We start from the raw sequence: 115,343 nt of genomic DNA on the forward strand, positions 1-115,343 counted from the left end.
TTCTTTTTGATCGGGAAGGCAACGGTGGAACACGAACCCAACAGCGATGAGAATGTAACCCTGAATTCGTTTGCAAAATTCACCAAAAACAAGGGCGACGGCATCATTTTGACTCAGAGTGAAGATCGAAGTACTTTTTTCAACACCCTGCAAAATATTTCGGCACTGGAGCTAAAACAGAATGTGGAATACAGCAAGCGTTTTTCAAGAGCTCAAACCCTGAGTTTGGAGGGTTCTATGGCATTTCAAAAAAGCACTCCGGAGAATACTTGGGAAACGGACCAAGTTTTTCTGCAAGATTTGATTCCTTTGGAAGAAGACGATTCCTATCAAGTTTTTCAGAAGAAAGAGACCCGGACCACATCCTTTGATTTAGTATTGAAGGATTATTGGGTGCTCAACAATTTCAACCACATCTATACCACCTTCGGCACCAATTTACGGTTCGATGATTTCACAAGTGGTGAAATACAACAACTCACCAATGGAAGTATCAATGATTTTTCAGAAAATGGCTTTGGAAACCATATTAATTATCGGTTCAATGACACATTTCTGGGGCTGGAATTTAAATTTTTGGCAGGTATTTTTACGGTGAAATCAGGACTGTTTTATCACAATTACAATTGGGACAATGAGCAAGAAGGACTTTCGGTAAACAATAGCACCCAAGTTCTGCTGCCGGCTTTTGATGCAGAGGCGGAGTTCAACAGCAGCGAAAAAATACGATTCGGCTACAGGCAGCGGAGGCAATTCCCGACCATTGACCAGTTGGGCACTAATTTTATGCTGAGATCCTTCAATTCGGTGGGGTTGGGGACGCCTGATTTGGAAAACGGAAGAAACCATTCCTATTCCCTGAGCTATTATAAGTTCAGTCTATTCCGAGGTTTGAATCTGAATGTTGGTTTGACCTATAATAAAAGAACACAAAGTGTAAAGAACACCACAGTATTGGACGGCATCAATCAATTTGTAACCTACACCCTGTTCAACCAGCCCGAAAACTCCTTAAACGCCAATTTCAGATTCGGGAAGCGAATCCACAAGGTCAAGCTCAGTTTGGAAAGCAGGGGAAGCTATAACGAATTTTTCCAATTGGTGAACAACAATGTGTCCAAAAACCTTTCCCGTTCCATTTCTGCCACAGGTAAGGTGGAGACCCTTTTCGATAAATGGCCCAATTTGGAGTTGGGTTACACGCACAACCCATCGGTTTATACCACACCCACTAATAAAAACACCTTTACCAATTCGAGCATCTTTGCAAATCTGGATTATGTGTTTTTCAATGATTTCCATTTGAAGGGTGATTATGAGCGAACGGAATACACTAATGAGGGACAAAACCTGACCAATGTTTTTGATGTAGCCAACGCATCGCTGTTTTATCAAAAGGAAGACAGTCCTTGGGGTTTCGAAGTCTCCGTTCAAAACCTTTTTGATGTGCGGTTCAAAAGGCAGAACTCGTTTTCTGATTTTTTGATCAGAGACCAATCCACGTCCATCATGCCAAGGATTGTGATGTTTAAGATTTCGTATAAGCTTTAAATCAATCCAACTTCTCCGTTAATTTCTCAAACACCTTTTTCGGGTTCTTGTTTTTATAAAGCACCTGGTACACCGCGTTTATGATCGGTGTTTTGGACTTTTTCTGTAGTTTGTCCATAAGGTCATGGGCGCTTTTGGTGGCATAATAGCCTTCGGCCACCATGTTCATTTCCATCATGGCACTTTTAACCGTGTAGCCCTTGCCGATCATATTCCCGAACATGCGGTTTCTGCTAAAAACGGAGTAGCCTGTTACCAATAGGTCGCCCAAATAGGCAGAAGCATTGATGTTGCGCTTCATTTTGTACACCTTGTCAATAAACCGTTTCATCTCCCGGATGGCATTGCTCATCAATACACTCTGGAAATTGTCCCCATATCCCAGACCATGGGCGATCCCAGCTGCAATGGCATAAATGTTCTTCAACATGGCAGCGTACTCGGTTCCAATAATATCATCGGAGATTTTAGTGCGGATATAATCACTTTTTAAGTGATTTGCCACCATTTTGGCCTTATCGGCATCCGCACAGGCAATGGTTAGGTAAGATAAGCGCTCCAGTGCCACTTCCTCAGCATGGCATGGGCCGGTGATCACACCTATATCCTCGAATGGGATATTGTATTTCTCATTAAAATGTTCCCCAACAATACGCCCACTTTCAGGAACAATGCCCTTAATGGCCGAGAAGATAATTTTTCCTGTCAAGGAACTCGTCAAACATTGCAACTCCCTTTCCAAAAAAGCCGACGGAATCACAAAAATGAGTACGTCCGAAGCATCGACCACTTTGTTTATATCGTGGCTCATGCGTAGTTGATCGGTGTCAAACTCCACCGAACTCAAATAATTGGGGTTATGACCTTCCTTTTCAATATGCCGGATAGCAGAATCGCTTCGCATATACCAGTTTACCTGATCCAAATTTTCGGTCAGCATTTTTACAATGGCTGTTCCCCAACTTCCACCTCCAAGTACGCCAAAGGTAAGCTTGTCTTTCATGTATCCTAATTATGGTGTAAATCTAAAAAATAAAATAGTGTGTCTGTTTTAGATTGATTATCAAATAGTTAATAAAAATGGCACAGTGATTGGTCTAGCTAAAGTGAACCTTAAAACCTCGATTATGAAAAATAAAAAACTACTCTTTGGAATTATACTCATAGGCCTATTGGCCGGTTCTTGTTATACCGAGGTTATTGTGGAAGACGATTTTATAGAAGAATCGCCCATTAATACCGCCTTGGTCTTGGAATCCTATGATCTATGGTATGTGGATATCAATGAAACTCGTGGCAATGGTGAAGTTCCCTTTTTGCAACGCGCCTTTACGATTTCTTTTGACAGGGGAACCGTTTATGCGAACAACAATCTTTCAGGTCTGGGAAAAACAGGTAATGGAAAAGGTATCGATGTAGGCTTGTATGCGACCCTTGCCGGTCAAGTGGAAATAAACCACGATGTGGATGGATTGTGGTTGCTGGATGTGTATGCGCTGGATAATAATACATTGGAAATATATGATTCAAGATCAGATACCTCCTATGTTTTGGAAGGTTATCAAAAAAGTCAGTTTGATTATGATATGGTCTTCTACGATAATATCCAATATGTATTGCAGGAGTATCAAGTTTGGGAGAAGACCTACACTAGTGAATTAGGCGCACTAAATGAGTTCGATAATGAAAACTACTTGCAATTTTTTTCAGATGATGGCGGGTATTTTAGATCCTCCGTAGATGCACAGGGAATTCCATTGACCAATATACAATGGGATTATCAGGGAGGTTACCAAGTGTTCGATGTTGCCAACGATGCCACTCTGAAAACTTTAACACTCGATTATGACTTCTTGGGCAATGATTATTTTGAGTTGTACGTTATCAATGATAACACTATAGAATTGTACCATGTATCCAGTGGAACCGTGTACGAGTTTACAGGTAGAGGATACATCCAATATTTAAAATCGAACGGCGGAACAGGTAAAAAACGTTCAAAGACCAACAATCCTGTAATGAATGTTTCCCGTCAACGAAATATGTAAGGAAGAACTTTATGGTTCGACTATACAAACAGTTTTTTTGGTTGGTTATTTAGTTAAGGATCGCCCCGAGCTTAATTGATCGGGGCGATTTTTTTATGGATAGGTTAAAGCGGATACGATACCGTTAACCATCGTTCACCAAAAGAGCTGTTTTATAGATCGCACTAACTGTTACATTATCAAATCCTTAAAAATTCCTGGGCAATTAGGGTCTTGCATTTAATAATGCTACTTTTGCCCGCTTCAAGAAATAAGCCATGAAAAAGTATCTTAATCTTTTTGACTTTTCCCAGAAAGTAAACTATCGCACAGAAATTTTATCGGGCTTAACCGTTGCACTTGCTTTGGTGCCCGAAGCCATTGCCTTTGCATTCATTGCCGGCCTTTCCCCTTTGACAGGTTTGTATGCTGCTTTTGTAATGGGATTGGTCACGTCTATCTTGGGCGGTAGACCAGGAATGATCTCTGGGGCGACCGGGGCCGTGGCCGTAGTAATTGTAACGTTGGCACAGCAATATGGAGTAGAATATGTATTCGCCACCGTAATCCTAGCAGGTATTTTGCAGCTGTTGGCCGGAGTGCTTCGATTGGGAAAATTGATGCGCTTGGTACCCCATCCGGTTATATTTGGTTTTGTAAACGGTTTGGCGGTCATTATTTTTATGTCGCAGATGAGCCAGTTCAAAACCGTGGATGGCGAGTGGTTGAGCGGAAGTACCTTGTACATTTTCTTGGGATTGGTGTTGCTTACTATGGTAGTTATTTGGGGACTGCCCAAACTAACCAAGGTAGTTCCGGCATCTTTAGCAGCCATTCTATTAGTCTTCGGGATTGTTTTTTTCTTGGGATTGGACACACGGACCATTGGAGATATAGCTTCCATTCAAGGAACATTTCCTCCATTTCATATTCCCGACCTTCCTTTTACTTGGGAAACCTTGCAGATCATATTCCCTTTTGCCGGAATTATGGCAGGTGTTGGTCTTATTGAAAGTTTGCTGACACTGAACATTGTGGATGAAATTACCGAAACACGTGGTCGGGGCAACAAGGAAGCCGTTGCCCAGGGAACGGCCAACATACTCTCTGGATTGTTTTCTGGAATGGGTGGCTGTGCCATGATCGGACAAAGTTTGATCAACACCTCCAACGGTGCACGTGCACGCCTTTCTGGTATTGTGGCCGCTTTAATGCTCTTGGTGTTTATAATGTTCGGTTCCAGCCTTATTGAAAAAGTTCCTATGGCCGCACTTACAGGACTTATGATCATGGTAGCCTTGGGAACCTTCGAATGGGCGAGCCTAAAAACCTTCCGTAGAATGCCAAAATCCGATGTGTTGGTGATGGTGTTGGTTACTTTGGTCACCGTATTTCTTCACAATTTGGCCTTGGCCGTATTGGTAGGTGTGATTATTTCCGCACTTGTATTTGCATGGGACAACGCAAAACGTATCCGCGCCAGAAAAAGCATTGATGACGAGGGTGTAAAACATTACGAGATCTATGGTCCTTTATTCTTTGGAAGCACCACATTATTTGCTGAAAAATTTGATGTTTTGAACGATCCGGAGGAAGTGGTCATCGACTTTGCGGAAAGTAGGTTAGTCGATATGTCCGCTATTGAAGCTGTGAACAAGATTACGGAACGCTATCGAAAAGTGGGCAAAAAAGTGCACCTGAAACACTTGAGCCGAGACTGTAGAAGATTATTGGCCAATGCCGACGATATTATCGAAGTGAACGTATTGGAAGACCCAACCTATAAAGTTGTGGTGGACTAAAGTATATACTTATTCCTTGGTTTTTCCCATGAACACATTCACATTTGGATTTTGTGGATTGCCGCTGGCACGTCGCATCAAAACAATTTGGCCAGTGTGGTGAATGCAATCCGAAATCATCCCGTTAATGATGTTCCAAATTGGAAATTCGAATTTATGTTCACCTTTTTTAAAGATCACTTTATAGTTTTCCATATCCTCCATGGTGGCATTTTTAACCTTACTGCTCGCAGATTGAAGGTTGCCCAAGGTCTTTTTTCTTAAATCCTCAAAAGAATATGGAGCCGGATTTATTGGTTTTTCATAGGGTTTTGCATCTGGTGCCAATAATATATTGTTGGACAATACATTAATATGTTCCATGGTTTCAAAAATGGACCGTCCCTTTTCTGATGGTCTGTAGGCAAGGTCATTCTCCGTCAATCCCTCGGTTGCCCAATAGAATCGATACCCCAAGCCATCTATTAACCTGGCCAATATATTTCCGGGCAAGTAGTTTTCTGGATATTTTGGGATTTCTCGGTAGGGTAGTTTCATTTTAAACTAATAATCTTCGAATTCATTAATTAAAATTGATAGATTTTTCCCTACTAATCAATTTTTTTAAAAACCAATAAATTTTCTTCCGAATCATTGGAGAGGTAGAGTCTGTTGTTTTCAATTTTGTAGTTGACACCGCTTTGCAATGCCGATAAAAATTCGGATTCCTTTTCCATATTCGGGCATGCCATTCGTGTAGAGGCGATTTGTGTAAAACGCAGCACATCTTTTTCATAAAATAAACTTCCGTTCATCCGGTTACATCCGGAGAATCCAGAAAATCGATTGTTATTGATGTTGACTTCCATATTGGGAACATCATTGCCATTAAAATCTTCTTTACTGACCGTGGTTCCTTGCATCTTTTCCAACACCCAAATATCGTGTATCCTGTAATCGGGAAGGTAATAACCGCAGCCTTCGTATACCTTGGTTTCGTCTCCGCCCGTATTCTTATAGGATACGGTAACGGTATATGGAAACACTTCGCCGGACATGGCATTGCTGCACTCCTTGTGCGCAATAATAACATCCAATAAGGTAGCTTCGGTTTGTATGCGGTACATGGCAATGTTGGAATCCTGTGCTTTTATGGGTTCCGTTGGAGGGGTCTGGATGGTGTCCTCCATGGTTTTGAGCTCAATTTTATTGTTGTATATTTTTAATCCCCAAAACGGTTCGGTACCTGTAGCCTTAAAATAACTACCATCCATATCGATGGCAATGGGTTCCATTTCTCGTTCTTTTTCTTCTTTTTGCATAGTGTCCTTTACAATTGCTTCTGGTGCTACGATGGTTTGGGAAGGTTCTTGTTTTTTCTTGTCCAAACAGCTAAAAAATAAGAAAGCGATACAACTAAGGGTTAAAATGTTTTTCATGGCGATATTTTTTTGAAACGCAACACGGGGTCTTGATCCACTAGTAAACTGAGTTTGCCGTTCTCCAAGGAGTATCCGTCTATTTTAGCCATCATTTCCAAAAATTGACGCTCACTTCCTCCACAGAACATCATGGTTGATGGGCCTGGTTCCCCAAAAGATATGTTATGCTCTTCCACTTTAAAAGGTGCCGAGTAGCCGTTACAGCTATCGGTGCCGGTAACCTTTCCAGATTCTTTATTAAAAGTGATCAGTGGTTTTTTATCGGGAAATAATCCTTCAAACGCAATTTTTGACTCCGAGATAAATTCGAGTTCCCAGGTTGTACCGTATAATCCTTCTTCGTTTGATTTTGTACCTATGCAGGATTCGGCCAAAAACACGGAAAGGAAAAGCAATATAGTGGTGGTTTTCATACTACGGCAGATTATTTTTCAGCCCTTTGGCTCCAAACCTCGTAAATGGGCTTTCCTTTGCTGCTGCTACCAGAATGATGCCAATCGCCATCCTTTACCTCATAGTTGAATTGTAAACTAGCTCCGACCCTAGAGTCGTCTCTGGAAAAGAAACCTATATTTTCGGTGTATTTGCCATCAATGGTGGTGTAGGTACCCCCTCCCGTTCCCATAAATTGTTTGGTTTCGGTATTGTATGCTATCCATTGAAAACGGGTGCCAGATAATATTTTCATGGTTTTGCGAGGTCCGGAGGTGTCCCGTTTCACAATTTCACCGTCCCGTTTTCTTCCAGAGATTAACCAGGCACCATTAAGATCGCCAGGCGAGCCATCATCAATTCGAGTCCAATTGGAATTGCCCAATTCAAGTGCCCCATTCCTTATTTTGAATGCTTCGATTTTGGATTCACCAATAACTTCGGGTGCATTGGAATCAAATTCGAACAAAAAAGTCAGTGAATCATCCGAAGTGCTATAACTACCGCCTTTGGTGCGTATAAATTTTCCGTTTTCTTTTTCAAAAATGGCTTCGGAAAAATGGTTTTCGGTTAAAATAAGTACGTGTTCAATTATACGGCCATCATCTGCGGAAACAGTTGTGGTCCAAGCCCCCTTTTGGTATTGGGCTTGTAGTATTGAAATCGCCATAAACGCCAGCAAATATGTGATAAACTTTCTCATAGGTTCGATTTTCTCCTAAAATATAAAAATGCTGTTGCTTAAACAATTAAACAACAGCATTTTAAATTTTTGATTAAGGCTGTTACAACGTTCTTAAATACTCGGCAATATCCCTTGCCTCGTCCTCGGTCAAATTTTGGTTCAACATAATCGCATTGTTGTACTCTTTCAGCAATGCTTTTGCAATAGGGTCTTCTTTTAACATTCCGTCAGGGTTCAAGATCATGTTCATTACCCATTCAGGACTTCTTCTGTCGTAAACCCCTTTAAGTGCAGGGCCTATCATACGTTTATCTACCATGTGACAGGCTACGCAAATGGCTTCAAATTTGGCCTTGCCCCGTGCAACCATCTCATTGTTGATATCATCTGGGAACTCCAGGTCGGTAATTGGCCCGACACCTTTGTTGTCCAAATCAACGGGCACTTCTTCTTTTTCCGTGGCTTTCTTTTCTTCGGTCTTGGTGCGGCTTACCTCAAAACCATCTTTTTTCTCTTCTTTTTTTCCTCCGCAGCTCGCTATCATGGCACCTAGTGCCAAGACCATAACAGTTTTTTTCATTCTGATTTTATTGAAGTTTGTTTGTGTAAATGTTGCCACTAAGATAGGCAATTAGGGAAGAAAAACTGGAGGGATTTTGTTTTGTGCATCACAAAATGACTTCACTAGCTTGTTTATAGGGATTCGAAAAACTCCAAAGCCCTTTTCTCGGTATAGGTTATGTTATTTTTGCCCCAAAACCCCACATGGCCACCATAGTTGGGCATCTCTAAATGTAGGTTCGGATTATTATCAGTTTCCAACACCGGATAACAATCGGGCCCTAGAAAGGAATCATTTTTGGCATTGATGATCAAACTGGGTACCTGTATGTTGGGTAAAAATTGAAGTGAACTACATTGCTCATAATAGTCCAAAGCATTTTTAAAATTATGTGCTTTGCTAGTATAAGCATCATCAAAATCCATTAAGGTTTTAATTTTTTTAATGTCGGCATTGCTAATTTTCTCTGGGAACATAGCTTGTTTCTGTCTCAATTTTTCCAATAGATTGCCTTTAAACCGGATAGCATACAGTATATTTTTTGTGCTGAGAAGTTGTTTACAAGAGTCGTACAAATTACAGGGCACGGAAACAGCAACGGCGCCCTTTAATTCGATTGGGATTTGATTTCCCTCTCCCAAATATTTGAGCAAAAGATTTCCGCCCAGACTGAAGCCTTTCAAAAAGATGCTCTTATAATCCCTTGTGCTCAGTATATGATCTAGAATGTCCATCAAATCTTCGGTGGCTCCCGAATGGTAAGATCTGTATTTTATGTTCGGTTCCCCGCTACAGCCCCTAAAGTTCACTGCACAGCAATCGTAACCATTTTGGTTAAGTATTTTGGCGCTTCCGGTAATATAGGGGCGTTGTGCATCTCCCTCCAAGCCGTGGAGGAGCACCACAAGTTTTTTTGATTTGGATTGCGCATAGCTCCAGTCAAGATCCAAAAAATCACCATCGGAAAGGGCAATCCGTTCCCTGTTTTGGACCACACCGTTCACCGATCGGATTATACCCGAATATATGGTGGAAAAGTGCCCGTTTCTGAACAAAATAGGAGGTGCATAATTGGAGTCTTGTTGGGGCATTGGTACAATTTACTCTTTTGGATAGGTTTTTAAAAGATTGGCCTGCTCTTCTACTGAGGTCTTAAATTCACTCTTAAGGTCGGTTACTAGTTGGGATACGGGCAACACATTGTTTACTGTGGTGACCCCTTGGCCGGCTGACCAGATGGTTTTCCAAGCCTTTGCTTCTGTATCCAACTCTTTGCCGAAATCTATTTTACGGTCTTTTTTTAAGTCTTCTTCGGAAATTCCGGCCGCACGGAGACTTTCTGCCAAAAAGTTAGCGGGCACACCCGAAATGGCGGCCGTATAGATAACATCGTCCGCACCAGCGTTCATGATCATTTTGCGGTATTCTTCCGTGGCCTTGCTTTCTTCGGTATTTATAAAACGGGTGCCCATGTAGGCAAGGTCTGCTCCCATCTGCAAAGCAGAGGCAACATCCCGTCCAGTGCTGATACACCCTGATAATAATATGGTTTTGGTATAGAATTTTTTGATTTCCGCTACTAAGCTCATTGGGTTTATGGTACCTCCATGCCCTCCTGCCCCGGCGGATACCAAAATAAGACCGTCCACGCCTGCCTCCGCAGCTTTTTCGGCATGGCGTTTCTTAATTATATCGTGGAACACCAATCCGCCATAACTATGGATGGCATCTACTACTTGGCTTACGGCACCTAAGGATGTAATTACGAGCGGGACTTTATGTTTTACGCATAGCTTTATGTCGGCTTCCAATCGTGGATTGGTTGGGTGCACAATTAAATTTACACCGAAAGGGGCAGCTTTTTTGCCGGTTTCCTCTTCAAATTGCTTTAATTCTGCTTTTATTTGGATGAGCCATTCTTCAAAACCCTGGCTGGTTCGCTGGTTGAGGGCCGGGAATGTGCCCACAATTCCATTTTTACAACATTCTACCACCAATTTTGGTCCCGAAATAAGGAACATGGGAGCGGCAACCACCGGAAGGGATAATTTTTTAATGAATTCAGCTTTTTCACTCATGGCTTCTGTGTTAAACTATGTTTAAAAATATGAACAATTCCTATTCTTTATAGGAATCAGTTATAAAACTATGGTATTTTTACAATTATTATGCATGCATAACAAAATAACCTGATATGTTTTTTAAAGAATTTGAAATTAGATGGAGCGATATTGACGCTAATCGACACTTGGCAAACTCCGCTTATATTAATTTTATGAGTCATACCCGAATGGCATATTTGGGTCTGCTGGGCTTTAACCAAAAGAGTATGGCCGTTCACAATATTGGCCCAGTAGTGTTTTATGAGCACATGTATTATTTTAAGGAAGCATTTGCAGGAAAGCCAGTTAAAGTATCGTTGGAGTTTGCCGGGATGAGCGAGGATGGAAAATTCTTTGAATTTAGGCACAACTTCTACGACCATAATGGGAAAAATTTTGCCCGTTGCGAAATGATGGGTGCATGGATCGATTTGAAAGAGCGTAAATTAGTCGGTCTGCCCGATGAATTTCTTCAAGCTTTCGAGGCCATGGAAAAAACGGACGATTTTAAAATCTTGACCAAAGAGGATACCCGCAAGCATGTTCAAGTTCCCACGGACATGGAGATGATTTAATAGGATACATCAATTTTTAGGATACCCGAACCAGCTCGGGGTATTGGTAATCAATTTCCCCGAGATGATTTCGTCCAACCAACGTTCGTACCAATCCAAAAAGGTAAGGTCCTCAGAAAATTTTGGCGGCGACAATTCTCCTCTGTCCAAGTTCACAACCCTGCCCTTATAGTTGCCGTTTAGCACCAGCGCATGTATAAAGGAGCAACCCTGTGAGCCAAGTGGTAATATGCCCCCGTATAATTGACCGTTCAATTCTTCAAAATCCGTATCGCTAATGTTGTCCTCGTACAATGGATCGGTCCATTCGTCCCATTGTTTTTGGGTTATGAACGGATGTAAAATACAATCCCTTTTTAGGTGTTTTTCAACATGGTTATAAATCAGGTCGTCCAAATGTTGCCCAAAAGGATAAATGCCAAAATATGGTCCGGCACCCGAATTTTGGTAAGAGGAACCCTCATTCCCAATGTGTAGCACAAAGTGTTTGTAGCATTCAGGCAGTTTTATCTGGAAATTGTGCTCGAACGCACTAATGTCTTGCCTATCTATCGGTGCATTAATTTGATATTTATGGCCTCCGGCTCCAAAAACCTTATATAGCTTATCTTTCTCCTTAGCACGAACGAGTTTGTTCTTGATTCGTTGAATTTGTGTAGAATGTGCTGGCATAGTGTTCCGTTTTACGGGAAAACTACATAATTCATTTATGGAATATAGCGCCAAATTGATGGATGGCACTTCTGTTTTGACGTAGGTGCCGTTTTGATCAATGTTATGAAGGTCTTTTAGGGTTTTTACTGGCCAAATACACACCCACTAACACAAAGGCCATGGCAATCAGTTTAACTACGGTAAGTTGATCTTTGCCCGAAAAAAGCGCAAAAATTATCCCGACCAAAGGTTGCATATATACAAAGGCGCCCACAGAGGAAGCTTTGAGCTGGGTAAGTGCAAATATATTGAAAAGATAGGTTAAAAATGTAGTGCCTATAACTACAAAAGCAATAGAACCGAAGGCCCAAGATGGTATAGAGGCCCATTCTATTTCCATGGCCTCTGGCAAGGTAATGGGCAGGTTTACAACAAAGGCAACAGTAAACAACCATTTGAGCATGGTAAATGGATGATACTTTTCTATCAAGGTTTTTACGACGACCAAATATGCGCCGTACGACGTTGCATTGATAATGAACAATATGTTGCCCAATGGAATATTTGGAGCATCTTGCCGTACTTCGGCGCCAAAAAGGATAAGGGCCACGGCTCCAACAAAGCCCAGAAAGATGCCAAGGCCCTTGTTCAAAGTGATTTTTTCCTTTAAAAAAAGTGCCGATATAACCACAACGATTATTGGGGATATGGTAACTAAAACCGCACTGTTAATGGGAGTGGAAAGCTGTAGTCCTTTAAAAAAAGTGAGCATGTTTACGGACATGCCCAGCAAAGCACATATAAATACACGTCCCCAATCTCTTTTTTCTATCTTTTCCTTCGGACCAAAAATGGATATAAGCCAAAAAAGTAAAGATGCCCCTCCCACCCTTAAAAAAATAAACCCAAAGGGTTTTACATGGACGGGCATTACACCCTTGGCTACGGTGTGGTTAATACCGTAAATAACCGTTGCTCCGATAGCAGCAAGTATGGCGAGGGTTCTTTTACTCATGGATGCAGGGCTTCTTTGGCGGCTTCTACCGTTTTTTTGGAGTTGCCGACAAAGATTTGATCTTCGACCACTACCACTGGCCTTTTTAAAAAAGTGTAGTGCTCCAAGATCAGGTCCTTGTAATCCGTTTCGGAAAGGTCTTTTTCGTGAAGCCCCCTTTGTCTAAACAACATTGCTCTTCTGCTGAACAAGGATTCGTAGCTTCCGCTCAAACTTGCTATGTGTTCCAATTGCTTGGAGGTAATCGATTCACTTTTAATTTCTTGAAGCTCCACGCCGTCCAATGGTTCCAATTCTTTTAGGATTCGCTTGCAGGTGGAACAACTGCCCAGATGGTATATTTTTTTCATGATTTACGTATTGGAGGAACAAAGGAAGTTAAAAATCAATCAAAATGCATGGGGAATAGATAATTTCAACACCTTTTGCGGGAGATGTTTAATTAATTATTGTAGTATGGCCCGGCTATTGGTGCGGTTTAAAATTTTAAGACTAGTTTTACAACAAATAGCCCAAAACCATGGACAAGATTTTTGATATTCTTTTAAAAAACAGAATTATTCTTCACACTTTTTTGCAAAACACACCAAAAGAGGACCTGTTCAAAATTCCTGAAGGATTTAACAATAATATTTGGTGGAACATTGCCCATGTTGTGGTAACCCCGCAATTATTGCTGTATAAATTGAGCGGTCTGGATTTTACCATTGAAGAGGAGTTGGTCAACAAATACAAGAAAGGAACTTTTCCAGAGGGAGAGCCTTCCGAAGCGGAAATGGAGAAGATCATGACCTATCTATTCAGTACCGTGGAACAAATCCAACAGGATTATGAACGAGGTACGTTCAAAAATTTCCAGGAGTACATGACTACGCCAAAGGTCGGCTTGAACAGTGTGGAGGATGCACTGCAATTTAATGTTTTCCACGAAGGGCTCCATTTAGGCTCCATTCTTGCCCTTAAAAGGGCTTTGGCGAGCAGTTGATTTTTCGCCCTCTTATGCTTTGGATTGTTTTTTAGTCGCCAGATTTTCATGGTTTTTCCACTGAATTGATTTGGAGGTAAACCTAAGTCCATGAAAATCAATTATATTTACCTGCCAGAATTTAAGAACCCAAATCTTAATCAAAATGAAGAACTACCATTTAGACTATGGGGTCCTGCTGGCACTCCTTTTGTTTTCTTTTCAACAAGTATTTTCGCAACGGGGAAACCTATCTTTGGGCTTGGTGCCAACGTATAAAACGGACGGCTACGGTATACAGCTCAACTCAAATTACTATCATAGCACCATGGATTTTATGCAAGTGTCTCTAGCGGCGACTTTTTCCAAAGAAAAACCAAATTCGGGGGTTGAGTTTCCATACGATGATTACTTGTTCGGTCTAGGATACTTTACCACTATTTTAAGTGCTCCCGACAAGGGGATTTTTTTCTATTTTGGAGGGGGCCCTTCAGCTGGCTACAAATATATTAACAAGGGCAATACAGAGTTTGCTTTTGACGCATTGGAGGCGGAAAGTAGTTTTATTTATGGGGGATATGCCTCTTTTGAAATGGATTTCTATATATCCGATGCCTTCTCCTTGATCATTCCCATTAACGGTTACTACCATTTTAATAGCTACCTGAATGATTCTACACTGTTATTGGGCGCTGGAATCAGGTACTATTTTAAATAGATGGGCTATTCTTTTACTTTTCGCTTTAAATACAGATTTATCTCGTTGTAAGGTAAGATCAGTTCGATTGGGCCGTCGGCATAGGAAGCTACTTCATATTGGTTGTAGATCAGTTTAAGCCCTTCTTTGGTGTACCCCAAATTGTTGGGCAGGTGGAAGGATTCTCCCTCGAACATAAAACCGGTTGAGTTGATATTGGAATCTTGGGGTATTTTTTCTTGGATTCGAAATTTGGTCTCGGCAAAATCCTCGAACCCGTCCAAATCTTCAAAAAGTTCCCAATTTTCCAGTTCCACACCTTTCTTTTTGTCAAAATTCAGGTACGATGTGGAAGCATAACCATGGGCTCCCCCGGTAAAGGAATATGAATTTAACATAAAAGTGATCACATTTTCATCCTCGTAAACCACAATGCCATCTATTTCGGCTTCCCACTGGACCTCGTCCGGAAATTTGGTCCTCAGTTCTTTATAGCTATCGGAAAAAGATTGTAGCGCCTTGCCCATTTCATCAATCGTATCATCTTCACTAAAGGACAAAATACTGATGACCTCTTCTTGTAACGATCTGTTTATGGCCTGCGAAACGGGCGAACTATCCAAAGCATTGGGAATATTGATGTCGATTTTAGGGCAACTTTCGCAATTTTCACTTTGTAAGTGTAGAGGTTCAAAAGTAAGTTTGCTCTCCGTTTGGCAACTTACCAATACAAAGAAGAATAAGAAAGCACCTAGCAGTTGTTTCATGATTTGAGGTTTTGGAGCATCAAAAATAATACTTCGGAAAGATAACGATACATTTGTAGGAAGATAGTTTGAGCATGAGCAAAAAAGAGTTAAAGTTTAACAGTAGGGCCATCCACGGTGGGCAAATACCGGAGAGGGGCTACGGTGCCGTAATGCCACCGATATATCAAACCTCCACGTATGCACAGTCTACCCCGGGCGAGCACAAGGGACATGAATATTCCCGAGTTTCGAATCCTACCCGGACAGCTTTGGAGAATGCGGTGGCCAGTTTGGAGAACGGTGGTTTTGGAATGGCTTTTGGAAGCGGTATGGCAGCAATCGATGCCGTAATGAAGCTTTTGGACCCGGGTGATGAGGTTATTTGTACCAATGATCTATATGGGGGGAGTTATCGGCTTTTTAAACAGGTCTATGCAAAGTATGGTATTAAGTTTTTGTTTTCTAGTATGTCGGATATGGGCGAACTGGAATCGCAAATAACACAAAACACCAAATTGGTCTGGTTGGAAACACCTACCAACCCTATGATGAATATTATCGATATTGCAGCAGTGGCCAAGGTCACCAAAAAACACCGTATTTTGTTGGGGGTGGACAATACATTCGCTACCCCATTTTTACAGCGACCCCTGGATCTTGGTGCGGATTTAGTAATGCATTCCGCTACCAAATATTTGGCAGGACATAGCGATGTAGTGGTCGGAGCTTTGGTGGTAAAGGACAAAAAATTGGCCGAACAACTTTACTTCATCCAAAAATCCAGTGGAGCCATCTGTGGGCCTATGGATAGTTTTTTAACCCTGCGCGGTATAAAAACCCTTCATGTAAGAATGCAGCGGCACTGCGAAAACGGAGAGGTGGTCGCCAACTTTTTGAACAACCATCCCAAGGTCGGAAAAGTGTATTGGCCCGGCTTTGAGACTCATCCGAACCATAAGATCGCCAAACAACAAATGGATGGCTATGGCGGAATGATCTCCTTTGTTCCCAAGGGCGGAAATTATGACGAGGCAATTAGAATCGTAGAAAAGCTGGAGATTTTTACACTTGCAGAATCGTTGGGGGGCGTAGAAAGTTTGGTGGGTCACCCAGCGAGTATGTCGCACGGTAGCGTTCCCAAAGTGGAGCGGGAAAAGAACGGGGTAGTGGACGCATTGATTCGGCTAAGTGTGGGCATAGAGGATGTAGATGATTTGATGGCAGACCTGGACCAGGCCCTAAATTAATTTTTTTGAAAAATTTATAATTATATTATAATCAGATTGTTGAAATAACATAATTTTGCCCTCAAAATCACAATTCAACAATAAAAGTGCTTTTCGCTAGCGGAGAGACATTTAATTTTAACCCATTTATGGAAAATAAAATAAAAGCATTTATGGATGAGGTAATCGCCAGGAATGGTCATGAGCCCGAATTCATACAAGCAGTGCAGGAAGTTGCAGAAACCGTAATTCCTTATATCGCCCAAAACGATATCTATCACGGAAAAAACATCTTATTGAGAATGGTAGAGCCGGAACGATTGATTTCGTTTCGTGTAGCTTGGATAGATGATAGTGGTGAAATCCATGTAAACCGTGGTTACCGGGTGCAAATGAACTCTGCGATCGGGCCGTACAAAGGAGGTTTACGTTTTCACCCGACCGTAAATGCAAGTGTTCTTAAATTTTTGGCCTTTGAGCAAGTGTTCAAAAATAGTTTGACCACTTTGCCCATGGGCGGAGGTAAAGGAGGTTCCGATTTTGATCCTAAAGGAAAATCGGATGACGAGATCATGCGTTTTTGCCATGCTTTTATGACTGAACTTTGTAGGCATATTGGGCCTAATACGGATATTCCTGCCGGAGATATTGGAGTAGGGGCTCGTGAGATCGGCTTCTTGTTCGGTATGTACAAAAAGATCCGTAACGAGTTTACGGGAGTGTTAACAGGTAAAGGTCTTTCTTGGGGAGGATCGTTGATCCGTCCGGAAGCAACCGGTTATGGTACGGTATACTTTGCGGATAGCATGTTAAAGACCCAAAATGAAACTTTTGAAGGGAAGAAAGTCGTGATTTCAGGATCGGGCAACGTGGCGCAATATGCAGCCGAAAAGGTGATGCACCTTGGAGGAACGGTTCTTACCCTTTCCGATTCAGGAGGCTACATTTACGACAAGGACGGTATTGACGAGGAAAAGTTGGCCTTTGTAATGGATTTAAAGAACAACAAGCGTGGTAGAATTTCCGAATATGTGGATAAATACCCTTCTGCCGAATATCACAAAGGAGAAACACCTTGGAAGGTAGCCTGTGATATTGCCCTGCCTTGTGCAACCCAGAACGAATTGGATGGTGATGATGCCAAAGCATTGATTAAAAATGGATGTATTGCCATTGCAGAGGGTGCAAATATGCCTTCCACCCCAGAAGCGATCCATGCATTCCACGAAGCAAAAATTCTATTTGCTCCAGGAAAAGCGTCCAATGCAGGAGGTGTTGCCACTTCCGGATTGGAAATGAGCCAAAACTCCTTGCGTATAAGCTGGACCAGGGAAGAAGTGGACAAACGATTAAAAGGAATTATGTCCGACATCCACGATGCTTGTGTGGAATACGGAAACGAAGATGGATATTGCAACTATGTTAAAGGGGCCAATATTGCCGGCTTTGTTAAGGTTGCAGATGCAATGTTGGCACAAGGGGTGATTTAAGGCGCCCAGCATCAACAGTAATTTTTGATTGGCAGTTACCGGAACTAGTGGTTACATTTACACCTCCGGTAACTGCTTTTTTATTGGCATATGCAAATTACGACCAGAGCCATTGTACTTTCTTCCCTTAAATACGGGGACACGAGCCTTATCGTTAAGGCCTTTACCCGATCCGATGGGGTAAAATCGTATTTGCTGAAAGGGGTTCTGACTTCCAAAAGGGCAAAAATCAAGCCCGCCTATTTTCTTCCATTAATGCAGTTGGAGGTTGTTGCCAATCACAAGAACAAAGGAAATTTGGAAAGTTTACGGGAGGTTAAGGTAGCTGTGCCTTATCAAACCATGCATACGAATATCGTTAAGAATAGTGTTGTGCTTTTTTTGGCGGAGATGTTGGGCAATAGCATTCAGGAACAAGAGCAGGATGAAAGTCTCTTCAATTATTTGGAATACGCTTTTCATTGGATGGATATGCATGCGTTATCACCTAATTTTCATATTATGTTCTTGCTCAATCTTACCAAATATTTGGGCTTTTACCCCGACACTTCCTACAATAATTTGCCGTTTTTTGATCTTTTGGAAGGTAGCTTCACTAAAACACCGTCGCTCAACCCTTTGATACAGAGCGAAAACCTGGATAATTTCAAGAAGTTTTTAGGCATGGATTTTGAGGCATTGTCCACAATACAACTAACTAAATCCAATCGACGAGAACTTTTAAAAACCGTTGTCCAATATTACAAATTGCATGTAGATGGATTTCGGGAGCCAAAGTCGCTCGCAGTACTTAATGCCGTATTTACGTAAAATGCAAAACCTAAAATCAACCTTAACCCTATTCCTTTCGTTTTTTGCGCTTATCACTTATGCCCAAGAGGTAACCGTTTTAGATGCCGATACTGGTGTGCCCATAGACAATATCGCCATATTTAACAAAGATCAATCCAAGAGCACTATAACCAATGTGAACGGAAAAAGTGACCTGGATGCTTTTGCCCGTAACGAAAAAATAACCTTTAAACATATTAGTTACGAGCCTTATACCACAACAAAGGCACAGATCTATCGTCGGGGCAATAGGGTGTACCTACACTTAAAAACAGAAGAATTGGAAGAAGTTGTTATGTCCGTGTCCAAATGGGAACAACAAAAAAAGCACATACCCCAGAAAATAGAAACTATTGATGCACGAAACATTGCTTTTGCCAATCCGCAGACCTCCGCCGATCTATTGCAGAACAGCGGTAAAGTATTTGTGCAAAAAAGCCAATTGGGAGGGGGTAGCCCAATGATCAGGGGTTTTGCGACCAACCGTATTTTATTGTCGGTAGACGGTGTACGTATGAACAACGCCATATTTCGAGGAGGAAACCTTCAAAATGTAATTTCCATAGACCCGTTCTCCATAAAAAAGACAGAGGTGACCTTTGGTCCTGGTTCCGTTATATATGGAAGCGATGCTATTGGCGGCGTAATGAACTTTTACACACAAAAACCACGTTTTTCCTTTGCGGACAGCTTGGTTTTTTCCGGTAAACTGGATTATCGATTTGCATCGGCAAATAATGAAAACACGGCGCATGTGGATATTAATATTGGAAAGCAAGATTGGGCATCCTATACCAGTTTTACCTTTAATCATTTTGATGATCTAAAGATGGGTGAACACGGCCCAGAATCCTATTTACGGAACAATTATGTGGTTCGTGAGAACGGAGAAGATGTATTAATTACCAACAATGATCCCAAAAAACAGGTAGGTTCCGGCTACGATCAGATCAACTTCCTTCAAAAATTTACTTACAGACCCAACAGTACTTGGAACTATGATCTGGGACTGTATTATTCGGAAACTTCCAATTTTCCCCGATATGATAGATTGATAAGACCTGGCCGTGATGGCACTGGGCTTCGTTCTGCGGAATGGTACTATGGTCCACAAAAATGGTTTATGGGAAATTTCCAAATAACCCAAAAAGGAAAAAATAAATTCTACGATGGAATAAAACTCACCACGGCCTATCAATTTTTTGAAGAAAGTAGGCACGACAGGGATTTTCAAGGTCTGGAACTCTATTCAACCGAAGAAAAGGTGGATGCAGTCTCAGTAAATTTAGATTTTGAAAACAAAAAAATAGGAGATCTTCACTTGTACTATGGGGCCGAATATGTTTTCAACAAAGTACATTCCAATGGCAGTATGCGTAATATTGAAACAGAGGCTACGGAAGAAACAGCATCCAGGTATCCCGATGGTTCAACTTGGCAGACCCTGGCTGGTTATGTAAACGGAGAGTACCAGCTAAAACCGAACTTTACTTTATTGTCCGGAGTGCGATATAGTCAGGTATGGGTAGATGCTTCTTTTAGCAACACCCACTATTCCTTTCCTTTTGATGAAGCCGATATTGTAACAGGGGCACTAACGGGAAGTTTGGGACTTAGTTGGTTTCCTAGGTCCGATTGGCAAGTAACTTTAAACGGGTCAACAGGATTTCGCGCGCCCAATATCGACGATATCGGGAAGATATTTGATTCTGAACCTGGTTCCGTAGTGGTTCCCAATCCAGATCTGGAACCGGAGTATGCCTATAATGGCGAATTGGGATTAAGGAAAAACTTCAACGACGTTCTAGTACTAAAAGGAGCAGCGTATTACACCTATCTGGTCGATGCATTGGTAAGAAGGAATTTTACGTTCAATGGCGAGACGGAAATAGAGTACAATGGTGAACCCAGCAATGTTCAGGCTATCCAGAATGCCGCTAAGGCCTATGTGTATGGATTTGAATTTGGTGTGGAAGCTTTTTTTAATGAAAACCTATCGTTGAATTCCAATTTAACATTGACCGAAGGAATCGAAGAAGATGACGATGGAACCGATAGTCCATCGCGACATGCCGCTCCAACTTTCGGGGATGTGCACTTAATATGGCAAAACCAAAAATTAAAAGCAGACATATTTCTAAACTATAATGGGGAGGTAAGTAATGATGATTTGGCATTGTCGGAACAAAGCAAAACGTATATGTATGCCAGCGACGCCAATGGCAATCCGTATTCCCCCTCTTGGTACACCTTGAACTTTAGGTCGCAATATCAAATCACCAATGCACTAAAGGCCACCATGAGTTTGGAAAACATGACCAATCAACGTTACCGAATGTATTCTTCGGGAATTGCTGCCCCTGGAACCAATTTGGTGTTGGGGATAGGGTATGTGTTTTAAAAAATAAGGCCCGGGAATTCCCGAGCCATACAGCTTTTTGTCTTTTATCCGCAACGTTGCTAAATGCTGTCTATCGCTTTTTTGGCGGCTTCTTTCATTTCATCACCGGCCTTTTTTGCGGCATCCATGGTTTCTTCACCTGCTTTTTTGAGACTGTCCATTGCTTTTTCGCCCATTTCTTTGGCTTCTTCTCCAGCATCTTTCATGGCGTCGGCTGCATCATCGGCGGCCTTTTTTAGGTCATCGCCTGCGTCTTCCAATGTTTCTGCAGCTTCTTCGGTCGCCTCTTTGGCTTTGTCCTTTGTTTCTCTGCACGATGTTAATGTTGTTAAGGATAAAGTCAACACCATCGCAGTCAATACTACTTTTTTCATAATTAAAATGGTTAAGTGTTAATTAAGGTTTTAAGATAGAAAATTTAATGGAAAAAGAAGCCTGTTGGCATATCATATTTAGGGTAAGGGGATTATGTGCATTCTAATATTAAATTGCAAGGCGTAATTCCATCTAAATTCATAATTTTGCAAACTTGAATTCTACTAGAAGAAGAAGTATATGAAGTTTGCGGAATATAAAGGGCTGGATTTACCCAAAGTATCTGAAGAAATTCTAAGCTTTTGGAAAGACCAACAGATTTTTGAAAAGAGCGTTTCCACCAGGGAAGGCAAGGAGAGCTATGTGTTTTTTGAAGGACCGCCCTCTGCAAACGGAATGCCGGGAATCCACCATGTAATGGCGCGTACCATCAAGGACATATTCCCAAGGTACAAGACCATGAAAGGTTTTCAGGTGAAAAGAAAGGCCGGATGGGATACCCATGGTCTGCCCGTGGAAATTGGTGTGGAAAAAGAACTGGGTATTACCAAAGAGGATATAGGGAAAAAAATATCGGTCGAGGAGTACAACGCAGCCTGTAAAAAAGCAGTGATGCGATACACGGATGTTTGGAACGAAATGACCGAAAAAGTGGGCTATTGGGTAGATATGGACGACCCGTACATAACCTACAAGCCCAAATACATGGAATCTGTTTGGTGGCTGCTTAAACAGATTTACGATAAAGGCCTTATTTATAAAGGCTATACCATACAACCCTATTCGCCAAAGGCGGGCACAGGTTTAAGTTCCCATGAGCTTAACCAGCCGGGAACCTATCAAGATGTGACCGATACCACGGTTACGGCCCAATTTAAAGCAAAACAAGATTCACTTCCCGCTTTTTTAAAAAAGGTCGAGGGAGACATCCACTTTTTGGCATGGACGACCACGCCTTGGACGCTCCCATCGAACACGGCTCTGACCGTAGGTCCAAAGATTGAGTATGCATTGGTTAAAACTTACAATCAATACACATTCGAGCCTATTAGTGTTGTGGTGGCCAAAAACCTGGTGGACTACAATTTTTCAGGAAAGTTTTTTAAAGTAGAAACCGAGGAGGAATTAAAATCTTTCGGCGAAGGAGACAAAAAGATTCCATTTTTGATAGGAGGATCATTTGTAGGTAAAGATTTGGTAGGCATACAGTACGAGCAATTAATCGATTATGTGCAGCCTTACCAAGATCCCGAGAATGCCTTCCGAGTAATTGCTGGTGATTTTGTAACCACCGAAGATGGTACCGGAATTGTACATACGGCGCCCACCTTTGGTGCGGACGATGCCCTAGTGGCCAAGCAAGCCACTCCGGAGGTGCCTCCCATGCTGGTTTTGGATGAGAATGATAACCCGGTGCCTTTGGTAGACCTACAGGGGAAGTTTAGACCCGAACTCAAAGAATTTGGCGGCAAATATGTAAAGAACGAATATTACGATGAGGGTGAAGCACCCGAAAAATCGGTCGATGTCGAGATTGCCATCAAACTTAAAATAGAGAACAAGGCATTTAAGGTCGAGAAATATGTACACAGTTACCCAAATTGTTGGCGAACGGACAAGCCTATCTTGTATTATCCATTAAACTCTTGGTTCATCAAAGTTACCGATGTAAAGGAACGTATGTTCGACCTGAACCAATCCATAAATTGGAAGCCAAAATCTACAGGAGAAGGCCGTTTTGGGAACTGGTTGGCCAATGCAAACGATTGGAACCTGTCCCGATCAAGGTATTGGGGAATACCTTTGCCTATTTGGCGTACCGAAGATGGTAAGGAAGAAATTATCATTGGTTCCGTGGAAGAGCTTAAATCGGAAATGGCCAAGGCTGTTGAAGCTGGAGTGATGGACAAAGACGTTTTCGAAGATTTTGTAGTAGGCGACATGACCGAGGAAAACTACGACAAGATCGATCTGCACAAAAACATTGTGGATGGTATCACTTTGGTATCACCATCTGGGCAACCCATGAAACGCGAATCGGATTTGATCGATGTTTGGTTCGATAGTGGATCCATGCCCTATGCGCAATGGCATTATCCTTTCGAAAACAAAGAACTAATAGATGATGGAGTTGCGTTTCCGGCCAACTTTATAGCCGAAGGTGTGGACCAAACGCGAGGATGGTTCTACACATTGCATGCCATTGCTACCATGGTTTTTGATAGTATAGCCTATAAAAATGTGGTTTCCAACGGACTTGTACTTGACAAGGAAGGTAAAAAAATGTCCAAAAGGTTGGGAAATGCCGTAGATCCGTTCGAGGTATTGCCAGAACACGGCCCAGATGCTACCCGCTGGTACATGATTTCCAATGCAAACCCTTGGGATAACCTAAAATTTGATATTGAAGGCGTAGTTGAGGTAAAACGAAAGTTCTTCGGAACACTCTACAACACCTATTCTTTTATGGCACTTTATGCCAATATAGACGAGTTTGATTATTCCGAGACCGATATTCCATTAACGGAAAGACCTGAAATCGACCAATGGATCTTATCTGAACTCCATACCTTGATCAAAAATGTGGACGAGGCTTACGAAGACTACGAAGCTACCCGTGCAGCTAGGATGATCTCGGATTATGTACAGGAAAATTTGAGTAACTGGTATGTGCGGTTGAGCAGGAGACGTTTCTGGAAAGGTGATTATCAAAAAGATAAGATTTCGGCCTATCAAACACTGTATACTTGTTTGTCCACCGTGGCTAAATTATCCGCACCGATTGCCCCGTTCTTTATGGATCAATTGTACCGGGATTTGGATGCCACCACGCAAAAAGAAGGTTTTGAAAGTGTGCATTTGGCGGATTTTCCGGTTTTTGATGCCAATATGGTAAACAAGGATTTGGAACGTAAAATGCAATTGGCACAGAAGATATCTTCTTTGGTGCTCTCAATCCGTCAAAAAGAAAAAATAAAAGTACGTCAGCCGCTTCAAAAAATAATGATACCGGTTTTGGATGATGAACAGCGAAGCGATATCGAAGCAGTCTCGAATTTGGTAAAATCCGAAGTAAATGTAAAGGAGATCGAAATGCTGGATGATGCCTCAGGGGTATTGGTAAAACAAATTAAGCCGAACTTTAAGGTGTTGGGTCCAAAATTCGGCAAGGACATGAAGGCCATTGCAGCAGAAGTATCAAAATTGGGTCAAGAGGATATTCAAAAATTTGAACGCGAAGGAGAAATATTGCTGCTATTGGAAAATAAAACCGTTAATTTACAGTTAACCGATGTAGAGATCAGTTCCCAAGATATCGAAGGTTGGTTGGTAGCCAGCTCAGGTCCTTTGACCGTAGCCCTGGATGTAACGATAGACGATACCTTAAGAAAAGAGGGCATTGCAAGGGAACTTGTTAACCGAATCCAGAACTTGCGCAAGGAGTCCGGATTCGAGGTAACCGATAAAATTGATATTAAAATATTGAAGGACGGCCTGGTGGAAAATGCAGTTTCCAGTAACGAAGAATACATCAAAACGGAAACCCTGACCGCCGAGCTCAACTTTGAAGAGAAACTTGAAGAAGGTGTAGCGATCACCTTTGATGAAGTGAACACAAAATTGTTTATTCAAAAACATTAAGAAAATGGCAGAAGATTCTAAAGTAAGATACTCCGACAAAGACCTTGAAGAATTCAGAACCTTGATCGAGGAAAAAATAGAAAAGGCCAAAAACCACTTGGAGCTGTTAAAAAGCTCTTACATGAACGATGGTAACAATGGCACGGACGATACCTCGCCAACGTTCAAGGCTTTCGAAGAAGGTTCGGAGACCATGAGCAAAGAGGCGAATACACAACTGGCCATACGTCAGGAAAAATTTATCCGCGACCTTAAAAACGCCTTACTTCGTATAGAGAACAAAACATACGGAATTTGCCGAGTTACCGGAAAGCTGATAAATAAAGAGCGATTAAAGCTTGTGCCCCATGCAACATTGAGTATTGAGGCGAAAAACATGCAAAAATAATTAAAACGCCTTAGGGCGTTTTTTCTTTATGAGGGCGTTGTTGTTTTTGTCGGTATTTTTTGCACTCGTGCACGTACATGGGCAAAAACTGGTTAGAAAAGCTTTTATTGGCCCTAGAACAGAAACCATCCAGATCGATTCGCGGTATTGTTATAGAATTGATCTGCAGACCACAACCTCCAACGAGGTAGAGGTCTCCGCCAGTATGGAGGGCGAATATGCCAAGGATTTATTGATCTCTATCAAAGAAAACGGAACCACGGTAATGATCGGTGCCGATTTTCAGCCACTTTTTGTAGATCCGAACGATAAGCTTAGTGCGCATAAAGTGGTTTCCATTGCTTTGCAAGTACGCGTGCCCGAGTATAAGAATGTTGCGGTTTATGGAACCAATACCAATGTGTATTCCAGCGGCAAATACGAAAACTTGGATATAACCTTGTCCGATGGCCGTTGTACGTTGCAGGATGTTTCGGAGTCCGTCACCGTAACTACACAAAAAGGCGATATATTGCTGGCAACACCAAAGGGCGAAATAGTTGCGGAGAGCACTTATGGGAAAGTAAATGGTGAGTCCATACCCTTTGGACATAATCTATTTGTTCTTAAGACCATAGAAGGGGACATCTTCCTTACAAAAACAAAATAATATCCATATTTTTGCAATCCTTTATTAAAAGTATGAGTTTAAAAAAGTCCCTTATCATCATTCTCTTGATTCTGCTCGTGGATCAAATAAGTAAAATCTTCATTAAAACAAGTTTTGTGCTTGGTGAATCACATGAGGTGTTCAGTTGGTTCAAAATTCTATTTATAGAAAATGAAGGAGCTGCATGGGGAACCAAATTGAGCGATCTTTTACCAATTTCGGAGCCTACCGGAAAATTGGTGTTGACCATTTTCAGGATTTTTGCGGTTTTAGGAATCGGATATTGGCTTTGGGACATAATTAAAAAACAATCGCCAAGAACATTGGTGTTGGCAGTTTCCTTGATTTTTGCCGGAGCTGTAGGTAATATAATAGACTCGGTTTTCTACGGGATAATATTTGATCACAGCAACGGGCAGGTGGCCACACTTTTTACAAATGAGCCCTACGGGAGCCTGTTTCATGGTAAAGTGGTGGATATGCTTTATTTTCCTTTAGTGGATACCACCTGGCCTAGTTGGGTTCCTTCTTGGGGAGGTCAACGTTTTCGTTTTTTTGAACCCGTTTTTAATATAGCGGATACTGCGATAAGTACAGGAGTAGGTATTTTAATAGTGTTCAACAAAAAAGCCTTTCCGAAAAACGATGAGGCCAACGAGGTAAAGGAAGATTTGGGCAATTAGAATTTGTAGATCTTTTCCGGGGTTACACAATAATCCAATTTCACATCATTCGTGTTGATATCCGAAATAGGCTCCGTTTCCGGTCCAAAAAAGGAAAGGCCAATTTTTACGGTTTCTTTTCTGCACTTGTTCAAAAAGCCATCGTAATATCCTTTGCCATACCCCACTCTGTTTCCTGTAGTGTCAAATGCCAATAAAGGAACAAACACCACATCAATTTTGTTTTCCGGAATCTCTATGCCATCAATTGGCTCTGGAACACCGTAAGGGCTTTTTTTGATCGTTATGCTATCTGTGAGCAGATAATTCTCCATGGAGTTTGGGCCTGCAACTTTGGGAACAACAATATTTTTGTCCTTGCCCTGTAGCAAGGTGATCAAGGGAAGAGTGTCCACTTCGACTTTATCCTCCATACTCAGAAAAGTATGGTAATAAAAAAAATCCCAAATCGGGATTTGTAGTAATTCGTTTGCTAAAATCAAACTAAAATCGGAGGCTTGTGCCGGGTATAATCCCATCCTCAGATTTTTATATTTTTTTCTTAGTTCACGTTTCAACATTTACTGTTGAAGATTAAGGGGTTATTTGGGGGTACTATAAAAAAATTACTCTCCCTTTGTTGCAACGGAGAAAAAGATTTTGAAGAACAGCATCAAAATCAAGTACATTCCCAAAACAATGATATAGTTTTCCATTGGATTGTTTTTATACCGTTAAATGTAAGTAAAACAATTGAAAAATATACCATGAACTGCACATTTTATCGGTGAAATACACAATATTTAGCAACTGTTTAACAAATTGGACTGGTTTGTTAACATGGAACTGGGGTTTTTCCATAGTTTATTTACGGAAAAACCCCAATCTATTGATCCTTAGCAAATTGTTACCAAATTTAATTCCGATTTAGATTTGTATCATTTGTGCATTGAGATACCTTAGGCGTCGATCCAAATAAGGAATTGATCAAGTTTAACAATAAACCCCATTTATAAAATATAACTTTGTTGTAAATCCTTTGAGGTCCATTTTTTAAGCTTTTATGTCCAGATCAGCATCATTAAAAGTACAGTTGAGTGCACTCCCTGACAATCACGGAGTGTATCAATTTTATGATACAGATGGTAAAATACTCTATGTGGGCAAGGCCAAGAACCTTAAGAAGAGGGTTTCTTCATATTTCAATAAAAAGCAGGAGTATGGAAAAACCAGGGTGCTTGTCAAGAAAATAGACTCCATAAAACATATTGTAGTCCCTACGGAGTCGGACGCACTTTTGTTGGAAAACAATTTGATCAAAAAATTAAGGCCCCGTTACAACGTGCTGCTCAAGGATGATAAATCCTACCCGTGGATCTGTATTAAGAACGAGCGTTTTCCCAGGGTTTTTTCTACAAGAAAGCTGATCAAGGACGGATCCGAATATTTTGGGCCTTACACCAGCATGAAAACAGTTAGGACGTTGTTGGATTTGGTAAAGGGCCTTTACCCTTTAAGGACATGTAATTATGACCTTTCCGAAGAAAAGATAAGATCCGGAAAATATAAGGTGTGCTTGGATTACCACTTGGGAAATTGCTTGGGACCTTGTGAAGGGCTGCAGAGCGAAAAAGAATACCTAAACCAGATCGAGGATATTAGGCAGATTATCAAAGGAAACCTAAAAAGCTCCATACAGACATTTCGGCAACAAATGACCGACTATGCCGAGCAAATGGAATTTGAAAAGGCACAACGGGTCAAAGATAAAATCGAAGTACTCGAGAATTATCAGGCAAAATCTACAGTGGTGAACCCGAAAATAAACAATGTAGATGTGTTCACCATTATTTCTGATGAGACCCATGGTTATGTCAATTTTTTGCAATTATCACATGGTGCCATAATCCGGTCCCATACCATGGAGATTAAAAAGAAACTGGAAGAATCTGATGAGGAGTTGTTGCAATTGGCCATTACCGAGATTCGACAACGGTTCAGTTCAAGATCAAAAGAAATTTACCTTCCATTTGCCGTTGCTGTTGATGATGATTTAAAGGTAACTCTGCCCAAATTAGGGGATAAGCGTAGGATATTGGATCTATCGGAACGGAACGCCCGTTTTTATCGACAGGATAAATTGAAACAAATTAAAATAACCGACCCAGATCGCCATACCAAACGGATCATGGCCCAAATGAAGACAGATCTTCGCCTATCGGAAGAACCTCGACATATTGAATGTTTTGACAATTCCAATATTCAAGGCAGTAACCCTGTGGCGGCATGTGTGGTTTTTAAAGATGGTAAGCCCTCTAAAAAAGATTATCGCCATTTTAACATAAAAACGGTAGAGGGCCCCGACGATTTTGCCAGTATGGAAGAGGTTGTCCATAGGAGATACAAACGATTGCTCAGCGAAGAAGAGCCCCTGCCACAGCTAATTGTGATAGATGGGGGGAAAGGGCAATTGTCCTCGGCATTAAAAAGTCTCGAAGTATTGGGCCTGAGAGGAAAAATTGCCATAGTGGGCATTGCAAAACGCTTGGAGGAAATCTATTTTCCGGACGACCCCGTCCCGCTCTATTTGGACAAAAGATCCGAATCCCTAAAAATTATTCAGCAGCTCAGGAACGAGGCACACCGTTTTGGTATTACCCACCATAGAAACAAAAGAAGCAAGGGTGCCATTAACTCCGAGTTGGTGAACATTGAAGGGATTGGGGAAAAAACAGCTCAACAATTATTAAAAAGCTTTAAATCGGTAAAACGCATCAAGGAAGCCTCGCTCGAAAATTTAACTGCTTCCGTGGGGGCATCAAAAGCAAAAAAAATCTATAAAACCTTTCATAAATAACCATGCATAAAAAAGGTCTCATCATTACAATAGTATTTGCCTTGGTCGGTTTATGTGCCATGGCCCAAAGCGCCAAGGACAATACACCGCCCAAGGTGGGGCTTGTGCTAAGTGGAGGTGGTGCAAAGGGTTTGGCACATATCGGTACACTAAAAGTTTTAGAAGAAGCGGGAGTACAAATAGATTATATCGGAGGAACAAGCATGGGCGCCATTGTTGGTGCACTATATGCCTCGGGCTATTCCGCACATCAACTGGACTCCATTTTTAAGAGTACCGATTTTACAGATCTTATACAGGACAATGTACCTCGTGGCGCCAAAACTTTTTACGAAAAAGAAGATTCGGAACGGTATGCGCTTTCGTTGCCATTTGAGAACTTTAAAGTATCGTTTCCACAGGCAATTTCGGGTGGACAGAACATCTACAATCTTCTGGTGCAGTTGCTTTTTCATGTCAAGGACGTACAAGACTTTGGAAAATTGCCCATCCCATTTTTGTGTGTGGCCACCAATGTGGAAACTGGAGAGGAGATTTTGCTGGACAAAGGGTATTTGCCCGAGGCCATTGTGGCCAGCGGAACGTTTCCTTCTTTGTTTGAGCCGGCCGAGATAGAGGGGCAAATTTTAATTGACGGAGGCGTGGTAAACAACTATCCTATTGATCATGTAAAAGCAATGGGGGCCGACATCATCATCGGAGTAGATGTTCAACACGACTTGGCCACGCGAGAATCACTTTCTTCCGCTACGGAAATTTTATTGCAGATCAACAATTATCGTACGGTAAACGACATGAAATCAAAATCCAAGAAAACCGACATTTATATTAGGCCCGATATAGATGAGTTTTCCGTAATCGATTTTGAAAGGGGCAGGGAGATCATTGACAATGGCGAAATATCGGCACGAGCCAAAATGGACCAGTTTGTGCAGATTGCAGAGGCCCAAAAAAGTGAACCCAAACCAAAAAAGAACATTAAGTTGATGGATAGCCTTACCATTAATAGAATGATCATAGAGGGGAACGATAGGTATACCCGTGGTTATATAAAAGGAAAACTAAGGTTCAACTTATCGGAAAAGATTGCTTTTGAAGATTTAAAGCAAGGGATAAACAATCTTTCTGCTACGGGTAACTTTAAGGCCATTCGGTACGACCTTGTTTCAAATGGGTTGGGCACCGACTTGATTTTAAAACTTAAGGAAGAGCCAACTAAAATGTTCATCAAAATGTCTGCACATTACGATGACCTGTACAAAAGTGCCGCCCTGATCAACCTGACGAAGAAAAACTTTTTGATGAAAGACGATGTGGCATCCTTCGATTTTATTTTGGGGGACCATATCCGGTACAATATGCAGTATTACTTGGATAAAGGCTACTATTGGAGTTTTGGGGTAAATTCCAGACTCACCGATTTTGATGCAGATATCGACTTTTCCCTGATTCGGGGCAATTTTAATGTTCCGGACGACCCCAATATCCAACGGATCAATGTAGATGTGACCGATCTTACCAACCAGGTATATTTGCAAACAGTTCTACAGGAGGAATTTGCCTTTGTGATCGGGGCGGAACATAAATTTATTAATTATAGTACACGCACACTGAACCAAGTGGACCCCGAGGCGGAAGAAGGATCTCAATCTGCCAATAGAAGGAGCAATTTTGAGAATTCCAATTATTTTAGTGCTTATTCCCAGATTAAATTGGATACTTACGACGATAAATATTTCCCGACCAAGGGACTTTTGTTCGATGGGGATTTTCATTTTTATGCCTTTTCTTCCGATTACAACAAAAATTTTAAAGAATTTGCGGTCGCCAAGGCTAAATTGGGCGGGGTGTTTTCATTGTTCCATAATCTTAGCCTAAACTTGGAGACCGAGGGGGGTGTAAAACTGGGAACATCCTCTGTAGCTACTTTTGATTTTATCCTTGGAGGTTTCGGGAATAATTTTGTAAACAATTTTACACCATTTTTCGGATACGATTTTCTCAGCATACCGGGTAATAGTTATGTAAAGAGCTATGGCCGATTGGACTATAGGTTCGCTCCAAAACAACATATGTTGTTTTCCGCGAACATTGCCAATGTGGCCGATGACCTTTTTAGGACCGGAGATTGGTTCGAGGAGCCCAATTTTATCGGTTTTGGACTGGGTTATGGCTTTGAGTCTTTTCTTGGTCCGATCCAATTATATTATTCGTGGTCGCCCGAAGTGGATAACGGTAATTTTTTTGTGAGCGTAGGCTATTGGTTTTGATTGCAACCCTTGTATAAAATGTTGGACAATCTTAAAAAATTGTCAAAAACAAGAGCAAAAACAACCAATTCTTAGCGACTTTAGTTAAAGTCCGTTAAAAACACTTTTTCCTACAAAATGCTGCCGTATCTTTACACCCACATAAGGGGTGGTTCCCTTATAACTTTAAGTATTGGTTTTTCATAATTTAAAGTTTGGTTGGTTATTTAGGAAAAGCCCAGTCTCGAGACTGGGCTTTTTTTGTTATACTATTTTGGAATAAGTTTTGTTTAAGTATATGTAAAACAGCATAACCCCTAAAGCTATTTTACTAATTTTATATCAATTAATTGTTTATGAAAAAGATACTGACGCCCTTACTATTGCTCATAATGGCAATATCGGCAAATGGGCAAGAACCCAGGCCAGCTTTTAAACCAGGGGAATGGCTCAAGTTTAGGATACACTACGGATTCCTGAATGCGAGTTATGCAACAATGCACCTAACTACCAATACGTTGAACGGGGTTCCTGTGTACCACGTGGTCGGCCGGGGAAAAACAACGGGTTTTGCCAGTATATTTTTTAAGGTGGACGACACCTACGAAAGCTATTTTGATATTGATCATGGGAAACCCTACAAGTTTATCCGTAAGATTGATGAAGGTGGCTATACCAAGGATATCGAGATCGATTTTGATTACAAGGAGGACAAGGCCATACTCAAAGACAATAAGAACGGCACTAAAATGAATATTCCCATCCATGATCAAATACAGGATTTGATATCTGCCTCATATTTTTTAAGGAGCAATTACAATTTGGAAGAATTCGAGGTCGGGGATGCCATAAACCTGGATATGTTGTTTGATGATGATGGGGTGTTCAAGTTTCAATTAAAATATTTGGGAAAAGAAATACTGAGAACCAAGTTTGGAAAGGTGGAATGTCTTAAATTTAGGCCATTGGTTCAGTCCGGACGTGTTTTTAAAGAAAAAGAGAGTCTCACTCTTTGGGTATCAAACGATTGGAACAAAATTCCTATCAGGATCAAGGCGGATTTGGCCGTAGGCTCGCTCAAAGCGGATTTGGATGGCTACAACGGTTTAAAGAACCAGTTTAAAATAATAATGAAATAGTAGTAGGCATTAATGGACAAGAATGCAAAAATCGCTTCCCAGATAAACAAGCTAGAAGAAAAGTTCAAAAATTCGGGCCAAGACCTGAGTTCATACTTGGACGGCCTGCTCTATCAAAAATACCTCACCTATTGGGATTACATTCATTTGGACACCCTGCTCAGTCTACAGGTACCCAGAACGCATTTTCCCGACGAGGAAATCTTCATTATGTACCACCAGATCACGGAACTTTATTTTAAACTTATTCTTCATGAGCAAAAGCAAATTGTAGAGGACAGGTCACAGGATGTACTTTTTTTTACCGAAAAGGCACGGCGAATAAACAGTTATTTCAAAGCACTCATCTCTTCATTCAGTATAATGATCAAAGGGATGGAGCGGGAGCAGTTCCTGAGATATCGGATGGCCTTGTTGCCAGCAAGTGGATTTCAGTCCGCACAGTATAGGATGATAGAGTTCTACGCCACACCATTGGAAAATTTGGTACATTCCACGCAAAGGGACACATTCTCATCAGAACATACCATTGAAGAATTGTTTGAGCAGGTATACTGGAAAAAAGGGGCCACCGATTTGGCCACTGGGGAGAAAACACTCACCCTAAAACAGTTTGAGGTGCGATATACCCCACGACTTTTACGAATTGCCAACGCGGTAAAGAACAGTACTATTTATCATAAATATCTGCAATTGCCCGAGGTATCACGGAACAATGAAGAATTAATCTCTGCGTTAAAGGAGTTGGATATGAACGCCAACGTTAATTGGCCGTTAATGCACATGGGCTCGGCACATAGATATTTGGCCAAGGAAGGCAAGGATGTAGAGGCCACGGGAGGGACAAATTGGAAAGAGTATTTGCCCCCTAGTTTTCAGAAAATAATATTTTTCCCAACTTTGTACTCAGATTATGAACTGGATACGTGGGGTAAACAATGGGTAGATCATATTTTTAACCCAGCAAACGTAGAATACAAGGAATAGAAATGCATAGAATTATTGGGGCAATGTTGACACTTATGGTTGTATTGGTGTCATGCAAAGAAACAAGAGAACCATTGGAAGAGGTGGCAACGGTTGAAACTATTGTGAAACCACCGGTCTTGCATTATGGTTTTGATCTTAAAGAATTTAAAGTAGTCCACGACACCGTTCGCAGAGGGGACAGTTTTGGGGAGCTAATGCTCAAAAACAAAGTGGACTATCCAAAGATTGCCACTATATCAGAAAATTTTAGGGACACCTTCGACGTGCGCAAAATACAGGTTGGTAAACCCTACGTTATCTTAAAATCGAAAGATACTTCGGAAGTGGCCGAAGTTTTTATATATCAGAACGATAAGATCAATTATACTGTTGTAGACCTTCGGGATACGGCTGTGGCCTACAAGAACAAAAAGGAGGTGACCTTAAGGGAAAGAGAGGTAGGTGGAGTTATAACCAGTAGTTTATCGGAAGCTATGGACAACTTGGGTGTAGATTACGGTGTTACAATCGGTCTATCAGAAATTTATGCGTGGACCATTGACTTTTTTAGACTGGAAAAAGGCGATAAATTTAAAGTGATTTTTGATGAACGCTATATCAACGATACGGTTTACGCGGGCCGTGGCCCCATAAAAGCGGCGCTTTTTGAACACAAAGGCCGTGAAGTCTATGCCTTCCCATATGTAGCGGATACGGTAAACAATATTTTGGATTATTACGATCAGGAAGCCAATAACTTAAGAAGCACTTTTTTAAGGGCGCCGATAAAATTTGGATATAGGCTTTCCTCAAGATATAACTTAAAGCGTAGAATCGCTTACTATGGTTATAAAGTTAGGCCACATAAAGGAACAGATTATGCCGCACCGGTAGGTACGCCAATTGTGGCAACTGCCGACGGTACCGTAACGGAATCCACTCGAAGAGGGGGCAACGGAAAATATGTTAAAATAAAGCATAACGGGACCTATAGCACACAATACCTCCACATGAAAGCCCAAAAAGTAAAAAAGGGCGAGTTTGTCCGACAAGGCGATGTTATTGGATGGGTGGGCATGACCGGTAATACGGGTGGCCCCCATGTTTGTTATCGTTTTTGGAAAAATGGCAGACAGGTGGATCCCTTAAAAGAGAAACTTCCCGCGGCAGAACCTATAGCGGATTCGTTGCGTACGGATTATCTGGCACATATTTCACCATTAAAAGAACAATTGGATTGCATAGAATATGCCGATCCATCACTTTTCGAATCTGAAGAAACCCTAATATCATATAACCAGTAATGGCACTACCCACAATCAACCCTACTGCTACCAACGCCTGGAAAAAACTTCAACAGCATTATCAAGAAACCAAAGAAGTACATTTAAGGGAACTGTTTTCGGAAGAAGGACGTGGAAAAAAACTTTCCATTCAATGGAACGATTTTTTGGTGGACTATTCTAAAAATAGGATCTCCGATAAAACCTTGGAGTTGTTGTTGCAACTGGCCGAGGAAGTCGGTTTAAAAGATAGTTTAAAAAGTTATTTCCAAGGAGAGCTTATCAACCAGACCGAAGGGCGCGCCGTATTGCATACCGCTTTGCGGGCAAAAAAAGGCGAGGAGATTTATGTTGATGGAGTAAACATTGTAGATGAGGTTTTTGAGGTAAAGGATAAAATAAAATCCTTTTCCGATGCGGTAATTTCCGGTGAACGCAAAGGGCATACAGGTAAACCCTTTACAGATGTTGTGAACATTGGTATTGGAGGTTCGGATTTGGGGCCTGTAATGGTAACCGAGGCACTCAAGTTTTATCAAAACGACCTTAAGATCCATTTTGTAAGTAATGTGGATGGTGATTTAGTGCACGAAGTGTTAAAGGAACTTGATCCAGAGACCACACTATTTGTGATTGTATCCAAATCGTTTACCACTCAAGAAACCTTGAGCAACGCCCTGACCATAAAAAGATGGTTTCTACAAAACGCTAAGGAAAAAGACGTGGCCGATCATTTTGTTGCCGTGTCGACCAATCTGGAAAAGATACAAGAGTTCGGTATTGCCGATGAGAACGTATTTCCCATGTGGGATTGGGTCGGGGGCAGGTTTTCCCTTTGGAGTGCCGTAGGTTTGTCTATTGCCCTTTCCGTGGGTAACGAGAATTTTGAGCAGCTTTTAACCGGGGCCAACGAAATGGATGTTCATTTTAAGGAAACACCGTTCAAGGATAATATCCCCGTTGTGCTGGCACTGATCAGTGTTTGGTACAACAATTTTTATGGTGCGGAGACCGAAGCCGTTATTCCCTACACCCAATATCTTCACCGTTTTTCGGCATACTTGCAGCAAGGGATTATGGAAAGCAACGGAAAAAGTATAGATAGGTCGGGCAATCGGGTAGGTCACGAAACCGGCACCATAATATGGGGAGAACCGGGAACCAATTCACAACATGCTTTTTTCCAGCTGATACATCAAGGCACCAAACTGATTCCGACCGATTTTATCGGTTTCAAGAATTCGTTGCACGGTGATGTGGACCATCATAATAAATTAATGGCCAACTTTTTTGCGCAGACCGAAGCTCTGATGAACGGGAAAACATCGGATGAGGTTAAGCAAGAATTGGAGACGCAGGGTCTCTCGGGGGAAAAAGTCCAAGAACTGCTTCCTTTTAAAATATTTGAGGGCAATAAACCCACAAATACCATTTTAATAGATAAGCTTACGCCAAAAAGTTTGGGTGCCCTAGTGGCCCTGTACGAACACAAGATATTTGTACAAGGGGTAATTTGGAACATATTCAGTTATGATCAATGGGGTGTTGAATTGGGCAAGCAATTGGCAAAAAATATTTTATCCGACATAGAAAATTCAACAATCGGCAAACACGACAGCTCTACACTGAACCTTTTGCATTATTTTAAGGGGTAGATCGTTATCTTCTCAAATAGTTGTGAAAACCGTAAATAATTGTTTGTCAGGGATTTTTGTTTGTTAATTTAGTGTTAATTATATTTGATCGATTTTAACTTTGGCTTAATGGGTGTAATCCAAAAATGGATCACATTTGCAGGGCTAATAAAACACTTAAACACTGAATTAAATGAAAAGATTCTACTTGGCTATTGCGGCTATTTTTGTTTCAGCAATGGCATTTGCACAAGGAACTCTTACTGGAACGGTTGTCGACGGGGATTTAGGCGGACCGTTACCAGGAGCAACTGTTATGGTTAAAGGAACCAGGACAGGAACATCTACCGATTTCGACGGTAACTTTACTTTGGAAGTAAACCAAAGCTCGGGAACATTGATCGTATCTTATATAGGATTTGTTTCCAAATCAATTCCTTTCTCTTCTTCTGGTAGCTTAGGAACTATTTCGCTAATGCCCGATGCAGAAGAACTCGGTGAGGTTGTTGTTGTAGGTACCGGAATTATTGACCTTGCAACAGATAGACAGACTCCGATTGCAGTGTCTTCCGTGCCAATTAAAACAATTCAAGAAAAAATAGGTACGCAAGACGTTACCATGACCTTGGTAAACACGCCATCTGTGTATGTATCTGGTCAGTCAGGAGGTTTTGGTGATACCGACATGAGGGTGAGAGGATTTGAGCAAGATAACACCGCTTTCCTTTTGAACGGTCAGCCAATTAACGGAATGGAAGACGGTAAAATGTACTGGTCCAACTGGTCTGGAATCAATGATATTGCTTCAGGTATCCAGATTCAAAGAGGTTTGGGATCTTCAAAATTGGCTATCTCCTCAGTAGGAGGTACCGTCAACTTTGTGACCAAGGCCACTGAGATGAACGAAGGTGGATTTGGTTATGCAACTGTTGCCAACAATAACTATATCAAAACATCTGCTGGATACAATACAGGTATTTCAGATAAAGGATGGGGTATGAGTGTTATGTTGTCTCACTGGCAAGGTGATGGTTACAACGAAGGTAACTTTGGAGAAGGACAAACGTATTTTATTTCTGTTGGTTACAGACCAAGTGCTTCACATAACTTCAACTTTTTGCTAACTGGTGCTCCTCAGTTCCACGATCAAAACTTTACCAAGCCAATTTCAGATTATTTGGAGTATGGTAGAAGATATAACAACAACTGGGGTACATACAATGGTCAATACTTGACCGAAAGAAGAAACTTTTATCACAAGCCTGTGGCCAACCTTAACTGGGACTGGACTATTAGCGAAACAGCTAACCTTTCCACAGTACTTTATGCCTCTTGGGGTAATGGAGGTGGAACAGGAAACCGTGGTGACCGTATCAGAACGGCCGAAGGGCGAATTGACTATGATGCAATCTACGCATTCAACCAAAGTGTGCCCAATGGTGAAGGAGGATATTTCGCCGCAGGAGGTGGTTATGTTACCCGTGCATCCATGAACTTGCACAACTGGTACGGATTGATTTCAAACTTTGAAAAACAGTTAAGTGATAATTTAACTTGGAATGTAGGTTTCGATTTAAGAACATACTACGGTAAACACTTTAGGGTAGTTTCAGATTTCCACGGATTGGATTCTTGGCAAGAGAACATTCGTTTGATCGACCAAAACAACAACCACGAATCTTATGGTACCTTTGGTACATACAAGCAGGTGATAGCTACTGAATCCTTCAGACCATCTGGATGGGCAGCTGCCTTTAATTCTTATCCTGAAGATCAAAAAATTGCTTATAGCAACGATGAGCGCATCTCTTACGGTGGATTGTTCACACAATTGGAATACGCTACGGACACATTCTCTACTTTTTTCCAAGGTTCTATTTCCAATCAGTACCACCAAAGATTTGATTTCTATCAATATGCTGATGAGGCTTTGATCAATGGGACGTCATCTCAATGGACAGGAGAGCCATTACCAGCAGATATTGAGCCAGGTACGGATTCTGAAAAAGTGAACAACTTCGGGTACAATGCCAAGGCAGGATTTAGCTATACGCCAACATCCCAACATAGTTTCTACGCAAACGCAGGATATTATAACCGTCAACCATATCACGATAACATTTACTTGAACTTTACCAACCAAGTAAATCCATTGACCGAGAACGAGAAAATTCTTGGTTTGGAAGCTGGTTATGGTTTTTCAAGCGCTATGTTCTCTGCCAATATAAACTTGTACAGAACCTCGTGGAAAGACAGGGTGGTTACAAGCTCCGACGTTGTTGACGATGTAGTTACATTCGAAACAAACTTTGGGACAGAACAATTGCATACCGGTGCTGAATTGGATTTTAAATTTAGACCAATGCCAGGTCTTTCCATCAATGGATTTGCATCTATTGGAGACTGGAAATACCAAGGTAGTGCAGTAACACAAGTTACCGATGAGGAAAGAAATGTCCTAAGTACTGAAACTGTTGATTATGACGGTGGAAAAGTAGGTGGTGCGGCCCAAACTTCTGGTGGTCTTGGTTTCTCTTATAGAATTAACGATATGTTCTCTGTTGATTCTGACTGGAGATATTACGGAGATCTTTATTCCGATGTAGGTGCTGTTAAGGATAACTTGAAATTACCTGCATATAGCTTAATGGATGCCGGTGCAACTTTCAGTGTTCCTCTTGGCGCAAACAAAACAAAGCAATTGAAAATAAGAGCCAACGTTAATAACCTATTGAATCACATTTATATTTCTCGCTTAACAACAAATAATCCTGTTGAAGCTGGCGATGAAACTTATAAGGGTATCAACGTTTCCAACCAAGGTTACTTTGGATGGGGTAGAACTTGGAACGTTACTTTGCGTTACGATTTCTAATAAACTCTTTTCATAATATTAAAAGCCCCTTGTTTTACAAGGGGCTTTTTTTATCTCCAAAATTCCGTATTTTTAGGGGCTCAAACTATACCTATGGAAATCATTAAAAACCTACACTCTTATTTGGCCTACGTGGTTTTGGCCGTTTTGGTAATCGCAGTGGTCAATGCCATTGCCGGCTGGTTGGGCAAAAAGGACTTTACTATGCAAAAGGATCTTCGTGTAAGCCTATTTGCACTAATACTGAGCCACATTCAGCTATTGGTCGGACTTTTATTGTACTTTACCTCAACAAACGGTCTTAAAGCCATACAGACCTTGGGTATGAGCGGGCTTAACGTTCCTGCGCGCTTATTGGCGGTAGAGCATCCGTTCATTAATATTATTGCATTGGTGTTGATCACCATTGGTTGGTCCCGCCGCAAAAAATTTATGGAGAGCAATAAAAAATTCAAGACCATTTCCATTTTCTACGGACTGGGCTTGTTATTGATTTTAAGCCGTATTCCTTGGGGGCAGTGGTTCGCTTAAAAATGTTATGATGTCATTGCTAAAGTAGGAATCTACAAGGCATGTGAAATATTTTGTCAACTTGAGCACAGTCGAAAAGTGCTCAAAACATTCGGTTGTGGTTTATCCTGAGCGAAGCCGAAAGACACGATGTAACAGTTAACAGGAAATCCATCACCGTACCTCCTTTAACAAAAACAAATACGCAGGAAAGTGGTCGCTGTATCCAGCCGTGTAGGTGCCTCCAGAGTATGTGCGCCATGGATAACCCTTGAACCTTCCTTTGTCGGTTCGGATGAATTCTGGCGCAAAGATTTCGGCTTTCCAGAATGTGAGCCTAGTTCGGTCTTCGGTCACCAAATTGGATGTAAAAAACATTTGGTCGAACAAGTTCCATTTATCTCGATATGCTAAAGAGCCAACGCCTTTCTTAAACATGGCCTCCATAGGATTGTAAAGGCTAACACTATCCAATTGGCGTTTTTTACCCTTTGTTTTCAGTATTTTTTTCAAACTATCATCAATCGGGTCATCGTTTAGGTCTCCCATGGCGATGATTTTTGCATCCAAATCCAATTTTTGAATGGAATCTATGATGCGCTTATTGAGTAAGGCCGCCCGTACCCGAAATGGCTGGCTTTTGGCGGCACCACCCCTTCGGGAGGGCCAATGGTTCACAATAAAATAGACTTCTTCTTGATCCATGGTGCCGCCGACCACCAACTGATCACGGGTATATTCCCGTTCCCCCATGTCATCAAACAACAAAAGCCTATGACTTTTGAACGACGATGGAATAAAGGAAGCCTTTTTGTAAAGTAGGGCAACATCAATTCCACGTTCATCGGGCGAATCAAAATGAATGATGCCATAATCCTTTTCCCGCAAGTTGGGATGTTGCACCAAATCTTCAAGCACATCCAGATTTTCAACCTCGCAGAGACCAATAATATCTGGAGATGTTTTGGACGTCTCATAACCAATTTTGGAAATTACTTTGGATAGATTCTCAATCTTTTGATGGTAACGCTCCTGCGTCCAATGGTACCGTCCTTCCGGGGTGCGGTCGTCATCAAAAGTAAGGGAGTCGTTTACCGTATCGAACAGGTTTTCACAGTTGTAAAAAGCAATTGTTCTTAAGGTGTAAGCCTTGGACTTTTGTCCATACAGTGAGGTCGATATTAATACAAGTAGGCATATTAATAATCGCATTTTATTTTGATTTTGTAGCTAAAATATGTAGAATTGTTCGCTTTTCCGCAGTTTGTACAGCAATTACAACCCCTTTTTTCTTAATTAACCTACAATACGCTATGAGGCTAGCCATAGTAGTGGCTGTACTTTGTTGTTGTGAATTGCTGTATGCACAACAAAGTACTCGAATTACAGGACAATTAATGGAGAATGGTTCGGATGTGCCCATTTCCAATGCTATAATTACATTGGAAAACACTTCACAAGAATTTGAGACAAACAAGAACGGAGCCTTTGAAATTACCTTGTCCAAATCCGGAGACCAAATGCTCCGTATTTCCGCTTTGGATTTTATATCGAAGCGATTTTCGGTCTATTTGGAAGGAAACCCGATTGATTTAGGGCTGATTTATCTCGAACGGGATATTGCCCACGAGCAAACGGATAATTTGATTTCGCTTACCGATGGCGACCTGTCCGATGATGCTGAAACCGTTTCCACTTCCATGGGATTGTTGCAATCTACACGCGACATTTTCTTGAACCGTGCCGCTTTTGATTTTGGTCAAGCATTTTTTAAGGTACGAGGTTACGATTCCAGAAATGGACAAGTGCTAATTAATGGTATTCCAGTGAATAAATTTTTTGATGGGAGGCCGCAATGGAACAATTGGGGCGGACTTAATGATGCGGTACGAAATCAAGAATTTACCAATGGTCTAACATTCGATCCCTATACATTTGGGGGCATTTTGGGAAATACCAATATCAACACCCGGCCCTCTGTTATGCGTCCAGGCCTACGCTTATCTTCATCAGCTTCCAATCGTACCTATCGCGGTAGACTTATGGCCACTTATAACTCAGGAGAAAAACCGAGCGGATTGGCTTATTCGGTATCCGTTTCGCGGCGGTGGGCCAAAGAGGGGTTTGTAGATGGTACGTTGTACGATGCTTATTCAGTTTTTGGAGCAATAGAGTACCAGTTCAACCCACAAAATAGCATCACATTTACCTCAATTTTGGCACGTAACCGGCGCGGACGTTCTTCAGCCTTAACGGAGGAGGTTTTTGATTTGAGGGGCAACCAGTACAATCCGTATTGGGGAAAACAGGATGGAAAAATCAGGAATTCTAGGGAACGTGAGGTTTTTGAACCGTTATTTCTCTTGAACTATGCATTGGATAAGAAAAAAATCGATTGGAATATTGGACTTGCCTATCAAACGGGGATCAATTCCAGAAGCAGACTTGGCTATTACAATGCGCCGAATCCCGACCCGACCTACTATCGCTATTTGCCCAGCTACCACATCAACAGTTCCATTGGAGCGGACTTTATAAATGCCAACTTGGCAAGAGAAGCTTTTTTGGAGAACCCGCAATTGGATTGGGGACAACTCTACACGGCTAACAGTAACAATGGAGAAAAAGCAGCTTACCTGCTTTATGATGATATTGCTCACAACACAACTATTTCTGCAGCCACTAGCTTCAATTATACATTGAGCGATTTCATTAAACTGGGATTTGGTGGAAATTTTAGATCCACATCATCAGAAAATTATGCAGAGATTCAAGATCTGTTGGGTGCCAGTTATCATGAGGATATGGATACCTTTTCCAGTACATTGAATCATGTCGATGGAGAATTACAGAAAACCGAAGGTGAAAAAATCAATTACCATTACAATTTAGATGCCTCGAAGCTGGAAGGATTTGCACAGGTGAAACTTAATGCCAAAAAGTGGAATGGATTTGCTTCGGCCTCCTACTCCAACTTTAATGTGCAACGTAATGGTCTTTTTAAAAACGAGCGCTATTTGGAAAATTCCTTTGGAACGGGCGATAAAATAGCATTTTCCAACTTGGCCTACAAAGGAGGATTTACCTATTTTTTAACGGGGAGGCATTGGTTTGCTGCAAATGCAGCTATGGTGGAACGGTCACCTATTGTTCAAAATATATTCATCAACCCAAGGGAAAACAACGAAATAGTTCCTGAGCTTCAGAAAGAGTTGGTAAGCAGTGTGGATTTGAGCTATTTTGTGCGCTTACCAAGCTTAACAGGACGAATCAGTGCGTTTTACACAAGATTCCAGCATACCACGGATATCAATTTCTTTTTTGTGGATTCAGGACTCGGTTCCGATTTTGTACAGGAGGTGATCACGGGATTGGATAGGCTACATAAAGGCATTGAGTTTGGCTTCGAGTACGAAGCATCATCTACGGTAAAATTGACCGCTGCCGGAAATCTGGGGCATTATGTGTACGCCAGCGACCCATCTGTCCAAATTAATTTTGATACTGCAGGTGTTAAGGAAGACCTGATAGCGCCAGAAGGAAATATTGACTTGGGCGTTGCCACCCTTAAAGACCTAAAACTGGCCCAGGGACCCCAGACGGCATTTGCGCTGGGAGTTTCCTACAGAGCTCCTAAGTATTGGTGGATAAGCGGAACCACCAATTTTCTCACCAATAATTACATCAATCTGTCCACTATTACCAGAACTGCAAGTTTTTTAATAAACCCGGAAACCGGTGAAACCTTTTCCGATGCTACGGAGGAAAATGTAGCCAAATTGCTAAAGCAAAATAAGCTTGATGATATCTATTTGCTCAATCTGGTCGGAGGTAAATCTTGGCTTATTGATGGAAAGTACATCAGCTTTTTTGCCAGCATCAACAATGTTTTTGATACGGTCTTCCGAACCGGTGGTTACGAACAGAGCCGGAACGGAAATTTTGGTCAGTTGAAACAAGACAATCAAAGCGGCTCTCCCTCTTTTGCACCCAAATATTGGTACAGTTACGGGAGGACCTATTTCTTGAACTTGGCCATTAGCTTTTAAATCCTACTTATGAAAAATGTACTGTTTAAAACCATTATTGTTATTGGATCAATGACTCTTTTATGTTGTGTTGATGGAAGGGAATTTGATGAAATTGGCAGTAATTATGAGACCGATATGGCCGCCAACATCTCCTTTGAAGACTTGGATTCGTTGGTGCAAGAAGAGGTAGTCCAAATTCAAGAGGATTTGATTTTGGAAGGCTACGTGATTTCATCTGACCGGGCTGGGAACTTTTTCGGAGAGCTTTATCTGCAAGATGCATTGAGCAATCCGTCCAAAGGAATTCAATTGGAAATGGATTTGAGGGAATCGCATTTAAAATTCCCATTAGGGAGTAAAGTATATGTAAAATTAAAAGGTCTTTATTTGAGCAAAAAGGGCAACAATATCCGAATAGGCAGTGTTTTTTCTTCATTTGGAAACATTTCCATCGGGAGGATACCTTCTGGAAAAGTATTGGATCACCTTTTTGTGTCGTGTGACGGTGGCGGAATTGTAGATCCTGTGGTCACAACCATTCCCGAAATGAACAGCCTGCCATCAAACATAGTAGTACAATTGCAAAGTGTTGAATTTGCTGATGAAATTTTTGGGGAAACCTACGCCATTGCAGAAGAAGAGACGGAACGAACCATACAGGATTGTGACGAAAATGAGGTTATGCTCGTGAATAGTGGGTATGCCGACTTCCAAGCCGAATCTTTACCTGAAAATAACGGGACGCTTACAGCTATTTTGACAAAGGATGGAGATGTACCGCAATTGTTTGTTCGAACTTTGGAAGATGTAAATTTTACCGAAGAGCGTTGCCCAGAAATTATTACAGAGTTCACCTCTGATCAAATATTTATTTCCGAATTGGCAGACCCCGACAATAATTCAAAAGCTCGGTTTGTAGAACTGTACAATTCCGCTTTGGAACCATTGGATTTAAACCTGTGGACACTCCGACGATACACTAACGATAATACAGAAGTTAGCTCCACTATTGATTTGTCGGGATTTGTTATTGGTCCGGAAAGTACTTTGGTCATTTCGCCCAATGCGGAAGAATTTGAGCTGGTTTACGGCTTTGCACCAGACTTGGGCGTGTCCACCAATAGCCCGGCAGACTCCAACGGGGATGATAATCTGGAATTGGTTGATCCTTTTGGCGAGGTAATAGATGTGTTCGGAGTAATTGGAGAGGATGGAACAGGCACTGATCATGAGTTTGAAGATGGGCGCGCCGTTCGTGATTCCGATATTTTGAAGGGCAGTCCCATCTTCACCTTTGGTGAATGGACCATTTTTAACGATTCGGGAGATGCAGGAACCATCAAAACGCCCCAAAATGCCCCCGAGGATTTTTCCCCGGGGATTAGGGAGTAAATTGTTTAGAAAGCCGTATACTTAAATTTTTGTCCACCGACCGATGAATCTGCCATAAGACCCGCTTTGGGAAGTGCAAAAACGGCTACACCGTCTTTGTATTTGGCCTCAAAGGCAATTCCGGATTTTAGGGCCACAGCAGAAGTTTCTGCCGCAAACTGGAACTTCTCGGTTTTAAAACGTTGTAGGTCCACTTCGGTTTCAAAGAAAATAACTTCAATAATAGCCTGTCCACCAGCCTGTAGCCCGATATTCAATTTTTTAAGATTTGCCATGCCCACGGCATCACCGTCTTCATAGACCACACCATTGCCCGATGCCCCGCCAATAATAAATCCTCCTTTTCCAACATTAGGAAAAATAACGTAACCTGCGGATTCTTCAAAAAACTGGTCCAAAGCAGGACTTGTTTCCAATAGGGTTGTTTTGGCCCTCTCCGCATCGGCCATAATCTTTCTGTCCTTACTGTTCTGGGCTATGGCACTTGTTCCAATTAACATCAAGGCCACAACGATCACTGATTTTATTTTTTTCATATCTGTTGTTTTTTGTATTCAATTCAAAGGTAGAAAACGCGTAAGTCGTTTACAGGAAAGACTTTCACAATAATTGTTAAGAAAAGCATATGAGCTAAACTTTACATATAATGAATCAATAAGGATAGAGAACAGTTATGATTTAATAGTATTTTAATATCAAACGTCTATGATTAGAGATCTACTTTTTGTAATTTTAGTAATCCGAAAAACCTTTAAAAAACAATATCATCATGAGTAAAGAAATGGCTAATGGGGCAGATGCAAGTCAATGTCCTTTTTTAAGTGAAGTTGCCGGTGGAGGTACGCAGAATGAAGATTGGTGGCCTAATCGATTAAGGTTGGAACTTTTGAGCCAACACTCGGAAAAATCGAACCCACATGGAAAAGATTTTAATTACGCCGAAGAATTTAAGAAGCTGGACTATTCAGCTCTCAAAAAAGATCTAAAAGATCTTATGACCGATTCACAGGATTGGTGGCCTGCCGACTTTGGCAGTTATGCCGGTTTGTTTATTCGAATGGCATGGCATAGTGCCGGAACCTATAGAGTGCAAGATGGACGTGGAGGAGGAGGCCGAGGGCAACAAAGATTTGCTCCATTGAACTCCTGGCCCGACAACGTGAGTTTGGACAAGGCTCGACGCTTGTTATGGCCCATTAAACAAAAATACGGTCAGAAAATATCGTGGGCGGACCTTATGATATTAGCAGGGAACGTCGCCTTGGAATCCACAGGTTTCCGCACCTTTGGTTTTGCCGGAGGTCGAGAAGATGTATGGGAACCGGACCAAGATGTTTACTGGGGGAACGAAACTGAATGGTTGGCATTGAGTGATGCCCCGAACAGTCGCTACCAACATAATAAAGAGGAGCGAGAAATAGAAAATCCATTGGCCGCAGTACAAATGGGATTGATCTACGTAAATCCAGAAGGTCCGGATGGCAATCCCGATCCAGTAGCTGCCGCACACGACATCCGAGAGACGTTTGAGCGAATGGCAATGAACGACGAAGAGACCGTGGCATTGATTGCCGGTGGGCATACCATAGGTAAAACACACGGTAATGGTGATGGCGCAAAAGTGGATATGGATGCAGACCCAGAAGCAGCAGATTTAGCATCGCAAGGCTTTGGCTGGGAAAATAAGAACGGTTCAGGAAAAGGTCCAGACGCCTTTACTTCTGGGTTGGAAGTAATTTGGACATCTACCCCTGTACAGTGGAGCAACGATTTCTTCAAATTCTTGTTCGAGTATGATTGGGAACTGACCAAAAGCCCTGCCGGTGCTCACCAATGGGTAGCGGCAAATGCCGAGGCCATTATTCCTGATCCTTTTGGAGGCCCCAATAGAAAACCCACTATGTTGACAACGGACCTGTCCTTGCGTTTTGATCCTGCATATGAGAAGATTTCACGAAAATTCTACAACGACCCACAGGCCTTTGCCGAGGCTTATGCCCGAGCGTGGTTTAAACTGACACACCGAGATATGGGACCGGTTTCCCGATACCTTGGACCAGAAGTGCCCAAAGAAGAATTAATTTGGCAAGACCCAATTCCCGCTGTGGACTATGCTTTGGTCGATGATGCCGATGTGGCATTGTTGAAAACGAAGATATTGGATTCCGATCTCTCAGTATCCGATTTGGTCTATACGGCTTGGTCATCGGCAGCTACTTTTCGAGGAGGTGATAAACGTGGGGGAGCCAACGGCGCCCGCATCAATTTGGAACCTATGAAAAGCTGGGAAGTAAACAAAGGAACCGATAAAACCATACAGGTTTTGGAGGGAATCAAAGATGAATTCAACAAGAATGCAGGTGGCGGAAAAAAAATCTCACTTGCAGATATGATCGTCTTGGGGGGTAGTGCCGCTATAGAAAAAGCAGCCGAGGACGCTGGTGTTTCTACCAAAGTACCGTTTACTCCAGGTCGTAACGATGCAAAACAAGAGCAGACCGAAATAGAATCAGTGGACTTTTTGAACACGCCTTATGATGGATTTAGAAACTATGTGGTGGATGGGGTTAAAGTTCCCGCAGAACATTTATTGGTGGACAAAGCTCAATTGTTGACACTTACCGTACCGGAAATGACCGCCCTTGTTGGAGGTTTGCGCGTACTTGGAGCCAATTTTGATGGGTCGAGACACGGGGTTTTTACCGAGAATATTGGAGTGTTGAGCAACGATTTCTTTGTGAATCTTCTCGATATGTCTACGGAATGGAAAGCTGCCAACGAAGAAAAATCATTATACGAGGGCGTTGACCGAAAAACCGGTGAGTTTAAATGGTCGGGTACCCGTGTGGATTTGGTATTTGGATCAAACTCCATTTTACGAGCAATAGCAGAGGTTTATGCCGAGTCCGGGTCAAAAACAAAATTCATAAAAGATTTTGTGGCTGCATGGACAAAGGTGATGAACTTAGACCGATTTGATTTGAATTAAAACATAATAAACAGAAAAAGAAAATCAATTTCAATACTGCCATGACCCATACGGTTGTGGCAGTTTTTTTATAACTTTCAGCATGACTAAAAATAGGAAGGAAGAACTCTTCAACCATATAAGAAATGGAAATCTCCAAGGAGTGGAAGGCCTATTGCAGACCGATCCAGTACTCTTGGAAACACAAGATCAACGTGGATCAACACCATTGCTTTTGGCTGCGTATTATGGACATAGCGATATTGTTCGGTCCTTGCTGAACAAAGGGGCCAAAGTCGATGCTTTGGACGGTTCCGGAAACACCGCTCTAATGGGAGTTTGCTTTAAAGGATATACAGGTATTGCAGAAACTCTGATCAATGCAGGGGCCAGTGTAAATGTAAAGAATGCGATGGGAGCTACCTGCCTAATTTATGCGGTTACCTTTAACCGGAAAGATATGGCGGAACTATTGCTTAAAAATGGCGCAGATGTCACAGTAAAGGATGCAAGGGGTAAAACAGCCATGGATCATGTGTTGGAACAAGGCATCACCGAAATGCAGAAACTCCTAAAAAAATATTAGATGTATCCCACATTGAACCTCGCATTGATCCAAACCTATCTGCATTGGGAAAAACCCGAAGCCAATAGAAAAATGTTCGAGGATAAAATAGCAGGTATTTCGCATGATGTGGATTTGATCGTACTGCCAGAAATGTTCACTACCGGGTTTACCATGAATCCGGATGTCATAGCAAAGGAAGAAAGCGAAATTACTGTACAATGGATGCATACTATTGCTCAAAACAATAATGCGGCGGTTATGGGAAGCATTGTGTATCGGGAAGAAGATGCATTTTACAACCGTTTGTTCTTTGTTTCCCCAGATCAGGAAATGTACACCTATAATAAAAGGCACACATTTACCTTGGCGGGAGAAAATGAGGTTTATAAAGCGGGAAACCAAAAATTGATATTTGAGTACAAAGGATTTAAAATATGTCCTATGATATGTTATGATCTTCGGTTTCCTGTTTGGGCAAGGAACACCGAAAACTACGATATACTCATTTATGTTGCAAACTGGCCAAAAAAAAGAATTAATGCCTGGGATACACTTTTAAAGGCAAGAGCCATAGAGAATATGTCCTATAGTATCGGGGTCAATCGGAGCGGAATCGATGAGTTGGGTTTTGAATATCCTGGACATTCGGCAATTTATAACGTACTCGGCGAACCGTTGGTATTCTCGAGAAATGAAGAAATTCTTTATGCCAAACTGCATAAGGAACACATTGAAAATACAAGAAATAAATTAAAATTTTTGGAAGACAGGGACACTTTTAATTTGATAAAATAAAAGTTTCTTCTTTTTCCCAATTAGCTCTGATCTCAATAGTTCCGGGATAATAACTTACCCTTTCCGGTTGGATTTTTTTAAGAAAATTCCCCGTATCCATTTTGCCATTGCCATTCTCATCCAAAATTACTCTGGCAACATAATTTCCAGGTTGCAAGTTGTTGAACTCGAAAATTTGTGATTCGCGCGCCAAAATCTCTCGCTGAATTTCTCCTTTTTCGTTGGTGAGCTGAACAATTACAGGATAGTTTACGTCTCCTCCCAGTACCATGCGCAGATTTCCATAATCGGCAAAACTACCGGTAGAAAGGTTATATGAGAGGGTGTCGTTCTGTATCCCGAAGAAATCGGTGATGGCCCCGGGCAACAATGTAAACGTATAATTTTGATTGGGTTCTGTTTTAAAATCAAAATCAATTTTGTTTTTTATGGTGTCCAAAGCGGCACTGTACGGGGCAGGAATAGAATCGCTTACATTTAGGGAGACTTGTGTGGTGTCCAGAGTAACCAAGGGCGTATTGGCCAAAATGCTAAAAGTATCCTCGAAATTAATTTTCCCGTTTACCGAAGTAGAAAGTTTTAACGAATCTATGGCGAGGTCGCGCATTTTTACCGTAAAGGTGTCGATAACCTCGACCTTGTCGTTTTTTACCAGAAAAACAATGGAATCCAACTCGGTCGGTGTCAGCCAAAAATTTAAAGTATCCTTGTCCCGCTCTTTCAAAATAGTTGTGCTCACGGAATCGGGAAGAGCAGTAATAGTACTGATGTCCATATCCGTTTGATTGCCTTGATACCCGAATATTATTTTGTTCTTGGCCACCAAACTGGGTACCGAAGCTTTATAATTTAATTCTTCCTTGAATAGGTTTAGCAAATAGATTGAATCGGTCGGAATAGTAATGGTATCCTCGATAAACCCAATTTTGTCCTGGGCCTGATCGAACATATTGTTCTTGTTTACATCTTTTAAACCAAAAAGGGCATATTTTCCGGCCTTTAGGTTTCTTAATTCAAAGAGCGGCAAACTATCACCGGTGTTGGTAATGTACAAAGGAGGTTCTTTGTAAATAGTGGAATCGGTATAGGTACTGTCCATTTCGTAGAGGACAACACTGATAAATTCATCGGCTTTTCTGTTTACGGCATCTTTTACCGCTCCGGATAAGGTCAAGGAATCAATATAGTCCCCTGTAGAGAATACGTAGCTCAAAAAACTATTGGGGTTTCCTTCGTTATTGTCTTGGATACTTTGCCCAAAATTGATGGTGTACGTCGTATTTTCACGAAGTGTATCCTTTATGGTAACCTCTATAAACTTGCTGGGGGTGCCTTGGGGCTTTATCTCCGCAGCATGTTTAAATGGAGGAGATACCACTAATTGATTCTGTACATCTTGAAGCTTGATCAATTCATCAAAATAAAGTCGAATTTTCTTTTCCTTGAAATTAGTGCTAAAATTCTCTGGTTCCGTACGGGTAAGTTTAGGTGGGGTTACATCTTTTGGACCGCCGCTCGGAGAACCACGTTTGGCACATTGCCAAAGTGCCAAGGTCATAAAAGCAAAGAAAAGGAGTCCGAACAGTTTTTTTAAGTGCACCATGCCTAAAATAATGTGCAACAAAGAAACAACTTATTTAAAAACTGGTGTGTCACATTAATAAATTTTAACCCTCAGGAACAACAGCAATACTCAATACCGAAATTTCCATACCCGGTTGTTGGAGAAGAGTTTGGGCACAGGATTCTATTGTGGCCCCTGTAGTGATCACATCGTCGACCAGCAATATTTTTTTATAGGTGTACTTTTTGGACGAATCTAGGCGAAAGGCATCTTTGGAACTTTCCCAGCGCCACTGCCTACCTTTTTTGGTCTGTGTTTTTGTGTTTTTTACCTTGATCAGCCAATCATCGCAGTAAACAACACCAAGTCGTTCTGCAATTGTTCGGGCAAATAGCGCAACTTGGTTGTACCCGCGCTTTTTAAGTTTTTTGTTATGTAAGGGAACAGGGATCACAACCTCAATATCATCAAGTTCTTCCTGTAGCTGTAAAAGCGAGCCGCACCAATCCCCAAAAAAACCACCAATTTGTTCTTGGTTTTTATACTTGAGCCAATGCAGTAAATTTTTTATAGGTCCATTTTTTGAGAAAAATACGAACGAAGCAGCCTTTTTTATGGGAACTCTACCATAAAATATGCGGTCCACTTCATTTTCTTCCAGATAGTTATGATCGGTGAGTGGCACATCATGTCGACAAACTGCACACAAAATATGCTCTTCGGTAAATAATTGCGCATTACATCCAAAACATGCCCTTGGCAATAGGATGGTGTTAATCTCGTTTATTATCTTAGCCAACCTTTTTGGTGTCAAAACTTATATATGTTTTAGAGCAGATTGTCAACCCCATGAACTCCCAAGATAACAATTTCAATTACAAAATTATTTTTGCCGCTCTGGTAGCGGTAATCGTGGGGATTCTAATAGCCTTTTATTACAGTTACGCTCAGTCCAAGAACCAAATGATTTATTTAGAAGAAGAAAAGTCACTTTTGGTAAAGGATTTGACGTTGATGCGGGCCGAGGTGGATCGTTTGTCGGGTTTAAACGAGGTTAACGAAATCGAGCTCCAAACCTCGCGCTTTAGGGTTCAGCAACTTTTGGATTCTGTGGGACGCTTAAATTTTAGCATTACCAAATTAAAGGAAACCCGAAAAGAGCTAAGAAAGTTGGAGCTACGTTTTGACAGCCTCAAGCTCAAGAATAATTTTCTTAGGTACAACAATAGCTTGTTGGCCAGTAAGTACGACGAGACCATAAAGCAATTGGAAGAACTCCGTGGCAGGGCAAGTAGCATGCAACAAACCGAATCCCTGCTCAGGGAAACCAATAAAGAGCTAACCCGGGAACTCCGAATAAAAAGCTATTTAAAGCTGCAAGATGCAGAAGGTAGCGGATTTAGGTTAAGGGCAGGAAGACCTATCAAAACCAATAAGGCTTCCGTAATCGAAAAATTACGTGGTTGCGTTACCATTCTGAGCGATGCAAGTTCCAGAGGCGATATTAAAGTACTCTACCTTCAATTTTTGGACCCCAACATGAGGGTTGTCGAGGACAACGCGAATACCATTTCGGTAAGTGGGAATACCTATAGTAAAAAGGTGGAAATCGTATATACCGGAAAAGAGATCAGTATCTGCGATGCCATTACCGTTCCGGAAGGTTCTTTGGAAGAGGGAATTTACACACTTAATGTATTTGAGGACGAAAGATTGTTGGCTTCCACCGAATTTCAGTTGAAATAGCTTATTTCTTTTTGGGTAAAATTCTATTTTTGCCCAATGGCAAATCAAGAAGACGTTTTTAAGAAGGTAATCTCACACGCAAAGGAATATGGGTACGTATTCCAATCCAGTGAAATTTATGATGGACTTAGTGCTGTTTACGACTACGGTCAGAACGGTGCGGAGCTAAAAAAGAATATTCGCGAATATTGGTGGAAAGCCATGGTGCAGCTCAATGAGAACATTGTGGGCATCGATGCTGCCATATTTATGCACCCTACCACTTGGAAAGCCTCGGGCCACGTGGATGCCTTCAACGATCCGTTGATTGATAATAAAGATTCCAAAAAAAGATATCGTGCCGATGTCCTTATCGAGGACTATGTCGCCAAAATAGAGGCCAAGATCGAGAAAGAAGTGACCAAGGCCGCCAAACGATTTGGCGATAGCTTTGACAAAGAACAATTCCTTGCCACCAACAATCGAGTTTTGGGCTATCAAGAAAAAGCCGATTCCATTTTAAAAAGAATGGGTCAGTCTTTGGAAAAGGAAGATTTAGCCGATGTAAAAGCACTGATCGAAGAGCTCGAAATTGCCTGTCCATTGTCCGGATCTAAAAATTGGACGGATGTAAAGCAGTTCAATTTGATGTTCGGAACCAAGTTGGGCGCTTCTGCCGATAGCGCGATGGATCTGTACCTTCGTCCAGAAACTGCACAAGGAATCTTTGTCAATTTTTTGAACGTACAGAAAACTGGAAGAATGAAAATCCCGTTCGGGATAGCCCAAACAGGAAAAGCTTTCCGTAACGAGATCGTAGCGCGTCAGTTTATTTTCCGGATGAGGGAATTCGAACAGATGGAAATGCAGTTCTTTATAAAACCGGGCACCCAAATGGAGTGGTACGAAGCTTGGAAGGAAAAACGCATGAAATGGCACCTCTCCCTAGGCATGGGAGAAGACAATTATCGTTTCCACGACCACGAAAAATTGGCACACTACGCAGATGCCGCGGCCGATATCGAGTTCAAGTTCCCATTCGGATTCAAGGAATTGGAGGGAATCCATTCCCGTACCGATTTTGATCTGGGGAAACATGAAGAATATTCAGGTAAAAAACTACAATATTTCGACCACGAAGAAAACCAGAGCTACACTCCATATGTGTTGGAAACTTCCATAGGGTTGGATCGTATGTTCTTGGCGGTGTTCTCCAACTCCTTGCAAGAGGAGGAATTGGAAAACGGGTCCACACGTACGGTACTTAAAATTCCGGCCGTTCTGGCCCCGAACAAGGTCGCCGTACTCCCATTATTGAAAAGGGATGGACTTCCCGAAGTCGCCCAGAAATTGGTGGACGAATTGAAATGGGACTTCAATGTGGATTATGACGAAAAGGATGCCGTAGGCCGTCGCTACCGTCGCCAAGACGCGGCAGGAACACCGTTTTGTGTTACCGTTGATCATCAAACATTGGAAGATGATACGGTAACCATTAGGCATAGGGACACCATGGAGCAAAACCGTGTAAAACTTTCGGAGGTGAAAGAAATCATTTCCAAAGAGGTGGATATGCGTTATTGGTTGCAAAAGATTTAAGATCTAGAACAATCCGGTAATTTCACCATCATCGTTAATATCCATTCCTTCGGAAGCTGGATGAGCGGGTAAACCGGGCATTCGCATAATATTTCCGGTAATCGGGATCAAGAAACCTGCACCAACGGCAATTTCTATTTCCCGCACCGTGATGATAAAGTCTTTTGGTCTGCCCAATAGTTTGGGATTATCCGATAAAGATTTTTGGGTTTTTGCAATGCAAACGGGTAGCCGATCCAATCCAAGATCAGAAATTTTTCTGAGGTCGGCTTTGGCTTTGGCCGTGTAATCCACATACTCGGCACCGTAAATTTCGGTGGCAATGGTCGCGATTTTATCTTTTACACTGGATTTCCAATTATATAATGGTGCAAAATTAGAATCGTTGGACTCTACAATATCGATTACTGCTTTGGCCAACTCTTCTGCACCTTCACCGCCTTTGGCCCAAACATTCGCAACGGCTACGCGGATTCCTTTGGAATTGGCCAATTCTTTGATCACGGCAATCTCCTCATCTGTGTCGGATACAAACTTATTTATGGATATAACAGGGATTACCTTGAACTTGGCTATGTTCTCCAAGTGTTTTTCCAAATTCGGAAGTCCTTTTTTTAAAGCTTCCACATTGGGTTCTGTCAAGGTTTTTAAATCTGCTCCCCCATGATATTTTAGCGCGCGAATAGTTGTAGTGAGCACTACGGCTTTTGGTGTTAAGCCGGCACTCTGGCATTTAATATCGAAGAATTTTTCGGCACCAAGGTCAAAACCAAATCCAGCTTCGGTTACCGTGTAATCGGAATGCGACATGCCCATTAAAGTGGCGATTACAGAATTGGTGCCTTGAGCAATGTTCGCAAAAGGCCCACCGTGAATAATGGCGGGATTTCCCTCTATGGTCTGAACCAAGTTGGGTTTTATGGCATCTTTTAATAAAGCAGCCATGGCGCCTTCTGCCTTCAAATCTTTGGCGTAGATCGGTTTTTTGTCGAAGGTGTAGCCCACAAAAATATTGCCCAAGCGTTTTTTTAGGTCGCTAAGGCTTTCGGCCAAGCAGAGTATGGCCATAATTTCGGAAGCGGCGGTAATATCAAAACCTGTTTCGCGGGGTACACCAGAAGTTGTACCGCCCAAGCCTACAATAATGTGCCGGAGGGAACGATCGTTCATGTCCATAACCCTTTTCCAACCTATGGTCCTGGGATCCAATCGTACAGAGTTGGTCTTGCTTTGAATATTGTTGTCGATAACTGCCGATAATAGATTGTGCGCTTTTTCAATGGCTGCAAAATCACCGGTAAAATGTAGGTTGATGTCCTCCATGGGTAAAACTTGGGAATAACCGCCCCCAGTTGCGCCTCCTTTTATGCCAAAAACAGGACCTAAAGAAGGCTCCCGTAGAACCACGGTCGTTTTTTTGCCCAAGCGGTTCAAGCCTTCGGAAAGCCCAATGGACATAGTGGTTTTTCCCTCGCCCGCAGGGGTCGGGGAAATGGCCGAAACCAAAATAAGGTTACTGTTTTGGGCTTTGGTCCTATTAATGGCCTTTAGCGGTAGTTTGGCCTTGTATTTCCCGAACATTTCAATTTCATCGGAATCGATTCCAAATTTTTCGGCAATGGTGGAAATGTGTTTTAAAGAAACACCTTTGGCAATTTGTAAGTCGGACATAATTAATGGGTTAAGCGCAAACGAATCGTGTGCGATTTGCCTGCAAATCACATACAATATACTATAATTGATGCAGTAAAACTATGATGGAGTTTGATAGCTCTGTGAACCTTATTCCACGCGTCGTCCTTGGGTGGTGAAAGATAGCCCTTGTTGTCCGGATGTGGATATCATCACTCCCTCAAAATAGGGTTCGTGGGCATTGGGTTTTATGGACCATTGAAAAAGGAAATTGGCACCGGTTCCGCCCGATTGGTCTTTCTCATCAATCACGATCTCTACGGTTTCCATGGGCTTTATATAGATGGGCTCATCAAAATACGTTCGGATAGGATTGCCCTTGGTATCAAAATATTCTGCTTTTTTGATGTAAATGGTGTCCTGTAGGTTTGTGTTCCGCATGCTTATAGTGCTCGTAAGGTTGTGAGTGCGATGCTCTGTTTCGCTATAGATTTGGGAATACACGGAGAGGTAGGAAGTTCCGTTCAATAAAGAATCTTTAGCGGATATAGAAGCAATACGGTTGTTCCAATTAACGGGGTCGATTGAGCTCACGTCTTTTTTTGCCTGCTCGTTGCAAGAAAAAAATAGAAGCAATAGTAAAAACGGAACAAGTTTCCTCATTATTTAATTGCAGATTGGAAAACTAAGATAAGGATTCTATACTATTTGTTGTTGCCTTCATCCTTTTTAGTCTAACTGAATTTTGTTGTTGGGATTAATTCCAATGATCTTTTTATGTATTCTTGATCGGTATCCAGAAATCTTCTTCGGAATCTGGATGTTCTCCTTTGTATTTACTCCCCATTACTGCAAAGTGGGGTCTACGATCGATAGTGAATCCAGAAGTTGGGAACCACTCGCCATAAATGCACTTGAATGTTTCCATGACTTCACTTGGTTTTCCTCTGTAGTGAAACACAGCGTATTCTCCCGAAGGGATGGTTAGCACATCCATGCCTTCCGGGATTTCATCAAAATCCGATACGGCAACGGCCGCCCACTTTTCAAACTCCATAGTTGGGTCAAAATGCTGAAAGTATTCCGGACCTGGATAGATTTCTACGGAATATAAATTTGGATTTGCCAGATTTTTAATTTCCTTTTTTCTTGGGGAGAAGCTTTGCCAAAGTTCCCTGGTCTTATCGCTGACCAAAGATGTTGTCGTTTTTTGGCCAATCAAAAATGTGGTCGGCAAGGTTACGATTCTAGGTGTCATGCATCAAATATTAAAAAACATAGTTTAATTGTATCCCTCCAAATAAATTCCGACCATTTCCCGGGTAAAAGTATCTTGGTTGCGACCCGCCAAAACCAGTCGCATTGATCAGTATGGATTGAGCATAATTGGTGTCAAAAATATTGTTGACTCCTGCGTTCAGTCCCAAACTGATGTTCTGTGAAAGTGAAGTGCGGAATCCCAACTTCATATGGAATACGTTAAAGGAATCGCTTTTGATCGTATTGGCATCCGTTAAAGGAATTTCGTCTACAAACTGATGGGTAAGATGGAGCAGCAATCCATTGGAATGGCGAAAATCGATACCCGAACTTAAGCGATTTTTACGGACTCCCGTGAGCGGATTTCCAGAATAATCGTTGTCGTTGTCCACAAAATCCAAAAAACTATGATCGTTCAAAGTATAGCTGAGATAAGGAGAAAAGGTGAGGGACCGAGACAGTTTGCCTTGATACTGCAGGTCCAGTTCCAACCCTTGATGGCGGGTCTCTCCCGCATTTCTGCCAATATATTGGTCTTCACCAACACGTTGGGCCACCAAAAGGTTTTTTACGTTCATTCGATACAGGACAATGTTGGCCGTAAGTCTCTTTTCAAACAGCGACCACTCACTTCCCAACTCATAATTTATACCTGTTTCTTGTGCAATATCCGGGTTGATGACGCCTTCGGGAGTCAATGTTTCTTCCAAACTGGGATTGGAAAAACCCCGACTAATGTTCGCATAGATCTTTCCATTTTTTAATTGGTAGTTGAGTCCAAGGTTTGGAAGTAAAATAGCATCAAAATCACGCTCTGCCGATGCGTTTTCCGCTCCTTGGTTGAACAAATCCCTATAGTTGTAATGGGTTTTGTTCAAGTTGAGACCGGCCTGTACCAAAAATGCAGAGGTAATGGGATAGGTAAGCGTTCCAAAAAGGTTGAATTGTCGACGGAATTCTATATTGTCATTAAGTTGAGTTCCCTGTAAACTGCCATTGCCATTGTTTTCCTCATATAAATTTTGATACGTGCCCCAGTGGTATTCATCTTTATAGAATTCACTTCCAAAAGTAAATTGAACCTTGCCAAGATCGCCTTCAAAAACGGTTCTAAAACCAAACCCATTGGTGAATTCGTCCAAAATATTGAATGGCCTTGGTTCGTAATTGTCCAAATAGGAATAAAAAATACTGGTTGTGTTCTGAAGCTGCTGTGAAAACCGATGCGTGTAAGATAGGCCGGTAAGTATATATTTGTTAGCTTCATATCCTTTTGCGGCCAGCCAGTTTGATGCAGCACGGGTAGGGTCCTCATCAAAATCCGTTTGGTTAATGGAGCTTGGAATATGGGCCGTGTAATCAATATAGTTCATTAAAAAGGACAAACTACTGTTTCTTCCCGTTCGGAATTGTGTGTTCAGCAAAAATCCATCACGCTCAAATTCATTGTTCTGGCGAAACCCATCGGTTTCCAAATGATTATAGCTTAAACTTAGTTTAAGACCATCTTCTGCATGCGAAAATGTTAGGTTGTCCTTTACCATGTTATACGAGCCGACCGAAAACGTATTGGTCAATTGCGTCTTATTTTCAATGGACGCTTTGGTGTCCAAAATAAAAGCTCCGCCAAGATTGGAGCCATGCGCAGTGCCTTTAGGTCCTTTTATGATCTCTATGGCACCCAGGTTTTCAAAGTCGAAAGCTTCAATGGTAGAAGAGCCGGTACCATTGGTTACAGGGATTCCATTAAAGTACATGCGTAGTTTATTGGTTCCGTATGGTGTCCTTGCTCCAATGCCTCGAACTGTTATGCGGTTGGTGTTGATGGCTCCCGATAAAATATAAACGCCCGAAATCTGATTGATAGCAGAAGGGATGTCCGTGGGGTTGAAACGCTCAAAGGTTTGACCGTCAATTTTTGAAGAAGGAGTGATTCCCGTGGCTTTTTTTGGAACGGCGTTCTGGACTAGAATAATTTCATCCAATTGGGTTATGGAGTCTTTTGGAGAAATCTGGCCCAGTAAAAGTAAGGGCAGTGATACACATAATAGGGAAACAAAGACTCTCATTGGAAACAAATGTTGGTAGAGGTTATTTTTTTAGTTTGATGGTTTTGCCCGTTTTTGCACTTTTGCGTGCAGCATCCAATATTTCCACTACGGTCATATTGTTTTCGAGCGCGTTTAGATCATTTGGGTTTAACTCAACGGAACCGCGCACCACAGCAGCTAAAAGTGAAAATGGGTCGTTGTAGGGATATGGTCTTTCTTCTAAAATTGAGATTTCTTCTTGGTAGCCATCATAACCTTCTGCAGTTCTTACCCGAAGTGTATTTCTGTTATCTGCATAAATAGCACCTGTTAAGCCATAAAGTTCCATATCCTTTCTGCCTATGGGCCAATTCCAAGAAGGTTGTAATACCGCTTGGCAGCCGTCATAAGTAAGAATTATAACGGCATCATCATCTACTTTGGGATTGTTTTCCGCCTGTAATTGTTGGGTAACAGCGGTAACGGTATTTGGTTTTTTGCCTTGTAATAGCCACGTCATAAGATTTGCCCCGTAACAGCCAAAATCGGTGAGGGCACCACCGCCATTGAGCACGGGATCTTGGAGCCACTCCAGAAATTCTTCGTTAATCCCAATTTTCACGGGTCCGCGATGACCATCCCGGACAACGACCTTTTTAAGGTCGCCAATTTTGCCATTGTCCAAGAGGGTTTTTGCTTTATGGTTGGTCGGGTACCAAGTGGTTTCGTAATTGGTGAGCAGATGTATACGGTGTTCTTGTGCAAGCGCTTTCATTTTTTTGGCATGTCGCATATTTACCGCCAATGGTTTTTCTACCATAACATGGATTCCTTTTGGTGCACAGGTCTGAACTACTTCCAAATGATTGAATATGTTGCCAAATGCGGTTACTGCCTGTGGTTGGGTAGCGGCAATCATTTCTTCTAGGCTGTTGTAGACCAAATCCATGGAAAACCCGTGTTGATCGGCATATTGTTGGGCAAGCTTACGATTTGGTTCCGCAATGCCCACAATTTTGATGTCGCCAATGGCATCACGGCCCAAAATCGAGTGAACATGGGTATGCGTGAGGCCTGCGATACCAATTTTAAGCGGTTCGGGCTGACTGAACAATTGTACGATTGCAAGGAAGAAACATAATATAAAAAATGAGGCTGATCTTACCATAAGAATAACAGAATTATTAGAGTTGTAAAAATAGGGACTAATGATCAAGTTCTTTCAATATGGTGTCGGTATCCTTTATCGTTGCGAACTCATCTTTAAGGTTGGCCAGTTCTGCGTGGAAAATAACATCAGCAGCGTATGTGTTGCCATCGTGTCCTATTTTATCGAAGGCAGCGGTCGCATCGGAAACCAAAATAACGGTAAAACCTAAATTCGACGCCATCCTTACCGAGGTGGAAATGCAATGTTCTATCGTTAGACCCGCTATCACTAAATTAGTGATGTGCTCTGTTTTTAATCGAGCCTCCAGTTCAGTGCCAATAAAAGCACTGTTCACCGTTTTCTCAAAAATCGGTTCATTGATCATAGGTTCCACGGCCGGATGAAAAGAGTTACTTACTTTACCTGGGTGCAAAGGGGAACCAAGGTCGGTGGAATTATGTTTTACATGAAAGATGGGCCATTGTTTTTTCCTGAAGAACGTTAATAACCTTCCGCAATTTTCCTCGGCATCCATATTGTTTCTTTCTGTGCCGTAAAACCCGATTTCTTGTAGTCCGCGTTGGACATCGATTAGAACAAGAGCTGTCATGAGGAAACTTTTTGGCTTAAAAGTAAACGAAAAGATCAAAAAAAGGGACATCAATTCATTCCATTGATAGATTCATAGGTAAATTCAATTTTAAGGAGCCGTTCACAATAGCTATTTTTGAACAAAATTGAGTATATGAAAATTGTATCCTACAATGTAAACGGTATTCGGGCAGCGCTTAAAAAAGGATTTGTGGAATGGTTGGAAACGGTGAGCCCTGACGTGGTTTGCCTGCAGGAGACCAAGGCCATGGAGGAGCAATTGGATACTACTGTTTTTAAAGAGGCCGGATATTCCCATAATTATTGGTTCAGCGCCCAAAAAAAAGGATATAGCGGCGTGGCTTTACTTTGTAAAGAGGAGCCGGACCATGTGGAATTTGGTACGGGGATCGACTACATGGATCATGAAGGAAGAAATATCCGAGCCGACTACGGAGACCTTTCCATAATGAGCATGTACTTGCCATCCGGCACCAATATGGATCGCCTGGATTTTAAATTGACGTATATGGACGATTTTCAGAAATATGCAGATGAGCTTCGGAAAGAACGTCCAAATTTAATTGTGTTGGGAGACTATAATATTTGTCATGAAGCTATAGATATTCATGATCCTGTCCGAAACAAAAACGTATCGGGATTCTTGCCTGTGGAACGCGAATGGATCGGCAATTTTATGAAAAGTGGCTTTATTGACAGTTTTAGGCATTTCAATAAGGAACCCGATAATTACACCTGGTGGAGTTATCGCGCCAATGCCAGGGCCAACAACAAAGGCTGGCGTTTGGATTATGGCATGGTGGCCAATCCTTTGGAAGATCGGTTAAAGCGTTCCGTGATTTTGTCCGAAGCCAAACATAGTGATCACTGCCCCATTTTATTGGAGGTTGAAAAATAATGCTATTCTAAAGGTAGAAAGTAAGATGGTTGGGTTTGAGAGCCCCAATCGTTAACCGTCCTAATTTGTAAAAAATGAAATATACCAGAATCCCGCATACCGATATCCGAATCAGCAAAATTTGCTTGGGCACCATGACCTGGGGGCGCCAAAACAATGAAGAGGAAGCGCAGGAGCAAATGGACTATGCCCTAGACCAAGGCGTTAACTTTTTTGATACGGCAGAATTATATCCCGTTCCGGCCAAAAAGGAATTATATGCCGTTACAGAAGAATTGATCGGGAATTGGTTCAAAAAAACAGGGAATCGGGATAGGGTGGTCTTGGCTTCAAAAATTGCAGGACCGGGGCAGGTCGCAAACCATATTCGAAGTACCGGGTTCAGTAAAGAAGCTTTGGTTAGTGCAGTAGAAGGAAGCCTAAGGCGATTACAGACCGATTATATTGACCTGTTCCAACTCCATTGGCCAGAAAGGAATACCAATTATTTTGGTCAAAGAGGTTACAATGCCCATGCTGTTGATGTTTGGGACGACAACATACACCAAGTTTTGGAGACGCTACGAGATTTGATTGCCGAAGGTAAGATTAGGCATGTAGGATTGTCCAACGAAACCCCTTGGGGCACCATGCGCTATTTGGAGGAGAGCAAAGTCCACCAAGGATTGCCCCGAATGCGTACCATTCAGAACCCGTATAGCCTTCTTAACCGACTTTTTGAAGTAGGTCTTTCCGAAATCTCGATGAGGGAACAAATTGGTTTAATGGCGTACTCTCCTCTTGGATTTGGGGTGCTGAGCGGTAAATACCTTACCGAAATCCCACCTAGAAAAGCACGGATAACATTATTCCCAAACTATAGTCGCTATAGTGGAGAAACTGCTACACAGGCCACACAAAAATATGCTGACTTGGCCAAGGCACACAATCTTAGCCTCGCTCAAATGGCCTTGGCATTTGTAAATACCCGACCATTTTTAACGAGCAATATCATTGGTGCTACCACTATGGAACAACTCAAGGAAAACATCGCCAGTATCGATGTGGACCTTTCCGATGAGGTATTGGATGGCATTGAGGAGATACACAATGCAATTCCTAACCCTGCTCCTTAGATTTACTCGAGGACGTATGCCCGATATTCATCACCTGAAGCAGTTCCCATTTTTCCGCCTCCGCATGAAATGACAAGGTATTGTTTGCCCTCCACTTGATAGGTGATCGGAGTGGCATAACCGCCTGCGGGGAGTTTATCTTCCCAAAGTTGCTTCCCAGTTTTCATATGGAACGCACGGATTTTTTCATCTTTGGTGGCAGCAATAAATAGCACTCCACCTTTGGTGATGACAGGCCCTCCATAATTTTCGAGTCCGGAAACGGACACATTCGGGTCCTGCAAACTTTCCTCATGGCCCAACGGCACGGTCCATAGATACTCACCTGTGTTGAGGTCGATGGCATTCAGGGTCCCCCATGGTGGTTTCACTACGGGATAGCCCCTGTCATCTTTAAATCGTGCGAAACTAGCGACCGAATAGGGCACATCTATATTTATTTTTTCCACTCGGTGATCTTTTGCTTGTTCCATATCCATTAGAAATTCCGTAATGGCATCGGTTTCATCTGCCGAAAGATTGGGCATCCCCGGCATAGCACCACGCCCTTTTTGGATGATGGTCTTTATGGAATCGGATTCCAAACGCAACTTTATATTCTGAAGTGCCGGAATACCGGCCAAACCTTGCAGTTCCCCGCCATGGCATCGGGCGCAGTGGATTTGTGCCAGACTTTGTCCAACGCTGGAGCCTTCGGCGCCGCCACCAACCTCTTTCATTTTAATGATCCATGCCATTTCGTTGGCATTTACGTACATCACCCCATCACGAGGGTCGAGGGCAGCTCCGCCCCATTCGGCTCCCCCATCGGCACCAGGGAACAAAATGACCCCTGTAGTATCCATGGGAATAAATTGTCCCTTGGATGTGATGGACTTGAACTTTTCAAGCACCGTAGGCGTATTTTCAGTTTTGTTCCCTGAAACCAAATCATCCACAAATGCGGTGCGGTCGGGCGCATACAAATCGTCTTCTGTCAATATCTGACGTGCAAATGGAGCAGGTTTTAGGGGTAAGGGTTGGGTTTCAAAAGCCTTTTCACCGAGCAATGTGGAACTGGGATAGGTTTTTTCCTCGATAGGAAACAAGGGTTCTCCCGTAATACGGTTGAACACGAACACATGGCCACTTTTGGTGACCTGTGCTACGGCAGGAATGGTTTGTCCATCCCGTTGAATATCAACTAAGTTGGGCGGAGCGGGCAAATCACGGTCCCAAATATCATGATGCACCATTTGAAAATGCCAAATTCGTTCGCCTGTATTGGCATTGAGCGCCAAAAGGGAATTGGCAAAAAGATTGGCACCTTCACGGTCGCCCCCATACCAATCAAAAGCTGCTGACCCTGTGGGAATGTAAACAATGCCCTGTCCGGTGTCCAAGGCCATACCGGGCCAACTATTGGCGCCCCCTACTTTTTTATATGCTTCCGCTGGCCAAGTATCATAACCAAACTCTCCCGGCTGTGGAATGGTATGGAAGGTCCACAAAATTTCACCTGTGAGCACATCATATGCCCGTATGTACCCGGGTGAAGAGCCTGGACCTTCGCCCACTCGGGTGCCTTGAATCAATATATTTTGAAAAACTGCGCCGGGCGTGTTCGATACCACGGATAATTTGCTGGGATCTCTGCCCAGACCCTCCCTTAAATCGATACTGCCATTGTTTCGAAAGGAGGAGATGGGTTTGCCGGATGTTATATCGACAGCATAAAGTTTGGGTCCCGATGAGAAAAAGATACGGCCGGGATGTTCTCCATCCGATTTCCAATAATTCAGGCCCCGATTAAGTCCTAAACCTGATTCATCCTTGGTTTTTGGCGAGAATTTCCAGATTTCCTTGCCCGTGGTTGCATCGAGGGCAAACAGCTCGATGGCGGCATTGACGCCATACAGGACCCCATCAACCATGAGTGGACTGGTTTGAATCTGTGTTGTTCTACCTTCTTGAAGCCCACCACTCTTATAGCTCCATGCCAATTTTAGTTGGGAAACATTTGCTGTGTCAATTTGATCAAGATTGGAGTAGTGTGTGCGTTCGGGGTCGCCCAAATAGTGCTCCCAGGTAGTGAAATAGGGCTTGTCGGCTTTGTTTTTGTCAAAGTTTGAGCAAGCTGTCAGTAGCGTCAATAAGGTTAATGGGAAATATCTTTTCATGTGCAGTTTGAAAGTTTCCTAAATATATAAAGAAACCTACAACTAAGGTTTACCCGAACAAATGGGAAACCACGTCCTCGATCTTGGATACTTTTTGAATCTGTATGCCGGATTGTTTTAGGCCTATTTTGTTGTTTTTGGAGACAAATATTTTGGAAAAGCCCAATTTTTCGGCTTCGAGAATGCGCTGATCTACTCGTTGCACTGGTCTAATTTCTCCAGCAAGTCCGACTTCTGCGGCAAAACAAACGCCTTTTTCTATGGCGATATCGGAATTGCTGGATAGGATGGCGGCCATAACAGCCAGGTCAATGGCAGGATCATCCACGGATATTCCACCGGTGATGTTTAAAAAAACATCTTTTGCCCCTAACTTAAAACCTGCTCGTTTTTCCAAAACGGCCAATAGCATGTTCAATCGTTTGGCGTTGAAACCTGTAGCGGAACGTTGGGGTGTTCCGTAGACCGCTGTACTTACCAAGGCCTGAATTTCTATCAACAAGGGTCGCATACCTTCCACCGTGGCCGCTATTGCCGTACCACTAAGATCTTCGTCGCTCTTGGAAATCAAAACCTCAGAAGGATTATTTACTTCACGCAGGCCGCTTCCTTGCATTTCGTAAATGCCCAGTTCGGCAGTGGAACCAAAGCGGTTTTTAAGGGAACGAAGAATGCGGTATACATAATTGCGGTCTCCTTCAAACTGGAGAACGGTATCCACCATATGCTCCAAGATCTTTGGACCCGCAATAGTTCCATCTTTGGTGATGTGTCCTACCAAAATAACAGGAGTATGACTTTCCTTGGCAAATTTGATCAGTTCCGCGGTGCATTCCCGGATTTGGGAAATGCTCCCCGCTGCGGATTCGATATAATCCGTGTGCAGGGTCTGAATAGAGTCGATGACCACTAAATCGGGCTCAATAGAGGCAATCTGCTGGAATATATTTTGTGTTTTGGTCTCGGTAAGGATGTAGCAATTCTCGCTTTTAGGTTGAATACGGTCTGCTCGCATTTTAATTTGTCTTTGACTCTCCTCCCCCGACACATAAAGTATTTTATAGGGCAGTTTTAGCGCGATTTGAAGCAACAAGGTACTTTTTCCAATACCGGGTTCCCCCCCTAATAAGGTTAAAGACCCTGGTACCAATCCACCGCCCAACACGCGGTTGAACTCTTGGTCTTTGGTGTCCAAGCGGAGTTCCTTTTCCTGTGTTATTTCGGAAACACGAAGCGGCTTATTGGAGGTGTTGGCGGGCCGATCTGTTTTCCACCCTTTTTTGTCCTCTTTTTGGACAACTTCTTCTACAATGGTGTTCCATTCCTTGCAAGAGGAACATTGCCCGATCCATTTTGGGAATTGAGCTCCACAATTTTGACAAAAAAATGCTGTTTTGGTCTTGGCCATTCAGAATTCAATGAGGGGCCTAAAGATATGGATTTAGATGGATGATTAGATTGTTGGATTGTTGGATTTTTGGAATGAGGTCATCAGATATCAACAATAAATGAAATCATTTTTCCGCCTCACGGTTCTAGGCCTGGGTTATTTGATATCCTCAATCAATAGAAAAATGGTATCTTCAACATAGGGAAAGTAAATATGAATATGGAGACCCTAAGAAAAGTTAGAACTATTGTAATCACATTGTTTTTTGTCTTATCAATTTTTTATGTTTCAAATGAATATGATAGATATGACACATTCTTTGGAGAAAAATTTCCAGATGAATTTTCATTCAATTTGGGGAGGTATTTGTTAAGCTATACAAGTGATTTTGAGATTGATAATTTTGATGATAAGGAAGAGCTTGAAAAACTAGATTTTTGGTTGCAAGAAAATTTCAAGTTTAGTGATTATGAAGATAATTTGCTAAAATATGGTTTCTCTATTAAGGAGTTGCCAAGTAAAAACCTCTATTTGTTTTGTCTTAATGGTCCAGATGGAAAACCAAGTAATAAAAATGTTTCAAGGATTAAAAATTTAGAATTGGATAAGAGTGAATTGGTTAAACAACCTTCATTTATTCAATTCCTTTTAGGAAAAAAAGACTTTGATATTGCTCTATTTGCCTATAGTTCGCACAAGCCTGTAAGCTCGCTTTAAAGCAAACAATTTTTAGACCATCAGATTTTTAGTTTAGCCAATCCAAATATCGCGAATCAATCCAACTATCCAATAATCCAGTTTACTAATATCCAAAGTCTTCCTTGAGCGCATCTATTTTTTGAAGAGCCAAATCTTTGGTCAAAAAGTCGATTTCTTCCATTTGGAACGCCTTTTCAAACGCTTTAAATGCCTTTTTGGGCTCACCGATGAACTCATAGTGTTCTGCTTCAAAATAAAACCCCATCATGGTTTCTGGGAATTCTTTTTTGCATAGATCGGCCAATGGCTTTAAGGAATCGTAGTCTTGTTTTTTTAAGCAAGCGGCATAAATGGCCATAATATCGTTGAGTTCCACTTGTTTTTCAAACCCAAATAGATCTTCAATGGTGTTGTATCGGTTTTCCAAGTAGTCAAATACGGGCTCTTCGGAAGTAACAATCTCAGTTTTGTATTCCTCGGGGGTAATTGGTCTATATATTTTGAATACGTTATCGAATGCTTTGCTGATCCCGTAAGCTGCGATGGATTCGTGATCAGCCTCTTCGTATTCATCAAAAAAATAGTGCAACGATTCTTTTTTTATGGAATTGATGCTGTGGTTCATTTGCAGTATGCGCTGTCTGTCGTCCGATGGTGCCTTTTCTACAATTAGATTATAAAAAATAGTTTGGTCCAATGCGGACAAACGCTCGGGGACACGATTCTCCATTTCGGTTGCCAGTACCGGTGAGATACTCACAAAAGAGTTAAAGAATGAATTGTCCTTGAACAAATAAAAGTTGCCGAAATTTGCAGTGATATCGTATCCAACGAACATTTTAAAGGGGGCAATTTTATATGTGGTGGCCATGTAGGGAATTAATTCCGTTCCCAAGAACTCATAGAACATTTTACCTTTTTCGGTCGGTAATCCTGAGGCTTCATCATAATCGCAATCTTCCCATCTTAGATCGTTTTCTGCTTGGTGGATTCCAACCACGATGGCCTCGGGCATGCGGTCCAATCGACTTTGGAATTTAACGTTGGCAACGACCAAATCAAAAAGGTAGTCGGCATCGAGAACCACGATCAACGGATACAGTTTGTCATCGGAATAATCTTCGGGGAAATAATAGGAGACGTCCCTTCGTTCCTGGAGTTTGAAAGATTCAAAGATTTCTTTTTTTACCTGGGCATTGGAGTTCAGGCAAATAAGGCCTATCAGTAATAATAGACTTTTTTTCATTGGTTAAGTTTTAGCGGTTGGGGCTTACCGATTTCTATTCAATAACGGTAATACAACAAAGGATATTGTACCAAAAACAACCACCATAATAGTTTGGGCGATCCACATGATCCAGCCAAAGGCATCACCAGAAACAGAACTTATTCCATAAATGCCCAATGCGGCACTAACGGCGATAGGGTACAGGCCTATTCCGCCATTAGTTGTGGACATGGCGAAGGCTCCCGCGACAAAAGCGACCAATAGTTCGCCCAAGGATAACGGGATGGTTTCTTCCACAGTATATTTAATGACCCAGAACATGCCAAAATAGGCGGTCCAGATAAAAAGAGTATGAAGGATAAACGGCCATTTGTTCTTCATTTTAAAAACACTGAGGACTCCATCCTGCAGGCCGGATAGAAACCCTTTTAGCTTAAGGGCCAAAGGAAATTTGGATTTGCGAATTATGTACGACCCCAGGAACAAACCTATTATGCCTGCTAATAAAATACCGATAGCGCCTACGAAATTGACTCCTTTTTCTTCTAAAAACCCAAGGATAAAATCGGTTTGGAGCACCAAGGTAGTCATAATGATGGTCAAGAGCATCAATAAATCGACTACTCTTTCAGTAACGATTGTACCGAAACCTTTTTCAAATGGAACTTTTTCGTAGGTGGTAAGTGCTGTTGCCCTTAAAATTTCACCAGAACGGGGAATGCCCAAGTTGGCAAAATAGGATATAAGGACAATAAATATTGTATTTGAGGTTTTTGGCCTGTAACCCATGGGTTCCAAGAGATATTTCCAGCGAATGGCACGGGAAATATGGCTCAGTATGCCTATAATTACGGATATTACCACCCAGAATGGGCTTGCATTGGAAATGTAATGGATAATTTGATTGCGTTCTTCCGGTGTGGTGGAGTTGTAGGAGTACCAAACCAAGAAAAGCCCAAATCCAATGGGTACAAATATCTTAAGGAATTTTTTTAGGGATTTGCCCAAAATTTATTGGAGTAGATTGTTTTCCTCGTTCGGGAACACCAATGCTGGATTAAATGTTTTTGCTTCTTCGATATCCATCCAAGCGTAGGTAATTAGGATCAATACGTCGCCGACCGCTACTTTTCGGGCAGCGGCACCGTTCAATGTCAACTCACCGGAACCTCTTGGTCCGGGAATGGCATAAGTTTCCAATCGTTCGCCGTTGTTATTGTTCACGATCTGCACTTTCTCGCCTCTAATAATATTGGCGGCATCCATAAGATCTTCATCAATGGTAATGCTTCCTATATAATTTAGGTCTGCCCCGGTAACTTTTACTCGGTGAATTTTAGATTTTACGACTTCTACTTGCATGGTGCAAAAATATCAATTCAATCTTAGATTATCAATTAGGCGAACGCCATCCGCATAAACGGCAATGAACGCCCTATATTTTTGGTTGTCCTGAATTTTTAAAGCGGGTGTCAATGTGTTTTCATCGGCTATTTCAAAATACTCTAAATCGAACAAAGGTTGTTTTTCAAATTCAGAAGTGACCCAATCCGTAATATCTTTAACACTTTTCGTGCCAATTTTAGCTTTGGCAGTCTGTAAGGTTTTGTGAATGAAACTGGCCTGTTCGCGGGTTTCTTTAGAGAGCCTTTCGTTTCGGGAACTCATGGCAAGTCCATGGGGTTCCCTCTCAATGGCGCATCCTACTATGGTATATGGAAGGTCTTTTGTTTCGGCCATTTTTCGGATTATCTGTAATTGCTGAAAATCTTTTTCTCCAAAATAGGCTTTGTTAGGTTCGGCAGTTCGCAGCAAAAGCTCCACAATAGTGCCGACACCGTCAAAATGTCCTGTTCTAAATTCGCCTTCCATTACTTTGTCCAATCCATCGAACTCGTAAGATTCGGATTTAAGGTTTCCAGCATAAATCTCATCTACCGTAGGTGCAAAAACAACTATGTTTTCAGATACTTCTTTTAAAAGGCTTACATCTTTTTGGAAAGTTCTCGGATATTTTTCCAAATCATCCTTTTTGTCGAATTGGGTGGGATTTACGAAAATGCTGACAATCACAAAATCATTTTCGGATAAGGCTTTTTTTACCAACGAAATATGACCGGAGTGCAATGCGCCCATAGTGGGGACAAGACCAATGGTGCGGTCTTTTCTGCGCTCCTCCAAACTAAAGGCATTGAGTTCTTTTTTACGGTCGAAAATCTTCATATACAGGTACAAAAGGGTGCAAAAATACTACAAATACAGCTAATCAGCATAATTTTTGTACTTTTGCAGCTATGTTTTTCAGATAAACAAAAGAAAGCGTTTATGAATGGTAAAAAGGTATTGTTTGTATCTTCTGAATTAGTTCCCTACCTCCCAGAGAATCCTGTTTCCTTAATGTCTTACGAAGCACCTAGAATGGTGAACAGTAATGGTGGGCAAATACGGATATTTATGCCAAGGTATGGAAATATTAACGAAAGAAGGCATCAATTACATGAGGTAATACGTTTATCGGGGATGAACCTGGTGATCAACGACATGGATATGCCCTTGATCATTAAGGTGGCCTCCATACCAAAAGAACGGATTCAGGTCTACTTTATTGATAACGATGAGTATTTTAAAAGAAAGGCAACATTTGCAGATGCCGATGGGAATTTGTTCCCGGATAACGACGAACGCGCCATCTTTTTTGCCAAAGGTGTTGTGGAAACCGTAAAAAAATTGAACTGGTCCCCAGATATTATCCACGTTCATGGCTGGATGGCCTCTATGGTGCCACTTTACCTCAGAAAATATTATGCTGATGAACCCTTGTTCGCCGATAGTAGAATTGTTACTTCCGTTTACGGCAAGGATTTTGAAGGTGAGCTGGATGCCGAAATGATCAACAAAATAGCTTTCGATGGTATTGATAAAGAGGAAGTTTCCGTTCTTGCCAAGCCCGAGTATAATAATTTGTTAAAGGTTGCCGTAGATCATTCCGATGCCGTTATTTTAGCCGCGGAGGATTTGTCCGAGGATTTAAAAAACCACATAGATAATCTTTCCGTACCAGTATTGCCTTATGTCCCGCTTCAAGAAGCAGAGGAGGCATACACAAATTTCTATAATACAGAGGTTCTAAAATAGTTTGAATGAGATTTTCCAAGATTACCAAAGTTGCGACACTTGTTGGAACTTTGTTTTTGCTGATCGCTTCGTGTGATGATGAAATGGACACCATTGGCGAAGGTGTTGTTGCAGGAGAACCCTTCAGTACGGGTAAAGTAGAGTACGATGTTTTTGCCTTTAATAAAGGTATAACTGCCGTGCAGACCAATAAATTGCCTTTGTACCAACTGGGTACATTCAACGACCCTGTATATGGACAAAGAAAAGCCAGCATAATTTCCCAACTTGCATTGTCCGCCGAAGCCCCAACCTTTGGAGACCTGAGGCAAGAGGTGGAGGATACGGCCGACTCGGACGATAATGCCACAACGGTAGAGGAAAACGAAACGGTGAAAGAAGTGTTTTTGACCATACCTTTTCAAACAGCCCCCTCGCCGGATTCTGATGGTGATGGTATTCCGGATGAACTGGAAAGTGGCGAGGATGCGGAAGACCCAAATTCTGATTACGATGGCGATGGTGTCACCGATAACCAGGAAAGGATCATTGGCTCCAATCCGTACGACCCAAACGAAGATGGCACCGCCGAAGGATTTGTTGCCAATATTTATCCCAATAGGTTTGATTTGGACAGTATATACGGCGATAGGACCCAAACTTTTGAATTGACAGTTTCCAAATCTAATTACTTCTTGCGCGATTTGGACCCGAATTCTAATTTTGAAGAAGCCCAAGAATATTACTCCAATCAGGATTTTTCGGCTTTTATCGGCGAAGAATTGTCAATCGAAGGTCAAAAAACAGTAACCATTGACGATATCGAAACCTTGGTTTTTGCCGAAGATGACCCCGATACGGCAGATGTAGATGAATCACAAACAGTTGTAGAGAGTAGAATTGCCCCGGGCATTCGAATTCCCCTAAACCCGGATTTTTTTCAACAGAACATTTTGGATAAAGAAGGTCAGCCTGAGTTGTTGAGGCAATCCAATTTTAGAAATTTTATAAGAGGTATCCACTTAGCGGGGTCCGATACGGAGCAACTTATGTTCTTGTTGGATTTGACCCAAGCCAACATCACTATTACCTACGAGTATAACGATTATGATGCCGAGACTGAGGAAGTTGTGGTCGCGGAGAAAGATTTTACACTTCGTCTGTTGGTAGCCAATACCAATGGTCAGATTACTGGAAATGCGGTTAACGTGTTCGAAAACGACATGCTTCCTTCACAAATTGAGAGCGCATTGAATTCCGAAGAGAATGCTTCTCGAATTTATGTAAAAGGAGGGGCCACTCTTGCCGAGGTGCGTTTGTTCGATGAAGTGGAAAACGGAGGCGCTACGATCATCAATGAAATCAAGCAGAACAATTGGATCATTAACGAGGCAAATTTGGTGTTCTACGTGGATCGCGAGACATTGGGAACTTCCGTGGTCGAACCGCCAAGGCTTTATCTGTACAACGCAGAAACCAATCTACCCCTGTACAATATTGCCAACGAGGATGTAACGCCGAATTCTGGACCAAATTCGTTGCGATATTTTGCGAGCCACGACGGAGTGTTGCAGTCCAGCAACAATCAAGGTGTAAAATACACGGTTCGGATTACGGAGCACATCAATAATATAATCGTTAGGGATTCCGTAAACGCTAAATTGGGCTTGACCTTAACCCCGAACATTGCTTTAACCGCGGTTCAAGAAGCGCTCGGGAGCGACATGCAAGAGATAGATTATCCGGTTGGTGCCGCAATGAGCCCATTGGGAACCATACTCTATGGAAGTAATGTTGCCCCAGAAGAAGAAGACCGAAAGCTAAAGCTTGAAATCTACTACACTAAGGCCAACTAACCTTGTATTTATCGTAGTTTTTTAAACGTTTATCGTTTTAAAGAACCAGAACGGCATATTTTAACGTATACATTTTAAATTTGAGGACCAATCCCCCAGATGGTTATTAATTAAAAAAAAACTTATGTGTGGAATAGTCGGTTATATAGGTCATAGAGATGCCTATCCAATTATAATCAAAGGGTTACAGAGACTCGAATACAGAGGGTACGACAGTGCCGGTGTTTCTCTTTTCGATGGAGAAAACATCCATTTGGCCAAAACCAAGGGCAAAGTAGAGGATTTAAAAAACAAGGCGGAGACCACGATACCCATTAAAGGGAAGTTGGGCTTGGGCCATACAAGATGGGCTACACACGGCGTGCCGAACGATGTAAACTCGCATCCCCATTATTCAAATTCTGGCGACTTGGTGATTATACACAATGGAATCATAGAAAACTACGAGTCCATTAAACAGGCTTTGATAAAAAGGGGGTATTCTTTTGAATCCGATACGGATACCGAAGTGCTCATCAATCTAATAGAAGAAGTTAAGAAAAAAGAAGGAGTTAAGCTGGGCAAAGCAGTGCAGATAGCATTGAATCAGGTTGTTGGAGCTTATGCCATTGCTGTTTTCGACAAAAACAAACCAGATGAGATCGTAGTGGCCAAGTTGGGAAGTCCACTTGCCATCGGTATAGGAGAGAACGAGTATTTTATTGCTTCGGATGCTTCACCATTTATAGAATTTACGAACAATGCCGTTTATTTGGAAGACGAAGAAATGGCCATTGTGCGTATCGGAAAGGAAATCAAACTCCGAAAAATAAAGGATGATGCCATTGCCTATCCCAACATTATGGAGTTGCAGCTCAATCTTGAAGAGATTGAGAAAGGAGGATACGATCACTTTATGCTCAAAGAAATTTATGAGCAGCCCAAGGCTATTATGGATACCTACAGAGGTCGTTTGTTGGCCGATAAGGGCATCATAAAAATGGCGGGGATCGATCAAAACCTTGAAAAATTCCTGAATGCCAATAGAATCATAATAGTTGCCTGTGGAACATCATGGCATGCAGGTCTGGTGGCCGAGTATATTTTTGAGGACATGGCACGAATTCCTGTGGAGGTCGAATACGCTTCGGAATTTAGGTACAGGAATCCCGTGATAACCGAAAACGACGTCCTTATTGCCATATCGCAGTCAGGTGAAACAGCCGATACGTTGGCAGCTATAAAATTGGCCAAAGAAAAAGGAGCTTTTGTGTTTGGAGTGTGCAACGTTGTAGGGTCTTCCATAGCAAGAGAAACACATGCCGGTGCATATACCCATGCAGGACCGGAAATCGGGGTGGCATCGACCAAGGCGTTTACGACCCAAATTACGGTGTTGAGTTTGATCGCATTAAAACTGGCACAGGAAAAAGGAACACTTTCCCAGTCTAAATTTCATGAATATTTAACTGAATTGGAAGCGGTGCCCGCCAAAGTGGAAAAGGCCTTGTTGTCCAACCCCTTGGTAGAGGAAATTTCCGAAACGTACAAAGATTCGGCCAACTGCTTGTATTTGGGCAGGGGGTACAATTTTCCGGTAGCCTTGGAAGGAGCGCTTAAGCTAAAAGAAATCAGTTACATTCATGCAGAAGGTTATCCAGCAGCAGAAATGAAGCACGGCCCAATCGCTTTGATCGATGAACAAATGCCCGTAGTGGTTATAGCTACCAAAAAGGGACATTACGAAAAAGTGGTCAGCAATATTCAGGAAATCAAATCCAGAAAAGGCAGGATCATTGCTATTGTAACAGAAGGAGATCAATCGGTAAAGGAGCTGGCAGATCATGTCATCGAAGTGCCGGAGACATCGGAAAGTCTCTCCCCTCTGCTCACAACAATCCCATTGCAATTGTTATCCTATCATATTGCGGTAATGAGGGGCTGTAACGTAGATCAGCCAAGAAATTTGGCCAAATCGGTAACGGTAGAATAAATTTTTAAAACATATTTTTAGGAGAAAGGAGCCGATATGGGCTCCTTTTTTTGTTGAAAACGTAGATATGGATACTTTTTTTTGCCAAAAAAGTATTATGCATGCATAATTTTTTTCAAATTTGTATAATTGGAATAAAAAAAAATGTATCTTCCCATTTGATACAAACAAGCACATAAACTAAATTAACTCTAATCCATAGCAAATGAAAAAACTTATGTTTGTTTCCCTAATGCTGCTTGGTTTGGCCACCTACGGTCAAACTACGGTTCAGGGAAAAGTAGTTGATGAAAACAATGAACCCATACCAGGTGCCAACGTGGTTTTGGTGGGCAAAGCAGAAGGAACCACTACGGACTTTGATGGAAACTTTACATTTAATACTTCGGAAACACCCCCGTTCAAACTTCAATTTTCGAGTATAGGATTTTCAGATTTTACCACCGATGTAACATCTAACAACCAAACACTTTCCATTACGCTTTCGGCAGCCAATACAATGTTGGACGAAATCGTTATTTCTGCCTCGAGGACCCCGGAACGTATCTTCGAATCGCCGGTATCCGTAGAAAGATTCGGTCTAAAGGAAATTAAGAATACCACGGCAGAGTCGTTTTATGGGGGTCTCCAAAATTTAAAAGGGGTGGATATAAACACGAACAGTTTAACGTTCCAGTCCATTAACACCAGGGGTTTTGCCACTTTTGCCAATAACAGGTTTTTGCAATTGGTGGATGGCATGGACAATACAGCTCCCGGGCTCAACTTTGTTCTTGGTAACCTAGTGGGTATGTCCGAGTTGGATGTGCAAAGTGTAGAAATCCTTCCAGGGGCCTCTTCCGCACTTTATGGTGCAGGTGCCTTTAACGGTATTCTGTTTATGAGAAGTAAAAATCCTTTCGATTTTCAAGGAATCAGTGCTTATGCCAAGGCAGGGGTAACTACCCAAGATGCCGCCGGCAGTAATTTTTATAAGGATTTTGGAGTGCGTGCCGCCCACGCTTTTAGCGACAAGCTTGCGATAAAGGCGAACCTTTCGGTACTAACGGGCGAAGATTGGCATGCCAATAGTCGCGTAGATTTAAACAACCCAGGGGCCGATCGTTCCAATCCAGCTTACGACGGATTGAACGTTTATGGTGATGAGGTTTCTACCTTGTTGGATTTTGATGCCGCAGCTGGTTTCCCAACAGGAACGGTTGGAACTGCTTTGATATCAAGAACAGGGTATGATGAGGCGGATTTGGCCGACTACGGAGCAGAAAGTATAAAATCTGATTTTGCGTTGCACTACAGGCCGTTTGCGGATGATCTTGAAATAATTTTGAACAGTAGAATAGGTAGGGGGACAACCATCTATCAAGGGGCAAACCGTTACGCAGTATCAGGCTTTACCATGCAGCAGCATAAGTTGGAGATCAAAAACGACAACTTCTTTATCCGAGGATATATCGTATCCGAGAACTCCGGGGATGCGTACGACACGCGTTTTGCGGCAATCAATGTGAATAGGGCTTGGAAATCCGATACTCAATGGTTTACAGATTATGCAGGGGCTTATATTCCTACTTATCTAGGAGGAATTCAAGGAGCAGGACTTACTCCTGAACAGGCTTCGGCCCAAGCACATATTGCTGGTAGGCAAGCTGCCGATCAAGGGCGATTAATTCCAGGCACACCTGCGTTCCAAAGTGCTTTTAATACAGTTGTAAATGATGGTGACTTGACGACCGGTGCCAAGTTTATCGATAAGACCAAATTCCGTCACGTAAATGGTAACTATAACCTGGCTCATTTAATTGATGATTGGGCAGATGTTCAAATAGGAGGTTCGTTCAGGGAATATGAACTGAACTCCAACGGAACCATTTTTACCGATATCGATGGTCCGATCAAATACAACGAATACGGTGCTTACCTACAAGTTCAGAAAAAATTCTTGGACGATCGTCTAAAATTCACAGGGTCTGCACGTTACGATAAAAATGAGTTTTTTGATGGTTTCCTTTCACCAAGGGTTTCTTTTGCCTATACATTGGGAGAGGAGCGTAACCATAATCTTAGGGTTTCCGTGCAGCAAGGTTTTAGAAACCCGACAACACAGGATTTGTTTATTGGTTTAAATGCGGGTCGTGCCATTTTGGTAGGTTCTGCACCAGCTAACTTGGATAGGGATGTGCGTACCTTTAATATAAGTCAAAAAGCTCAAGATGATTTGGGTCAACCAGCTACCGTAGAAATTGTTGGTCGGGCAGCCTACGAAAACGCTTATTCAACTAGCTCATTGCAAGCAGGTGCTCCTGAGGCAGTTAATACGCCGCTTGTTAAGCCTGAAGAAATTATTGCTTACGAAGCAGGTTATCGGGGACAAGTGGGCAGGTTTACCATTGATTTGAGCGGATATTACAATAGTTATTCCGATTTCTTGGCCAACACAACTACAGCTGTACCTTTTTATGGTGAAGCAGGCGATGGTGGTCTTTCCCTCTTGGCTATACAGAATGGAGATTACCAAGTATATCAAACATATACCAACTCAGAGGCCGATATAAATTCTTATGGCGCTACTCTTGGGGTAGATACCAAAATAGGAAACTTTGATCTTGGCGTAAACTATACATTCGCTGAATTGGATATAGATGAAGGGAAATATCCTGACTTAAGAACAAATTTTAACACTCCAAAGCATAAGGTGAAAGCTTCATTTGGAAATTCGGAGTTGTTCAAAAACTTTGGATTCAATGTAAACTACAGGTGGAGCGATAGCTATTTCTGGGAAGCATCATTTGCCGATGGCGATATTCCTGCGTTTACCGTACTGGATGCACAGCTCAATTATTCCGTACCATCTCTAAAATCTGTCTTTAAAGTAGGTGGTTCCAATATTTTGGGAGATGAATATTACACGGCGATCGGTACTGGTTTTGTAGGTTCTATATATTATCTGTCCTGGACTATAAACCCTTAAACCGTAGTAAAAAAGAAAAAGTAAAGGCGTTGGGTTTTCCAACGCCTTTTTTCTTTAAAAAAAACTGAAAATCAGTTTCTGAATAAGAATGTAAAAGCATATCTTTGCAGCCGAAAAAATAGCGGTTATTTTCCGCGTATTCAATTATAAATAAACATACTAATGTCTAAAGTAACAGGTAAGGTTGCCCAAATTATAGGCCCGGTCATTGATGTTGAGTTTGAATCAGGGGTAGAGATCCCAAGAATTTATGACTCCCTTGAAATTGCAAAAGCTGATGGCTCAAGATTGGTTTTGGAAGTACAATCACACATTGGTGAGAATACAGTAAGGACCATTTCTATGGACTCTACCGATGGATTGAGCAGAGGTGTAGAGGTAGTAGCTACCGGAAATCCAATCCAAATGCCAATCGGAGAAGATGTTTACGGACGTCTTTTTAATGTGATCGGTGACGCTATCGATGGTTTGGAAGAATTACCTAAAACTGGCGACAATGGACTTCCAATTCACAGGGAAGCACCAAAATTTGAAGACCTTTCCACTTCTACAGAAGTACTTTTTACAGGTATTAAGGTAATCGATCTTATCGAACCTTACGCAAAAGGAGGTAAGATTGGATTGTTCGGTGGTGCCGGGGTAGGTAAAACTGTATTGATCCAGGAGTTGATCAACAACATTGCTAAAGGTCACGGTGGTTTGTCCGTGTTCGCAGGTGTTGGGGAGCGTACTCGTGAAGGTAACGATTTGCTTCGAGAAATGTTGGAGTCCGGCATTATAAAATACGGAGACGATTTCTTGCACTCCATGGAAGAAGGCGGATGGGATCTATCCAAAGTGGATAAAACCGCAATGAAAGATTCCAAAGCAACATTCGTGTTCGGTCAGATGAACGAACCACCCGGGGCTCGTGCACGTGTGGCATTGTCCGGTTTAACGATTGCAGAATATTTCCGTGATGGGTCGGGAGAAGGACAAGGTAAGGACGTTCTTTTCTTCGTAGATAACATTTTCCGTTTCACCCAAGCAGGTTCAGAGGTGTCCGCACTTTTAGGTCGTATGCCATCTGCGGTAGGTTACCAGCCAACATTGGCAACAGAGATGGGTGCCATGCAGGAAAGGATTACATCAACAAAAAGAGGTTCCATTACATCTGTACAGGCGGTTTACGTTCCTGCGGATGACTTGACGGATCCTGCACCAGCTACAACATTTGCTCACTTGGATGCAACAACCGTACTATCCCGTAAAATTGCGGAGTTGGGTATTTATCCTGCTGTGGATCCCTTGGATTCCACTTCTAGGATCTTGACTCCAGAGATTTTGGGTAAAGAGCACTACGATTGTGCACAGCGTGTAAAAGAGTTGTTGCAACGTTATAAAGAGCTTCAGGATATTATTGCCATTTTGGGTATGGAAGAACTTTCTGAAGAAGATAAATTGGCCGTAGGTAGAGCTAGACGTGTGCAACGTTTCTTATCTCAGCCTTTCCACGTAGCTGAGCAGTTTACAGGTATTCCAGGGGTATTGGTTGATATTAAAGAGACCATCAAAGGATTTAATATGATCATGGACGGTGAATTGGATCACCTACCTGAATCTGCTTTCAACCTTAAAGGTACCATCGAGGAAGCTATCGAGGCTGGAGAGAAAATGTTGGCGGAAGCCTAAAAAAGATTTCAGATGCTAGTATTGAGTAGTTAGATTTCTTTTTGCTCATATCTCAATACTCACATCTAATATCTCAATACTAATAAATATGTATTTAGAAATAGTATCACCCGAAGCTACTTTATTCTCAGGAGACGTAACCTCGGTTACCGTACCAGGAGTGAATGGAGAATTTCAGATGTTAGAGAACCACGCACCTATCGTATCTCTTTTGCAAGCTGGAAACGTAAAAGTGAAAGGTAACATCACCATTGATGAGGATTTTGCCGATAAGTTTTCCAAAGGAAACAATGGGGAAACAGTTTTGGCAATATCGAGTGGTACCGTGGAGATGAAGGACAATAAAGTAATCGTCCTAGCCGATTGAAATAAATGAATTCATTCATAAAAAAGCCGTTCCATTGGAGCGGCTTTTTGTTTTGAGCTAATATTATTAGGGGCAAGTTTTTTTAAATAATCAAGAATAATCATAAAAAAAGGCGCCCTTTTTGGGCGCCTTTTTAATGGAATCAAAGTATATCTTATTTAAAGTCAGTGGCTTCTACACCCTCGTTAACTTTGATTTCTTTTACAATAAACTCCATATTTTGAGGTCCCATACTTTGTATTAACTTGAACGGGAATTTAATGCCGGAAACTTCCTGGTAATCATCGAATCCAATGGTGCTGGTTACTTGTTGTCCTTGTACTTCCTGTGTATTGGTTTCTTGTACCTTTAGTCCAGTTTCCACATCATAAAATGCTGTTTTGTTATCGCTTATTTTTAGCTTGTATGCTTTGGAATCACCAACAGGCTCCACACCTTCCAAGGTAACATCGCCGGCGGCTAAATAGTTTAGCTCCGGGAATGCTGCGGCTTCTTCCTTTATCTTTGCGATTTCTTCGGGTGAAAGGTCTTTACGCTGGCCTTGAACTACCATATAACCGGAATCTCCGTCCAAAACTTGTTTTTGCATGGAATTGCCCTGCATTTTTACATCTTGCATAAACTGATCTTTGGTAGTCTTTTTCATTTCCAGCTCCAACTTCATACCTTGCATTTCAGCTTCAGCAATCATAGAATATGAGTTAACGCCTTCTAATTTGGATTTACCGCCAACAGCCTTTATATAGTTTGTCAAAACAGTATTGGCATCCATGCCCTCTGGAATACCAGCAGTGTAATCTGGCTTTGCTGTTTTATTGGCATATTTGTCGTAGTATAGCACGGGTACGGTTTTTCCATTAAAAGTCACCTTTTCCAAGTTTTCCAAAACATCGCTGCCCTTGCCAGTAACCACTATGCGAGCATTTGAAGTAGTAAAGTGCTTTTGCGCGGCCTTTTGTACATCTTCTTTGGTAATGGCATCCAATCGTTCCAAGTAAGTTTTATAAAAATCTTGTGGAAGGTCTTGTGTTTCAATATTCAAGGCATATTGTGCTACCGTTTCCGGTTTTTCCAAGGCCATTACAAAGCTACCTGCATATTTTGCCTTGGCGTTGGCCAACTCTTGATCCGAAACCGGCTCGGAAGTTATAGTTTGGATTTCTTTCAATATTTCCACAACTGAGCTATCGGTAACCATATTTCGAACCTGTGCAAAGGCATCAAATCTCATAGGGCTGTATTTGTTTGCCCTGATGCCAGAATAGGCACCATAGGTGTATCCTTTGTCCTCTCTTAAGTTTTGAAACAATCTGGACTGCATTCCGCCTCCTAAAATTCTGTTGGCCAAAAGAGCGTCCAGGTAGTCTTCATCCTTCATTGTTAAGTGGGTAAGGTTCTCCACGGCTACCTCGGATTGTACGGCGTTGGGCACATCAACAAAGTTGATCTGGGTGTATTGTACATCTTTGGGGTCGGAATAGGTGAAAGATGGCGGTGCGGCTTTGGACCATGGGGTAAAGGCCTTTGTAACCAATTCCTTTACCGTATCGAACTCAACATCGCCGATCACTACCAGATAGGCATTGGCGGGCACAAAATAAGACCTGTAAAATTGCTCCACATCTATCAGGGAAACATTGTTTACGGTCTCTTCCGTCATAAATTCACCATACGGGTGGTTTTTACCGTAGGCCAAAGCGGCCTGAACTCTTTCTGCAATCGCTGAAACATCTTTCTCTTCCGATTTGATGCCAGTGATAATTTTCTCTTTTTCCTTATCAAACTCCTCTTGGGTAAAATTCGGGTTTAGCGCGGCATCGGCCATTAACTCTAGAATTCTTGGAAAATATTTGGATAGTGAACTTGCAAAGGCACTTTGGTCCCCAATAAAAATGTTGGCGCCCAAAAAGTCAACTTCTTCATAAAACTCATCTTTTGGAATATTTTTGGAGCCTTTGCCCAGTAAACTTCCGGTAAGGGCGGACACGCCTGCTTTATCCCCTTCCATAATAGGAGGGTTGTCTATAGATAATTGGATGCGGACCCTGGGCAATTTATGATTTTCGACAACAAGCACTTTTAGCCCATTTTTAAGTTCGAAACGCGCAGGCTCTTTTAGGTTGATTTTTGGAGCAGGGCCAGGTTTCGGCTGTGTGCTCCTGTCTATTTGCGTGTAAGCGGCTGTCATAAACAAGGACAGCACGGTTAAAACTAAATACTTTTTCATTTTAATTAGCGTCTTTTTGTTCTGGTAAATACTCCAATTCAACACGTTGGTTCACCTTTAAATATTTTTTGGCCACCTCCATAATTTCTTCTCGGGTAATGGAACGGTAAATATCTATTTCTGTATTGATGAGGTTGGTGTCGTCCTTCAACATGTAATTTTCGGCCAATGAATTGGCGATTCCCTCCACACTGCTGTTCGCGTTTACAAATTGATTTTCGAACTTGTTCTGAAGTTTTTGATAATCCTTTTCGGAAATCAATTCCATTTGAAGCTTAAGGATTTCTTCATCAATTTCTTTTTTGATATCCTGGATGGAGTTGTCCCCTACCGGAAGGCCACCAACAATGTAGGAGCTATAATCCTCCGCATCGATCGGAACGGAAAGAATCTGTAGGGCCATCTTTTTCTCGTCCACCAATTTTTTATAAAGTTTAGAGCTTTCACCGCTGCTCAAATAGGTAGAGATCATATTGATCACATAAGCCTCTCTCTGTCCCTGGCCAGGTGTTCGGTATGCCAACAAAATGGCCGGTATTTGAATATTGGGATCGTGGTATTTGGCAAAGATAGTTTTTGTGATTGGCTCTTCTTTTATATTTGGTCTTGGTATCTCCGCACCTCTTGGGATGGGCCCAAAATAATCCTCGATCATTTTTTTGGTCTTATCCATCTCAAAATCACCGGCAACTACCAAAACCCCATTATTGGGCACATAATATGTTTGATTGAATTTTTTAAAATCATCCAAAGTGGCGCTCGCCAAATGATCTAACGAACCGATTACGCCCCATCGGTAAGGGTGATCCTTGTATAGATTTTTTAAAATTTGCTCAAAAAAAGCGCCGTACGGAGCATTGTCCGTTCTCAGTCTTCTTTCTTCTTGGACCACCTCTTTTTGGGTATCCACGCCCACCTGACCTATAATTGGGTGCATTAGACGCTCAGATTCCAACCAAAGGCCTACTTCCAAACTATTCGAAGGAAATACTTCATAATAATAGGTGCGATCTAAAAAAGTGTTGGCATTGGCCCTTCCGCCATTTGCTGAAACAATTTGATCCCATTCGCCCCGTTCAATGTTTTTGGTCCCTTCAAAAAGAAGATGTTCAAAAAAATGGGCAAATCCCGTTTTGTCGGGATCTTCATCCTTAGATCCCACATGGTACATTACCGATGTAGTGACCACCGGGGCGCCATTGTCCTGATGAAGGATCACATGCAGCCCATTGTCCAAATCATACTCCTCGAACACCACCTCCTGAGCAGAGATCAGTGCTACGGCAAAGAGCATAGTAAATGCTGTAAACAAATGTTTTTTCATTGTAATAGTTAGTATTAAAATATTTGATGTTGCTACGAGGTTGGTATCCATTTTAACCTGGATGTTACGATAAATATAAAATAATTTTATCGGGCATAAGTAGTTTATATAGGTCTTTGGGTTTAAAAATGTGGGATAATTCACAAACATTCAGTAAATTATACAATGAATCCAAAAAGAAATCACATGAAAAATTTAACTCTTCCTATTCGATTTGGGATAGTTACCAGCGCTGTGCTGATAGCGTATTTTTTGATTTTGGCCTTAATGGGTAAACATACCAATGTGTTCTATAGTCTTTTTAATGGGATAATTACCGGATTTGGCATCTATGAGACCATCAAGTATACCAAGATTAAACAGGGAAAAGGCTTTAGTTACGGCAAAGGATTTACAGCAGGTATAACCACTGGATTTGTTGCTACTCTGTTATTTACCATATTCTTCGCGTTTTATGCAACGGAACTGGACAGTGTATTTTTGGATAATCTTTCGACCGCTTGGGCCAGTGATTATCAAAATTTTCAAGGAATTGTCTTTTTTACCGTTGCCATTATGGGGTTTGCCACGACCTTGGTTTTGACACTTTCTTTTATGCAACTTTTTAAAACCAGTAATAACTCTAAAAAAATTATGGGCTAAATCCATTAAGAATACTTGTGGATTAAGGATTTAGCAGTATATTTGCACCCGCTTATTTTAATAAAGCGAAGTAATTTTAATCTAATTAACGCATTATGTACGCAATTGTAGAGATGGCAGGGCAGCAATTTAAAGTTGCAAAAGACCAGAAAGTGTACGTTCACCGTTTGCAAGAAGAAGAAGGTAAAAAAGTTACTTTCGATAAAGTACTTCTTTTGGAAGATGGTGGTAACGTAACCATTGGCGCCCCGGTCATAGAAGGTGCGGCTGTAGAAGCCAAAGTGGTTAAACACCTTAAAGGAGATAAGGTAATCGTTTTCAAAAAGAAAAGACGTAAAGGTTACCGCAAGAAAAACGGTCACAGACAATATTTGACCGAGATTGTTGTTGAAGGTATTGTAGCTAAAGGTGCTAAAAAAGCAGCCCCAGCTAAGGCCAAAGCTGAAGCAAAACCTGCAGCTGAACCTAAAAAGGCAGAAGCAAAAGCAGCAGCTCCCAAAAAAGAAGCTCCAACAGCAACAGAGGATTTAAGTTCCAAAACTGTTGCTGAATTGAGAGAATTGGCAAAAGCACAAGATATCACCGGTTACTCTTCTATGAAGAAAGCCGAGCTTATCGAAGCATTAAGTAAATAAGACACGAACTAAAATTTATATATCATGGCTCACAAGAAAGGTGTAGGTAGTTCAAAAAACGGTAGAGAATCAGAATCGAAACGTCTTGGCGTTAAGATTTTTGGTGGTCAGGCAGCTGTAGCTGGTAACATTATTGTAAGACAACGTGGTACCAAGCACAACCCTGGTGACAATGTATACGCAGGAAAAGACCATACCTTGCATGCCAAGGTTGATGGTATTGTAAAGTTTGAGAAAAAGTCAGGTGGTAAATCTTTTGTTTCCATCGAGCCTTTCCAAGCTTAAGACAAAGACTTATATAATTTTAAAAGGCTCCACTTTAGTGGAGCCTTTTTGTTTTGCGTTACTTTTAAAGGTTTTATAACCTAGCCGTAATATTCTTTTTAGCCCGATTGATTTACTTGTAGGTTTATTTCAAACGCAAGTGGTGGGCAATCAAAATAGGGTATTTTTGATTTTCTTTTGGATAGGTTGTTGCCTATTTCCATATACTGGCCTTGCCCAAGCCACTGCTGAAAACCAGATAGGCTATTTTCCGCTCAAAGAACAGTTGGAAAATGTCAAACAGTATCCAGAAAACTATAAAGAAATAGCCGAGGCCTATTTAAAACTAGGTGAATACTACCATTCTTTAGGTCTCTTTTCCGAAGCCACCGAACAATACAATCTGGCATTAAATCAATTGGGTACCGCCTTAAACGACCCACTGTTCATTACGCTGAACAATAACATAGGTCGAGTGTATCTAGCACTCAATAAATTTGAATTGGCCGAACAGTATTTTACCGAATCCATGAAATCGGCCCGAGAACTTAAATATGATGCCGGCTTGGCCTCATCTTTGGGCTTGCTGGGAGCAAGTCACGAAAAACAATCGGAGTATACAGAAGCATTAGAGGATCAATTTCAAAGTCTTTCACTGTTTCAAAAATTGAAAGACTCATCAGGAATCGCACTCACCAATGAAAATATTGGGAGTATCTACGAGGACCTCGAGGAATACGACAAGGCATATCTGTACTTTAAAAAGGCCTATACTTTTTTCAAAGGCAGTTTTTCAATCGAAGAATCCAATGTTCTAAATAATTTAGGGGATGTTTTCAGGAAAACTAAGGATTACACCAAAGCTCTTGAGTTTACCGTCAAATCATTGAATTTAGCTGAAGAAATCAACGATTTACATCAGCTGGAAAGCGCCCACAAAGATTTGTCCAAAACCTATGCTTTGATGGGGGACTATGAAAAAGCCCATTCCCATTTATTGTCGGCGTCGGAATTCAACAACCAAATGATCACTTCCCAAAACAGTGACCAGTTGAACGTGCTTCAAACCATTTTCGAGACCAATAAAAAAGAAGCTGAAATTGAATTGCTGAAAGAACAAGGAAAAGTAAGCAGGGCGAATCAAAATGTTCTTTGGGTGGCATTGTTTGCCATTGCAGCTATTCTCACCATTTTATATTTCTATTTGGGAAGAAAAAAAGAAGCAAAAATCAAACTGCAGGAATATAAACAACGCATGCTTAAAGCAGAGTTGGAGAAAAAAGCGATAGAGGAGAAAAATTTACAACGTGAGGTGCAACTCAAAACCTCTTCCTTGTCCAGATACAGTTTACATCTTTCCCAAAAGAACAAAATCCTGTTGGATCTTTCCTCAACCTTGACCAATATCGCATCCCGAAAAAACATGAACACTTCGGAAAAGATTAAAACCTTGGTCAAGGAAATAGATCACAATCTTCAGGAAGAGAACGAATGGGATGAGTTCATGTCCTTTTTCAAGGAAATCCATCCGGAATTCATTAAAAAATTGTCTTCACTTTCCGAAAATAGCTTGTCTCCGGCCGAGCTCCGATTGGGCATGTTGTTGCGCTTGAACTTATCATCAAAAGAGATTGCCTCCATTTTAAGGGTAACCCCAGATAGTGTTCGAGTGGCACGCTATCGACTCCGTAAAAAGTTGCCGATAGATCAAAAAGAGGAATTGGTAAACTTTATGGTTGACCTTTAGTCACTTTTTGCCTCAACTCTTTACAAAAAGTTAATCGCATGTAAACAAACTGTAATTGTTGCCTTGATGTTTATAGCCATTTTTCGATTTGTTTCCCTTTTGTTCTCTTTTAGTTTAAATCATAAAGAGTTGATATACATAGTTTTGGGTGACTAAGTAATGTAATTCAAATTTCAACTGATGAACCTAACAAAACTCTTTTATGTAACGCTGTTTTTAGTGCTCGGAACAGCACTTGGGCAAGCACAATCAGGAAACATCCAAGGAACCATTACCGATGAAAACGGTATTTATGTTCCTGGAGCCAATGTTTATATTCAATCCATTTCCAAAGGAGCAATATCCAATTTTGATGGAAAATTTACTCTTGTTGGCATTCCTGAGGGATCTTATACACTTTCCATTACCTATATGGGATATACCGATGTGGAACAAGAAGTTGCAGTAACAGCAGGTCGAACAACTGCCGTTAATATTGTATTGAACCCTTCCAATGTAGAGCTGGATGAAGTTCAGGTAAGTGCTTACGGATTGAGTGGTCAGTCCAAAGCTTTGAATACCCAAAGAACAAACATGAACATTACCAATGTGGTGTCAACCGACCAAATTGGTAAATTTCCAGATGCCAATATAGGTGATGCTGTAAAACGTATTCCCGGTATCACTATGCAAGTAGACCAAGGGGAAGCAAGGAACATTATTGTTCGTGGTCTTTCTCCACAATTAAACTCAGTTACCTTAAATGGTAGTAGAATTCCTTCTGCTGAGTCCGACAACAGAAATATTCAGATGGACCTTATTCCTTCTGACATGATTCAGACCATCGAAGTGAACAAAGCGGTAACCCCAGATATGGACGGTGACGCTTTGGGTGGTTCTGTAAACTTGGTAACCAGAACTGCGCCTCAAGGATTCAGACTTTCTGCGACTGCGGGATCTGGTGTAAACTTTATCACCGATAAACGAATTTGGAACGGATCTATTTTGGTGGGTGACCGTACCAACGATGGTAAATTTGGTTACATGTTCTCTGCAACCATCAACGACAATGATTTTGGTTCCGACAACATTGAGGCCGAATGGAGCGACGAGTTCGAATACAATACTGGATTGGAAGACGAAGAGGGAGAGCCTATTTTGGAAGAAGTTGATGTGGATCCTTACACCAATGTAACCGAACAAAGAACGTATTTGGTACAAAGGGTGAGAAGAAGCTTTTCCGCCAATTTTGATTATCAGATCAATGCAGCCAATAATATCTACCTAAAAACCATGTACAATTGGAGGGACGATCGTGAGAATAGATTTGCCTTCGCACAAGAAATTTTGGATGGAGAGGATATTGAAGCAGGGGATTTTACCATTGCCAATGGAGTCCCGACCCGTTTTCCGATTGAAGCAGTTCGCGAATCCAAAGGGGGTATCGCTGGAGGACGCAACAAAAACAGACGATTGGAAGACCAGCGTATGCAAAACTACACGCTGGGTGGAGACCATTTATTCGGCTCATTAAAAGTGGATTGGATGGCAGCTTACGCGAAAGCCTCCGAAGAGCGTTTGAACGAACGATACGCTGCCTATGCTGCGGAGTACATTGTTAATAATGACAATAGTAACCCAAAGTACCCAATAATGACTGCATCCGACCCAAGTGATTTCAATAATATGGACAACTTTGAGTTTGATGAGATCACCAACGAAAACCAATATACTGAGGAAGAGGACATAAACTTCTTTGTGAATTTTGAATTGCCGGCGGATCTGTTTGGTAATGGAGGTACGATCAAATTTGGTGGTAGAGGTCGTTTTAAAACAAAAATGCGCGACAACGACTTTTATGAATATGATTTGGAAGATCTGTATCCTACTTTGGGATCTGTTCCTGTTAAAAACTACACTGATCCAGATTTCTTGGCTGGAGAAAAATACCAAGCAGGTACTTTTGCCAGTGAAGAATGGTTAGGTTCTTTGGATTTGAACACTACAAATGGTGAAGCTTTGCCAGATGAATACCTTCCAGGAAATTTTGAAGTAAAGGAAAATGTTTTGGCCGCTTACGCCATGTTCAACCAAAAGCTGACCGACAAGTTGAGTGTTTTGGCCGGTCTTCGTTTGGAAAACACAAAACTCGAATCGGATGGAAATCGTGTGGTGTATATTGAAGAGGATGAAGATGCAGGAATAGAAGAGGGAATCGAGGTAGAGCCTGTTTCTGATGAGAACTCCTATACCAACTTTTTGCCTGGACTGCACTTTAAGTACGATTTGGATAATAACACTATCCTACGCTTTGCTTGGACCAATACGCTGGCACGTCCTAACTACGTGGATTTAATTCCTAGATCGGAGATCGTTAACGAGGATGAAGAAGTTATCGTTGGAAATCCTGAGTTGGACCCGACCACTTCCATGAACTTCGACTTGAATGCAGAGCACTATTTTGAAAGTGTAGGTATTATTTCAGGTGGGTTGTTCTATAAAAGAATCAACGATTTCATCTATACCTTTATCACTGAGGCCGAAGATGATTCATTTGGTTCAGGAACAGCGGGGTATGATGTTTTTCAACCTTTAAATGGGGATTCAGCATCTATTTTCGGTGCGGAGGTATCTTTCCAAAGACAATTGGATTTCTTGCCAGGTTTTGCAAGAAACTTTAGCATCTACTTGAATTATACGTATTTGTCATCCAGTGCAGATGGTATCCGTAACGAAGATGGTGACGAGCGTACCGATTTGGATCTGCCAAACACAGCGCCAAACATGTTCAACGGGTCGTTGGGTTATGCCGATAAGAGATTCAGTGCAAGACTTTCAGCCAACTTCTCCGATTCCTATATCGATGAGATTGGTGGAAATGCTTTTGAGGACAGATATTACGATACGCAGTTCTTCTTGGATTTCAACGCCAGTTATGCCATCACCAATAACTTGAGAATCTATAGCGATGTGAACAATATCACCAATCAACCATTGCGTTATTTCCAAAGTGTAAAGGAAAGAACACAACAAGCTGAGTTTTACAGTATAAGATTCACTTTTGGCTTGAAGTACGATTTGTTCAAAAAATAAAATCAGGTAGTATATTTTATATACTAGGTCAAATCGAGCTCAGTCGAGATGCTTAGAGCATTGAAACGTTCTCGACTGCGCTCGAACTGACATAAGACATAAATTTTTAACTCATGATTAAAAAATATATACCAATAATAATGGTGTTGGCCGCAATTTCCTGTAAAGAACAAGGAAGCAAATTGCCTGCCATTGCACCAGATGTTATTACTGAAAAAACACCGAACGATACAGACGACCCAGCCATTTGGATAAACCCCGAAGATGCATCAAAAAGTATTGTGTTCGGGACGGATAAAGAAACAAATGGAGGCATCTATGCTTTCGATTTGAACGGAAAAATCATCAAAGAAAAGTCCATTACAGGGATTCAACGTCCCAATAATGTGGATTTGGAATATGGTTTTCAATTGAACGATTCGGTCGCTGTTGATGTAATTGCCTTCACCGAAAGGGAAAAGCAACAAATTCGTTTGTTTTCCGTGCCCGATATGAAGCCGTTGGATGGTGGCGGATTTCCCGTTTTTGAAGACGAGGCCAACATAGAAAACCGTTTGGCTATGGGCATCAGCCTGTACAAATCCCCAAAAGATTCATCGGTTTATGCCATTGTTGGAAGAAAAATTGGCCCTAGCGACTCCTATTTATATCAATATAAATTGGAATCGGACAGTACTGGAGTTTCTGCCAACTTGGTTCGCAAATTTGGAAGCTTTACTGGTGGCAAAGAAATTGAAGCCATTGCTGTGGACAACGAATTGGGCTACGTATATTATTCCGATGAAGGTGAATGTGTTAAGAAATATTATGCAGAACCTAGTATGGGTAATGAAGAGTTGGCCTGTTTTGGAGGCGAACACTTTTTAGAGGATATAGAAGGAATTGCCATTGCCAGATATCCAAATGGAGAGGGCTACATCATTGTTTCGGACCAACAACGTGGTCAGTTCAATATTTTCTCGAGAAAAGATAACAGTTTCATCAAAGCAGTGAATCTGTCCACCACGGAAACCGATGGATGTGATGTGGTGACAGTTCCGTTGAACAATACGTTCCCTAACGGACTTTTTGTAGCCATGAACGATGAAAAGGACTTCTATTTTTATGATTTGAACAAAGCCTTGGACTTAAAATAAATCCTAGAATTTGAGTTTCCTTTTTCGAGCGGTAATTTCCCAAGCATCAACTTTTTTACCGTTTTCGATTACCGAAACTTCATCATGAAGATTAATAGTGGGGCAAATATGATACGGGATGCCATAAAGGATATCACCGACCTTAAATTTGCTCCACTCTTCCACTTTGATCACCCCGTGCTCTTCACTTTGCGAAAGTAACTCGTAATTGTCCAGGTTAAGGAACTTTACCCGTTTGTTGATCGGGTTCTCCGCAGCCACCGATTTATGTCCTAGATCTACTGTAATTATGCCTTTCGTAGGTTTGGAAATAATTCGTGTGACCAAAATAGCGGCTGGTTTAAAATTTTGTTCGCTCAGCTTATCCCCATAGCCCCAATCCCAAAGAACACAGGTGCCCGGGCTCGTAATTCGCGTTTCTTCCAACAGGTGGGAGGTGAACGATGGAGTTCCACCACAAATAATTTTGGCCAAAGGGTAATCAGGTTTCAGAGCCTCAAGATAAGTTTCAACATCCTTTACACCTTTCTCTATTTTTTCTTTTCTAACAGTAAAATTCACATCCCTTAAATGTCCATCGTAGGCATGTAGCCCTTTAAAGGAAAGAGATTTGCATATTTTTAGATAATCCATCAATTCATCCAACCCCGGGCCTATTTCTATCCCAGAGCGGTCCATGCCATTATTAATGTCAATATAAATACTGATACAGGCCTCTTTCTCCCGAGCTTTCGAATTCAATAGCTCTGCACTGTCTATATTGTCCACAATGGTGGAAAAGGCAGTGTTGGGAAAATGGTTGGACAAACTAAGGAAACGGTCCACCTTGGGCCCAACAAGCTGATGTGCGATCAAAACAGATGTAGCTCCGGCCTCTGCTGCTATTTCCGCTTCAGGTATTGTGGATGCCTTAAAGTTGGATATGCCGGCTGCCAACATTTGCTCCAGTACCTTGGGCATTTTGTTGGTTTTAATGTGCGGCATCAACCGATTCGTGTCACCATCGATCAAATCGACCATCTCGTTAATATTGTGCTTTAAATTTTCTAAGTAGAGCGCTATGGATGGAGAATCCACAGTTTCAATATTTTTAATAACGTACCAATCCCTGTCCATATATCCAGATTTATGGGATTAAAGGTAACAATCACAATGGGATGAACGATAATTTTATTTGTTTGATTCAGAGATTGTGTTGGATAAGCGAATGGATTTCTTTTTGTAGCTTTAAGAACATTAACTATAAATCTTAAATCATGAAAAAAGCAGTTATTTCATCACTATTGGCTTGTTCTATTTTGTTTACCAGTTGTTTAGGGTCGTTCAGTGCGTTCAATAACCTAAAAGATTGGAACCAAGGGCTGACCGACAGCAAGTTCTTGGACAACTTGATTTTTTGGGGATTGAACATTGTTCCGGTTTACGGATTGTTCTTTCTTGGCGATGCAATCATATTTAATGTGATAGAGTTTTGGTCCGGCTCCAACCCAATTGCCATGAAGGACGGCGAGTCGGAAACCCAGATGGTGGAACACGATGGCAATACTTTTGAGATGATCGCCACCAAAAACAGGATTCAGGTAACTGTGGTGGAAGGGCCAAAAAAAGGAAAGAAAATAGATTTGGTCTACAAGCCCGACGAAAAATCGTGGAATGCCATTAGGCCAAATGGAGAAATTATAAAGCTATCTTCATTTGAAGAAGGTTTCTATATTGTTCACATGCCCAACGGTGAGAGAGTAAAAATAGACCCTATGAGCACAAGGGAAGAAGGATTGGCGTTGCTTAAAGAAAAGGATACCTATTATTATAACGAAACCCTTTTGGCCGAATAAAAAACATTGAACAATAAAAAACCCATGGTGTTTGCCATGGGTTTTTTTATATCATTTTGTTTCTTAGTATCTGTAGTATTCGGGTTTAAACGGCCCTTCTACTTTTACTCCAATATAATCGGCCTGCTCTTTATTGAGTTCGGTTAGCTCTGCCCCTAATCGGGATAAATGCAACTTGGCCACTTTTTCATCCAAATGTTTGGGTAGCATGTACACTTCGTTGGCATATTTGTCACTGTGTTTCCAAAGTTCAATCTGCGCCAACGTCTGGTTGGTGAAAGAGTTGCTCATTACAAAACTTGGGTGGCCGGTGGCACAACCAAGGTTTACCAATCTACCTTCGGCCAATACGATCACATCTTTACCTTCAATGGTATATTTATCTACCTGTGGTTTTATTTCGTCTTTGGTATTGCCGTAGTTTGCGTTCAACCAGGCCATATCAATTTCATTATCAAAATGACCGATGTTACAAACAATGGCTTTGTCCTTCATGGCCCTGAAGTGTTCTTCTCGGATAATGTCCTTGTTTCCGGTAGTGGTAATTACAATATCCGCGTTGGGCACCACGTTTTCCAATCGCTTTACCTCAAAACCGTCCATACAGGCTTGCAGAGCACAAATAGGGTCGATTTCGGTAACGGTTACAATGGCCCCAGCTCCACGGAAAGATGCAGCTGTTCCTTTTCCAACATCTCCATAACCGGCAACAACAACCCTTTTGCCCGCCAACATGGTGTCGGTGGCCCTACGAATGGCATCCACGGCACTTTCGCGACACCCGTATTTATTGTCGAACTTCGATTTGGTCACGGAGTCGTTCACGTTTATGGCCGGCATTGGAAGCGTGCCATTCTTCATTCTTTCGTACAAGCGGTGTACTCCTGTGGTGGTTTCTTCTGAAAGGCCTTTTACGCCTCCGGCCAATTCAGGATACTGGTCCAAAACCATATTGGTAAGATCTCCACCATCGTCCAGTATCATGTTCAAAGGCTGTCTGTCCTCTCCAAAAAACAGGGTTTGCTCTATGCACCAATCAAATTCCTCTTCGGTCATCCCTTTCCAAGCGTAAACCGGAATACCTGCGGCAGCTATGGCGGCAGCGGCGTGGTCCTGTGTAGAGAATATATTGCAAGAACTCCAGGTTACATCGGCGCCAAGAGCCACCAAAGTTTCAATTAAAACGGCAGTCTGGATCGTCATATGAAGACAACCGGCAATCCTTGCCCCTTTTAAAGGTTGTTGGCTCCCATACTCTTCGCGCAAGGCCATTAGCCCGGGCATTTCTGCTTCTGCAAGCTCAATTTCTTTCCTTCCCCAATCTGCAAGAGAGATGTCCTTTACCTTATACGGTACATACGGAATTGTCTTAGTGCTCATACTTTTTATAAATTTACTTTTGTAGCTTCGCTTAAATAGTGCACAAAGATACGAATTCGCTTAACTTTTGTTCATGCCAGTTTACAAAACAATAACAGTTTCCCCGACCACAAAGGTCTACATCTGGAAAGTTACGGAGCCAGAGGCCCAACTTGCTCTGAATGTGGAGTTGACTGATCATTGCCAAAAACGAATGGAAGGCATGAAATCGGAGGCGCACCGGAGGGCTTTTTTAAGTATCAGGCACCTGCTGGCACTGGCTGGGTATGTGGATCACGACCTCTATTACGACGATTTTGGTAAGCCCCATTTAAAAGATGGCAACCATATCTCCATTACCCATTCACATAATTTCACCGGGATTATTGTCAGTGAAACCGATGAAGTGGGAATAGATATTGAGATGCAGAGGGACAAGATCTTAAGAATAGCCCACAAATTCACCCCTATCCAAGAATATAAAACCTTGGCCAATTCAGAGGCGTTGATGCGAAAATTGACCATAGTCTGGGGGGCAAAGGAGTCCTTGTACAAAATTTATGCACAGCAAGGACTCAGTTTTTTACGACATATTGATGTAATGGATTTTTCTTTTGACGATACACGGACCGTAGCTGAAATATTGTACAAAGGAGAAAAAACACATTACGAAATTGATTTTCTGGAATTTGAAGGTTTTACATGTGTGTATGCTCTAAAATTGATGGGCGGGTGATAAATCCTTTTTGTAGATTTGTCCAGTAACCATAACCGCCAATGAAAATTTCCGTAGAGCTTACGCTGTCGCCACTTCAAGATGATTTTGAAGCCCCTGTTATTGAGTTTATCAAAAAAATGCGTAATTCTGGATTGACCATTTTGGAAAATCCATTGAGCACCCAAGTTTTTGGAGATTACGATAGGGTGATGGATGTTCTTCAAACCGAGATCAAGGAAAGTTTTGAAAGTTTGGACCATGTGGTTTTGACTATGAAAATGGTGAAATCTGACAGAAGTGAGTATGAACCCCATTTTTGATTTTTTCCTAGGCCCTTACGAGGATAGGGAGCTTTCCCTGATCATACTGGAGGCAACCGCCTTTTTTTTCGGGATTGCCAGTGTGGTCTATGCCAAAAAAGAGGATATTTTGGTATATCCCACAGGTTTGGTCGCTACCGTAATAACCACGTATATTTTTTTTGTGGACAGTTTGTTCGGGGATATGATGATGAATTTTTATTATTCCATGATGAGTATCTATGGCTGGTGGAACTGGGCCCGCAGAAGGGACAATAGGCAGCCCGTGGTGCATATAACCAGAACAAGTTCCAAAGAAAAATGGATCGGTTTCGGCTTTTTTGTGCTGACCATGTTGGTCACCTATGGCGTGTATAAAATCTTCGGTGCCGAAATCGGTCCGACCAATTATGTGGACATATTTACATCGGGTGTTTTTTTTACGGCAATGTGGTATATGGCCAATAAAAAATTGGAAAACTGGACCCTTTGGATATTGGGTGATTTAATAACCGTACCTTTGTATGCGTATAGGGGATGGGGTATGTTCTCTTTGCAATACCTCATTTTTACTGTGTTGGCAATACAGGGATATTTAGCATGGAAGAAAAGCTTGGGCAAGAGCCCTCAAACCTCATAAAAGTAGTCCTGTTCGGACCGGAATCCACAGGGAAGACCACACTGTCCAAACAACTGGCAGCGCATTACCAAACAGAATGGGTGCCCGAGTACGCCCGCGAATATCTACAAGACAAATGGGACCGAGAACAGAAAACTTGTGAACCTCATGATCTGCCCCCAATTGCATACGGGCAAATGGCATTGGAGAACAAATTGGCCAAAAAAGCCAATAAGGTCTTGATATGCGATACTGATCTTTTGGAAACCAAAGTGTATTCAGAGGCTTATTATGATAGTACTTGTGATCCATTGATAGAAAAATATGCACTCCAAAACAGTTACGATCTTTATTTTTTGACCTATATAGATACGCCCTGGGTGGCAGATGATCTGAGGGACAAGCCGGACGAAAGAGAGCGTATGTTCGGATATTTTAAGGAGGCTTTGGAACAGAATAATAGGAAATTCATTAAATTAAGGGGTGATAAAGCATCAAGGCTTAAAACAGCAATTGAACATATAGATAAACTACTCCAAAAACATGATCGAATTAAGTCCTAAAGACTTGGAACAACTGGATTCCAAAGGAATATCCAAAGAAAAAGTAGAAAATCAGATACAAACATTTAAAGATGGGATTCCCTTTGTGCAGCTATCGCAAGCAGCTGTAGTGGGCAATGGCATACTTCGATTTTCCGAGAAAGAACAGTTAGATCTTCTGCAGTATTTTGAAGACCATCGCTCAGAACTGGACCTTTTAAAGTTTGTGCCCGCTTCGGGCGCGGCATCCAGAATGTTCAAGGCCATGTTCAACTTTTTGGACAGTTACGATCCATCAAAAGAAAAACTCTCCGAATATATCGATAGAGCAGGAGATACCGATGCCAAAAAGTTTACGGATAACCTATCCAGTTTTCCATTTTATGACCGGATTATGACCAGGATCAAGGGAAAAGCATCCAATGGAGACGAAGAAGCTTTTCTTTTTGTAAAGGAAATGTTGATGGAAAGTGGACTTAATTATGGATTTTATCCCAAAGGATTGTTGCCATTCCATCAGTATGAAACTGGTGCGGCAACACCTTTTGAGGAACATTTAAAAGAGGCCGTACTTTACGCAAAAACCAAAGGCAGGGCAAATCTCCATTTTACCGTATCCGAACAGCACGATGCCATGTTTGCCGAAGAAGAAGCGCAGGTGGGGCCAAGAATTTCAGAAAAAACGGACACCAGTTTTAATGTCTCGTACTCAAATCAAAAACCATCTACCGATACCATTGCCGTGGATATGGACAACAAGCCCTTTAAAAATAATGATGGTTCTATCTTGTTTCGTCCAGGTGGGCACGGAGCACTTATTGAAAACTTGAATGATCAAGATGCCGACATAATCTTTATTAAAAACATAGACAACGTTATTATCGATAAGAATCTCGAAACCGTGGCCAATAGCAAAAAAATGTTGGCAGGAGTCCTTAAGAAAGTGCAGGACAAAGCCTTTGCGTATGCCAAACTGTTGGAGGGTGAAGTATCTTTTGAAAAAGCCGATGAGATCAAGGCATTTTTGGAGAAAGACCTAAATGTTCGTATGCCCGGAAATTACGATGATTTTAGTGTAGCGGAGCAAAAATCAATTTTAAAGGATAGGATCGATCGCCCCATCCGTGTATGCGGAATGGTGAAGAACGAAGGAGAACCTGGAGGAGGTCCATTTTGGATAAAAGATAATGAAGGAACTATATCGCTTCAAATTATTGAATCCGCACAGATAGATCAAAACAATAGACAACAAGCTGCCATTTTACAAAACTCCACACATTTTAACCCTGTGGATTTGGTTTGTGGTGTGCGTAATTACAAAGGAGAAAAATATAATCTTTTGGATTTTGTAGATCATAAACAAGGTTTTATAACGGAAAAAACCAAAGAAGGAAAAGAGCTCAAGGCACTCGAGCTTCCAGGTCTGTGGAATGGAGCAATGGCATTTTGGAACACCATTTTTGTGGAGGTGCCCTTGGTTACATTTAATCCGGTAAAAACCGTGAACGATCTTTTAAAGCCTTCTCATCAGGTGTAAAACAATATGTTTCAATAAGTTGGAGCCCATTGCATTTTATGTAATGGGTTTTTTTGTTTTTGAAAGTGACCAATGAACAAAAGCTGTGTCTTATAGGTAAACACGAAATTATTTTCGGTGATAGAATTGAATTGAGATAATCCGAAAGGGTTATTTAAAGTTGGTTGATTGGTTTGTTAAGAAGCCGTGCATATTGTGCGGCTTTCTTTAAGGTCAGGCCCAAATTACAGAACACTATACTTAATACTATGTTTAGCAAAATTGTGCTTATTATGGATTTGATCTCTTTGGGATTGGCTCTATACGTATTGATAATTTATCTGCAGAACAGAAAAAGAGACGAGGATATTAAAAATTAGGGTGATGCTATATAAACACTATCCATGTATTGTCCATTTGCCAGATTATAGATAGCTTTTCCAAGCGATTGTGATCACGCAAAGTGAAAGAGACTGCTTCGGCGGTCTTTTTTATTTGTGGGTAAACGGTTTTCTTGCAATTCGTTTTTAAAAATCATCACAACATCTTACATTTGCCGCATCTCAAAGGGGTGCTTTTACCAAAAGGCTGAGATTATACCCAATGAACCTGGGCGGGTAATGCCGCCAAGGGAATGCGCAGATTGCGCATCTTGGAATTTCTATGTTTCATCAGAAACAAAAATCAATTATTAACAAAGAATAATGACCCCTTTTATTCGTAGCAATTTTACGAATGAAAACCCTTTATTCAATTATGCAGTGCAAGGCCGCAGCACTAAAAAGCGGTTCAGTGCGACAGACAAAGAAAAGAAACCGTTATCGCATTAAATTTTTGTTGTCCACTCTAGCCCTATTCGGCTTGGCATTTTCTGTAAGTGCACAAGAAGAAATCGACACATTGCAAGGTAAAAAAGTGACTCTGGACGAAGTCTTGGTACAGGGTGTGAGGGCAACCAAGGAATTTCCCATTACATTTTCCGAATTGGACAAAGTGGAACTCGCACCGCGAAATTTGGGGCAGGATATCCCGATTCTAATGAATTTTATGCCCGCTGTGGTAACTACATCCGATGCAGGTGCCGGCGTGGGCTACACGAGCATTCGGGTACGTGGCAGCGACGCCACAAGGGTAAACGTTACCATTAATGGTATACCTTACAACGATGCCGAATCGCATGGTAGTTTTTGGGTGAACATGCCCGATTTCGCTTCTTCAACACAAAACTTGCAATTGCAGCGTGGAGTGGGAACATCTACCAACGGCGCCGGTGCCTTTGGAGCAAGTTTAAACCTACTTACCGACGCATTTTCCGAAGAAGGATACGCAAGGATCTCGTCTTCTGTGGGCAGTTTTAGTACTTTACGGAACAATGTTAAGTTCAGTACCGGACTGTTGAACGACCATTTTGAATTCTCCGGAAGGTTGTCCAGGATAACTTCGGATGGCTATGTGGACCGTGCATCATCAGAACTGGACGGTTATTTTTTACAAGGGGCATATAAAAATGAAAACTCCCTGGTAAAAGCCTTGTTTTTTGGAGGGCATGAAATCACGTACCAAGCTTGGAACGGCATCACCGCAGAACAGTTAAGGGACGACCGTACCTATAATTCCGCAGGAGAATATACGGACGACAACGGCACCACCCAATACTACGACAAAGAAGTGGATAATTACAAACAAGATCATTTTCAGTTGCATTGGTACGAAACATGGAACGCTTCTTGGAACACCCATTTTGCCGTACATTATACTCGGGGAAGAGGCTATTTTGAACAATTTAGGGAAGACGATGATTTTGCTACCTATGGATTGGAGCCCATCAGTGTAAATGGAGATTTGGTGGAAACCACCGATTTGATCCGCCGACGATGGTTGGACAATGATTTTTATGGAGGTATTTTTTCCGCGACATATAAAAATAATGGTCTACAACTTATTGTTGGAGGTGGATACAACGAGTACAAAGGAGACCATTTCGGAGAGATTATCTGGGCCGAATACGCCGGTAGCACAGAAATTAGGGATAGGTATTATGATGATTCCTCCAAAAAAACCGATCTGAACTTCTATACAAAAGCCAATTACCAGTTAACGGACCAATGGTCTTTGTTCGGCGACCTACAATATCGTGGCGTATCTTACGAGGCCAATGGGGAGGATACAGGATTGGTGGACGATACCTTTAATTTTTTTAACCCAAAAGCGGGTGTAACTTTCGATTTGAATCGGAACCATAACTTTTATCTATCCTACGCCAGGGCCAATCGTGAGCCCAACCGAAATGATTACGAAAGTGGAAGTCCAAAACCGGAAAAATTGAACGATTTTGAGCTAGGATGGCGATACGTTTCCCCTAGTTTTCAGGTAAACACCAATGTATATTATATGCGTTACAAAGATCAGTTGGTGCTTACCGGTGAATTGAACGACGTTGGAGCACCATTACGTTCCAATGTGGGCGATAGTTATAGGTTGGGGCTCGAAATCGATGCTTCCGTCAATTTGTCCAATGTCTTTACTTGGAGGCCCAACATCGCCTTGAGCGATAACCGTAACCTCGATTTTTATTTTGAAAGAGATGGTGAGCTTCAAAATTTAGGGAATACAAATATTGCCTATTCTCCCAAATTGATTGCAGGGAACATTATCACGTATTCGCCAGATCAAGATTTTCAATTGTCCATTCTGTCAAAATTTGTGGGCAAACAGTACATGGGCAATATCGATTCGGACAATTCTGTACTGGATAGCTATTCACAAACGGATTTGAATGTGCAGTACACCATACAAACCAATTCTTTTGTAAAAAGTATTGTGTTTTCTGGTTTGGTCAATAACATTTTTGATGCAGATATTGTTTCCAATGGGTATTTTTACACCTTTGATGACGATTACTCCAATCCAGGAACCGTTACTACCATTGAAGGGGCCGGTTATTACCCACAAGCAGGGATTAATTTGTTATTGGGAGCGACCATCAATTTTTAAAAGAAAAGTAAGTTCGGGATAACCCTAAAGGGTTATGTACCGGGATTTGATTTTTGATACATTTTTTATATCGGGATTCTGTAATTTTAACACAATGACAGAATCCCGTTTTAATTTTTCCGAAAAACACCCTCTTAGGTGGGGCGTAATAGGTTGTGGTAGCGTAGCCGAGAAAAAAAGTGTGCCTGCCTATCAGAAGACCAAGGGCTTCCTGGTGGAATCGGTAATGCGAAGAAATGTAGTGAAAGCTGAAGACTATGCCAACCGGCACCAAATCGCACAATGGACAACCGATGCGGATAAAGTAATCAACAATCCGGATATCGATGCGGTTTATATTGCAACGCCTCCCGACACACATAAATTTTACGCTTTAAAAGTTGCCGAGGCAGGAAAGCCTTGTTGTTTGGAAAAACCCATGGCTCCTACATACCGGGAGAGTTTAGCTGTATATGAAGCTTTTAAAAGCAAGGATATTCCGCTTTTTATCGCCTATTATCGACGTTCGTTACCAAGGTTTTTACAAGTAAAACAGTGGTTGGAGGACGGTCTGATTGGAGAAGTAAGGCATATTCACTGGCAAAAAACAAAACCCCCTAACCCAATCGATTTATCGAAATCGTACAACTGGCGAACCGATGTTAATATTGCCCGAGGAGGATATTTTGATGATTTGGCAAGCCATGGTTTGGATCTGTTTACGTTTCTTTTGGGAAACATTAAAAAGGTCAGTGGGTTTGGAACCAATCAACTTGGTCTGTACCCCGCTTTCGATGCCGTTACTGCACATTGGGTGCACGAAGGCGGCACAACCGGTAGTGGCAGTTGGAATTTTGGTACGCATCACCGATCGGACAATGTTGAGATTTTGGGTTCACAAGGGCGAATAAAGTTTTCGGTTTTGGATGAAGCGCCCATTGAACTTGAGAACCCATTAGGCCATCAACGGGTACATATTGATCACCCAGAGCACATTCAACAACATCATGTGGAACATATAAAACAGCATCTTTTGGGTGCGGTGGTTCATCCATCAACGGGAAAAACGGGATTGCATACCAGTTGGGTAATGGAGCAAATTCTAAAACAAAAATGATCAGTTGGAAATAATCACCGTATTTCCACTCTGCGTAGCATTGTAAAAAAGAAGGTCGTAATAACGGTTGCCATCATCTGGTCTGTCCAGTTGTTGCCCTGTAAAAAGGCTATACGTATATCCCTCGCAACCGCAGACAACATTCTGTCCGTCAATCGTCATGGTAGAGCAATTGTTCGGTGTGTGGTTGGGGCAACTGGCCTCAAAGGCATAAAAGGTATTTAAACTCGATTTTATAACAAAGGCCCCACGGGTACCAACACCATTGTTGCCAACGTAAACAGGATTTCCAATATTGTTGAGGTCGTTGTAAAGCGGTAGGTTGAGGTTGAGTTCAAAGCGGAACCGAACCTCTTGCAAATATGGATTTCGATTGGATGAATCCGAGCTACACGACAGAATAACGGCTAAAAGAACAATGGCCCAGAACTGTTTCATAATCAAAGTTTGAATGTCTTTCCGAGACAAAGTTGATGAAAAATTGTATATATTTGCGTTAAATCCTCGCAAAAATACCGTGCAGGTCATGGGTATAGTTGAGGATTTTTTGTATTTATAAAGTAAGCGCGTATTGGGGAAATTTTTTGATTTTCTTCAATGCCCTATTGCATTAAAAATTAACGATATGAGCAAAGTTTCATACTACACGCCCGAAGGACTAAAAAAATTAAGGGACGAACTGAACCACCTGAAAGATGTGGAACGTCCCAAGGCTTCGCAGGCCATTGCCGAAGCAAGGGATAAAGGAGATCTTTCCGAGAACGCAGAATATGATGCGGCCAAAGAAGCACAAGGCCTATTGGAAATGAAAATATCCAAAATGGAAGAAACCCTGGCCAATGCTCGATTAATAGATGAATCACAATTGGATACCTCCAAAATATTGGTGCTTTCCACGGTTAAGCTCAAGAACCAGGCAAATGGTATGGAAATGAAATACACCTTGGTGGCAGAGAGCGAAGCCGACCTAAAAACAGGAAAAATATCCGTTACCTCCCCTATTGGAAAAGGCTTGTTGGGCAAAAAAGTGGGCGATGTTGCCGAGATCAAAGTGCCCAATGGAACCTTAAAATTTGAGATTTTGGAGATTACACGAGAGTAACCGCTACAAAATTAGTTATATTTAATCCCGTTTTTCAACGGGATTTTTTTATGTAAAACAACGGATAATGGCCAGCATATTCACAAAAATCATAAACGGGGACATACCTTCCTATAAGATAGCGGAAGATGAGGATAACTTTGCTTTTTTGGATATTAACCCAAATACCAAAGGGCATACCTTGTGTGTTCCGAAAAAAGAAGTGGACAAAATCTTAGATCTTGATGAGGAATCGTACATGAAGTTGATGGCCTTTTCCAGAAAGGTGGGGCAGGCCATAGAAAAAGCTGTACCCTGTAAGCGTGTAGGAATGTCCGTAATCGGGCTCGAAGTTCCACATGTGCATGTGCATTTAATACCTTTGAACACGATGGCAAACGCAACTTTTCAACAAAAAGAAAGTTTGACCACAGAAGAATTCGAAGAAGTGGCCAAGGATATAAGATCTTACCTCAATTAAAACTTTCCAAGTAAAAATATACCCCAGCAGCTACCAGACATAGCATTAAAATCAGAATAATAAAAAAGAGCATGGTAAACCTTACCGCAGGTCGGTCGGGATTTACCAGTTTGTTGTAGTAATCGTAAACACGTTCAATATCCGGGGTCCAATCCACGGGATAAATTGTCGAGTGGCACTTTTTACATTGGATATCGTGGCTCACCACACCTGTGGTCCTGTGATAGAATGCATTAAAAGTATGTTTTTGATAAAAGGTAATCTTAAGTTCCTGATTAAAACACACGGGGCAGTTGTTGGTAATATCAGCTTCTTGAATTACAAGTTTTTTTTCCTTGGCCATAACCTAAATTTATAGTGCTCTTATGGAAATCTGCATGATAGTTCCTTCTTTACTGGACGAAAATACTTTAATTTTTCCTTTATGGTACTCCTCAACGATTCTTTTTACCAAAGAAAGGCCTAATCCCCAGCCCCTTTGCTTGGATGTTACCCCTGGGTCAAAAATATTTTGAAAATCACTTTTAGGGATTCCGTGGCCGGTGTCCGAGATCAATATGTTGATATTTTGCCCCTTTTTTTCAATCTGTATGGCAATGTTGCCTTTGCCCTTCATGGCATCGATACCGTTTTTTACCAAATTTTCAATACTCCAGTTGTAGAGCGGGGGGTTCATCAATACCATAGCCTGGTCCACATTGGAACTAAAAGAAAAATGGACCAATTTGGAACTACGCTGTTTAAGGTAATCATAAGCTTTTTTGGTCTCGTCGACAATATCGTGTTCCCGAAGCTCAGGTATGGAGCCAATTTTGGAAAAACGCTCGGTAATGGTCTCCAAACGGTCGATGTCCTTGGCAATTTCTTGAGTAACCTCAGGGTTGATATCTTCCGATTTGAGCAGTTCGTTCCATCCCAACAAAGAAGTTAAGGGGGTTCCTATCTGGTGCGCGGTTTCCTTGGCCATACCCGCCCAAAGTTTATTTTGCTCGGAAGCCTTATTGGTACGAAAGAAAAAGAAGATTACGGCGCCAAACAAGAAAATGATCAAAAGTAGGGCCAAAGGGTAGTATTTTAGTTTGTTCAGCACCTCGGAATTGCCATAATATAAGGTTTCCAGCAGTTCGTCTTCCTGAATGATCTGTATGGGCTCATTCTCGTTTTTGAACTGAACGATTTTTTTATGGATATATACACTATCGGTTATTTTGTCCTCCGGGATATTGTGTGTTTTGTAAGAACCCTCCTCGTTGACCAAGATCATGGGGGTCGACGTGTTGTTGCCAAGGACTTTAAGGGTTAGGTTGCCCAGTTCTTGATCTACTGAGGATTGGATGAGCTCCAATTGTGCAGTGGCCCAAATTTCCATCTTTAAACGTTCCTCCTCCTTGAATTTACGGAAGAAACTATTGGTATTCCACAAAATAAGACTGACGATCACGAATGCCGAGATCAGCATTATAATATTGGAGGTTTTCCTTTTTGGACTAAAGTTCATAAAGGTCAATTTCTTTTTAAAGATAACAAATGGAAAACATGTTGATAGTTAGTTGAAATAACGGTGATCGATGGAATTCATTTTATGTATTTTTGAGTTTTCAACAAAAATTAACATTGCATGGAAGTTCAGGGAAGAATAAAAATGATAGACGAGACCAAGACATACGGCAATAATGGTTTCAGAAAAAGAGAGATGGTCGTGACCACCGAAGAGCAATATCCACAACATATAATGATAGAGTTTGTGCAGGATAAATGTGATTTGCTGAACAACTACAGTGTTGGGCAAATGGTCAAGGTAAGTATCAACCTAAGAGGAAGGGAATGGGTAAACCCACAAGGCGAAACCAAATATTTTAACTCTATCCAAGGATGGCGTATAGAAAACTTGCAACAAGAGCAAGGATCGGACAATATGCCACCCGTACCCCCAATGGAAGCTTTTGAGCCTGCGGACGATCTAAATGAGGAGGATCATGATGACCTGCCGTTTTAATCAAAAAATCAATTTTAAACAAGTTATAAATGAAATCCGGGCGTTGAGTTCGGATTTTCTTGTTTTGGGACCTATTTGTATTTTTAAGAAAAATTGATCTTGGAAAACACTCCATTACATTTTTTGGGCAAAAGGTTGCAGTTTCCTCCCGTTGAAACTGCTGGAGAAGATGGATTGCTCGCTGTTGGGGGCGATTTATCCCCAGAAAGATTATTGTTGGCCTATAAGAATGGTATTTTCCCTTGGTTCAACGATGATTCCCTGATACTCTGGTGGACACCGGACCCGAGAATGGTCCTTTTTCCAGAAAAGGTGAAGATTTCCAAAAGTATGCGCAAACTGATCCGTGAAGGAAAATTTACCCTTACCCAGAATAAATGTTTTGAGCAAGTGATAGATTATTGCGCTCAAATACATCGAAAAGGGCAAGAGGGTACCTGGATTACACCCGAAATGAAAATGGCCTATATGAATCTCTATAAAAAAGGATTTATTAAATCCTACGAGGTCTGGGAAGATGGCGAACTAGTAGGTGGCTTGTACGGGGTGGACCTGGGACATGTATTTTGTGGAGAAAGTATGTTCAGTCTAACTTCCAATGCATCCAAGTTCGCATTTATAAAAATGGCCCAAGAAATGTATAAAAACGGGTATCGGATCATTGACTGCCAAGTGCATACGGATCACCTGGAAAGTTTGGGTGCCGAATTGCTGCCCAGAAAGGAATTTATGAAAATCCTACAAGGACAACTGCATGCTCGTCAATAGAAAAAGAATGTTTTGTGGTAAAGAGGAGCTGTAATCTTCCAGCCTATATTCAATACCCATTTGAAGCTTTAACCCCCCTTGGAGTTGCCACCCTACCTGGCCGGAAAGGCGCGTATCGTATTGTGGTGAAGTACCTTTGGCAACGCTCAGCAAATTTTCCAAACTGCCAACAAAATAAGGTTCGCCCAAGTCCAGTTTTTCCCCAATTAAAGGAAAGTCCATGGCATACCTATATCGAAACCGATGAGTGGTGAGCGATTGGGTAATTCGTTGTTCGGCACGTATCCGATGTCCGTAACGTATGGCATTGGGCCTTTGGGCAATGTTGTATTGTTGGGTTGTTCTCAGTTCATTTTCTTTGTCCTCGAAGTTGTTTCTGAACCTATATTGGACCCCTAGTGCAATACTTTGATTGTCGCGGATATTTAAATTGGAAAAATGGGCAAGGTCCAATTGCCTGGCTCTTAAAAGAAAATCCTCATTGCTAAAAATATAATTTCGGCTCGCCAAAGAAAAGTTGTGGGAGTACGATCCGGCAACCTTGTAGTTGACCGCGATCTGTGGCTGCAAATAGGCCGTTAAGTTTTTTTGGGCCCAAATGGTCGGGGATACCGAAAGTAATAAAACAAACAAAAGCGATCGCTTAGTACAGCACATGGTCATAGCTTGGAGGGAAAGATTTACGAATGGCGATTAGATTTCCGTCGGCATTGAACAAAGCTTCGTATTCTTGAAAACCATTCTTTTCTTTTGCCGAGAATATAAGCTCATAATTTACAGCTGGCAAAATTAAATTTTGGAACGCATTGTATAGGGTTTTCTCCACGGACTGTCCTTTGCGGGCCGGATATTGTTGCTGTATTTTCTTTACCCTGTGATTACTGTGGTTTTTTGCCAAATAGTGTTGTATCGCATCCCACGTGGCATTGGGGAGGTCCCGCTCTTTTACTTTAAATTCCACATCTTCCAGAAAACCTTGCTCGTTAAATTCCACGCTGTAATGCAGACGGCCTTTTTTAAATTTGACTTCGTAGCTTTTTTTTGTGCTGTCCGTTTCCTGATAAAAACGAACACGTTTGGCGTTTTGTAGGTATTCTTGGATCAATCCATAGGATTTGGAAGGGAATTGTTCTTGCTCTATTCTGGACTCTCTTTCGTACTTGTTTTGCGCAAACACGGTCTGTGCCATAGCAAGTATTGCCAGTATGATGACTTTATACTTCATGGTATCTAAAACAATTTACTTCGTGGTCGTTTACCATACCGGTGGCCTGCATATGGGCGTAAATAACCGTACTGCCAACAAACTTGAACCCTCGTTTTTTTAGATCCTTGCTAATAATGTCGGATAGTTCGGTAGTGGCAGGAGCATCCCTATAATTTTCCCATTCGTTTTTAATGGGATTGCCGTTCACAAAATCCCAAATATACTTGCTAAAACTACCAAACTCTTTTTGCGTGGCCATAAATGCCCGTGCATTGGATACCGTGGCATTTACTTTTAATTTATTTCTGATGATGCCCGGGTTTTGTAACAGGCTATCGATTTTGGTTTGATTGTATTGAGCAATCTTATTGTAGTCGAAATTATCAAAGGCCTCCCTAAAATTTTCGCGTTTGCGTAAAACAGTGATCCAGCTCAAACCAGCTTGAAACGTTTCAAGTATCAAAAACTCGAAGAGCGTGGAGTCATCCTTAACCGGAACTCCCCATTCCGTGTCGTGGTAAGCTTCGTAGAGCGGGTCGCCCAAGCACCATCCACACCTGTGTTTCTTCATCGCAGTTCACTTTTTATCAAAAGTAATGGAAAAAGTCTAGAGTTAATTGAAAGTTAAAGTATTATAAAATAATAGTATTACTTTTATATTTGCGAGAGAAAATTTTAAAAGTGTGAGTAATGGATTTACTTATGAAATCCTTAAAAATTGGAGTTAACGAGAAACTCTATATAAAAGACCCGGAGTCTTCCACTTTAGGAAAGAATATTGTGCAGCACAGTATACTGTTGATCGATGAAATCGGGTTTGATCATTTTACCTTCAAAAAACTGGGAGAAAAAATAAACTCCAACGAAAGTTCCATTTATCGGTATTTCGAGAACAAGCATAAACTTCTCCTCTATTTGGCCACGTGGTATTGGGGATGGATGGAGTATAGAATGGTTTTTGCCACCAATGGGATATCCGACTCGGTAAAAAAACTGGAAAAGGCGGTGGAGATCTTGACCAAGAGCATTGAGGAGGATACTTCCGTGACCCATGTGAACGAAGTGGTATTGAGCAGATTGATCATCAACGAATACTCCAAATCCTATTTGGTAAAAGAAATCAACCAAGAAAACAAGGACGGTTACTTTGTTGTTTACAAAAGACTGATCAACCGTCTCAGTGATATGATCAAAGCAGTGGACGATCACTATCCTTATCCGATCAGTTTGGCCAGCAACGTTTTGGAAGGATCGCTCCATCAATATTTTTTGCAGGAACATTTCCCTACCATAACCAATTGTAACCATAAGATAACACCAACAACTTTTTTTACAGATTTAATTTTTCGCACCTTAAACAAAAAAGTAAATGGCTAAACATATACTCACGGCTTGGCAACGGTTAACGGGACTTCTGACCTTGGACAAGAAAGACATTTTTCAGATATTTTACTATGCAATTTTTGCCGGATTGGTGAACCTTTCCCTGCCATTGGGGATACAGGCCATAATTAATCTTATACAGGGGGCCAGAGTAAGCACATCGTGGATCGTGCTGGTAGTTTTGGTGACCTTGGGGGTTGCATTTGTAGGTGTTTTGCAATTGATGCAGATACGAATCATTGAAAATTTACAACAGAAAATTTTTACCAGGGCATCTTTTGAGTTTGCTTACCGATTTCCAAAAATTAAGATGAGCGAGTTGAGGTATTACTATCCACCAGAACTTGCCAATCGTTTTTTTGATACGCTGACCGTCCAAAAATCACTGTCCAAAATATTGATAGATTTTCCAGCAGCTTTGTTGCAGATCGTATTTGGTCTGTTGCTGCTGTCCTTTTATCATCCGTTCTTTATCATATACGGACTCTTGTTGCTCTTATTGATTTACATCGTATTCAAATTTACGGCACAAAGAGGGTTGGATACCAGTTTGGAAGAATCAAAAATAAAGTACAAAGTGGCGCATTGGGTACAAGAGATCGCCCGATCCATTATTAGTTTTAAACTTTCTGGAAAAACATCCCATGCCTTGGACAAGAACGATGCTCTTGTAAGTGATTATTTAGAGGCCAGGGAAAACCATTTTAAAGTATTGGTCCTACAATTTATTCAAATGATCGGTTTTAAGGTCTTGGTTACGGCGGGATTGTTGTTGATCGGAGGATTATTGGTTCTGGACCAGCAAATGAACATAGGACAGTTCGTAGCTGCGGAAATCATCATTCTTTTGGTGATCAGTTCTGTTGAAAAACTGATTTTGGGATTGGAAACATTTTATGATCTTTTAACCTCTTTAGAAAAAATGGGGCAGGTCGTGGACAAGAAATTGGAGCCCAAAGACGGGGAAACCCCATTCAATGATCAAGATGGGTTAACTATCGAACTACAAGATGTAGTTTACAAGGTTCCCGGACTGGAAAAGAAGATTATAGATAACCTGTCCTTGACCGTTGGTCCCGATTCCAAATTGTTGATATTGGGAAAAAGTGGTTCCGGCCGGTCCACGCTCTTAAGAATGATGGCTGGGATCCTAGAACCCGATTCCGGTAAAATATATGTGAACAATGTATCGCTCCAAGGTGTAAAACTGAGCCAGTACCGTGCATATTTAGGGCATTCCCTTAAAGAAGAATATCCATTCGAGGGAACGCTGTTGGACAATATTACCTTTGGGAACAAAGAGATACCGATGGAAGATGTGTACTGGGCCTTGGAAAAAGTGGGGCTTACAGAGTTCGTTAAAGAACAGCCACAGGGACTTAAAACCATCTTGTACCCCGAGGGTAAAAAAATACCGGACTTTATCTCCAGAAAAATTGTTTTGGCACGCAGTGTTGTTACCAGGCCAAAGCTAATGATCTTAAAGGACCCTTTGGAGCAATACGATGAAGAAGCAACAGAACGGATGATGGACTTCCTTACGGATCCGGCCAATGGATGGGCACTTGTAGTGGTTAGCGAGAACCCAAAATGGGAGAGTCGCTGTAATCAGATCATTCGAATGGATAACGGTAGATTGACAAACATAAAATAAAGCTCATGCTCAATATTTCTTCCAATAACAAGTTGAACGAGAAAGTGGACCTTACAGGTTATAAGGCGGGCCAAAAAGTCTTTCATAAAAGACATTACAAACATTTTAATCGCTTTTTGGCGTATTTTTCCATAACAGTGTTCTTTATGATGTTTTTGCCCTGGACGCAGAATATCACGGGTAGAGGGTTCCTTACAACGCTGACACCGGATCAAAGACCGCAGACCATACAGTCCCCGATACCTGGCCGAATAGAAAAATGGTATGTAAGAGAAGGGGACTATGTGCAAAAAGGGGATACCATCCTATATATTTCCGAAGTAAAAAGTGAGTATTTCGACCCCAATTTGGTAGAGCGCACCGGTCAGCAGATCAAAGCAAAGGAAATGGCCGTAACGTCGTATCAGGAAAAGGTCAAAGCGCTGAACCAACAAATAAATGCACTCAAAAGTGAGTTGGGACTAAAATTGGAGCAAGCCCGAAATAAATTGGTGCAGTCCAAATTAAAGGTGAAAAGCGACAGTATTGATCTGGAAGCGGCAAACACCAACATTACCATTGCCCAACGGCAGTACGATCGTACTCAAAAATTACAAGAAGAAGGCCTAAAAGCTGTGACAGATGTTGAGGAGAAACGCCTTAAGTTGCAAGAGACCCAGGCCAAATTGATAAGTCAGGAAAACAAATTGTTGACCAGTAAAAACGATGTGATCAATGCGCAAGTGGAAATCAATAGGGTAAAGGCGGAGTATACGGATAAGATTTCCAAGGCACAGAGCGATCTGTACACGGCGCAATCCAATCAGTTCGATTCCGAGGCACAGGTAACAAAATTGGAGAATCAATATACCAACTACGAGATGAGGAACAATATGCTGTACATACGTGCTCCTCAAAATGGGTATATTACAAAGGCGATCCAATCCGGAATCGGGGAAACTTTTAAAGAAGGTGCCCAATTGGTAGGTATAATGCCCGCTGATTATGATGTGGCCGTAGAAACATTTGTTGAGCCCATAGATTTGCCTTTGATCCATTTGGATGAAAAAGTGCGGATTCAGTTTGATGGGTGGCCGGCTATCGTATTTAGCGGCTGGCCTAATGCATCCTACGGTACTTTTGGCGGTAAGGTCGTGGCCATCGAAAACTTCATCAGCCCCAATGGGAAATACCGGGTACTATTGGCGCCGGACGAAGAAGAAGCCCCATGGCCAAAAGATATTCGTGTAGGATCCGGAGCAAGCACTATCGCACTTTTGGAAGACGTTCCGGTTTGGTTTGAATTGTGGAGACAGCTCAACGGCTTCCCTCCAAATTATTATCAACCCCAAAATACTAGCGCAAATGCCACAAAGAAATAGAAGCCAACTTTTATTTTTTGCCCTACTGATCTTTGCTACCTGTACATTTTATGCACAACAAGATGTATCGGTACTCGGCTTTAAGGAATATTTGGGGTATGTAAAAAAATATCACCCCATTGCCAAGCAGGCACAACTGAATATTGCCATAGGGCAGGCCAACCTTATGAAAGCAAGGGGTGGCTTTGACCCTAAAGTTGAGGTAGATTACGATACCAAAGAGTTTAAAGGGACCGAGTATTGGGATCGATTGAATACGACTTTTAAGATACCCACATGGTTTGGTATTGAGCTAAAAGGGAATTATCAACAGCGTGAGGGTACCTATCTCAATCCCGACGAGACTTTGCCAGATGATGGTCTGTACAGTGCAGGGGTCTCCATGTCCGTATTGCAAGGATTTTGGATCAATGAGCGTATGGCAACCTTAAAAAGGGCAAAGTTTTTTAGGGAACAGACCAAAGCCGAACAAGATCTACAGGTAAACCAAGTCTTATACAATGCCTCATTGGCCTATTTTGATTGGTTAAGGGCCTTTAAGGATGCCGAAGTGTACCGGGATTTTTTACAAAATGCCGAAACTCGTTTTCAGGGGGTCAAGGAAAGTGCCATGGCCGGTGAAGTTGCCATGATCGATACAGTAGAGGCAAAAATTGCTGTTCGAAACCGGGATTTAGGTTATCAACAGGCCAAGGTGAAACTGATGAAAAAATCACTCGAACTCAGTAATTACCTATGGATCGAGGATGTACCCGTTGAGCTTCAACCTGGGGTAAGGCCTAATTTGGAGCCCGAAATGGATATCAATTCAACATTGGAGATCGAGGGTATGCCATTGGATAGCTTCAGTTTGGCATCACATCCGAAACTTTTGTCATTGAACTATAAAATAGAAGGGTTGACGGTTGACAAAAGATTGAAAGCCAATAAACTATTGCCAAAATTAAAGGCGGAATACAATTTTATAACCGAAACACCAGAATTCATAAACTCATTTGTTACCGAGAACTACAAAGCGGGCTTAAGTTTTCAAATGCCCATATTCCTGCGCAAGGAACGTGGAGACCTAAAATTGGCAAAATTTAAACTCAGGGATGCCGAATATGAGAGGGACAATGCCGAAGTGGAAATTCAGAACAAAGTAATTGCCATTTATAACGAGTTGGACTCTTTTACCCAACAAAATCAGCTCATCCGGGATATAGTAAATGACTATTCCACGATGTTGACCGCCGAAGAACGTAAATTCAGTTTTGGGGAAAGTTCCCTGTTTTTGATCAATTCCAGGGAAAGCAAGCTTATCGATGCTTACTTAAAGCGGAACGAAATGCAGAACAAATTTTTCCATACCAAAGCGATGTTGTTCAAGAGTTTGGCCATAAACCCCAAAGCATTGTAAGGAATAGCCTCTAATAACTACCAATGACAAAAGTCAGAAAATGGGTGGATGGCCCAATGTACTTTTGAAAAAATCAATTTTATGGAAGTATTGGAAAAGAATCGATTGGAAATAGTCCGGGAATATCTTCAGAAAGGGATGGATTACAGAACTTATAGCGAATTGGTGAGCGAACTCGCAAAATCCGGTAAAACTACTGGTCCTGTTCAATCCGATGCCCTAATTAATTATACCAAACTTGGCGACCGTAGAATGGTGCGGTGGGAGAAGACCTTTAAGATTTCGGAAGAGGACCAACAAAAGTTGAGCAACCTGGATAGGCAACTTGTTTTTTTGGCGCTGTCCGAGAGTTGGTGTGGTGATGCGGCGGCCAGCTTGCCCGTAATCGCCAAAATAGCAGAAGCTAGTCCCAATATTACCTTTAAGATCGTTTTACGGGATGAGAGCCTTGACCTAATGGATGCATTTCTTACCAAAGGAGCACGTTCTATCCCCAAGGTGATCCTACTGGACAAGAACAAAAATGAAATTGTCGGTGAATGGGGCCCAAGACCTAGCATTGCCACTAAAATGGTAGAGGACTGCAAAAGGCAACACGGGAAACTTACCGACGAGTTTAAACAGGAACTACAGGTGTGGTACAATAAGAATAAAGGGCAAAATATCCTAGAGGATATATTGGAACTACTTGCCTTGGAATAGGTAGGTTATGGTTCCGATTTGCGAATTTTTGGAATCGGGGCTAAAGCGTGCTTTTAATGCATAGGCAATGGCATTGTCCACTAAACAACCATTATTGGTTCCGGAACTTTTATCGTTAAAACTTGCCTCGGTAACATACCCGTTGTTATCCACCGTAATGTTCACCA

102 protein-coding genes and 1 riboswitch (2 of these 103 running past the window's edge) are annotated in these 115,343 nt (G+C 41.7%); of the genes, 61 read left to right on the forward strand and 41 right to left on the reverse strand.

Translation table 11 applies throughout. The annotated features are described in order from the left end of the window. Positions 1-1,551, forward strand: the 3' portion of a protein-coding gene (locus AB9K32_RS14975) for a carboxypeptidase-like regulatory domain-containing protein (RefSeq protein WP_369885629.1). 1,131 nt of this gene lie to the left of the window's left edge; 1,551 of the gene's 2,682 nt are visible here — the last part of the coding sequence; the start codon falls outside the window, past its left edge; the stop codon is at positions 1,549-1,551. A gap of 1 nt (position 1,552) precedes the next feature. Here AB9K32_RS14975 and AB9K32_RS14980 read toward each other — a convergent pair whose 3' ends face one another. Continuing rightward, the gene (locus tag AB9K32_RS14980) at positions 1,553-2,554 is read right to left on the reverse strand and encodes an NAD(P)H-dependent glycerol-3-phosphate dehydrogenase (RefSeq protein WP_224836150.1); all 1,002 of its coding nucleotides are present in this window, start codon (positions 2,552-2,554) and stop codon (positions 1,553-1,555) included. A gap of 124 nt (positions 2,555-2,678) precedes the next feature. Here AB9K32_RS14980 and AB9K32_RS14985 point away from each other — a divergent pair, with 124 nt between their 5' ends. Both AB9K32_RS14985 and AB9K32_RS14990 read left to right on the forward strand, forming a co-directional pair. Next, a complete protein-coding gene (locus tag AB9K32_RS14985) occupies positions 2,679-3,599 on the forward strand; it encodes a nicotinic acid mononucleotide adenyltransferase (RefSeq protein ID WP_369885630.1) in 921 nt (306 codons plus the stop codon). 257 nt (positions 3,600-3,856) lie between these two features. Next, a complete protein-coding gene (locus AB9K32_RS14990) occupies positions 3,857-5,380 on the forward strand; it encodes a SulP family inorganic anion transporter (protein WP_369885631.1) in 1,524 nt (507 codons plus the stop codon). Between the two features lie 9 nt (positions 5,381-5,389). Here AB9K32_RS14990 and AB9K32_RS14995 read toward each other — a convergent pair whose 3' ends face one another. From AB9K32_RS14995 to AB9K32_RS15025, 7 genes are all read right to left on the reverse strand, one after another. Beyond that, a complete protein-coding gene (locus AB9K32_RS14995) occupies positions 5,390-5,917 on the reverse strand; it encodes a DinB family protein (RefSeq protein WP_369885632.1) in 528 nt (175 codons plus the stop codon). Positions 5,918-5,970: 53 nt separating this feature from the next. Beyond that, positions 5,971-6,798, reverse strand: coding sequence for an META domain-containing protein (locus tag AB9K32_RS15000; RefSeq protein ID WP_369885633.1), 828 nt, complete (start codon positions 6,796-6,798; stop codon positions 5,971-5,973). Further along, complete coding sequence (locus AB9K32_RS15005) at positions 6,795-7,214, reverse strand: META domain-containing protein (protein ID WP_224836155.1); 420 nt, start codon at positions 7,212-7,214, stop codon at positions 6,795-6,797. Before AB9K32_RS15005 ends, AB9K32_RS15000 begins: the two co-directional genes overlap by 4 nt. Positions 7,215-7,225: 11 nt before the next feature. Next, positions 7,226-7,936 (reverse strand): membrane or secreted protein, encoded by a 711-nt coding sequence (locus AB9K32_RS15010; protein ID WP_369885635.1) that lies wholly within the window; start codon positions 7,934-7,936, stop codon positions 7,226-7,228. An 82-nt stretch (positions 7,937-8,018) separates the two neighbouring features. Next, the gene (locus AB9K32_RS15015) at positions 8,019-8,498 is read right to left on the reverse strand and encodes a cytochrome c family protein (RefSeq protein WP_293298485.1); all 480 of its coding nucleotides are present in this window, start codon (positions 8,496-8,498) and stop codon (positions 8,019-8,021) included. 113 nt (positions 8,499-8,611) lie between these two features. Then, on the reverse strand, positions 8,612-9,571 hold the full coding sequence (locus AB9K32_RS15020) for a YheT family hydrolase (RefSeq protein ID WP_224836158.1): 960 nt from the start codon (positions 9,569-9,571) through the stop codon (positions 8,612-8,614). 9 nt (positions 9,572-9,580) lie between these two features. After that, positions 9,581-10,558: an NAD(P)H-dependent flavin oxidoreductase gene (locus AB9K32_RS15025; protein WP_369885636.1), complete on the reverse strand. Its 978-nt coding sequence runs from the start codon at positions 10,556-10,558 to the stop codon at positions 9,581-9,583. 116 nt (positions 10,559-10,674) lie between these two features. On the opposite strand from AB9K32_RS15025, the gene AB9K32_RS15030 reads away from it, so the two are divergent. Beyond that, positions 10,675-11,157, forward strand: coding sequence for an acyl-CoA thioesterase (locus AB9K32_RS15030; protein ID WP_369885637.1), 483 nt, complete (start codon positions 10,675-10,677; stop codon positions 11,155-11,157). A 9-nt stretch (positions 11,158-11,166) separates the two neighbouring features. Here the strand turns inward: AB9K32_RS15030 and AB9K32_RS15035 are convergent, their stop codons facing one another. The 3 genes from AB9K32_RS15035 to AB9K32_RS15045 all read right to left on the reverse strand — a co-directional run bounded on the left by AB9K32_RS15035 (position 11,167) and on the right by AB9K32_RS15045 (position 13,176). Next, the gene (locus AB9K32_RS15035) at positions 11,167-11,829 is read right to left on the reverse strand and encodes an SMI1/KNR4 family protein (protein ID WP_252080823.1); all 663 of its coding nucleotides are present in this window, start codon (positions 11,827-11,829) and stop codon (positions 11,167-11,169) included. A 103-nt stretch (positions 11,830-11,932) separates the two neighbouring features. Beyond that, positions 11,933-12,826 (reverse strand): DMT family transporter, encoded by an 894-nt coding sequence (locus AB9K32_RS15040; protein WP_369885638.1) that lies wholly within the window; start codon positions 12,824-12,826, stop codon positions 11,933-11,935. Next, entirely contained in the window at positions 12,823-13,176 is a 354-nt protein-coding gene (locus AB9K32_RS15045; RefSeq protein ID WP_369885639.1) for an arsenate reductase family protein, read from the reverse strand. Before AB9K32_RS15045 ends, AB9K32_RS15040 begins: the two co-directional genes overlap by 4 nt. A 170-nt stretch (positions 13,177-13,346) precedes the next feature. Between AB9K32_RS15045 and AB9K32_RS15050 the strand changes: the two genes are divergently transcribed. Next, positions 13,347-13,811 (forward strand): DinB family protein, encoded by a 465-nt coding sequence (locus AB9K32_RS15050; RefSeq protein ID WP_369885640.1) that lies wholly within the window; start codon positions 13,347-13,349, stop codon positions 13,809-13,811. 145 nt (positions 13,812-13,956) lie between these two features. Further along, positions 13,957-14,508 carry a conjugal transfer protein TraO gene (locus AB9K32_RS15055; protein WP_369885641.1) on the forward strand — a complete coding sequence of 184 codons (552 nt, stop codon included), beginning with the start codon at positions 13,957-13,959 and terminating at the stop codon, positions 14,506-14,508. Between the two features lie 5 nt (positions 14,509-14,513). On the opposite strand, the gene AB9K32_RS15060 is transcribed toward AB9K32_RS15055, so the two are convergent. Beyond that, the gene (locus tag AB9K32_RS15060; protein ID WP_369885642.1) at positions 14,514-15,254 is read right to left on the reverse strand and encodes a DUF3298 and DUF4163 domain-containing protein; all 741 of its coding nucleotides are present in this window, start codon (positions 15,252-15,254) and stop codon (positions 14,514-14,516) included. A gap of 74 nt (positions 15,255-15,328) precedes the next feature. On the opposite strand from AB9K32_RS15060, the gene AB9K32_RS15065 reads away from it, so the two are divergent. The 4 genes from AB9K32_RS15065 to AB9K32_RS15080 all read left to right on the forward strand — a co-directional run bounded on the left by AB9K32_RS15065 (position 15,329) and on the right by AB9K32_RS15080 (position 21,184). Then, complete coding sequence (locus tag AB9K32_RS15065; RefSeq protein WP_369885643.1) at positions 15,329-16,483, forward strand: PLP-dependent aspartate aminotransferase family protein; 1,155 nt, start codon at positions 15,329-15,331, stop codon at positions 16,481-16,483. A 128-nt stretch (positions 16,484-16,611) separates the two neighbouring features. Continuing rightward, positions 16,612-17,952 (forward strand): NADP-specific glutamate dehydrogenase, encoded by a 1,341-nt coding sequence (gdhA, locus tag AB9K32_RS15070; RefSeq protein WP_224836168.1) that lies wholly within the window; start codon positions 16,612-16,614, stop codon positions 17,950-17,952. A 90-nt stretch (positions 17,953-18,042) separates the two neighbouring features. Beyond that, positions 18,043-18,762 (forward strand): DNA repair protein RecO, encoded by a 720-nt coding sequence (recO, locus tag AB9K32_RS15075; RefSeq protein ID WP_224836169.1) that lies wholly within the window; start codon positions 18,043-18,045, stop codon positions 18,760-18,762. Between the two features lies 1 nt (position 18,763). Further along, entirely contained in the window at positions 18,764-21,184 is a 2,421-nt protein-coding gene (locus AB9K32_RS15080) for a TonB-dependent receptor (protein WP_338198070.1), read from the forward strand. Between the two features lie 59 nt (positions 21,185-21,243). On the opposite strand, the gene AB9K32_RS15085 is transcribed toward AB9K32_RS15080, so the two are convergent. Then, entirely contained in the window at positions 21,244-21,558 is a 315-nt protein-coding gene (locus AB9K32_RS15085) for a hypothetical protein (RefSeq protein ID WP_224836170.1), read from the reverse strand. Positions 21,559-21,739: 181 nt separating this feature from the next. Here AB9K32_RS15085 and ileS point away from each other — a divergent pair, with 181 nt between their 5' ends. The 4 genes from ileS to AB9K32_RS15105 are packed head-to-tail and all read left to right on the forward strand — an operon-like array spanning position 21,740 to position 26,861. After that, positions 21,740-25,141, forward strand: coding sequence for an isoleucine--tRNA ligase (gene ileS, locus AB9K32_RS15090; RefSeq protein ID WP_369885644.1), 3,402 nt, complete (start codon positions 21,740-21,742; stop codon positions 25,139-25,141). Positions 25,142-25,145: 4 nt separating this feature from the next. Further along, positions 25,146-25,529, forward strand: coding sequence for a TraR/DksA family transcriptional regulator (locus tag AB9K32_RS15095; RefSeq protein WP_369885645.1), 384 nt, complete (start codon positions 25,146-25,148; stop codon positions 25,527-25,529). 46 nt (positions 25,530-25,575) lie between these two features. Continuing rightward, positions 25,576-26,178 carry a hypothetical protein gene (locus tag AB9K32_RS15100; protein ID WP_224836172.1) on the forward strand — a complete coding sequence of 201 codons (603 nt, stop codon included), beginning with the start codon at positions 25,576-25,578 and terminating at the stop codon, positions 26,176-26,178. 32 nt (positions 26,179-26,210) lie between these two features. Further along, a complete protein-coding gene (locus AB9K32_RS15105) occupies positions 26,211-26,861 on the forward strand; it encodes a lipoprotein signal peptidase (protein WP_252080817.1) in 651 nt (216 codons plus the stop codon). Here AB9K32_RS15105 and AB9K32_RS15110 read toward each other — a convergent pair. Next, entirely contained in the window at positions 26,858-27,421 is a 564-nt protein-coding gene (locus AB9K32_RS15110; RefSeq protein WP_369885646.1) for a 5-formyltetrahydrofolate cyclo-ligase, read from the reverse strand. The genes AB9K32_RS15105 and AB9K32_RS15110 overlap by 4 nt on opposite strands. Positions 27,422-27,903: 482 nt before the next feature. Here AB9K32_RS15110 and uvrC point away from each other — a divergent pair, with 482 nt between their 5' ends. From uvrC to AB9K32_RS15150, 8 genes are all read left to right on the forward strand, one after another. Next, positions 27,904-29,697 carry an excinuclease ABC subunit UvrC gene (gene uvrC, locus AB9K32_RS15115; RefSeq protein ID WP_369885647.1) on the forward strand — a complete coding sequence of 598 codons (1,794 nt, stop codon included), beginning with the start codon at positions 27,904-27,906 and terminating at the stop codon, positions 29,695-29,697. A gap of 2 nt (positions 29,698-29,699) precedes the next feature. Further along, the gene (locus AB9K32_RS15120) at positions 29,700-31,967 is read left to right on the forward strand and encodes a patatin-like phospholipase family protein (protein WP_369885648.1); all 2,268 of its coding nucleotides are present in this window, start codon (positions 29,700-29,702) and stop codon (positions 31,965-31,967) included. A gap of 335 nt (positions 31,968-32,302) precedes the next feature. Beyond that, positions 32,303-33,085: a DUF3108 domain-containing protein gene (locus tag AB9K32_RS15125; protein WP_369885649.1), complete on the forward strand. Its 783-nt coding sequence runs from the start codon at positions 32,303-32,305 to the stop codon at positions 33,083-33,085. A 12-nt stretch (positions 33,086-33,097) separates the two neighbouring features. After that, positions 33,098-34,072, forward strand: coding sequence for a tryptophan 2,3-dioxygenase family protein (locus AB9K32_RS15130; protein ID WP_369885650.1), 975 nt, complete (start codon positions 33,098-33,100; stop codon positions 34,070-34,072). Positions 34,073-34,074: 2 nt separating this feature from the next. Then, positions 34,075-35,358, forward strand: coding sequence for a peptidoglycan DD-metalloendopeptidase family protein (locus AB9K32_RS15135; RefSeq protein ID WP_224836179.1), 1,284 nt, complete (start codon positions 34,075-34,077; stop codon positions 35,356-35,358). After that, a complete protein-coding gene (gene pgi, locus AB9K32_RS15140; RefSeq protein ID WP_369885651.1) occupies positions 35,358-36,992 on the forward strand; it encodes a glucose-6-phosphate isomerase in 1,635 nt (544 codons plus the stop codon). Before AB9K32_RS15135 ends, pgi begins: the two co-directional genes overlap by 1 nt. Before the next feature lie 172 nt (positions 36,993-37,164). Next, positions 37,165-39,846, forward strand: a complete 2,682-nt coding sequence (locus AB9K32_RS15145) for a TonB-dependent receptor domain-containing protein (RefSeq protein WP_224836181.1) — start codon at positions 37,165-37,167, stop codon at positions 39,844-39,846. A gap of 93 nt (positions 39,847-39,939) precedes the next feature. After that, a complete protein-coding gene (locus AB9K32_RS15150; RefSeq protein WP_369885652.1) occupies positions 39,940-40,377 on the forward strand; it encodes a hypothetical protein in 438 nt (145 codons plus the stop codon). 153 nt (positions 40,378-40,530) lie between these two features. Here the strand turns inward: AB9K32_RS15150 and AB9K32_RS15155 are convergent, their stop codons facing one another. Beyond that, a complete protein-coding gene (locus AB9K32_RS15155) occupies positions 40,531-41,568 on the reverse strand; it encodes an endonuclease/exonuclease/phosphatase family protein (protein WP_369885653.1) in 1,038 nt (345 codons plus the stop codon). Between the two features lie 101 nt (positions 41,569-41,669). Here AB9K32_RS15155 and AB9K32_RS15160 point away from each other — a divergent pair, with 101 nt between their 5' ends. Both AB9K32_RS15160 and AB9K32_RS15165 read left to right on the forward strand, forming a co-directional pair. Then, positions 41,670-44,405 carry a carboxypeptidase-like regulatory domain-containing protein gene (locus tag AB9K32_RS15160; RefSeq protein WP_369885654.1) on the forward strand — a complete coding sequence of 912 codons (2,736 nt, stop codon included), beginning with the start codon at positions 41,670-41,672 and terminating at the stop codon, positions 44,403-44,405. A gap of 9 nt (positions 44,406-44,414) precedes the next feature. Continuing rightward, positions 44,415-45,779 (forward strand): DUF5689 domain-containing protein, encoded by a 1,365-nt coding sequence (locus AB9K32_RS15165; RefSeq protein ID WP_369885655.1) that lies wholly within the window; start codon positions 44,415-44,417, stop codon positions 45,777-45,779. Positions 45,780-45,784: 5 nt separating this feature from the next. On the opposite strand, the gene AB9K32_RS15170 is transcribed toward AB9K32_RS15165, so the two are convergent. Beyond that, positions 45,785-46,315, reverse strand: a complete 531-nt coding sequence (locus tag AB9K32_RS15170) for a hypothetical protein (protein ID WP_369885656.1) — start codon at positions 46,313-46,315, stop codon at positions 45,785-45,787. A 233-nt stretch (positions 46,316-46,548) separates the two neighbouring features. Between AB9K32_RS15170 and katG the strand changes: the two genes are divergently transcribed. From katG to AB9K32_RS15185, 3 genes are all read left to right on the forward strand, one after another. Then, a complete protein-coding gene (gene katG, locus AB9K32_RS15175; protein WP_369885657.1) occupies positions 46,549-48,768 on the forward strand; it encodes a catalase/peroxidase HPI in 2,220 nt (739 codons plus the stop codon). Positions 48,769-48,850: 82 nt separating this feature from the next. After that, positions 48,851-49,333 (forward strand): ankyrin repeat domain-containing protein, encoded by a 483-nt coding sequence (locus tag AB9K32_RS15180; protein WP_338197098.1) that lies wholly within the window; start codon positions 48,851-48,853, stop codon positions 49,331-49,333. After that, positions 49,334-50,110 (forward strand): nitrilase family protein, encoded by a 777-nt coding sequence (locus AB9K32_RS15185; RefSeq protein ID WP_338197095.1) that lies wholly within the window; start codon positions 49,334-49,336, stop codon positions 50,108-50,110. On the opposite strand, the gene AB9K32_RS15190 is transcribed toward AB9K32_RS15185, so the two are convergent. Continuing rightward, complete coding sequence (locus AB9K32_RS15190; RefSeq protein ID WP_338197092.1) at positions 50,094-51,731, reverse strand: Ig-like domain-containing protein; 1,638 nt, start codon at positions 51,729-51,731, stop codon at positions 50,094-50,096. The two genes, AB9K32_RS15185 and AB9K32_RS15190, sit on opposite strands and share 17 nt — an antisense overlap. A 46-nt stretch (positions 51,732-51,777) precedes the next feature. Further along, positions 51,778-52,473, reverse strand: a complete 696-nt coding sequence (locus tag AB9K32_RS15195; RefSeq protein ID WP_224836189.1) for a ComF family protein — start codon at positions 52,471-52,473, stop codon at positions 51,778-51,780. An 8-nt stretch (positions 52,474-52,481) separates the two neighbouring features. On the opposite strand from AB9K32_RS15195, the gene AB9K32_RS15200 reads away from it, so the two are divergent. After that, positions 52,482-53,420, forward strand: a complete 939-nt coding sequence (locus AB9K32_RS15200) for a hypothetical protein (protein WP_313777769.1) — start codon at positions 52,482-52,484, stop codon at positions 53,418-53,420. A gap of 36 nt (positions 53,421-53,456) precedes the next feature. Further along, positions 53,457-54,998, forward strand: a complete 1,542-nt coding sequence (locus AB9K32_RS15205; RefSeq protein ID WP_224836190.1) for a glycine--tRNA ligase — start codon at positions 53,457-53,459, stop codon at positions 54,996-54,998. Between the two features lie 3 nt (positions 54,999-55,001). Here the strand turns inward: AB9K32_RS15205 and AB9K32_RS15210 are convergent, their stop codons facing one another. The 6 genes from AB9K32_RS15210 to AB9K32_RS15235 all read right to left on the reverse strand — a co-directional run bounded on the left by AB9K32_RS15210 (position 55,002) and on the right by AB9K32_RS15235 (position 61,680). Further along, the gene (locus tag AB9K32_RS15210) at positions 55,002-56,669 is read right to left on the reverse strand and encodes a formate--tetrahydrofolate ligase (RefSeq protein ID WP_369885659.1); all 1,668 of its coding nucleotides are present in this window, start codon (positions 56,667-56,669) and stop codon (positions 55,002-55,004) included. Positions 56,670-56,780: 111 nt separating this feature from the next. Then, positions 56,781-57,293: a DUF3124 domain-containing protein gene (locus tag AB9K32_RS15215; protein ID WP_224836192.1), complete on the reverse strand. Its 513-nt coding sequence runs from the start codon at positions 57,291-57,293 to the stop codon at positions 56,781-56,783. A gap of 112 nt (positions 57,294-57,405) precedes the next feature. Then, a complete protein-coding gene (locus AB9K32_RS15220) occupies positions 57,406-57,888 on the reverse strand; it encodes a GyrI-like domain-containing protein (protein WP_369885661.1) in 483 nt (160 codons plus the stop codon). A 10-nt stretch (positions 57,889-57,898) separates the two neighbouring features. Then, positions 57,899-59,959, reverse strand: a complete 2,061-nt coding sequence (locus AB9K32_RS15225) for a TonB-dependent receptor family protein (protein ID WP_369885662.1) — start codon at positions 59,957-59,959, stop codon at positions 57,899-57,901. A 22-nt stretch (positions 59,960-59,981) separates the two neighbouring features. Further along, positions 59,982-61,088, reverse strand: a complete 1,107-nt coding sequence (locus AB9K32_RS15230) for a Gfo/Idh/MocA family protein (RefSeq protein ID WP_369885663.1) — start codon at positions 61,086-61,088, stop codon at positions 59,982-59,984. Positions 61,089-61,125: 37 nt separating this feature from the next. Beyond that, a complete protein-coding gene (locus AB9K32_RS15235) occupies positions 61,126-61,680 on the reverse strand; it encodes a cysteine hydrolase family protein (protein ID WP_369885664.1) in 555 nt (184 codons plus the stop codon). A 135-nt stretch (positions 61,681-61,815) separates the two neighbouring features. Between AB9K32_RS15235 and AB9K32_RS15240 the strand changes: the two genes are divergently transcribed. Both AB9K32_RS15240 and AB9K32_RS15245 read left to right on the forward strand, forming a co-directional pair. Continuing rightward, positions 61,816-62,580 carry an exodeoxyribonuclease III gene (locus AB9K32_RS15240; RefSeq protein ID WP_338197073.1) on the forward strand — a complete coding sequence of 255 codons (765 nt, stop codon included), beginning with the start codon at positions 61,816-61,818 and terminating at the stop codon, positions 62,578-62,580. A gap of 74 nt (positions 62,581-62,654) precedes the next feature. Next, complete coding sequence (locus AB9K32_RS15245) at positions 62,655-63,695, forward strand: aldo/keto reductase (RefSeq protein ID WP_252080795.1); 1,041 nt, start codon at positions 62,655-62,657, stop codon at positions 63,693-63,695. Between the two features lie 2 nt (positions 63,696-63,697). Here the strand turns inward: AB9K32_RS15245 and AB9K32_RS15250 are convergent, their stop codons facing one another. Then, on the reverse strand, positions 63,698-65,854 hold the full coding sequence (locus AB9K32_RS15250) for a PQQ-binding-like beta-propeller repeat protein (protein ID WP_369885665.1): 2,157 nt from the start codon (positions 65,852-65,854) through the stop codon (positions 63,698-63,700). A 49-nt stretch (positions 65,855-65,903) separates the two neighbouring features. Continuing rightward, positions 65,904-67,262, reverse strand: a complete 1,359-nt coding sequence (gene radA / locus AB9K32_RS15255) for a DNA repair protein RadA (protein ID WP_369885666.1) — start codon at positions 67,260-67,262, stop codon at positions 65,904-65,906. A 201-nt stretch (positions 67,263-67,463) separates the two neighbouring features. Here radA and AB9K32_RS15260 point away from each other — a divergent pair, with 201 nt between their 5' ends. Next, positions 67,464-67,961, forward strand: a complete 498-nt coding sequence (locus AB9K32_RS15260) for a hypothetical protein (protein ID WP_369885667.1) — start codon at positions 67,464-67,466, stop codon at positions 67,959-67,961. Between the two features lie 85 nt (positions 67,962-68,046). On the opposite strand, the gene AB9K32_RS15265 is transcribed toward AB9K32_RS15260, so the two are convergent. The 4 genes from AB9K32_RS15265 to panC are packed head-to-tail and all read right to left on the reverse strand — an operon-like array spanning position 68,047 to position 71,394. Then, positions 68,047-69,189, reverse strand: coding sequence for an alpha/beta hydrolase (locus tag AB9K32_RS15265; protein ID WP_369885668.1), 1,143 nt, complete (start codon positions 69,187-69,189; stop codon positions 68,047-68,049). A gap of 24 nt (positions 69,190-69,213) precedes the next feature. Next, positions 69,214-70,179 carry a lysylphosphatidylglycerol synthase transmembrane domain-containing protein gene (locus AB9K32_RS15270; RefSeq protein ID WP_224836201.1) on the reverse strand — a complete coding sequence of 322 codons (966 nt, stop codon included), beginning with the start codon at positions 70,177-70,179 and terminating at the stop codon, positions 69,214-69,216. Positions 70,180-70,182: 3 nt separating this feature from the next. After that, positions 70,183-70,533 carry an aspartate 1-decarboxylase gene (gene panD / locus AB9K32_RS15275; protein WP_224836202.1) on the reverse strand — a complete coding sequence of 117 codons (351 nt, stop codon included), beginning with the start codon at positions 70,531-70,533 and terminating at the stop codon, positions 70,183-70,185. Positions 70,534-70,545: 12 nt separating this feature from the next. Further along, positions 70,546-71,394, reverse strand: coding sequence for a pantoate--beta-alanine ligase (gene panC, locus AB9K32_RS15280; RefSeq protein ID WP_338197061.1), 849 nt, complete (start codon positions 71,392-71,394; stop codon positions 70,546-70,548). 102 nt (positions 71,395-71,496) lie between these two features. On the opposite strand from panC, the gene AB9K32_RS15285 reads away from it, so the two are divergent. The 6 genes from AB9K32_RS15285 to AB9K32_RS15310 all read left to right on the forward strand — a co-directional run bounded on the left by AB9K32_RS15285 (position 71,497) and on the right by AB9K32_RS15310 (position 81,119). Further along, positions 71,497-72,306 (forward strand): glycogen/starch synthase, encoded by an 810-nt coding sequence (locus tag AB9K32_RS15285; protein WP_293298611.1) that lies wholly within the window; start codon positions 71,497-71,499, stop codon positions 72,304-72,306. A 5-nt stretch (positions 72,307-72,311) separates the two neighbouring features. Beyond that, positions 72,312-74,141 (forward strand): DUF4270 family protein, encoded by a 1,830-nt coding sequence (locus AB9K32_RS15290; protein WP_369885669.1) that lies wholly within the window; start codon positions 72,312-72,314, stop codon positions 74,139-74,141. Positions 74,142-74,265: 124 nt separating this feature from the next. Then, positions 74,266-76,113 carry a glutamine--fructose-6-phosphate transaminase (isomerizing) gene (glmS, locus tag AB9K32_RS15295; protein ID WP_252080789.1) on the forward strand — a complete coding sequence of 616 codons (1,848 nt, stop codon included), beginning with the start codon at positions 74,266-74,268 and terminating at the stop codon, positions 76,111-76,113. Between the two features lie 205 nt (positions 76,114-76,318). After that, positions 76,319-79,081 (forward strand): TonB-dependent receptor domain-containing protein, encoded by a 2,763-nt coding sequence (locus tag AB9K32_RS15300; RefSeq protein ID WP_224836207.1) that lies wholly within the window; start codon positions 76,319-76,321, stop codon positions 79,079-79,081. Between the two features lie 162 nt (positions 79,082-79,243). Continuing rightward, the gene (gene atpD, locus AB9K32_RS15305) at positions 79,244-80,752 is read left to right on the forward strand and encodes a F0F1 ATP synthase subunit beta (protein ID WP_224836208.1); all 1,509 of its coding nucleotides are present in this window, start codon (positions 79,244-79,246) and stop codon (positions 80,750-80,752) included. A gap of 88 nt (positions 80,753-80,840) precedes the next feature. Beyond that, the gene (locus AB9K32_RS15310; RefSeq protein WP_224836209.1) at positions 80,841-81,119 is read left to right on the forward strand and encodes a F0F1 ATP synthase subunit epsilon; all 279 of its coding nucleotides are present in this window, start codon (positions 80,841-80,843) and stop codon (positions 81,117-81,119) included. Between the two features lie 154 nt (positions 81,120-81,273). On the opposite strand, the gene AB9K32_RS15315 is transcribed toward AB9K32_RS15310, so the two are convergent. Together AB9K32_RS15315 and AB9K32_RS15320 are read right to left on the reverse strand one after the other, a co-directional pair. Next, the gene (locus tag AB9K32_RS15315) at positions 81,274-83,346 is read right to left on the reverse strand and encodes a pitrilysin family protein (RefSeq protein WP_293298665.1); all 2,073 of its coding nucleotides are present in this window, start codon (positions 83,344-83,346) and stop codon (positions 81,274-81,276) included. Position 83,347: 1 nt separating this feature from the next. Then, a complete protein-coding gene (locus tag AB9K32_RS15320) occupies positions 83,348-84,670 on the reverse strand; it encodes a M16 family metallopeptidase (RefSeq protein ID WP_369885670.1) in 1,323 nt (440 codons plus the stop codon). 186 nt (positions 84,671-84,856) lie between these two features. Between AB9K32_RS15320 and AB9K32_RS15325 the strand changes: the two genes are divergently transcribed. The 6 genes from AB9K32_RS15325 to AB9K32_RS15350 all read left to right on the forward strand — a co-directional run bounded on the left by AB9K32_RS15325 (position 84,857) and on the right by AB9K32_RS15350 (position 92,166). Then, complete coding sequence (locus tag AB9K32_RS15325) at positions 84,857-85,312, forward strand: DUF4199 domain-containing protein (RefSeq protein ID WP_224836212.1); 456 nt, start codon at positions 84,857-84,859, stop codon at positions 85,310-85,312. A 95-nt stretch (positions 85,313-85,407) separates the two neighbouring features. Then, positions 85,408-85,947, forward strand: a complete 540-nt coding sequence (gene rplU / locus AB9K32_RS15330) for a 50S ribosomal protein L21 (protein WP_369885671.1) — start codon at positions 85,408-85,410, stop codon at positions 85,945-85,947. 24 nt (positions 85,948-85,971) lie between these two features. Continuing rightward, entirely contained in the window at positions 85,972-86,232 is a 261-nt protein-coding gene (gene rpmA, locus AB9K32_RS15335; RefSeq protein ID WP_224836214.1) for a 50S ribosomal protein L27, read from the forward strand. A gap of 166 nt (positions 86,233-86,398) precedes the next feature. Next, positions 86,399-87,958, forward strand: a complete 1,560-nt coding sequence (locus tag AB9K32_RS15340) for a tetratricopeptide repeat protein (RefSeq protein WP_369885672.1) — start codon at positions 86,399-86,401, stop codon at positions 87,956-87,958. A 180-nt stretch (positions 87,959-88,138) separates the two neighbouring features. Continuing rightward, on the forward strand, positions 88,139-91,030 hold the full coding sequence (locus AB9K32_RS15345; protein WP_369885673.1) for a TonB-dependent receptor: 2,892 nt from the start codon (positions 88,139-88,141) through the stop codon (positions 91,028-91,030). A gap of 113 nt (positions 91,031-91,143) precedes the next feature. Then, positions 91,144-92,166, forward strand: a complete 1,023-nt coding sequence (locus AB9K32_RS15350) for a phytase (RefSeq protein ID WP_369885674.1) — start codon at positions 91,144-91,146, stop codon at positions 92,164-92,166. A gap of 3 nt (positions 92,167-92,169) precedes the next feature. On the opposite strand, the gene AB9K32_RS15355 is transcribed toward AB9K32_RS15350, so the two are convergent. Then, the gene (locus AB9K32_RS15355; protein WP_369885675.1) at positions 92,170-93,282 is read right to left on the reverse strand and encodes a D-TA family PLP-dependent enzyme; all 1,113 of its coding nucleotides are present in this window, start codon (positions 93,280-93,282) and stop codon (positions 92,170-92,172) included. Positions 93,283-93,422: 140 nt separating this feature from the next. Between AB9K32_RS15355 and AB9K32_RS15360 the strand changes: the two genes are divergently transcribed. Further along, a complete protein-coding gene (locus tag AB9K32_RS15360; RefSeq protein WP_369885676.1) occupies positions 93,423-94,001 on the forward strand; it encodes a DUF3332 domain-containing protein in 579 nt (192 codons plus the stop codon). Positions 94,002-94,064: 63 nt separating this feature from the next. Here the strand turns inward: AB9K32_RS15360 and ahcY are convergent, their stop codons facing one another. Continuing rightward, positions 94,065-95,381, reverse strand: a complete 1,317-nt coding sequence (gene ahcY / locus AB9K32_RS15365) for an adenosylhomocysteinase (protein ID WP_369885677.1) — start codon at positions 95,379-95,381, stop codon at positions 94,065-94,067. Between the two features lie 73 nt (positions 95,382-95,454). Here ahcY and AB9K32_RS15370 point away from each other — a divergent pair, with 73 nt between their 5' ends. The 7 genes from AB9K32_RS15370 (at position 95,455) to AB9K32_RS15400 (ending at position 103,144) form a co-directional block, all read left to right on the forward strand. Then, positions 95,455-96,096: a 4'-phosphopantetheinyl transferase superfamily protein gene (locus AB9K32_RS15370; protein WP_224836221.1), complete on the forward strand. Its 642-nt coding sequence runs from the start codon at positions 95,455-95,457 to the stop codon at positions 96,094-96,096. Between the two features lie 41 nt (positions 96,097-96,137). Further along, the gene (locus tag AB9K32_RS15375) at positions 96,138-96,398 is read left to right on the forward strand and encodes a YkoF family thiamine/hydroxymethylpyrimidine-binding protein (protein ID WP_224836222.1); all 261 of its coding nucleotides are present in this window, start codon (positions 96,138-96,140) and stop codon (positions 96,396-96,398) included. Continuing rightward, positions 96,382-97,017, forward strand: coding sequence for a nicotinamide riboside transporter PnuC (pnuC, locus tag AB9K32_RS15380; RefSeq protein WP_224836223.1), 636 nt, complete (start codon positions 96,382-96,384; stop codon positions 97,015-97,017). Before AB9K32_RS15375 ends, pnuC begins: the two co-directional genes overlap by 17 nt. Beyond that, positions 96,978-97,559: an AAA family ATPase gene (locus AB9K32_RS15385; RefSeq protein WP_224836224.1), complete on the forward strand. Its 582-nt coding sequence runs from the start codon at positions 96,978-96,980 to the stop codon at positions 97,557-97,559. The genes pnuC and AB9K32_RS15385 overlap by 40 nt, the downstream gene beginning before the upstream one ends. Beyond that, entirely contained in the window at positions 97,540-99,075 is a 1,536-nt protein-coding gene (locus AB9K32_RS15390) for a DUF4301 family protein (protein WP_369885678.1), read from the forward strand. The genes AB9K32_RS15385 and AB9K32_RS15390 overlap by 20 nt, the downstream gene beginning before the upstream one ends. 536 nt (positions 99,076-99,611) lie before the next feature. Then, positions 99,612-99,705: riboswitch (TPP riboswitch) on the forward strand. Between the two features lie 84 nt (positions 99,706-99,789). Beyond that, the gene (locus AB9K32_RS15395; RefSeq protein ID WP_369885679.1) at positions 99,790-102,048 is read left to right on the forward strand and encodes a TonB-dependent receptor; all 2,259 of its coding nucleotides are present in this window, start codon (positions 99,790-99,792) and stop codon (positions 102,046-102,048) included. 94 nt (positions 102,049-102,142) lie between these two features. Further along, positions 102,143-103,144 (forward strand): Gfo/Idh/MocA family protein, encoded by a 1,002-nt coding sequence (locus tag AB9K32_RS15400; protein WP_369885680.1) that lies wholly within the window; start codon positions 102,143-102,145, stop codon positions 103,142-103,144. Here the strand turns inward: AB9K32_RS15400 and AB9K32_RS15405 are convergent, their stop codons facing one another. Continuing rightward, positions 103,145-103,582 (reverse strand): hypothetical protein, encoded by a 438-nt coding sequence (locus AB9K32_RS15405; RefSeq protein WP_224836228.1) that lies wholly within the window; start codon positions 103,580-103,582, stop codon positions 103,145-103,147. Positions 103,583-103,769: 187 nt separating this feature from the next. Between AB9K32_RS15405 and greA the strand changes: the two genes are divergently transcribed. Continuing rightward, on the forward strand, positions 103,770-104,246 hold the full coding sequence (gene greA / locus AB9K32_RS15410) for a transcription elongation factor GreA (RefSeq protein ID WP_207028130.1): 477 nt from the start codon (positions 103,770-103,772) through the stop codon (positions 104,244-104,246). Positions 104,247-104,313: 67 nt separating this feature from the next. Further along, a complete protein-coding gene (locus AB9K32_RS15415) occupies positions 104,314-104,706 on the forward strand; it encodes an HIT family protein (protein WP_252080773.1) in 393 nt (130 codons plus the stop codon). Here AB9K32_RS15415 and AB9K32_RS15420 read toward each other — a convergent pair. Both AB9K32_RS15420 and AB9K32_RS15425 read right to left on the reverse strand, forming a co-directional pair. Further along, on the reverse strand, positions 104,699-105,049 hold the full coding sequence (locus AB9K32_RS15420) for a hypothetical protein (RefSeq protein ID WP_224836231.1): 351 nt from the start codon (positions 105,047-105,049) through the stop codon (positions 104,699-104,701). The two genes, AB9K32_RS15415 and AB9K32_RS15420, sit on opposite strands and share 8 nt — an antisense overlap. Positions 105,050-105,058: 9 nt before the next feature. Further along, entirely contained in the window at positions 105,059-106,204 is a 1,146-nt protein-coding gene (locus tag AB9K32_RS15425) for a PAS domain-containing sensor histidine kinase (protein ID WP_252080771.1), read from the reverse strand. 120 nt (positions 106,205-106,324) lie between these two features. On the opposite strand from AB9K32_RS15425, the gene AB9K32_RS15430 reads away from it, so the two are divergent. Next, positions 106,325-106,702 (forward strand): DUF3127 domain-containing protein, encoded by a 378-nt coding sequence (locus tag AB9K32_RS15430; protein WP_224836233.1) that lies wholly within the window; start codon positions 106,325-106,327, stop codon positions 106,700-106,702. A gap of 123 nt (positions 106,703-106,825) precedes the next feature. Next, complete coding sequence (gene aat, locus AB9K32_RS15435) at positions 106,826-107,470, forward strand: leucyl/phenylalanyl-tRNA--protein transferase (protein ID WP_252080770.1); 645 nt, start codon at positions 106,826-106,828, stop codon at positions 107,468-107,470. Here aat and AB9K32_RS15440 read toward each other — a convergent pair. From AB9K32_RS15440 to AB9K32_RS15450, 3 genes are read right to left on the reverse strand one after another with little or no spacing between them, the layout of a single operon-like run. Beyond that, the gene (locus AB9K32_RS15440) at positions 107,441-108,103 is read right to left on the reverse strand and encodes a DUF2490 domain-containing protein (protein ID WP_224836235.1); all 663 of its coding nucleotides are present in this window, start codon (positions 108,101-108,103) and stop codon (positions 107,441-107,443) included. The two genes, aat and AB9K32_RS15440, sit on opposite strands and share 30 nt — an antisense overlap. 10 nt (positions 108,104-108,113) lie before the next feature. Continuing rightward, a complete protein-coding gene (locus tag AB9K32_RS15445; RefSeq protein WP_369885681.1) occupies positions 108,114-108,695 on the reverse strand; it encodes a hypothetical protein in 582 nt (193 codons plus the stop codon). Beyond that, positions 108,685-109,248 carry a DNA-3-methyladenine glycosylase I gene (locus AB9K32_RS15450; protein ID WP_224836237.1) on the reverse strand — a complete coding sequence of 188 codons (564 nt, stop codon included), beginning with the start codon at positions 109,246-109,248 and terminating at the stop codon, positions 108,685-108,687. The genes AB9K32_RS15445 and AB9K32_RS15450 overlap by 11 nt, the downstream gene beginning before the upstream one ends. A gap of 119 nt (positions 109,249-109,367) precedes the next feature. Here AB9K32_RS15450 and AB9K32_RS15455 point away from each other — a divergent pair, with 119 nt between their 5' ends. From AB9K32_RS15455 to AB9K32_RS15475, 5 genes are all read left to right on the forward strand, one after another. Beyond that, on the forward strand, positions 109,368-110,054 hold the full coding sequence (locus AB9K32_RS15455) for a TetR/AcrR family transcriptional regulator (RefSeq protein WP_252080767.1): 687 nt from the start codon (positions 109,368-109,370) through the stop codon (positions 110,052-110,054). Then, entirely contained in the window at positions 110,047-111,714 is a 1,668-nt protein-coding gene (locus tag AB9K32_RS15460; RefSeq protein WP_369885682.1) for a peptidase domain-containing ABC transporter, read from the forward strand. The genes AB9K32_RS15455 and AB9K32_RS15460 overlap by 8 nt, the downstream gene beginning before the upstream one ends. Before the next feature lie 5 nt (positions 111,715-111,719). Continuing rightward, on the forward strand, positions 111,720-113,075 hold the full coding sequence (locus AB9K32_RS15465) for an HlyD family secretion protein (RefSeq protein WP_224836240.1): 1,356 nt from the start codon (positions 111,720-111,722) through the stop codon (positions 113,073-113,075). Next, positions 113,059-114,474: a TolC family protein gene (locus tag AB9K32_RS15470; protein ID WP_369885683.1), complete on the forward strand. Its 1,416-nt coding sequence runs from the start codon at positions 113,059-113,061 to the stop codon at positions 114,472-114,474. The genes AB9K32_RS15465 and AB9K32_RS15470 overlap by 17 nt, the downstream gene beginning before the upstream one ends. A gap of 81 nt (positions 114,475-114,555) precedes the next feature. Then, a complete protein-coding gene (locus tag AB9K32_RS15475; protein ID WP_369885684.1) occupies positions 114,556-115,176 on the forward strand; it encodes a thioredoxin family protein in 621 nt (206 codons plus the stop codon). Here the strand turns inward: AB9K32_RS15475 and AB9K32_RS15480 are convergent. Beyond that, positions 115,159-115,343, reverse strand: the end of a protein-coding gene (locus AB9K32_RS15480; protein WP_252080764.1) for an energy transducer TonB. Its footprint extends 535 nt past the window's final position; only the last 185 of its 720 coding nucleotides appear in the window; its start codon lies beyond the right edge, outside the window; the stop codon is at positions 115,159-115,161. The genes AB9K32_RS15475 and AB9K32_RS15480 overlap by 18 nt on opposite strands.

Origin of the sequence: Allomuricauda sp. XS_ASV26, from assembly GCF_041224615.1 — a bacterium.
Taxonomy (GTDB): domain Bacteria; phylum Bacteroidota; class Bacteroidia; order Flavobacteriales; family Flavobacteriaceae; genus Flagellimonas; species Flagellimonas alginolytica.

Coding starts and splice junctions, on each gene's coding strand:
- AB9K32_RS14980 (WP_224836150.1), bottom strand. CDS start 2,554: ATGAAAGACAAGCTTACCTTTGGCGTACTTGGAGGTGGAAGTTGGGGA.
- AB9K32_RS14985 (WP_369885630.1), top strand. CDS start 2,679: ATGAAAAATAAAAAACTACTCTTTGGAATTATACTCATAGGCCTATTG.
- AB9K32_RS14990 (WP_369885631.1), top strand. CDS start 3,857: ATGAAAAAGTATCTTAATCTTTTTGACTTTTCCCAGAAAGTAAACTAT.
- AB9K32_RS14995 (WP_369885632.1), bottom strand. CDS start 5,917: ATGAAACTACCCTACCGAGAAATCCCAAAATATCCAGAAAACTACTTG.
- AB9K32_RS15000 (WP_369885633.1), bottom strand. CDS start 6,798: ATGAAAAACATTTTAACCCTTAGTTGTATCGCTTTCTTATTTTTTAGC.
- AB9K32_RS15005 (WP_224836155.1), bottom strand. CDS start 7,214: ATGAAAACCACCACTATATTGCTTTTCCTTTCCGTGTTTTTGGCCGAA.
- AB9K32_RS15010 (WP_369885635.1), bottom strand. CDS start 7,936: ATGAGAAAGTTTATCACATATTTGCTGGCGTTTATGGCGATTTCAATA.
- AB9K32_RS15015 (WP_293298485.1), bottom strand. CDS start 8,498: ATGAAAAAAACTGTTATGGTCTTGGCACTAGGTGCCATGATAGCGAGC.
- AB9K32_RS15020 (WP_224836158.1), bottom strand. CDS start 9,571: ATGCCCCAACAAGACTCCAATTATGCACCTCCTATTTTGTTCAGAAAC.
- AB9K32_RS15025 (WP_369885636.1), bottom strand. CDS start 10,558: ATGAGTGAAAAAGCTGAATTCATTAAAAAATTATCCCTTCCGGTGGTT.
- AB9K32_RS15030 (WP_369885637.1), top strand. CDS start 10,675: ATGTTTTTTAAAGAATTTGAAATTAGATGGAGCGATATTGACGCTAAT.
- AB9K32_RS15035 (WP_252080823.1), bottom strand. CDS start 11,829: ATGCCAGCACATTCTACACAAATTCAACGAATCAAGAACAAACTCGTT.
- AB9K32_RS15040 (WP_369885638.1), bottom strand. CDS start 12,826: ATGAGTAAAAGAACCCTCGCCATACTTGCTGCTATCGGAGCAACGGTT.
- AB9K32_RS15045 (WP_369885639.1), bottom strand. CDS start 13,176: ATGAAAAAAATATACCATCTGGGCAGTTGTTCCACCTGCAAGCGAATC.
- AB9K32_RS15050 (WP_369885640.1), top strand. CDS start 13,347: ATGGACAAGATTTTTGATATTCTTTTAAAAAACAGAATTATTCTTCAC.
- AB9K32_RS15055 (WP_369885641.1), top strand. CDS start 13,957: ATGAAGAACTACCATTTAGACTATGGGGTCCTGCTGGCACTCCTTTTG.
- AB9K32_RS15060 (WP_369885642.1), bottom strand. CDS start 15,254: ATGAAACAACTGCTAGGTGCTTTCTTATTCTTCTTTGTATTGGTAAGT.
- AB9K32_RS15065 (WP_369885643.1), top strand. CDS start 15,329: ATGAGCAAAAAAGAGTTAAAGTTTAACAGTAGGGCCATCCACGGTGGG.
- gdhA (WP_224836168.1), top strand. CDS start 16,612: ATGGAAAATAAAATAAAAGCATTTATGGATGAGGTAATCGCCAGGAAT.
- recO (WP_224836169.1), top strand. CDS start 18,043: ATGCAAATTACGACCAGAGCCATTGTACTTTCTTCCCTTAAATACGGG.
- AB9K32_RS15080 (WP_338198070.1), top strand. CDS start 18,764: ATGCAAAACCTAAAATCAACCTTAACCCTATTCCTTTCGTTTTTTGCG.
- AB9K32_RS15085 (WP_224836170.1), bottom strand. CDS start 21,558: ATGAAAAAAGTAGTATTGACTGCGATGGTGTTGACTTTATCCTTAACA.
- ileS (WP_369885644.1), top strand. CDS start 21,740: ATGAAGTTTGCGGAATATAAAGGGCTGGATTTACCCAAAGTATCTGAA.
- AB9K32_RS15095 (WP_369885645.1), top strand. CDS start 25,146: ATGGCAGAAGATTCTAAAGTAAGATACTCCGACAAAGACCTTGAAGAA.
- AB9K32_RS15105 (WP_252080817.1), top strand. CDS start 26,211: ATGAGTTTAAAAAAGTCCCTTATCATCATTCTCTTGATTCTGCTCGTG.
- AB9K32_RS15110 (WP_369885646.1), bottom strand. CDS start 27,421: ATGTTGAAACGTGAACTAAGAAAAAAATATAAAAATCTGAGGATGGGA.
- uvrC (WP_369885647.1), top strand. CDS start 27,904: ATGTCCAGATCAGCATCATTAAAAGTACAGTTGAGTGCACTCCCTGAC.
- AB9K32_RS15120 (WP_369885648.1), top strand. CDS start 29,700: ATGCATAAAAAAGGTCTCATCATTACAATAGTATTTGCCTTGGTCGGT.
- AB9K32_RS15125 (WP_369885649.1), top strand. CDS start 32,303: ATGAAAAAGATACTGACGCCCTTACTATTGCTCATAATGGCAATATCG.
- AB9K32_RS15130 (WP_369885650.1), top strand. CDS start 33,098: ATGGACAAGAATGCAAAAATCGCTTCCCAGATAAACAAGCTAGAAGAA.
- AB9K32_RS15135 (WP_224836179.1), top strand. CDS start 34,075: ATGCATAGAATTATTGGGGCAATGTTGACACTTATGGTTGTATTGGTG.
- pgi (WP_369885651.1), top strand. CDS start 35,358: ATGGCACTACCCACAATCAACCCTACTGCTACCAACGCCTGGAAAAAA.
- AB9K32_RS15145 (WP_224836181.1), top strand. CDS start 37,165: ATGAAAAGATTCTACTTGGCTATTGCGGCTATTTTTGTTTCAGCAATG.
- AB9K32_RS15150 (WP_369885652.1), top strand. CDS start 39,940: ATGGAAATCATTAAAAACCTACACTCTTATTTGGCCTACGTGGTTTTG.
- AB9K32_RS15155 (WP_369885653.1), bottom strand. CDS start 41,568: ATGCGATTATTAATATGCCTACTTGTATTAATATCGACCTCACTGTAT.
- AB9K32_RS15160 (WP_369885654.1), top strand. CDS start 41,670: ATGAGGCTAGCCATAGTAGTGGCTGTACTTTGTTGTTGTGAATTGCTG.
- AB9K32_RS15165 (WP_369885655.1), top strand. CDS start 44,415: ATGAAAAATGTACTGTTTAAAACCATTATTGTTATTGGATCAATGACT.
- AB9K32_RS15170 (WP_369885656.1), bottom strand. CDS start 46,315: ATGAAAAAAATAAAATCAGTGATCGTTGTGGCCTTGATGTTAATTGGA.
- katG (WP_369885657.1), top strand. CDS start 46,549: ATGAGTAAAGAAATGGCTAATGGGGCAGATGCAAGTCAATGTCCTTTT.
- AB9K32_RS15180 (WP_338197098.1), top strand. CDS start 48,851: ATGACTAAAAATAGGAAGGAAGAACTCTTCAACCATATAAGAAATGGA.
- AB9K32_RS15185 (WP_338197095.1), top strand. CDS start 49,334: ATGTATCCCACATTGAACCTCGCATTGATCCAAACCTATCTGCATTGG.
- AB9K32_RS15205 (WP_224836190.1), top strand. CDS start 53,457: ATGGCAAATCAAGAAGACGTTTTTAAGAAGGTAATCTCACACGCAAAG.
- AB9K32_RS15210 (WP_369885659.1), bottom strand. CDS start 56,669: ATGTCCGACTTACAAATTGCCAAAGGTGTTTCTTTAAAACACATTTCC.
- AB9K32_RS15215 (WP_224836192.1), bottom strand. CDS start 57,293: ATGAGGAAACTTGTTCCGTTTTTACTATTGCTTCTATTTTTTTCTTGC.
- AB9K32_RS15220 (WP_369885661.1), bottom strand. CDS start 57,888: ATGACACCTAGAATCGTAACCTTGCCGACCACATTTTTGATTGGCCAA.
- AB9K32_RS15225 (WP_369885662.1), bottom strand. CDS start 59,959: ATGAGAGTCTTTGTTTCCCTATTATGTGTATCACTGCCCTTACTTTTA.
- AB9K32_RS15230 (WP_369885663.1), bottom strand. CDS start 61,088: ATGGTAAGATCAGCCTCATTTTTTATATTATGTTTCTTCCTTGCAATC.
- AB9K32_RS15235 (WP_369885664.1), bottom strand. CDS start 61,680: ATGACAGCTCTTGTTCTAATCGATGTCCAACGCGGACTACAAGAAATC.
- AB9K32_RS15240 (WP_338197073.1), top strand. CDS start 61,816: ATGAAAATTGTATCCTACAATGTAAACGGTATTCGGGCAGCGCTTAAA.
- AB9K32_RS15245 (WP_252080795.1), top strand. CDS start 62,655: ATGAAATATACCAGAATCCCGCATACCGATATCCGAATCAGCAAAATT.
- AB9K32_RS15250 (WP_369885665.1), bottom strand. CDS start 65,854: ATGAAAAGATATTTCCCATTAACCTTATTGACGCTACTGACAGCTTGC.
- radA (WP_369885666.1), bottom strand. CDS start 67,262: ATGGCCAAGACCAAAACAGCATTTTTTTGTCAAAATTGTGGAGCTCAA.
- AB9K32_RS15260 (WP_369885667.1), top strand. CDS start 67,464: ATGGAGACCCTAAGAAAAGTTAGAACTATTGTAATCACATTGTTTTTT.
- AB9K32_RS15265 (WP_369885668.1), bottom strand. CDS start 69,189: ATGAAAAAAAGTCTATTATTACTGATAGGCCTTATTTGCCTGAACTCC.
- panD (WP_224836202.1), bottom strand. CDS start 70,533: ATGCAAGTAGAAGTCGTAAAATCTAAAATTCACCGAGTAAAAGTTACC.
- panC (WP_338197061.1), bottom strand. CDS start 71,394: ATGAAGATTTTCGACCGTAAAAAAGAACTCAATGCCTTTAGTTTGGAG.
- AB9K32_RS15285 (WP_293298611.1), top strand. CDS start 71,497: ATGAATGGTAAAAAGGTATTGTTTGTATCTTCTGAATTAGTTCCCTAC.
- AB9K32_RS15290 (WP_369885669.1), top strand. CDS start 72,312: ATGAGATTTTCCAAGATTACCAAAGTTGCGACACTTGTTGGAACTTTG.
- glmS (WP_252080789.1), top strand. CDS start 74,266: ATGTGTGGAATAGTCGGTTATATAGGTCATAGAGATGCCTATCCAATT.
- AB9K32_RS15300 (WP_224836207.1), top strand. CDS start 76,319: ATGAAAAAACTTATGTTTGTTTCCCTAATGCTGCTTGGTTTGGCCACC.
- atpD (WP_224836208.1), top strand. CDS start 79,244: ATGTCTAAAGTAACAGGTAAGGTTGCCCAAATTATAGGCCCGGTCATT.
- AB9K32_RS15310 (WP_224836209.1), top strand. CDS start 80,841: ATGTATTTAGAAATAGTATCACCCGAAGCTACTTTATTCTCAGGAGAC.
- AB9K32_RS15315 (WP_293298665.1), bottom strand. CDS start 83,346: ATGAAAAAGTATTTAGTTTTAACCGTGCTGTCCTTGTTTATGACAGCC.
- AB9K32_RS15320 (WP_369885670.1), bottom strand. CDS start 84,670: ATGAAAAAACATTTGTTTACAGCATTTACTATGCTCTTTGCCGTAGCA.
- AB9K32_RS15325 (WP_224836212.1), top strand. CDS start 84,857: ATGAAAAATTTAACTCTTCCTATTCGATTTGGGATAGTTACCAGCGCT.
- rplU (WP_369885671.1), top strand. CDS start 85,408: ATGTACGCAATTGTAGAGATGGCAGGGCAGCAATTTAAAGTTGCAAAA.
- rpmA (WP_224836214.1), top strand. CDS start 85,972: ATGGCTCACAAGAAAGGTGTAGGTAGTTCAAAAAACGGTAGAGAATCA.
- AB9K32_RS15345 (WP_369885673.1), top strand. CDS start 88,139: ATGAACCTAACAAAACTCTTTTATGTAACGCTGTTTTTAGTGCTCGGA.
- AB9K32_RS15350 (WP_369885674.1), top strand. CDS start 91,144: ATGATTAAAAAATATATACCAATAATAATGGTGTTGGCCGCAATTTCC.
- AB9K32_RS15355 (WP_369885675.1), bottom strand. CDS start 93,282: ATGGACAGGGATTGGTACGTTATTAAAAATATTGAAACTGTGGATTCT.
- AB9K32_RS15360 (WP_369885676.1), top strand. CDS start 93,423: ATGAAAAAAGCAGTTATTTCATCACTATTGGCTTGTTCTATTTTGTTT.
- ahcY (WP_369885677.1), bottom strand. CDS start 95,381: ATGAGCACTAAGACAATTCCGTATGTACCGTATAAGGTAAAGGACATC.
- AB9K32_RS15370 (WP_224836221.1), top strand. CDS start 95,455: ATGCCAGTTTACAAAACAATAACAGTTTCCCCGACCACAAAGGTCTAC.
- AB9K32_RS15375 (WP_224836222.1), top strand. CDS start 96,138: ATGAAAATTTCCGTAGAGCTTACGCTGTCGCCACTTCAAGATGATTTT.
- pnuC (WP_224836223.1), top strand. CDS start 96,382: ATGAACCCCATTTTTGATTTTTTCCTAGGCCCTTACGAGGATAGGGAG.
- AB9K32_RS15385 (WP_224836224.1), top strand. CDS start 96,978: ATGGAAGAAAAGCTTGGGCAAGAGCCCTCAAACCTCATAAAAGTAGTC.
- AB9K32_RS15390 (WP_369885678.1), top strand. CDS start 97,540: ATGATCGAATTAAGTCCTAAAGACTTGGAACAACTGGATTCCAAAGGA.
- AB9K32_RS15395 (WP_369885679.1), top strand. CDS start 99,790: ATGAAAACCCTTTATTCAATTATGCAGTGCAAGGCCGCAGCACTAAAA.
- AB9K32_RS15400 (WP_369885680.1), top strand. CDS start 102,143: ATGACAGAATCCCGTTTTAATTTTTCCGAAAAACACCCTCTTAGGTGG.
- AB9K32_RS15405 (WP_224836228.1), bottom strand. CDS start 103,582: ATGAAACAGTTCTGGGCCATTGTTCTTTTAGCCGTTATTCTGTCGTGT.
- greA (WP_207028130.1), top strand. CDS start 103,770: ATGAGCAAAGTTTCATACTACACGCCCGAAGGACTAAAAAAATTAAGG.
- AB9K32_RS15415 (WP_252080773.1), top strand. CDS start 104,314: ATGGCCAGCATATTCACAAAAATCATAAACGGGGACATACCTTCCTAT.
- AB9K32_RS15420 (WP_224836231.1), bottom strand. CDS start 105,049: ATGGCCAAGGAAAAAAAACTTGTAATTCAAGAAGCTGATATTACCAAC.
- AB9K32_RS15425 (WP_252080771.1), bottom strand. CDS start 106,204: ATGAACTTTAGTCCAAAAAGGAAAACCTCCAATATTATAATGCTGATC.
- AB9K32_RS15430 (WP_224836233.1), top strand. CDS start 106,325: ATGGAAGTTCAGGGAAGAATAAAAATGATAGACGAGACCAAGACATAC.
- AB9K32_RS15445 (WP_369885681.1), bottom strand. CDS start 108,695: ATGAAGTATAAAGTCATCATACTGGCAATACTTGCTATGGCACAGACC.
- AB9K32_RS15450 (WP_224836237.1), bottom strand. CDS start 109,248: ATGAAGAAACACAGGTGTGGATGGTGCTTGGGCGACCCGCTCTACGAA.
- AB9K32_RS15455 (WP_252080767.1), top strand. CDS start 109,368: ATGGATTTACTTATGAAATCCTTAAAAATTGGAGTTAACGAGAAACTC.
- AB9K32_RS15460 (WP_369885682.1), top strand. CDS start 110,047: ATGGCTAAACATATACTCACGGCTTGGCAACGGTTAACGGGACTTCTG.
- AB9K32_RS15465 (WP_224836240.1), top strand. CDS start 111,720: ATGCTCAATATTTCTTCCAATAACAAGTTGAACGAGAAAGTGGACCTT.
- AB9K32_RS15470 (WP_369885683.1), top strand. CDS start 113,059: ATGCCACAAAGAAATAGAAGCCAACTTTTATTTTTTGCCCTACTGATC.
- AB9K32_RS15475 (WP_369885684.1), top strand. CDS start 114,556: ATGGAAGTATTGGAAAAGAATCGATTGGAAATAGTCCGGGAATATCTT.